General features: G+C 44.4%; 104 protein-coding genes (1 of these 104 cut by a window edge). 39 read left to right on the top strand and 65 right to left on the bottom strand.

Features of this window, described 5'->3' with window-relative positions; genetic code table 11:
* Positions 1-112 precede the first annotated feature (112 nt).
* From R7Q48_RS10595 to R7Q48_RS10445, 31 genes are all read right to left on the bottom strand, one after another.
* Positions 113-2,872 carry a host specificity factor TipJ family phage tail protein gene (locus R7Q48_RS10595; protein WP_318132277.1) on the bottom strand — a complete coding sequence of 920 codons (2,760 nt, stop codon included), beginning with the start codon at positions 2,870-2,872 and terminating at the stop codon, positions 113-115.
* Complete coding sequence (locus R7Q48_RS10590) at positions 2,829-3,251, bottom strand: hypothetical protein (protein WP_229636717.1); 423 nt, start codon at positions 3,249-3,251, stop codon at positions 2,829-2,831. The genes R7Q48_RS10595 and R7Q48_RS10590 overlap by 44 nt, the downstream gene beginning before the upstream one ends.
* Positions 3,248-3,700, bottom strand: coding sequence for a DUF1833 family protein (locus tag R7Q48_RS10585; RefSeq protein ID WP_225472820.1), 453 nt, complete (start codon positions 3,698-3,700; stop codon positions 3,248-3,250). Before R7Q48_RS10585 ends, R7Q48_RS10590 begins: the two co-directional genes overlap by 4 nt.
* 10 nt (positions 3,701-3,710) lie before the next feature.
* Positions 3,711-4,262, bottom strand: coding sequence for a hypothetical protein (locus R7Q48_RS10580; RefSeq protein WP_213883750.1), 552 nt, complete (start codon positions 4,260-4,262; stop codon positions 3,711-3,713).
* The gene (locus R7Q48_RS10575; protein ID WP_318132276.1) at positions 4,262-6,502 is read right to left on the bottom strand and encodes a hypothetical protein; all 2,241 of its coding nucleotides are present in this window, start codon (positions 6,500-6,502) and stop codon (positions 4,262-4,264) included. The genes R7Q48_RS10580 and R7Q48_RS10575 overlap by 1 nt, the downstream gene beginning before the upstream one ends.
* On the bottom strand, positions 6,483-6,815 hold the full coding sequence (locus R7Q48_RS10570) for a phage tail assembly protein T (protein ID WP_054729851.1): 333 nt from the start codon (positions 6,813-6,815) through the stop codon (positions 6,483-6,485). The genes R7Q48_RS10575 and R7Q48_RS10570 overlap by 20 nt, the downstream gene beginning before the upstream one ends.
* A gap of 23 nt (positions 6,816-6,838) precedes the next feature.
* Complete coding sequence (locus R7Q48_RS10565; RefSeq protein ID WP_054729849.1) at positions 6,839-7,309, bottom strand: phage minor tail protein G; 471 nt, start codon at positions 7,307-7,309, stop codon at positions 6,839-6,841.
* 3 nt (positions 7,310-7,312) lie between these two features.
* Positions 7,313-7,816 carry a phage tail tube protein gene (locus R7Q48_RS10560; RefSeq protein ID WP_193278567.1) on the bottom strand — a complete coding sequence of 168 codons (504 nt, stop codon included), beginning with the start codon at positions 7,814-7,816 and terminating at the stop codon, positions 7,313-7,315.
* A 2-nt stretch (positions 7,817-7,818) separates the two neighbouring features.
* Positions 7,819-8,265, bottom strand: a complete 447-nt coding sequence (gene gpU, locus R7Q48_RS10555; protein WP_213869102.1) for a phage tail terminator protein — start codon at positions 8,263-8,265, stop codon at positions 7,819-7,821.
* Complete coding sequence (locus R7Q48_RS10550; RefSeq protein ID WP_054729844.1) at positions 8,255-8,887, bottom strand: phage tail protein; 633 nt, start codon at positions 8,885-8,887, stop codon at positions 8,255-8,257. The genes gpU and R7Q48_RS10550 overlap by 11 nt, the downstream gene beginning before the upstream one ends.
* A complete protein-coding gene (locus R7Q48_RS10545) occupies positions 8,884-9,162 on the bottom strand; it encodes an ATP-binding sugar transporter from pro-phage family protein (protein ID WP_025766788.1) in 279 nt (92 codons plus the stop codon). Before R7Q48_RS10545 ends, R7Q48_RS10550 begins: the two co-directional genes overlap by 4 nt.
* Complete coding sequence (locus R7Q48_RS10540; RefSeq protein WP_025632827.1) at positions 9,155-9,346, bottom strand: hypothetical protein; 192 nt, start codon at positions 9,344-9,346, stop codon at positions 9,155-9,157. Before R7Q48_RS10540 ends, R7Q48_RS10545 begins: the two co-directional genes overlap by 8 nt.
* A 59-nt stretch (positions 9,347-9,405) precedes the next feature.
* Positions 9,406-11,379 (bottom strand): phage major capsid protein, encoded by a 1,974-nt coding sequence (locus R7Q48_RS10535; RefSeq protein WP_083151000.1) that lies wholly within the window; start codon positions 11,377-11,379, stop codon positions 9,406-9,408.
* Positions 11,345-12,904: a phage portal protein gene (locus R7Q48_RS10530; protein WP_064490403.1), complete on the bottom strand. Its 1,560-nt coding sequence runs from the start codon at positions 12,902-12,904 to the stop codon at positions 11,345-11,347. Before R7Q48_RS10530 ends, R7Q48_RS10535 begins: the two co-directional genes overlap by 35 nt.
* On the bottom strand, positions 12,904-13,431 hold the full coding sequence (locus R7Q48_RS10525) for a hypothetical protein (protein WP_064368146.1): 528 nt from the start codon (positions 13,429-13,431) through the stop codon (positions 12,904-12,906). Before R7Q48_RS10525 ends, R7Q48_RS10530 begins: the two co-directional genes overlap by 1 nt.
* The gene (locus R7Q48_RS10520; protein WP_318132275.1) at positions 13,425-15,359 is read right to left on the bottom strand and encodes a terminase gpA endonuclease subunit; all 1,935 of its coding nucleotides are present in this window, start codon (positions 15,357-15,359) and stop codon (positions 13,425-13,427) included. The genes R7Q48_RS10525 and R7Q48_RS10520 overlap by 7 nt, the downstream gene beginning before the upstream one ends.
* A 10-nt stretch (positions 15,360-15,369) precedes the next feature.
* Positions 15,370-15,939: a terminase small subunit gene (locus R7Q48_RS10515; RefSeq protein WP_318132274.1), complete on the bottom strand. Its 570-nt coding sequence runs from the start codon at positions 15,937-15,939 to the stop codon at positions 15,370-15,372.
* Positions 15,940-16,387: 448 nt separating this feature from the next.
* A complete protein-coding gene (locus tag R7Q48_RS10510; RefSeq protein ID WP_318132273.1) occupies positions 16,388-17,344 on the bottom strand; it encodes a tyrosine-type recombinase/integrase in 957 nt (318 codons plus the stop codon).
* A 585-nt stretch (positions 17,345-17,929) separates the two neighbouring features.
* Complete coding sequence (locus tag R7Q48_RS10505; RefSeq protein ID WP_025632837.1) at positions 17,930-18,115, bottom strand: hypothetical protein; 186 nt, start codon at positions 18,113-18,115, stop codon at positions 17,930-17,932.
* Positions 18,116-18,156: 41 nt separating this feature from the next.
* Positions 18,157-18,615, bottom strand: coding sequence for a hypothetical protein (locus R7Q48_RS10500; protein WP_262682510.1), 459 nt, complete (start codon positions 18,613-18,615; stop codon positions 18,157-18,159).
* Positions 18,581-18,868 (bottom strand): hypothetical protein, encoded by a 288-nt coding sequence (locus tag R7Q48_RS10495; protein ID WP_025766797.1) that lies wholly within the window; start codon positions 18,866-18,868, stop codon positions 18,581-18,583. Before R7Q48_RS10495 ends, R7Q48_RS10500 begins: the two co-directional genes overlap by 35 nt.
* 154 nt (positions 18,869-19,022) lie before the next feature.
* Positions 19,023-20,318 carry a hypothetical protein gene (locus tag R7Q48_RS10490; RefSeq protein ID WP_262682508.1) on the bottom strand — a complete coding sequence of 432 codons (1,296 nt, stop codon included), beginning with the start codon at positions 20,316-20,318 and terminating at the stop codon, positions 19,023-19,025.
* Between the two features lie 2 nt (positions 20,319-20,320).
* On the bottom strand, positions 20,321-21,367 hold the full coding sequence (locus tag R7Q48_RS10485; protein WP_318132272.1) for a nucleoid-associated protein: 1,047 nt from the start codon (positions 21,365-21,367) through the stop codon (positions 20,321-20,323).
* Between the two features lie 449 nt (positions 21,368-21,816).
* On the bottom strand, positions 21,817-22,551 hold the full coding sequence (locus R7Q48_RS10480) for a hypothetical protein (protein ID WP_262682505.1): 735 nt from the start codon (positions 22,549-22,551) through the stop codon (positions 21,817-21,819).
* A gap of 88 nt (positions 22,552-22,639) precedes the next feature.
* Positions 22,640-23,644, bottom strand: a complete 1,005-nt coding sequence (locus R7Q48_RS10475; RefSeq protein WP_262682503.1) for a hypothetical protein — start codon at positions 23,642-23,644, stop codon at positions 22,640-22,642.
* Between the two features lie 174 nt (positions 23,645-23,818).
* Positions 23,819-24,400 carry a hypothetical protein gene (locus R7Q48_RS10470; protein WP_262682501.1) on the bottom strand — a complete coding sequence of 194 codons (582 nt, stop codon included), beginning with the start codon at positions 24,398-24,400 and terminating at the stop codon, positions 23,819-23,821.
* A complete protein-coding gene (locus tag R7Q48_RS10465; RefSeq protein WP_045606057.1) occupies positions 24,401-25,132 on the bottom strand; it encodes an ATP-binding protein in 732 nt (243 codons plus the stop codon).
* Positions 25,129-25,917 carry a helix-turn-helix domain-containing protein gene (locus R7Q48_RS10460; RefSeq protein ID WP_262648668.1) on the bottom strand — a complete coding sequence of 263 codons (789 nt, stop codon included), beginning with the start codon at positions 25,915-25,917 and terminating at the stop codon, positions 25,129-25,131. Before R7Q48_RS10460 ends, R7Q48_RS10465 begins: the two co-directional genes overlap by 4 nt.
* Entirely contained in the window at positions 25,914-26,045 is a 132-nt protein-coding gene (locus R7Q48_RS10455; RefSeq protein WP_255201246.1) for a hypothetical protein, read from the bottom strand. Before R7Q48_RS10455 ends, R7Q48_RS10460 begins: the two co-directional genes overlap by 4 nt.
* Before the next feature lie 69 nt (positions 26,046-26,114).
* Positions 26,115-26,663 (bottom strand): toxin YdaT family protein, encoded by a 549-nt coding sequence (locus tag R7Q48_RS10450; protein ID WP_025632637.1) that lies wholly within the window; start codon positions 26,661-26,663, stop codon positions 26,115-26,117.
* A 69-nt stretch (positions 26,664-26,732) separates the two neighbouring features.
* Positions 26,733-26,927 (bottom strand): YdaS family helix-turn-helix protein, encoded by a 195-nt coding sequence (locus tag R7Q48_RS10445; RefSeq protein WP_029823469.1) that lies wholly within the window; start codon positions 26,925-26,927, stop codon positions 26,733-26,735.
* Positions 26,928-27,037: 110 nt separating this feature from the next.
* Here R7Q48_RS10445 and R7Q48_RS10440 point away from each other — a divergent pair, with 110 nt between their 5' ends.
* The 3 genes from R7Q48_RS10440 to R7Q48_RS10430 all read left to right on the top strand — a co-directional run bounded on the left by R7Q48_RS10440 (position 27,038) and on the right by R7Q48_RS10430 (position 28,699).
* Positions 27,038-27,739, top strand: coding sequence for a LexA family protein (locus tag R7Q48_RS10440; RefSeq protein WP_029823468.1), 702 nt, complete (start codon positions 27,038-27,040; stop codon positions 27,737-27,739).
* A gap of 225 nt (positions 27,740-27,964) precedes the next feature.
* A complete protein-coding gene (locus R7Q48_RS10435) occupies positions 27,965-28,237 on the top strand; it encodes a hypothetical protein (RefSeq protein WP_025766807.1) in 273 nt (90 codons plus the stop codon).
* A gap of 156 nt (positions 28,238-28,393) precedes the next feature.
* Positions 28,394-28,699, top strand: a complete 306-nt coding sequence (locus R7Q48_RS10430; RefSeq protein ID WP_262682496.1) for a helix-turn-helix transcriptional regulator — start codon at positions 28,394-28,396, stop codon at positions 28,697-28,699.
* A gap of 52 nt (positions 28,700-28,751) precedes the next feature.
* Here the strand turns inward: R7Q48_RS10430 and R7Q48_RS10425 are convergent, their stop codons facing one another.
* From R7Q48_RS10425 to R7Q48_RS10395, 7 genes are all read right to left on the bottom strand, one after another.
* Positions 28,752-29,690: a DUF6236 family protein gene (locus R7Q48_RS10425; RefSeq protein ID WP_262682495.1), complete on the bottom strand. Its 939-nt coding sequence runs from the start codon at positions 29,688-29,690 to the stop codon at positions 28,752-28,754.
* Between the two features lie 124 nt (positions 29,691-29,814).
* Positions 29,815-30,510 (bottom strand): hypothetical protein, encoded by a 696-nt coding sequence (locus R7Q48_RS10420; RefSeq protein ID WP_262682493.1) that lies wholly within the window; start codon positions 30,508-30,510, stop codon positions 29,815-29,817.
* Between the two features lie 146 nt (positions 30,511-30,656).
* Positions 30,657-31,514: a DUF2971 domain-containing protein gene (locus R7Q48_RS10415; RefSeq protein ID WP_262682492.1), complete on the bottom strand. Its 858-nt coding sequence runs from the start codon at positions 31,512-31,514 to the stop codon at positions 30,657-30,659.
* Positions 31,515-31,639: 125 nt separating this feature from the next.
* Positions 31,640-31,993 (bottom strand): GNAT family N-acetyltransferase, encoded by a 354-nt coding sequence (locus tag R7Q48_RS10410; RefSeq protein WP_262682490.1) that lies wholly within the window; start codon positions 31,991-31,993, stop codon positions 31,640-31,642.
* 141 nt (positions 31,994-32,134) lie between these two features.
* Positions 32,135-32,368: a hypothetical protein gene (locus tag R7Q48_RS10405; protein WP_262682488.1), complete on the bottom strand. Its 234-nt coding sequence runs from the start codon at positions 32,366-32,368 to the stop codon at positions 32,135-32,137.
* Between the two features lie 173 nt (positions 32,369-32,541).
* Positions 32,542-33,330, bottom strand: a complete 789-nt coding sequence (locus R7Q48_RS10400; protein ID WP_262682486.1) for an HNH endonuclease — start codon at positions 33,328-33,330, stop codon at positions 32,542-32,544.
* Between the two features lie 133 nt (positions 33,331-33,463).
* Positions 33,464-34,675 carry a tyrosine-type recombinase/integrase gene (locus tag R7Q48_RS10395; RefSeq protein ID WP_262682483.1) on the bottom strand — a complete coding sequence of 404 codons (1,212 nt, stop codon included), beginning with the start codon at positions 34,673-34,675 and terminating at the stop codon, positions 33,464-33,466.
* A gap of 180 nt (positions 34,676-34,855) precedes the next feature.
* Here R7Q48_RS10395 and sbcB point away from each other — a divergent pair, with 180 nt between their 5' ends.
* From sbcB to purT, 5 genes are all read left to right on the top strand, one after another.
* Entirely contained in the window at positions 34,856-36,277 is a 1,422-nt protein-coding gene (gene sbcB / locus R7Q48_RS10390) for an exodeoxyribonuclease I (RefSeq protein ID WP_206959128.1), read from the top strand.
* Between the two features lie 55 nt (positions 36,278-36,332).
* Positions 36,333-36,707 (top strand): CidA/LrgA family protein, encoded by a 375-nt coding sequence (locus tag R7Q48_RS10385; RefSeq protein ID WP_005397786.1) that lies wholly within the window; start codon positions 36,333-36,335, stop codon positions 36,705-36,707.
* Between the two features lies 1 nt (position 36,708).
* Positions 36,709-37,386 (top strand): LrgB family protein, encoded by a 678-nt coding sequence (locus tag R7Q48_RS10380; protein ID WP_005377888.1) that lies wholly within the window; start codon positions 36,709-36,711, stop codon positions 37,384-37,386.
* Between the two features lie 431 nt (positions 37,387-37,817).
* On the top strand, positions 37,818-38,705 hold the full coding sequence (cdd, locus tag R7Q48_RS10375) for a cytidine deaminase (RefSeq protein WP_206959126.1): 888 nt from the start codon (positions 37,818-37,820) through the stop codon (positions 38,703-38,705).
* A 143-nt stretch (positions 38,706-38,848) separates the two neighbouring features.
* Positions 38,849-40,024 (top strand): formate-dependent phosphoribosylglycinamide formyltransferase, encoded by a 1,176-nt coding sequence (gene purT, locus R7Q48_RS10370; RefSeq protein ID WP_021033842.1) that lies wholly within the window; start codon positions 38,849-38,851, stop codon positions 40,022-40,024.
* 72 nt (positions 40,025-40,096) lie between these two features.
* On the opposite strand, the gene R7Q48_RS10365 is transcribed toward purT, so the two are convergent.
* The gene (locus R7Q48_RS10365; RefSeq protein WP_154204661.1) at positions 40,097-40,747 is read right to left on the bottom strand and encodes a thiopurine S-methyltransferase; all 651 of its coding nucleotides are present in this window, start codon (positions 40,745-40,747) and stop codon (positions 40,097-40,099) included.
* A gap of 315 nt (positions 40,748-41,062) precedes the next feature.
* On the opposite strand from R7Q48_RS10365, the gene R7Q48_RS10360 reads away from it, so the two are divergent.
* Positions 41,063-41,842 (top strand): phosphoribosylglycinamide formyltransferase, encoded by a 780-nt coding sequence (locus R7Q48_RS10360; protein WP_213969510.1) that lies wholly within the window; start codon positions 41,063-41,065, stop codon positions 41,840-41,842.
* Between the two features lie 121 nt (positions 41,843-41,963).
* On the opposite strand, the gene ihfA is transcribed toward R7Q48_RS10360, so the two are convergent.
* Complete coding sequence (gene ihfA / locus R7Q48_RS10355; RefSeq protein WP_005377899.1) at positions 41,964-42,260, bottom strand: integration host factor subunit alpha; 297 nt, start codon at positions 42,258-42,260, stop codon at positions 41,964-41,966.
* A 534-nt stretch (positions 42,261-42,794) separates the two neighbouring features.
* Here ihfA and R7Q48_RS10350 point away from each other — a divergent pair.
* Entirely contained in the window at positions 42,795-43,676 is an 882-nt protein-coding gene (locus R7Q48_RS10350; protein ID WP_005377901.1) for an AEC family transporter, read from the top strand.
* A gap of 213 nt (positions 43,677-43,889) precedes the next feature.
* Here the strand turns inward: R7Q48_RS10350 and pheT are convergent, their stop codons facing one another.
* The 12 genes from pheT to thrS form a co-directional block, all read right to left on the bottom strand.
* Positions 43,890-46,295: a phenylalanine--tRNA ligase subunit beta gene (gene pheT, locus R7Q48_RS10345; RefSeq protein WP_005385469.1), complete on the bottom strand. Its 2,406-nt coding sequence runs from the start codon at positions 46,293-46,295 to the stop codon at positions 43,890-43,892.
* An 18-nt stretch (positions 46,296-46,313) separates the two neighbouring features.
* Positions 46,314-47,297: a phenylalanine--tRNA ligase subunit alpha gene (gene pheS, locus R7Q48_RS10340; protein ID WP_005385470.1), complete on the bottom strand. Its 984-nt coding sequence runs from the start codon at positions 47,295-47,297 to the stop codon at positions 46,314-46,316.
* A gap of 191 nt (positions 47,298-47,488) precedes the next feature.
* Complete coding sequence (locus tag R7Q48_RS10335; RefSeq protein ID WP_054574059.1) at positions 47,489-48,664, bottom strand: hypothetical protein; 1,176 nt, start codon at positions 48,662-48,664, stop codon at positions 47,489-47,491.
* 10 nt (positions 48,665-48,674) lie between these two features.
* Positions 48,675-49,466: an outer membrane lipoprotein-sorting protein gene (locus R7Q48_RS10330; protein ID WP_213889993.1), complete on the bottom strand. Its 792-nt coding sequence runs from the start codon at positions 49,464-49,466 to the stop codon at positions 48,675-48,677.
* A gap of 18 nt (positions 49,467-49,484) precedes the next feature.
* A complete protein-coding gene (locus tag R7Q48_RS10325; protein ID WP_256902862.1) occupies positions 49,485-51,863 on the bottom strand; it encodes an efflux RND transporter permease subunit in 2,379 nt (792 codons plus the stop codon).
* 249 nt (positions 51,864-52,112) lie between these two features.
* Positions 52,113-52,901: a TetR/AcrR family transcriptional regulator gene (locus R7Q48_RS10320; RefSeq protein WP_005377913.1), complete on the bottom strand. Its 789-nt coding sequence runs from the start codon at positions 52,899-52,901 to the stop codon at positions 52,113-52,115.
* A gap of 448 nt (positions 52,902-53,349) precedes the next feature.
* Complete coding sequence (locus tag R7Q48_RS10315) at positions 53,350-54,159, bottom strand: helix-turn-helix domain-containing protein (RefSeq protein ID WP_005385480.1); 810 nt, start codon at positions 54,157-54,159, stop codon at positions 53,350-53,352.
* A 366-nt stretch (positions 54,160-54,525) separates the two neighbouring features.
* Positions 54,526-54,843, bottom strand: a complete 318-nt coding sequence (locus R7Q48_RS10310) for a heavy metal-binding domain-containing protein (protein ID WP_005377919.1) — start codon at positions 54,841-54,843, stop codon at positions 54,526-54,528.
* A 189-nt stretch (positions 54,844-55,032) separates the two neighbouring features.
* Entirely contained in the window at positions 55,033-55,386 is a 354-nt protein-coding gene (rplT, locus tag R7Q48_RS10305; protein WP_004727974.1) for a 50S ribosomal protein L20, read from the bottom strand.
* A 40-nt stretch (positions 55,387-55,426) separates the two neighbouring features.
* Positions 55,427-55,621: a 50S ribosomal protein L35 gene (gene rpmI / locus R7Q48_RS10300; RefSeq protein ID WP_005377932.1), complete on the bottom strand. Its 195-nt coding sequence runs from the start codon at positions 55,619-55,621 to the stop codon at positions 55,427-55,429.
* Positions 55,622-55,742: 121 nt separating this feature from the next.
* Positions 55,743-56,294 (bottom strand): translation initiation factor IF-3, encoded by a 552-nt coding sequence (gene infC / locus R7Q48_RS10295; RefSeq protein WP_080276913.1) that lies wholly within the window; start codon positions 56,292-56,294, stop codon positions 55,743-55,745.
* Positions 56,295-56,297: 3 nt separating this feature from the next.
* Positions 56,298-58,226, bottom strand: coding sequence for a threonine--tRNA ligase (gene thrS / locus R7Q48_RS10290; protein ID WP_256902861.1), 1,929 nt, complete (start codon positions 58,224-58,226; stop codon positions 56,298-56,300).
* A 404-nt stretch (positions 58,227-58,630) separates the two neighbouring features.
* Between thrS and R7Q48_RS10285 the strand changes: the two genes are divergently transcribed.
* Complete coding sequence (locus R7Q48_RS10285) at positions 58,631-59,608, top strand: DUF3187 family protein (protein WP_005377942.1); 978 nt, start codon at positions 58,631-58,633, stop codon at positions 59,606-59,608.
* A 6-nt stretch (positions 59,609-59,614) separates the two neighbouring features.
* Here R7Q48_RS10285 and R7Q48_RS10280 read toward each other — a convergent pair whose 3' ends face one another.
* Positions 59,615-60,358 (bottom strand): sporulation protein, encoded by a 744-nt coding sequence (locus tag R7Q48_RS10280; RefSeq protein WP_017821818.1) that lies wholly within the window; start codon positions 60,356-60,358, stop codon positions 59,615-59,617.
* Between the two features lie 248 nt (positions 60,359-60,606).
* Here R7Q48_RS10280 and hutC point away from each other — a divergent pair, with 248 nt between their 5' ends.
* The 6 genes from hutC to R7Q48_RS10250 all read left to right on the top strand — a co-directional run bounded on the left by hutC (position 60,607) and on the right by R7Q48_RS10250 (position 68,085).
* Positions 60,607-61,314, top strand: a complete 708-nt coding sequence (hutC, locus tag R7Q48_RS10275; protein WP_005385493.1) for a histidine utilization repressor — start codon at positions 60,607-60,609, stop codon at positions 61,312-61,314.
* A 129-nt stretch (positions 61,315-61,443) separates the two neighbouring features.
* Complete coding sequence (hutI, locus tag R7Q48_RS10270) at positions 61,444-62,694, top strand: imidazolonepropionase (RefSeq protein WP_017634852.1); 1,251 nt, start codon at positions 61,444-61,446, stop codon at positions 62,692-62,694.
* A gap of 1 nt (position 62,695) precedes the next feature.
* A complete protein-coding gene (gene hutG / locus R7Q48_RS10265; protein ID WP_033905138.1) occupies positions 62,696-63,706 on the top strand; it encodes a formimidoylglutamase in 1,011 nt (336 codons plus the stop codon).
* 73 nt (positions 63,707-63,779) lie between these two features.
* Positions 63,780-65,477, top strand: coding sequence for a urocanate hydratase (gene hutU, locus R7Q48_RS10260; RefSeq protein WP_318132271.1), 1,698 nt, complete (start codon positions 63,780-63,782; stop codon positions 65,475-65,477).
* Positions 65,478-65,488: 11 nt separating this feature from the next.
* Positions 65,489-67,024 (top strand): histidine ammonia-lyase, encoded by a 1,536-nt coding sequence (hutH, locus tag R7Q48_RS10255; RefSeq protein ID WP_017634855.1) that lies wholly within the window; start codon positions 65,489-65,491, stop codon positions 67,022-67,024.
* A gap of 335 nt (positions 67,025-67,359) precedes the next feature.
* Entirely contained in the window at positions 67,360-68,085 is a 726-nt protein-coding gene (locus R7Q48_RS10250) for a DUF3581 domain-containing protein (RefSeq protein WP_017821813.1), read from the top strand.
* A 110-nt stretch (positions 68,086-68,195) separates the two neighbouring features.
* Here the strand turns inward: R7Q48_RS10250 and R7Q48_RS10245 are convergent, their stop codons facing one another.
* Together R7Q48_RS10245 and R7Q48_RS10240 are read right to left on the bottom strand one after the other, a co-directional pair.
* Positions 68,196-68,657 (bottom strand): methyltransferase family protein, encoded by a 462-nt coding sequence (locus R7Q48_RS10245; RefSeq protein WP_005377951.1) that lies wholly within the window; start codon positions 68,655-68,657, stop codon positions 68,196-68,198.
* 73 nt (positions 68,658-68,730) lie between these two features.
* Positions 68,731-71,766 (bottom strand): FAD-binding and (Fe-S)-binding domain-containing protein, encoded by a 3,036-nt coding sequence (locus R7Q48_RS10240; protein ID WP_318132270.1) that lies wholly within the window; start codon positions 71,764-71,766, stop codon positions 68,731-68,733.
* 263 nt (positions 71,767-72,029) lie between these two features.
* Here R7Q48_RS10240 and R7Q48_RS10235 point away from each other — a divergent pair, with 263 nt between their 5' ends.
* The 7 genes from R7Q48_RS10235 to R7Q48_RS10205 all read left to right on the top strand — a co-directional run bounded on the left by R7Q48_RS10235 (position 72,030) and on the right by R7Q48_RS10205 (position 78,014).
* Positions 72,030-72,710: a DUF3334 family protein gene (locus tag R7Q48_RS10235; RefSeq protein ID WP_005388843.1), complete on the top strand. Its 681-nt coding sequence runs from the start codon at positions 72,030-72,032 to the stop codon at positions 72,708-72,710.
* Between the two features lie 208 nt (positions 72,711-72,918).
* Entirely contained in the window at positions 72,919-73,614 is a 696-nt protein-coding gene (locus tag R7Q48_RS10230; protein WP_005377954.1) for a DUF2786 domain-containing protein, read from the top strand.
* A 217-nt stretch (positions 73,615-73,831) separates the two neighbouring features.
* Positions 73,832-74,491: an OmpA family protein gene (locus R7Q48_RS10225; RefSeq protein ID WP_005377956.1), complete on the top strand. Its 660-nt coding sequence runs from the start codon at positions 73,832-73,834 to the stop codon at positions 74,489-74,491.
* Positions 74,492-74,567: 76 nt separating this feature from the next.
* Complete coding sequence (locus R7Q48_RS10220) at positions 74,568-75,542, top strand: J domain-containing protein (RefSeq protein WP_262645576.1); 975 nt, start codon at positions 74,568-74,570, stop codon at positions 75,540-75,542.
* Between the two features lie 177 nt (positions 75,543-75,719).
* Positions 75,720-75,902 (top strand): hypothetical protein, encoded by a 183-nt coding sequence (locus tag R7Q48_RS10215; protein ID WP_005377960.1) that lies wholly within the window; start codon positions 75,720-75,722, stop codon positions 75,900-75,902.
* Between the two features lie 412 nt (positions 75,903-76,314).
* Positions 76,315-76,707, top strand: coding sequence for a SulA-like leucine-rich domain-containing protein (locus R7Q48_RS10210; RefSeq protein WP_005377962.1), 393 nt, complete (start codon positions 76,315-76,317; stop codon positions 76,705-76,707).
* A 203-nt stretch (positions 76,708-76,910) separates the two neighbouring features.
* Positions 76,911-78,014, top strand: a complete 1,104-nt coding sequence (locus tag R7Q48_RS10205) for a phosphoribosylaminoimidazolesuccinocarboxamide synthase (protein ID WP_256902859.1) — start codon at positions 76,911-76,913, stop codon at positions 78,012-78,014.
* A 78-nt stretch (positions 78,015-78,092) separates the two neighbouring features.
* Here the strand turns inward: R7Q48_RS10205 and R7Q48_RS10200 are convergent, their stop codons facing one another.
* From R7Q48_RS10200 to R7Q48_RS10190, 3 genes are all read right to left on the bottom strand, one after another.
* A complete protein-coding gene (locus R7Q48_RS10200; protein WP_213874716.1) occupies positions 78,093-79,766 on the bottom strand; it encodes an alkaline phosphatase D family protein in 1,674 nt (557 codons plus the stop codon).
* A 329-nt stretch (positions 79,767-80,095) separates the two neighbouring features.
* Positions 80,096-80,473 (bottom strand): hypothetical protein, encoded by a 378-nt coding sequence (locus R7Q48_RS10195; protein ID WP_005377965.1) that lies wholly within the window; start codon positions 80,471-80,473, stop codon positions 80,096-80,098.
* Between the two features lie 288 nt (positions 80,474-80,761).
* The gene (locus tag R7Q48_RS10190) at positions 80,762-83,116 is read right to left on the bottom strand and encodes a helicase-related protein (protein ID WP_256902895.1); all 2,355 of its coding nucleotides are present in this window, start codon (positions 83,114-83,116) and stop codon (positions 80,762-80,764) included.
* Between the two features lie 213 nt (positions 83,117-83,329).
* Between R7Q48_RS10190 and R7Q48_RS10185 the strand changes: the two genes are divergently transcribed.
* From R7Q48_RS10185 to R7Q48_RS10175, 3 genes are all read left to right on the top strand, one after another.
* Entirely contained in the window at positions 83,330-85,018 is a 1,689-nt protein-coding gene (locus R7Q48_RS10185) for an NAD-dependent malic enzyme (RefSeq protein WP_005377977.1), read from the top strand.
* A gap of 154 nt (positions 85,019-85,172) precedes the next feature.
* Positions 85,173-85,907, top strand: a complete 735-nt coding sequence (locus tag R7Q48_RS10180; RefSeq protein ID WP_205390822.1) for a vancomycin high temperature exclusion protein — start codon at positions 85,173-85,175, stop codon at positions 85,905-85,907.
* 219 nt (positions 85,908-86,126) lie between these two features.
* On the top strand, positions 86,127-87,497 hold the full coding sequence (locus R7Q48_RS10175; RefSeq protein WP_017634863.1) for an SLC13 family permease: 1,371 nt from the start codon (positions 86,127-86,129) through the stop codon (positions 87,495-87,497).
* A gap of 142 nt (positions 87,498-87,639) precedes the next feature.
* Here the strand turns inward: R7Q48_RS10175 and R7Q48_RS10170 are convergent, their stop codons facing one another.
* Positions 87,640-88,977, bottom strand: a complete 1,338-nt coding sequence (locus tag R7Q48_RS10170; RefSeq protein WP_031781257.1) for a GGDEF domain-containing protein — start codon at positions 88,975-88,977, stop codon at positions 87,640-87,642.
* Positions 88,978-89,310: 333 nt separating this feature from the next.
* Here R7Q48_RS10170 and R7Q48_RS10165 point away from each other — a divergent pair, with 333 nt between their 5' ends.
* The gene (locus R7Q48_RS10165) at positions 89,311-90,135 is read left to right on the top strand and encodes a DUF2797 domain-containing protein (protein ID WP_005377984.1); all 825 of its coding nucleotides are present in this window, start codon (positions 89,311-89,313) and stop codon (positions 90,133-90,135) included.
* A 90-nt stretch (positions 90,136-90,225) separates the two neighbouring features.
* On the opposite strand, the gene R7Q48_RS10160 is transcribed toward R7Q48_RS10165, so the two are convergent.
* Positions 90,226-91,461, bottom strand: coding sequence for a cysteine desulfurase-like protein (locus R7Q48_RS10160; RefSeq protein WP_005377986.1), 1,236 nt, complete (start codon positions 91,459-91,461; stop codon positions 90,226-90,228).
* Positions 91,445-92,101 carry a 2OG-Fe dioxygenase family protein gene (locus R7Q48_RS10155; protein WP_031781258.1) on the bottom strand — a complete coding sequence of 219 codons (657 nt, stop codon included), beginning with the start codon at positions 92,099-92,101 and terminating at the stop codon, positions 91,445-91,447. The genes R7Q48_RS10160 and R7Q48_RS10155 overlap by 17 nt, the downstream gene beginning before the upstream one ends.
* Positions 92,102-92,460: 359 nt before the next feature.
* Here R7Q48_RS10155 and trxB point away from each other — a divergent pair, with 359 nt between their 5' ends.
* From trxB to cydC, 3 genes are all read left to right on the top strand, one after another.
* Positions 92,461-93,420: a thioredoxin-disulfide reductase gene (gene trxB, locus R7Q48_RS10150; RefSeq protein WP_213966547.1), complete on the top strand. Its 960-nt coding sequence runs from the start codon at positions 92,461-92,463 to the stop codon at positions 93,418-93,420.
* Positions 93,421-93,523: 103 nt separating this feature from the next.
* Entirely contained in the window at positions 93,524-95,311 is a 1,788-nt protein-coding gene (gene cydD / locus R7Q48_RS10145; protein ID WP_047100725.1) for a heme ABC transporter permease/ATP-binding protein CydD, read from the top strand.
* Positions 95,304-97,025 carry a heme ABC transporter ATP-binding protein/permease CydC gene (gene cydC / locus R7Q48_RS10140; protein ID WP_154204674.1) on the top strand — a complete coding sequence of 574 codons (1,722 nt, stop codon included), beginning with the start codon at positions 95,304-95,306 and terminating at the stop codon, positions 97,023-97,025. The genes cydD and cydC overlap by 8 nt, the downstream gene beginning before the upstream one ends.
* 98 nt (positions 97,026-97,123) lie before the next feature.
* Here cydC and R7Q48_RS10135 read toward each other — a convergent pair whose 3' ends face one another.
* The 3 genes from R7Q48_RS10135 to R7Q48_RS10125 form a co-directional block, all read right to left on the bottom strand.
* Positions 97,124-98,455, bottom strand: coding sequence for a D-serine ammonia-lyase (locus R7Q48_RS10135; RefSeq protein WP_064353825.1), 1,332 nt, complete (start codon positions 98,453-98,455; stop codon positions 97,124-97,126).
* Between the two features lie 90 nt (positions 98,456-98,545).
* On the bottom strand, positions 98,546-99,640 hold the full coding sequence (gene serC, locus R7Q48_RS10130; RefSeq protein WP_005378000.1) for a 3-phosphoserine/phosphohydroxythreonine transaminase: 1,095 nt from the start codon (positions 99,638-99,640) through the stop codon (positions 98,546-98,548).
* 137 nt (positions 99,641-99,777) lie between these two features.
* Positions 99,778-101,046, bottom strand: coding sequence for a DUF945 family protein (locus R7Q48_RS10125; protein WP_005378002.1), 1,269 nt, complete (start codon positions 101,044-101,046; stop codon positions 99,778-99,780).
* Between the two features lie 186 nt (positions 101,047-101,232).
* On the opposite strand from R7Q48_RS10125, the gene R7Q48_RS10120 reads away from it, so the two are divergent.
* The 3 genes from R7Q48_RS10120 to R7Q48_RS10110 all read left to right on the top strand — a co-directional run bounded on the left by R7Q48_RS10120 (position 101,233) and on the right by R7Q48_RS10110 (position 104,507).
* On the top strand, positions 101,233-103,173 hold the full coding sequence (locus R7Q48_RS10120) for an ATP-binding protein (protein ID WP_318132269.1): 1,941 nt from the start codon (positions 101,233-101,235) through the stop codon (positions 103,171-103,173).
* Entirely contained in the window at positions 103,170-103,667 is a 498-nt protein-coding gene (locus tag R7Q48_RS10115) for a response regulator (RefSeq protein WP_005378005.1), read from the top strand. The genes R7Q48_RS10120 and R7Q48_RS10115 overlap by 4 nt, the downstream gene beginning before the upstream one ends.
* Before the next feature lie 291 nt (positions 103,668-103,958).
* Complete coding sequence (locus R7Q48_RS10110; RefSeq protein ID WP_005378006.1) at positions 103,959-104,507, top strand: hypothetical protein; 549 nt, start codon at positions 103,959-103,961, stop codon at positions 104,505-104,507.
* A gap of 193 nt (positions 104,508-104,700) precedes the next feature.
* Here R7Q48_RS10110 and R7Q48_RS10105 read toward each other — a convergent pair whose 3' ends face one another.
* The gene (locus tag R7Q48_RS10105; protein WP_005378007.1) at positions 104,701-105,288 is read right to left on the bottom strand and encodes a TfoX/Sxy family DNA transformation protein; all 588 of its coding nucleotides are present in this window, start codon (positions 105,286-105,288) and stop codon (positions 104,701-104,703) included.
* A gap of 369 nt (positions 105,289-105,657) precedes the next feature.
* On the opposite strand from R7Q48_RS10105, the gene R7Q48_RS10100 reads away from it, so the two are divergent.
* From R7Q48_RS10100 to R7Q48_RS10080, 5 genes are all read left to right on the top strand, one after another.
* Positions 105,658-106,578, top strand: coding sequence for an HDOD domain-containing protein (locus R7Q48_RS10100; protein WP_005378009.1), 921 nt, complete (start codon positions 105,658-105,660; stop codon positions 106,576-106,578).
* Positions 106,579-106,724: 146 nt separating this feature from the next.
* The gene (locus tag R7Q48_RS10095) at positions 106,725-107,630 is read left to right on the top strand and encodes a lysine exporter LysO family protein (protein WP_005378011.1); all 906 of its coding nucleotides are present in this window, start codon (positions 106,725-106,727) and stop codon (positions 107,628-107,630) included.
* A gap of 208 nt (positions 107,631-107,838) precedes the next feature.
* A complete protein-coding gene (locus R7Q48_RS10090) occupies positions 107,839-108,351 on the top strand; it encodes a hypothetical protein (protein WP_213868389.1) in 513 nt (170 codons plus the stop codon).
* A gap of 211 nt (positions 108,352-108,562) precedes the next feature.
* Complete coding sequence (gene panP / locus R7Q48_RS10085) at positions 108,563-110,209, top strand: pyridoxal-dependent aspartate 1-decarboxylase PanP (protein ID WP_025766849.1); 1,647 nt, start codon at positions 108,563-108,565, stop codon at positions 110,207-110,209.
* A gap of 311 nt (positions 110,210-110,520) precedes the next feature.
* Positions 110,521-110,586, top strand: partial view of a MurR/RpiR family transcriptional regulator gene (locus tag R7Q48_RS10080; RefSeq protein ID WP_005378021.1) — the beginning only. Its footprint extends 789 nt past the window's final position; only the first 66 of its 855 coding nucleotides appear in the window; its start codon is at positions 110,521-110,523; its stop codon lies off the right edge, out of view.

The following is a 110,586-nucleotide window of genomic DNA, read 5'->3' as shown; positions in this document are numbered from 1 at the left end:
CTTGCCCCCTCATACCTTGTCACCGCGACTTCGGTACGTTGCTCGATGTTTTGAGTCATGGTTTAACCTCATAAAAAGCCCAGCGCGAGGGCTGGGCATTGAGTGCTTGAGTTTATGCGTAGGCATCCACGCGAGGGTCGTCTTCGATAGCGGCGCAGCCGACCTCGAACTCCCCTTTTTGTTTGACTTGCTGCAGGATGCATTTCTTGTACATGGTGTCGGCTTGGCCAAACATGTATTCGCTTGGCTTTTTGCCCTTTTCACCCACGGCGATGATCTTTTCGGTTGGCTCATCGACCAGAATGACAATATCTGGCGCCTCAGTCGGCTCGACTCGGTACGGGCCATGCGTTCCTTTGTTGCCTCGGTTAAACAGCAAATAATGCTGCTTACCTGGTTCCCATTCCAACAGTCCCGAAAGCTGCAGGTATTGATTGCCATCGGCGGCGTTTAGCGTTTCGATTACCTGCCCCGACGCGCCCCAACTCACCGCATCGTGCGCCACCGGAATCACATCACCGTAGTTCGACTCCCATCCATCCATGTCGGTGGTGAAGTCAATGTTGGTGCGGCGGTAGGCTTGCACAGCGGCATGGAATAGCCCTTCCCTTTTGGCCTGCTCTTCGTTGGTGACAAAGTTCAGCTTAAGTGGGTTCGGGTTGTAGCCGTTCTGCCCTGGTAAGGTACACAATAGGGTTTCAGATTTTCTTGACTGAGGATTGAACCACTCGACTTCTACGCCGTCGTAGTCATCTTCCTTCACCATGTCGATGTCGACAGAAAAGCTGTCTGGGGTCATGTTCACGGGTGAGTATGGTTTGCACAGCGTTTCTCTTGGCTCATCGCGCCACATGCTGACCGTGCCAAGCTCGATGCGAGGGTAAGCGCGTCCCGTTTCGAGTAGCCTACGTAGCGCTTCCCAAAACGTGGTCGGTTGGTCAAATAAGCCATCACACTTATCGCCTCGCGATTCCCATTTATCTCGGTAAGCCAGCAAGGTATCTAGGTCAATGGCATCGTCTTCTAGCCCTGCCCCGTACACATCATTGCGGCAAGCATCAATGACCGCATCCGCAATGGAGCGAGTTGGCTCTTCTACATACCTGCCGTCGTCTTGGCGAACAGGCAGGATGCGCGTCGAATCATTCCAGTATTGGCTATTGGCCTGCTGACTGAGCGAGTTAGTGGCTTTGATTTTCAGCGTGATGATGGACTCTTTTTCATTCGTATAGGTTTTCTGAATGACGGACTTCAGCCCCATCCACTGCACTTCATCAAACACTTTAGTCGCTTTGGTGACGGTGCTCAGACGACGACAGCCCACTTCCCAACGCCCTGGTGCGAGTCCCATTTCCTCTTTCAACCAAACGGTGATGCGCTGCGGCGTATTATCGCCCTTTGTCAGGGTTAACTTATGGGTTTGATAAGCCTGATTCGTGCCCTCTGGCCGCACACGCACTTGCCATTCACACGTTCGAGCGTTGATGTCACCATTCTTGTTCATGGTGCCAAGGCCGCGAGGAAAGATAAAATCCAGTCCCACATCAAGCGCGGTCGCATTGCTAGGAACACAAAGAAAGTCACCGACCCATTCAGCTTCTCGATCCCGTTCTAACACCGAAATTTCTGCGCTAGGCGTATCTAAGGTAATAAAGCCATTCCAACCAGGTACTTCTTCCAATGTGATGGAATCCACCAAGGCTAGAGTGCCGTTACTGTCTTTACACACGTAGGTACCATCATTACCCACCGCCTCATAAATCCGAACATAGACGTTGGTCATAGGATGGAATCGCGTAACTTCAGTACCACCATCCGGTTTGACCCGAATACGATTTCCTGCAAGCAAAGCGGTGACAATGTAGGTACCCGAGTTGATCCCTGCGCCCGTGATTATCATCCGATCATTCACCGCTAACGAACCCCAACCTAATGGGTTTTCAATTTCGTCTGGCAGCTCTTCAGGGTCGATAACGTCACCATCATCGCCCATATCATGAAAGTGGATGTTGCCCTCAAAGTAGAGGCTTTCCTGAGTAGTAGAGGTGATAACCACATGCTGACCTGCATCCCACGGCCACTTATCACGGCGCAATGTCGACGTGTAATCACCATTGCCTGTATGAATGCTGTAGTTAGACCACAGTTCAACCACCTTGCCACGAAAACGCGCTTCGTTGCTGCTGGTCTCTGCAACCCAATCCGAGGTCACGCCATCGAGCTTTAAGCCGCCTTGGCCATCGGATGAACCGACCTCTTTGGAAGTCCAGACGATGTGATGGAAATGATCCACCACTTCACCAGGCTTATATTCTCGGATTTCAATGTCGGGATTGTCTGGTTTGATTTCCGTCTCACCAATAACGTGGCGATGGTAAAGAAACTTGCCGATGCCCTGAGAAAAGGTCTGGTAGTAATACTGCTCGTTGTTTTCGTACTCCCACCAATCCGGTGCAATGATGTCAGGGTAATGCGGCATGCGCCCATAACGTACTGGAACGGGGTTGCCAAGTTTTGGCTTATTGCCTTGGCCGTTGTAGTTGTACACCGAGCTGGCCTGCTTGGTGTTCGGGTTGCCGCTCATGTCTGGCATGTTCATGTACATGTAGACAGCAGAGGCCGCTGACAGGGCTAACGCAGCATAGACAAGCCAATCCACACCAAAGCCGATTTTAGGGCGAATACTCACCACATCACGCTCGCTGATGATCACATTTAAATCATCGAGCCGGTTAAAATTTAAAGTGGCATTGAAGGTCTGGTTTGGGAAGTGTTTTTCTAGCCAATCCGACAAGCGAGTGCCAGCATCGACGGTGTGGACCTTGCGTTTATCCTTTCGAATCGGATGTTGAAACTCGACAATGTGTGGCATGACGATAAAACTCCACGGTATCAAATCGGCGGCGGAACTGGTTTAACGGTTCAATCTTGACGGTGCAGCCAAGGGTATGGATGACATAACCTGGCATTTGCTCGGCGCTGAATACACCGCAATGCCATTTGCCTTTACCAGAGGCGGCGACCATGCACAGGTGCTCTGGCTTTTGAATGGGTTCGATTAACTGGCCTTGATAGCCATCAATCAGCTCATGGGCGTAGTCTGGTGTGACAAACTGGTCCATATGCTTGGGCAGATTTTCAAGGTGCAAGAAACGCTGCCATGCCTCACGCACCAGCAGGACGCAACCGTCCACCGGAAAGTGACCATCTGGCAGCGATTTAAAGTAAGCAATCATGGATGGTTTACTCATATGTACATCAATCCTGGGTGCGTAACGTTGTTGTAAATCGGGCGCATGAAGCGTCGGTTGGTCAAATCTTTCCATGAGTTCGTGAGGGTCACAGTCATGGTGGTAATTTTGGCCGAGGACATGGTGAGTCGTATTCGCTTGTTGCGCGGCTTGCTCAAGTCGTCGGTGTCGTATTCGCGGTAAATGCTCACGACTGGAATCACGGGTTCGTGTCGCTTGGCGGTTTCAATCGCCTTGGAGAGCGTGAGGTCGGTATTGGGCGCGGCCACGGTGAGAGCTTCTTGCCCTTTGGTTGCCTTGTCGGGCAACTGAAAAGCAAACTGGCCTGCTGTGAACCACACCCACTCGCCTGACTCAATTCCGGCATGTAGGTCAATTCCGTCCTTCACATAACGCAACACCCCTCCAGGTAAGGAGGGGTGCTGATATTCAATCGTTGCTATGATCACGTTTGCCTCACTATGGCATTTTGAATACGGCCTCTTCGGCAGCTAACGCGGCCTTTTCGATGCCAGATAAAGTATCTCGGGAAAGTACGCGAGCGGTGTAGCGCTCCAGTTTTAAAGCGCGGAAGGTTTGCACTTTGGCTTTAAGTTCCCATATGGAGCCAAAGTCTTTGCGACCACCTTTATAATCGAATGGGGTGTCCTCGCCTGGTGTGGCGGTAAACTGGCACTTATGTACTTCAAGGTCGTAGTCGCCCGTCCGAAGCGGTAAATAGAACCACTCCACGCCTGCTTCCAGTTCATTGAATACCCAACTCTCGAATACCTCTTTTTGCTCTCCGGTGAACCGGAATGGTAAGACAAATTCAGCAGGGGCTATGCGAGAGCGACGACGCATGGTGGCCAAGCCCAAATCCATCTTTGAGCGTATGACCGTTTGGCCATGTTTATACTGATACCCTTTGGATTTTGGCAACGGCAAAATGCCGTTACCAAAATACTTGCATGGGTAAAGGATCACATTCGGGTTCAATTGTGCCAACACTTCAGGTTTGATGGTTGCCATTATTTGAATCCTCCTGGCTGAACGCCAAGCGTTTTAGAGATGTAGCTAAAGTATTTCCCACCACTTTGCGCATCCTTCATCATGATGTTGAGGACTTTGTTCTCGTCATCAATCTCAGCGTGAGTACCAGGCTCAGCTTCATGAATAATGATGGTCCAAGGTTGGGCGCTCGCTCCGCTCCCGTTCGCGGCCATGCGGTTTTGGTAGGCCATTGACGGGTCATTCATAGAAAACCGTTGACGCTGCATAGCCATGATTGCGCTATACATTTGGTCTACTTGATTAGCGGACTCGTTGGTATAAACGCGCTCACCTGCTTTTAACGTCCAGTCGGATTCCATACGTCCACCCAACATCGGAACTTCAGATATCCCGTTGTGCGCCATGTTCGAAATTGAATCGACTTTACTGGCCATGGATAAACCAAACCCCATTGCTGAGCCTGCGGCAGCAGCTGCAAGACCAGGCCCAACATAAGGAATGCCAACTAAAGATTTGTAGGCGGCTGACGCTGACTCATAAGCGTTGAGCATGATTTGGAAACGCGCTGCGGTTTTACCAATACGAGCGGCGTTTTTGTTTTCACTGTTTTGCAACTGAGAGATTTGACCGAGGAAGTTGCTCATGCCTCGAACGCGCTCTTGCATCAAGCGCTCTTCACGATACGCCCGTTTTTCAGCTTCGATTTTGGCCTTTTCGGTTTTGGCTTCTTCACTCTTAGCAAAAGACTCGATTGATGCTTCCAAAGCATCATCTTCTAAATCTTTACGCGTCTTTTCTGCATTTAGATAGAACTCTGTCTCACGGTCACGATACTCAGCTTTTAGCGCTTCCAAGGTATCAAAGCCACGACGCTTTAACTCTTGCTCGGACACCTGCATTTCTTCGATGTCACGCAAGCGTTGCTCATGCGCTAAGATGAGTTTTTCACGCTCACTCGCGTACTGCATATCAAGCGATGCTAGGCGCGATGCGCCAGAGGCTTGCGCTTTACCAACGCTAGGATCGTCTTTTAAAGTCCGAATCGGCGGTTGTGGCTTGGTGTTGTCATCACCCGTACCATCACGTTTAAAACCAAGCTCTTGGTCTTCATATTGGCGCTGATACTTATCAACGGTATTGATGAGCGCTTCATACTCTGCAGCGAGCTTGGCAACTTTGGACTCTTGAGCGCTAACTCTTTCACTAAAGCGCGAGTTAGCCATACGTGCTTGAACTTCAACATTGCCTTCAGCACTTCTTTCTGTTGCCTGCAAGCCCTCTAAAGCTTTCTGAGCTCTCTCAAGCTCTATCTTGACGGTTCTCGCTTCGTCGCGAGCATCACCAAGTTTCTTCAGTAAGCCATTTTTAGTTTTAGGGCTATCGCTCATGCTGTCGAACAGAGCGCCCCAATAGTCAACTGAGACGACGAGCTGATCGGTAAACCAATCTATCTGTTCACTAGCGCCCAATACACCATTAGCAAAAGAACGTTGAAGTTTAAGACCAACATCTGTGAGCTTTTGGTCCATCTCTTTGAATTTCTCAATGTCATACTCCGACATCGACACGTTCAAATCGTCGTACTTTTTGGTCAACTCAAAGAGCTTTTGGCCTTGATTTTCAAGCAATGGCATCAAGGCCGAGGCATCGTTCGCGATACTCTCCAGATAAAATATCTGGCTTTTCATTGGAACGTTGGCTTCGTCCATCGCCGTTTTGATGGCAATCAACGCATCGGGACCCGACAACTCTTGCAGCTTTTCAATAGTCAGGCCGACTGTTGGCGCGATGTTCTCCATGAAGTCGGCAAATTCACCACCTTCATTTTCGGTAAAGTCGCCCAGCTTATCATTCACGTCCTTCAGTATCTCGGCCATGTTTTCGCCGCTGATATTGAACTGCTCAGAGGCGTATCCCAAGGCTTGAATTTGCTGGACCGATACCTGAGCAACGGTGGCCATCTTTTCGATTTCGCGCGCTTGTTGCGCCTGCTGCGTAATGAGATAAGCCGTGGCACCTGTGACAGCACCAATACCTGCCGAGACATAACCTGCAGCATCTAACACGCCGCGACCTGCGTTTTTGGCACGGTCGGCGGTTTGCTCTAAAGAACGGCTTAATGATAGGTTTGAGTCGTTCGCCGCTTTAGCTTCTTTGGTGTAGCCACGCAGCATCTTTTTGGCGTAATCCACATCTTTCTGAAACTTGGCGGTTTCAGTATTGAAGCGGATATTAAAATCAGCTATTTGGGCACTCAAGGCGAACTCCTCCTGCCGACGCACTCAACGCCATCAGCTCTTCTTCGGTGTATTCTTTCGATTCTTCTTCGGGATGTTCTAAAGTTGGCAGGAAGTCTTGGTAGCTTCTAAAGACACTTTCGTCCTTGCAGCCTGCGGCCATCGCAGTGACATTCCAGTTTGAAGAACAAGTCACGGCAAAACGCAGGTTGTCCATCTGATGCTTAAAACCGTGTTTTGAAAAGTATTCACGCCACTCCACAACAGCTTCGCCGCTAATGGAAGCCAACAGGGTTCGCCAACAGACTTGCCCGAACTCACGGGCAAGGTCCATGGCAAACTCAATTTCATCCCGAATTAGACTTTTGGGTCGGTGGGTTCCTGAGTTGTCATTTCTTCCGTTGTAGCGCTATCAGTGGTGGCATCCGAGGGGCCTTCAATGGCATCCAATTCCTTTGGCGTAGATAACCCTGAAAAGTCGGCTATCTCAAAATAAAGCGTTTCAACTTGCGGCGGTGTCATCATCGACATGACCTGCTGATGACGCTCATCGATGTCATCGACATCACCACGATAGGCATACGCGACCAAGCGAGCCTGAGCCATGAAGTTGATACGGAGCCAAGCGTTTGAGTATTTTTTCAAATCAAGAAGGTAACGCTCTTTTTCTTCCTGGCTTGCATCTTCCGCTGGTTCTTTTGGTCGGTTCGGATCGGGAAATTCTGTACAATAATCCATGTAATTCAGCCTATCTAAGCCAGATAACTGAGTAATGGTGACTTCACAGTCACCCACTGGAACCGTCTTTTGCTTTAGAAATGTAGCCATGGATTAAACGCCCCCTTCAGCAGGCTGCGCTTGTTCAGCCAAAATCATTTCAGCGAGTTTTGGTTTGCCAACGTTTTTGATTTTAACCGTGCGGGTAACCTTCTCTTTAATCGTTACCGCTTTACCCAATGAGTTGATGTAGCCTGAATAGGCATCGACCGCTCCGTTAGGGAACACAGTTCGATACTCAGTGACTACATCGTTTTCAATATCGTCTACTAGTTGTTGTTGACCTGGCTCACCAGGCTTCCATACCAAAGTTACATTGGTCTCACCTGCTGATTTTTGACCAGGTGTTGTTTTGGCCCAATCTGCGTCTGGATCGTCTAGGTAGTTGTCTTCTTCATCTTCAACGGTAATTTCACCTGGTTGAATCTCTTTAACACCGCCTAATTTGTCCCATTTTGCGTCATCAAGATAATCAGCTGAAGTCAGGATTTCGGCGGCATCTTTCAAACGCCAGAACGTGGTACCAGCGCCTTTGATTGGTTTAGTTGGGTCCGACATGATTAAACCTCTTCGGTGTATTCAATAGTAAATGTTAAAACCGAGGAACCCCATGGGGCCCCCTCTTCGCGTACATAAGAAAAACCAGAACGATTACACAGACTGAGCAAACCATTAGCGGTGTAGTGACGGTCAATTACGCCCCGAACTTTCTCACTAAAGGTATCGAGGTCGTCATCCAGTTGATTGGTGGCTAAGTCCATAATCTCTACAGCAAGTACCGAGCTCCACTCCTCTTCATCAAAATCCTGCCCAGTGGATTCACCATCAAGCAAGTAGACCGAAATAGCTGGAACTTCGAGGTATCCTGTCTCACCGTCATCACTGGCTGTAACTGGTTCACCTCGGCCAGAAAAATAAGCAGCGATAAGAGGGTGTCCTTCACTGTCAATGAGTGCTTTTTCCAAGTCAGAAATGACCTGCTTTCGAATTTGTTTGTTAATTTCCACGCCCTACCTCCCGACGAACGATTAACCGAACCTGCTGGCCCATTGCATACATCAACTCTTTAGGCATATCTTTATCAATCAAACGACTACAGTTAGTTTCAAAAGCCGACGTAATCTCTTTGTAAATAGGAATAGCGCACATCTTGATTGGGTAACGAGCATCGCTAGTACGCTGCATAATGTGCCATTTACCATTCTTCAGCTTCTGCAGAAAAGCATTGTCAAACTTATGTTTACCCACTTTTATGGACGTAAAACCAGAAACTTCGCGCTTGGTATAACGTCCATCTTTAGCACGGGTTGCACTTTGCACCTGGTAACGCCCTTTTTTACGCCGAATTTGTGTACGAGCTTCCCCTATGTGAATTGCTGGAATATCGGTACGCCTTACTCGAACATAAGCGACAGGCTGTTTTGGTGAGGCTTTTTTGGATACTCGGGCATAACGTCTGATGACTTTTTGCTGAACCTTGACCGCCTTAGAGGTGTCTTTTACTGAATGGCTAATAGCTCTCTTAGCGATTCGGTTTATTGCCATAGAAGCTGCACTTGGTACCGCTTTTTCGTCTAAAACACTGAGGTTCTTTACTGCAGTTGCCAACTGGCGGTCTAGTTCATTCATTTCAGATCAAAACTAATTAAGCCATCATGATACTCAGGTACATCAGCAACCACGTGGCTGCGGCCTTTATAGGTAACTTTGTCACCTTTGCGAACCTTCACACCAGATGAACCAGAGATAGACAAACGGGTCACATTGGCAGCCATCATCCCAAATTGATCTTGTGATGTATTTGGAACCACTTTTGCAGACTGACCCGCAATGGTGGCTGACTCTCCGAATGCGCTAAATAAAGCAGCATCCATTTCAGCCACAGATTGAGACCAATTACTCATCTTCGTCCTCTTCGACTTCAAGATCGTCTTCTGGTATCCAGACTGCTTTCTTCTGGCCAACCAGAGAACGGGCTTCAGACGGTGTAATGTCGCAGCCTTGCCCCACTTCAAGTGCAGTTTCAGGCTTCAATAATTGACCGCGACAACGAAATGGTTGTGTAACTAAAATTGCTTTAACTGACATTTGTTTCTCCAAATAAAAAGCCACTCGATTGAGTGGCTTAGCTAGTAGTTTTTGGTTGATTAGGCTGCTGGTTTTTTACCTAGGCAGAAAGAAGCAGGATGACGAACCGTTACATCAGCGTCTTGGAATGCAACAACACGCAAGCGACCTTTCGCACTATGAGTGTATGGGTCAATAGTCAGGTCTAGGCCTCCCCACAAACCAATCAGCATTTCGGACCAGACGCCAAACCAATAATCACCGTTGTTGATCTGGTTAGAAATGTGCGTGCCGTAGCCGTTTACAGTGTTACCCCCTTCCCAAATAGGTGAACCGTTGGTATTAGCAAACTTTTGCGTTGTCTTACAGTGACCACGGCCAGTAGCGTTCATCATGTAAAGCATGGAACCAACATCAGCATTGTCAGCAGTTATCTCTGTTTCCATGTTTACAATTTCTTGGAACGTCGGATTAACCGCAGTGAAATCTACACCGTTCACACCCGTGATGTTTGCTAGACCAAGCGGTTGATCACCACCAGTGCCGTACAAGGCAGCTTTATCAATAGTAAGAGCCAGAGCTTTAGCAATATCCGCACGAGCCAACATCTCAACATCTGGTGAAGACTGCATCAGCATCTTACGAGTCATTTCTACTAGCGCCGCACAAGTACGGTTTTGTAGGCCACGCTCACCAAAGGTGATTTCAGATAAGGTTGCATCTACATCTTCACCAAGCCAATAGCCCGTAGCGCCACCCTCTTGAGTCGGGATAGATAAATCACCGACTAGGCCTGTTAGCGTAGTTGCGTAGTTCATGACTGCTGATTTGTTATAGAGCATATCAATGAAGCTACCCGCCATATGGTCAGTAGCAATCAAGTTGCTACCGGAACCACCAGCACTTACTGGCGCAGCTGCACGAAGAACATCGTTAGGTACAATAATACCTTGTGCTTCACGCTTCATTTTATCGGCTGCGGCTTCAGAGGCTTCAAGCTCAAATGCAGCTGCTCGACGATACTTTTCATTCGTTGGCTGAGACAAGTAACGCAGAACGTTCAGAAATGAATACTGACGAATTTCATTGTCAGACAAGCCAATGTCTGGGCTGTCTGCAACCGTTGGTGTTGCGCTACGTGCTCCCGCTGGTTGACCGCCATTCTCAGACGCTGCATCAAGTAAGGCGCGTTGGTAATCGGCAGCTGTCTTCTTTTTGTCTCGAAGATAAGGGTTAGGATCAACACCACGACTTCCGTATTGCTCGAACAGGTCTAAAATATCACGCACACGGTTTTGCTCTGCTTCAATACCAGCTTGACGTTCTGTGTTGGACTCCTCAAGAACTTCAATAATCTCAACAATCACATCGTTCTCATCAACTTTTGCACGAACTAAGCGGCCACTGGCATCACGCAGGGTTTTAGTCTTCATATTGGATTCACTCCGGTTTTCAATTTCACGTTCATTTTCTGTTGCGCCAGTTGGGATGATGATCCCCATATCACGCAGGTGGTTTTGGTATTTGGTTGTATCTAAGCTGCGCCCAACACCAACGGAAGGGTCAGCGGGAACCGTGACAAAAGACAGCTCGAACGGCTCCCAATCTGTCACACGATAGGTGCGAACATCATCCGTATCACTTTCAAGAACCATCGCATGGACGATGTAACCAATAGAAACGTGCTTACGAATGCCATCTTTAACGTCTTGCCAAATTTCCTCAGCTCTTGGGCTAGTACCGAACCGAACAACCGCTCGGCCCTTATTCTTTTCGATTCGAGCTGATTCAATGACACCAACTAGATCGTCCCAGTCATGATTGACCAAGGCAGAAGCGCCAGCATCAAAACGTGCCATGCGTACTGCACCAGATGAATGGTCGAGGACTTCATAGCCAAACCAACGCTCAACTGGATATTCGCTAGAGAAAGCCAGTTCAACCGTACGGTTTTCTTCATCCACTGACTCAACCGTGTAGTTTCGATACACAGGTTGACCTGTGACCTGACGAATCAGATCACTCGTCGTCAGTTTCGTCTTCTTCTTGCTCACTTTGATTTACTCCTGCAGGTTGCCCGGTGGCTTTTATTCCCAAAATCTGGGCTATCATTTCGTCTGGAATCCCTTCCGCTCTCATTGCCTTGATGTCCTCTGCATATCCCTTCCAGACATCTACAGGCTCACGACCAGATTCACGTATTGCTTCACCAGGGGACTTACGACCATTTTCTTGAGCTTCGGTAATGGCTTTCTCTTCTTTAAGAGGGTCAATCCATTCCCAACGGCGAGGTTGCCAATCTGCTTCTAGGAACTTGCCTAAGCGGCTAGCTGGGATAGGATTACCATTTGAGTTAATGACTTTTCCGGCAAGTAATGAATACTGAAGCCAACGTTCATAAACTCGATGGCAAACCGACTCTATGAACCATTCTTGTAACTCTTTCCACCCGTCACGTTCGTCAAGCTTGCCTTGGCGAATTGAACTAAGGTTGACACCTTCCAAGTCATTGGCGTACGTGTTGTAAGCCATACCCTGACCTGTAGCCATTCCTCGCAACATATGCTTTGAGAACGTTGCCGTCTCTGTTGAAGGAAAGTCCGGCGAGTAATCAACAGGAGTAAAGCCTGGAGGCAAAGTCACAACCGTATTGGGTTCTAACTCAATCTCTGGCTCTTCAAACTCTTCGGATTCATCCGGTTCATAAACATCAGCGTCAGCTTGAAGTACCAGTGTTTTACTAGCACCCGCTCTGGCGTTTACAACAGAAGCCTCTTCAAAGCCAGAAAGGTTACGCATTCGACTTAATGATGTGTGATTCCATGGAATACCCCGGAATTGCTCAGGGTGCTCTTGGTCATAAACGTGCAGCATGTCTTCAGCGGAAACACGTTCAAACTCTTTACCTCCATGGCGAAATGCTTCAGCTAAAACACCTGCTTTTGTTTCAACTAAGTAAGCAACCAGGCGTCCATAAGGGGTCATTTCTATACCGTTTCGAATTACGTTTCCGTTTGCTAGTCGGCTTTCGTTGACCTGAATCGGTACTCTTAGAGGGTCTATGAGCTGAATAGCAAATCCCCAGGGACCAGCGTGTGGACCTTCAACGATTCGTATGAACGCTTCACCGCTCCCCACTACCGTATTGAGAATGACGCGCTTGGCTCTGCGCCAATCAAGACGCCCATCAACGGTACAGTTTTCGCGTCGTCCCCACTTTTTAAAAGCTTTCTCAACGGCGGCATTTCCGTTGGTATCCAATGAACCATCATGCTCTTTGCCCCGAACTTGAAGAACAATACCTTTATGTCCGAGTACATTTTTACGAACTTCTCGGACAAACCCTCGGGCATAGTCATTGTTACTGATCTGTTCGCGTGAGCGAGCGACTAAAACCGCGAGTTTTTGATCAATCATCTTGCCAATGGGCACAGGTGAAGAATCCCAAGTACTATTGTTTCTGTCTGGATCAGCTGCCGAGAATAGGCTTCGAGAAACAGGACTCAATTTGACATATGGTGTCTTGCGACGTTTCTTTTTGGCCTCTGGCTTAGCGTTGCGATTAAAAGGATTCCACATCAGCGCATCCTCACTTTATGTACTGTCAGAAGACCTCGGCCAGACTTCTTACGCTTCTCCTGATTCACCCTATTGAGAAATCGCTGCTCTAACTGCAGCAGTTCGCTCAACGGGGTCTTCTCCAGACTACGACCACCAAACGACAGCTTAAGCTGATCAGATGTAGCACGATTGGTTAACGTAGCCTGAATAGCTGCCAATGCTTTCTCTGCTTCGCTGCGAGGGTCATGTACATCCAATGCTGCCAAGTCTGGCAGTACAGTTAATCGGCTGGTAAGAGGCTGATGTACATCGGTGCCATCAGTTACACGCAACACAACGCTGTATTCTTCTGCGGGCCAGTTCGCTGTCTCGCTTGCTGGTACTGAGAATCGGAACGCATCACCCTCCGGTGTGCCGACAATGTCTGCCTTACCGGATGCGGAACGTAGATAGATAGTGGCTACCCAAGAACTAGCAGGGTAATCTGGATAAGAGAGTTTGAAGTTGACCGACAGACCTGAAGTGATCTTTGTCGGTATTACCATGATTTAGCAAAGTTTCCTTTTCGCCGTACTAAGCGGCGCTTGCGTTTTTTCAACTTAACAGGCTTACGCTCTTCCTCGTCTTCCTGCTCGTCTGCCTCATCGGCTACCGATTCAGGTTGAGTTTCTTCCTCATCATCAATCGGTTTTGGTTTCTTTCGGTCAAGTCGTAGCATTCTGGCCACCATATAGTTCATACCTTCACAGTCGAGAAAGTGGTTGTCTTTACTGACTCGATTCCACTCTCCTTTTTCATCATCAAACTCCTCAGCAACAATCTGCTTACAGTAATCTTCTGAGACATCGGAAGGCAGTAACCAATCACCAACGGTGCCGCGTTTCCAACGGACACGGTTATGTACCCACGCTTTCGCCAAGCTGGCATCAAAGTCCCATCGCTTGTCACCACGCTTTCTAACCTTGCCCTGCTTATCAACTTCAACGCGAGTGACACGAAAAGGTTTGGGGAGCTTCTGCCAACCCATTAACGCTCGTGCACGAGTTTTATGGCGACGAACCCAGGCATAAACCTCATCAGTTCTGTAGCCTGCATCGACACCGCACTGCTTGATTTTTAAGTTCCCCCATTCGTGCTCCATCAAGTCATCTAGTTCACTCCATACCTCCGGCTTATCGGTATCCCCCCATAGCTCGCCAAACTCAATCAGGCGTGAGGACATACCATCAACCCAACCGCGTACGATATAAACAAGACGGTTTTTCTGGACATCCACAGTACAAATTAGTGTGTGTACCCCATCAGGAACTTCACCTGATGAGAACGTCGAGCGTAGCTTGTAGACTTCTTCCCACTCAGGAGCATCACCAACAACAGCAAATATTTCTCCAAACCCTGTGTTATAAACCGAGAGTAATTGGTGTGGGTCACCGCTTCTCTGCGCTTGAAGGAGTTTTCTGGCTAGATAGCCATAACTCTTTTTACCGGAGAACGAGCAAAGACCACTCACCCAAATACTGAAGTGGTTGTTGTCCTCCAGTGGATGAAGCATGGAATGAAATGGGACGACGGTCGATTCATAACCCTGTGTAATCAATACAGAGCTGTCGTCGTACTTCTTAGCATATTGCCCAGGAGCAATAGCAACACCTTGAGCGTTCATTACTTTGCGGTGTTTGTCTTCAATCTGTACCCCACAATGAGGGCAGATTAAACGGGCTTCACGCGATGCAGCTGCGGGAGAGCTTTCATTCTCTGTGCCTTTGCCTGGCCACCAAAGTAGATCACTTCGTGGTATGAAATACTCACCGCAATCTGGGTCAGGGCATGGGACAGCCCATTCATGTCGAGTTCCTTGTTCCCACTCCAACCAAATCGGGCTCGACACTTTGCCTTTTGGTGCAACTGCCCAATGAGTCATCCCTGTTTCAGGGTGTTCATAGGTACTTGCCTTACCATGCGTTGGCGTACTAGTTAACCCAAGCTTTGAGTCGATATAAGCATCACCACGCGCTTCTGCAATTTCCGCTAATGAGCCCTCACCTGTTGCATTGGTATCAGGACGGTCTAACTCATCAACTAGCGTGATAACCGCAGAATCCGATGCCAATTCAGTTGCCGAACCAGCCCATGCAAAACGCAAAGACACGCCCCCAATACGCTTTTTATGTTTGGGACTTTTATCATCGTACTTTAACCACAGCGTTGAGCACTCTCGGAACATCTCCATTATTTTTGGCTCAACGACGTTGTTAATGTTCGACTCGGTCGGCCCCACATAGATGATCGGTGCAGGTTGGTCATCAAGGCGCCATCCAATCACGTTCTGCATCGTGGCCGACTTTCCCATCTGCGTTCCCATAACAAAGGTGATTTTTGAATAAGTTGGGTCTGCAAACGCGACACAAACAGGAATCATGTATGGTGTTGAAGTCGTATCAAACGGCCCAGGTATTGGCGAACCCGGAGGCATAATTCTATTCTCAGTCGCCCACTGCGCAGCATTCCTCAGCGGCTTCGCTCTGATCATCTCTGCTACGTTTTGCAAGATACTCAGCAACGAACGTACTGAGGTGGTCAGCGGTGGCAGTGCGTATACGTCGAGCTTCTCGATCAATTGTGTTTTTGCATTTGGCGGGTTCATGTTCTGACGCTACCTCTAAAGCTGTTCGAGCCCCTATGCCATCCAGCTCACTACCAAATAAGTTTCCAACCATGTATAGGAACTGGGCTAACTCTCCCAAATCCATCACTGTTTCTTCGGCCTTTTGAGCTTCAATTTCAGCTTTGCGGCGTTTGGCAGCAGTGAGCAATAAGTCTTCACCGTCTTTGGTGCCAACTTTTGGGCTACTGTGCTCTTTCTCGTACTGGCCAATTTGCTTTTTGATTTCGCGGTCGATAATCCACTGAATGGCTTTATCTGTTTCAATGATTAGAGGCTTACCTCGTCCACCACCGCCTTGATGTGGCAAGCCCTCTTTGATGAGGTCACCCACCCACTTCGGTGAGTAACCCATAATTCGAGCAAATTCATTTCGGTTTACTTCAGCCATAGCGACATTCTTCTAGCGTTACGCGTTATGGTTCACTCCCTTCTCGACCCACCCGATAGAAGGGAGTAAAAACCGGACATTAAAATGAGGCGGAATCGGCGAGTCTCGGCCCCGTGGGTTATTGAACCTCTGGGAAGGACCCGCAATCTTTCGCAGCCCTTGTGGGACAAGGCGTGAGTGGGATTTGACTTGGAATTAATTGAACAGCGTTTTTAAACCTGATTTTCACCGTGATTTTCAACCACTCAAAAAACGCTGAAATCAGGCGTTTTTGGGGTCAAAACCAGTAAAACTCCCTTCTACTCCTTTCTCGGTTTTTTGGTGTTTTAGACGTCCAAACATCCAAATGAACACCAATCACCACAATTAACAGATTTTCTTAAGAGTTAAATCGGTCAGCGATGCGTAAAGCCTTATCGATTCTAAGCTCACACTAGATGATCATGTTTTAGGATCTTCCCGCGATCTTCCCATGGAAAAAAATAAAGCCCTGCAGATCTAACCAATTGTGATAAGTCTGCAAGGCCTTAAGTTTCAAGGCTTCCGTTGTCGTGTGTATGTAAGCTTGGTCTAGGTCTGACATCTTGTGATTAAGAATGCGTTCACGTACAAACTTATCGACGCCTAGGTCAGTCAGCCTAGTGCCAACTAACTTACGGCAATGGTGGCTAGTAAACTCACCCTCACTCCATTCCGCATAAGTACTGTTGGCCGTGTCCTTACAGATAGGTGCATCCCCTTTCGCATTGGGAAATATAAACTTCTGTCCTTCCTTTTGGGTAAGGCGATACTGTTGAAGTAGGTTTCTAATCTGCCAGGTCATCGGTAACATCAATGCTTCACCGTTCTTGGCGTTACAGGCGGGTATTCTCCAGATATTCTCTTCCCAATCAATATGGCTCCATCGAGCTAAACGGGTTTCACGAATACGAGTGCCATGCGCCAACTGCATCAACACAAACACCTGCTTTTGCAGTGCATAAGCCTTGAGCCTATCGAGCAATCGACTCACATCATCAGACTGAATTTTCCCCTCATTAGGTGTGATTTTCTTGCTGATAAAATCAGTAAACACCATCGCAGCCACTGGATTTGAAGCGATATGCTCTTCTCGATATGCCTGATTAAACGCTGCTTTTAAAATAGCAAAGTAGCCTTTAACCGTTCTAAGTTCATAGCGCTCACGCAGCGGCCAAACCAATAAGTCCTTGATATGGTGCTTCCGAATATGAGTAAGAGGCAATTCCCCAAGAGCTGGTAACAAGTGATTAAAGACCACCGACTTAACGGCACTTTTCCTTTCTGAAGAGATATCCTTGTTCGACTCAATATGCTGCACATACCAGCGCAAGCAATCACCAAAACAGGTCCAGTCTGTAACCACTTGGTCCGTATCCGTCGCCATCCTAGCAATCTTTTGGGGTAACAACTCAAACAGTGCCTTAGCGCTTAGACGAGGCCAAAGTCCAAGCCGTTCCCATTTTGGTTTTCCGTGTTTTCCGTTGTTCTTTCGTTTATCAATCAACCACCAAGTAGCACTCTCGCGAGACTTGTGAAAACGAAGCTCTAAAGCATATCTTTCATCCCTAAGCCTCGTGACAGTATCACTTTTCAAATAGCTTTTAATTTTCGTATCAGAGATACGCAACCGTACTGTAGTCATAGAGTTAAACCGCTAAATCTGTCTCTCCAGTGTCACGCCGCTTCTTCGCCTGTGGCTGACGTTTCCAGTAATGAAGGGGAGTTTCGCCCCTCAGCTTGAGCCTTATTGATTTTCTTTGTGCGCTCTCATGTTAAGGATTAAGCAACGGGTCAGGTTACTTCATGGTCATTGCTAACACAGAGAAACAGCGAGGCACCAACGCATGTCCGTGAAGACATTAGGAATAGGGTCACCACCGTAAGCACTGTTACTAAATGGCCGAAGCCTGGCAATGCTCGACGACATTGCAGATCGTTAACGTCTTTGCTCTTGGTGGTGAAAATAGGGTTACTGCTCTTTACCGAGGTACTTTTTCACAATATCAATCAAGCGATCGTCCGTGTCGGTTTTGGTGTTTTTGGCATGAGCATCAGCAATCGTGATAAGCAGTTCAGTCACCGATTCAGGGCTAAGTAGCTTTGCAGCCCAGTAACCAAGCAAGCTTTTAAAGAAGGTAAACAAGAAAACTTTCATAGTATTAGCTCCAATAAAAAAGCGGCCGTTTTAGGCCGCTTCTAGATCAGTATGTCTGTCGGGAATTTATCGATGAAGTCGGAGACCTCCCCCGCTCCTTTATGTGTGTTGTAATACGTTTTCCAATATCGTGCTAAGGCAGGAATATCACCAGGACTAGGTAAAGACTTAGGAACGCGCAAGTAGTGCACTCGGCACATAGCCACCGCATAAGCTAAGTTCGTGATAAGTTCCTGTGCTGTACCTTCTTTTACGAGCTGGCTTACCTTTTCTTTCAACTCAGTACGATAAGCCAAATAGTTTTGCCAAATATCGTCATGAGTGGCAGGTTCCATCTGCACAATACCTAGAGCCGGACCATTACCAATTTGCTTGAGGTATTTAGCCCGGCTCTCCACAAAGATAGTGCCGACCACCAGTTGCTCTGCCGATGCACTATACAAACCAAGCTGCTTTAAAGTGGGCCTAACGACCAATTCGGTCAGTTGCTTTGCATCCATCTATTTTCTTCCCCTGTTTACGCTTATCGAAATGAACCCAGATATCAAAAATTAGCCTCGCAATTACGACGACAAGACCACCAATGGAAATTAAATTGGCAATGGTGATATCGGGGCTACTGGTAGCCAACTCACTAGATTGTTGGGCCTTAGCCGCCACAGTTTCGCTGAATACGCTGACACCAGTACCGCCACAATAAGCGATTAGCCTACCTTTCCATTCATGGAGGTTTTCAAGAAATGTCTTAACCATGTGGAACTCTTAGAAACAAAAAAAGCACCCGAAGGTGCTCCAACACAGTTTTGTTGAGATATAAAAAAACCCCGCCGAATGGGCGAGGTTTTGCACAATGGAAAGAGTGCGCCATTTAGGGGTGAATGTCAACACTCACCCACTATATTTAGACTTAGTTAATAGAGGAGCTCTTATTATCAATAATAGCCACAATGACTTCCCACCCCTTCGTCGCAACTTCTAGTAGCCATTCAAAAATACGGTCCCGATAAGTATCAAGAGATACATCTAGGTGTATATATGAAATAAGCACTAGACCAATTATCAAAACCAAGAAGACGTTCAACTGGAACCTTTGTGTACGGCATCTTTTATCTAAATCTTCGAACTCCAAGATTATTTTATCGTGGTGATCGGGATACTCTTTTTTAAGACGGTTGATCTGCCCTTTATACTCAATTTCTATAGATTTCAGTGAGTGTTTTTGGTTCTGTATTAATAGCCACATCATTACGCCGTATACTAGAGCTGCAACAAATAAAAGCATGTTAGTTGCTTCAGTGAGGCTGTCTGTCTTTGATGTTGATAATCGAATTGCAACAAATGCTAACGAAACAGGGATACCCAACGCTTTGGTTTGAATAGAGCTAAATGTTTCGTTGATTTTCAACATGTAGTCTCTTTTCTTTTCCTGATACTCCAAACGAACATCATCAAAAGAAAACTCGCTCACATAAAGATCATAGTTCTCAATAACCTGAGCGGAGAATTCTCCAAAATGAGTAATGAGATATTCAAACCGTCTTTCTTTTTGTACAGACTTAAGAAAATCATATAAAGCAGTTTTAAAGATACTTACTCTTTGATCTTTGTGCGCCTTATCTTTTATCCATTTACTTATATGCGTTATGCCATCTAGACCAGACTGAATATCCTCTAGCTTGTACTTACAAGGAATCTCCAATCGGTTTTTATGCAACATAACTACATTTGGAACATTAATCCCATTAACCGTATCAGTGTGGTCGGCCTGCTCAAGCAAAATATTGATTAGCGATACTGTGTTTATATAGTGCTTCAAGTCACCAGTTAGTTCATCCGTTTGGCCAGTGTATTTTGACTTATCATGGATAATATAAAATGAGTCAGGAATTACGCATTTGTTTTTACTATTCTCAAAAAACTGAGCCCAGTTAGAGTATATTTCTATACCATCTTGGCGTAAGTGGACTAATGAAATAGAGACTTGATAGTCACTACCTACAACAGTCTTTTCAGCATCCGGTGAGCTACTATCAGCCAGACTATCAATAGTTAGAATTAGGTTTTCGCCTTCCCATGAAGTTAGTAGCTCCTTAATTTCAGCCGTCATTTTGACTTGGCACGTATAATCATCCTCGTTACTAGAAACGAGTTTAAACGTATCAATAAATGACGATATCTGATTAAGAAGCTCTATCTTAGTCATCTTTAATTTTTGCCTTCTAGCTGATCTTTCAGCGTTTTCGGTATCTCAGTAATGGTTAACACACCACCGTTATCAGGGTCATATACTACGGCATTTCCTAATAGTTTCGCGTCAAAGCTTAGCGAAATAAGTTTGTTTCTTCCCGAGTATTTTTTTAGTCGTCTTAAAGCATTCGCATCCGTAGCCAATTCATTATTGAGGTTATAAGGCTCGCCTTGTGATATACGTAAAAATTGTCCTTTTTTATCTTCGGCGACATCTTCTGGCAAGAACGTTGCATCGAGGACTGTAGAAAGAGTGTCCAAGCGTATTGTCTGCTTTTCTTCCTTTCTCCATTCAACAATCTGATCATGGGCCTTGTTCTTCACCATCTCAGTTTTCGCATCATCGAAGAGATGGTGACTACAGTATTCCTCTACACATTTAACAAGAGCTTTAGTATCCGCAGCTGCCTGGGTGAACTCTTTGCAACCAATGAATTTAGCGAAGTAATCTGTAACCTTTTTCGCTTCCTTACCAATTTTGAAAGAGATGTAACGGTTCGAAAGCTCATCAGCATTCTTCCACTTAGTGAGATTAATACGAGCAGCCATATGGAGTTTATCTAGGTCGACGCTATCAAACTGCTCTAATTCCAACTTATCTATACGCATAACTTTCTTTTCGCGTAGTAAAACCACGCTCAAAAAATGGTCACCTGCATGTATATAGTGGTTGAACCACAGATGTCCTCCTTTTGCTAAAGGTGCACCCATTAGTTGTTCTTGAAGGTACTTTGCCGCTGATTTAGTAAAATTAACAAAATCTTCAAAACCATCGTTGTAATATTTTTCCAGCAAAAATTCAAAGCGAGTTAATTGTTCATCTTTCTCTGGCTTCTGAAAGTGACCGGTGTTTAACCCAGTAGAGTTGAACTTCTCGTTGATCTCCTTGCTCAACTGTAGAGCGGAATCATTTATTTCGTTTTCTTTCTTACGATCGTCTAACCCTACTTTAACCTTCTTTTCCGCTTTAATGAGGTTGTGCAAAATGACGTTTTTAATTTCCATGGTGCTCACTTAGACTTATATTTATAAATTTATCAAAATAATAAACAGACCTACAAAGTCAATGTACAGCTACATTGTCGATTTTTCTTCTATGGGCCTCAAACTTTCATACATCCACAAACCTGTATTTATATACAGTATAATTAGACGTACGCGAGCACAACCCACATGTGGAAAAAACTCATAAGGGGGGATATCAATCTAAAACTAAAAACGCCCCTCAGGGCGTTTTTAGTTTCAGCAGCAAAGGAAGGATGTCATTGGTGTTCTGCCCAAAACATAGTCGTTTAAGGCTCAACAATATAGGCTCTCTCCGTAGCTTTGCGATGAAGTTCGAATAACTACACACTCACGCCACTCGACTAGCATTGCAAAGCATCATGACCAAGCAAAGAAGATAACCGTGTTGTTCGAGAAGGATTGGTTGCTGTGATGCGGACAAAAGAATTTTATTGCTTTGAGCGTTTTTCCCGCCTTATGATTTTCAGTTCAAGGTATTCTTTCAAGCCTTTCTGACCAACATTGAACCTATCAAGTTCGTCGCGAGAATACACTGATACTCTATCTATTGGATCGTTTTCTCCATCGAATGATAAAGCAAACTCATAGATAACCTTTATAGAACGTTCTTCAATTTCATCACCTGGAATTCTGCTTGCCTTAGCAAAATAATCCTTATCCATAGAAAATGACTTCGTCCCTGTATAATCGATTAGATTGTAAAAGCGGTGACTCCAATATTCTCTCTCTGACTCATACATTGCTAACGAGCTAACTGCTTTTGGACTTATAGCGCTAGCTAACTCTTTGGACTGCAAAATCAAACGTGCCGTAGTCAGCCAAACCAAACGATCTTTTACGGGTACAGTCGCAGCGCCATTATCAGATAAAAAGCCATATGCGCGCTCCAAGCATTTCACAGCATTTGCACAATACCCCTGTGAGTCAATTAACTCTTTCTCAAGGTCGTTCTTATCTTTTTGCAGTTTAATAGTAACCATCACGGCTATAAAGCTGACAAATGCTAGTATCGGCGAGATTGTTCCACCAATGAAACTTCCAAAATCAGCCCATTTTTCAGAATTTGATGACAAATCGAAATCGTGAAATTTAATAAGCCAGCATACTATAGGAACGGCAACAAATATTGATGTTATCGAGAAAAGAATCGTATATTTCTTCAAGTTAACCTCTAAGGCACACAACGTCTAATTAAGGTGGAACAAAAAACGCCCAGCTTTTGCAAACCACCTTAAACAACTTGCGAGGTGACTATGCCAGAGAAAGCCTTTCAGCTACTTGGCTTGCAACCAGTTCTGTCATTTCATCATGGGCGCCTTTTGTTAGTGCATCTACATTGTATTGATAGAAGTGTAGTTTTACACTCTCATAGCTTCTGGTTACTTTACTTAAATATTGCATAGCGTACTCCGCCGGCTGTTTAGCTTGATCATGACCAGTATGAGTTTTAATTGCAGAAGATATAGCTTCAATACTACCAGCAAGCTGTACTAAACCATGTTTGTTCTGAGCGTTCCAAGCAAAATACGGAGAATGCCTTAATGTAGAGACTAAACCTGCCATGTACATCGCATGTTCAGCTCGATTTAATGTTAAGGATTCATGTGTTATACCTTTCAAATCGTAGAACAAGTACCATTTAAATTCATCTACAATTGAGTAATCAAGGGGGTTGGTTATCTCTCCAAATATCTCATTATATACTTCTGTTGAGATAAATGGGCGACTAACTTTGCCTGGAAAATGTTTATTAAATTTATAAGCAGCATGTTCATCAGTAAAGACTCGACACCCTTTGCCTCTCCCTTCATGTTTGGCAGCCTTGGTTACAGCATCTCCAAGAATGAATGAACCAAATGATTCTTTATCATTGCGTGGAACTATAACTTCACCATAGCTTAATCCTCCCCGACACAGTACCCCTGACAAAGTTAACTCCCACATCAGTTCAGATGACGCGAGCAACAATTCAGAAGTGTCTTCAGACCAGACAAATGCACAATCAGACAACTGAGAAATATTTACGTTGTATTTTGTGCACACTGTGCCTAAAACTTCTCTAAATGTTTTAAGTGTCCATGCTGCTATGACCTGATTCGGACTAGAGAAGCCCTGAGCTCCATTGATTTCTATATCATATATGTCACCGCCTATTTTTTCATCGAGCCCCTCAAGGTTGATAGCACCTTCTGTAAGTGCGCTCATACCTAGTATATCGACAAAGAACACAGCCGCCTGCTTTGTTTCAAATTTCACTAACTTGCCTATTTTTTTATTTAACGTCTAAATCAGCCAGATGCTGTTTTCCCACCTAATTATAATGCAGCCTTTCTCATGTCTTTTCAATTTATAATCAATAAGTTAATCAACGAAAAACGAACCTGCCAGCTCTCACTTAACCCAGATCCAAACACTGACAGGCCACCCAAACTAAGCCACCCGCTCCTTCTCTATCCTTTCCATTAGCGCCAACATCGCAGCATTGCGCTTAGCGGCTAGCCAATCTGCTAGGCCATCGAGAACTGGGTGGTATTGGCGTTTGAATACAGAGAAGGTGCACACGAAACTACCAGAGCACATTGCAACGAAGCGGCTTTCTAAGTCCCACGCGACTCGGCCATCGTTGCAATGCATGCACTTTCGGTAGTGGCGGTTTGGGGCTCGGTACTTCCCGCTTCCGCCACAACAAGAACAAATACGGCCTTGCGGTGTGATCGCTTCTTCCACAGCTGCGCGCACAATGGCTGCAAATGCGGCTTCGCTTTTTTGGCCGCGCCAGTCATCGGTCAGCGTATACAATTCCGCGAGTACCGCCTTTTCCAGTGCTCTTCTCGATTGCGCGTTATCCAGTAACTCCACAAACAACACCAGAAAACCGACTGGAGATTCCTTCCAGGTAATCCCCACCATGCCGAGCTGGTCTTCCAAAGAAAATAATCCTTTGCCGCCCTTTTGCGGTTCGTAATTTATGCCTTTTAAATCGAACTTAGCCAATAACGTTTCTGGTCGCATTTACGCTACCTCCTTGCTGTTCCTCACCTGCTTGCGAAAACTCTCCCACGTGAAGCTCACCCACTCGCAGCTCTCCAACAAACGCTCCATCACTCGGGCTCCAAGAACCTGAGTCAGATCATCAGATTTCAGATTGGTCAGAATGCCGGTTGGCTTCTCGTTGGTATAGCGTGAGTCGATGATAGTGTTAATCATGATCGCCTCGTGGTCATTCATTCGCTGCACCCCAACCTCATCCAACACCAACAAATCGACCTGAGCTAGATACTTCAGAAACTGAGCTTCTGTAACGTTCGATTGGCGGTTGTACTTATCGCGAATTTTCATCATCAACTCAGCGACCGTAATCACCAACACCGTACGATTGCGCGTCATCAACGAGTTCGCCATTGCACAAGCCAAGTGGTTTTTACCCGTTCCTGTCGATCCAGAAAATACAAAGTTTTTCTCATCACCTTCCAAGAACTCAGAGACCCAACGGCGAGAAACACTAAACGCCTGACGTTGACCTTGGTTCTCCGTCACGTAATTGGCAAATCGACACTTCAAGTGCTTCTTGCCTACTCCACTGCGACCAAGTAAATCCTGAACTTTGCTCTGCTGGTAGTTCTGGTACACCGCATGGCTTTGCTTCTCGACTTCCTGCTGAGCGAGTTGAGCCATCTGCTCTGGCGTGTACGGCACAACGTTTTCAGGCATCGCTTGCTGCAGTTTTTGGAAAAAGCTGTTCATTGGTCACCTCCGTTTTGGCGGTCTTTGAACCACTGAGGTGGTCCGTAATCATCAGGGTTGGTTTGGTCTGAAAATTCTTCCACTTGAGGAATTTGCGATTGGCCACGGGCTAGCGCACCACGCTCCTTTGCCCACTTGTTTTGCATCCGCATGCCATTGCGCCAAGCAGAAACCCAATCAACGTACTTGCTGGCTCTGGCTAACATCGCATCACTCCACTGCTCGGTAGCGCTCTGCACATCCAGCACAAAATCTGTTTGAGCGTTGTACCAATCCACCATTTTCTGAGTGACTTCAAAATCATCAGGCATGGTAGTTTTGCGTGGCGAAGATTTACGCTTGCCAGAACCCTGAGAAGCATCCTTGGGGGGATTAAGGGGGGATCTATTATTGTTTGATGGATCTAATGATGGTTTGGGGTCAGCTGTTGCCCTACCCCCTGACGTCAGTTGCCCTAGGTCAGAATTTGCCCTAGGGTCATCATTGCCTGAGGTATCCCCCAAATTCACAATCGCTTTTAGGTTAATCCAGTACACATTTGTGTCGTGGATTTTGCTGTTTTCTTCCTTACGGCGACGGACAGAAATCACGCCCATTTCTGAGAGCTTCTTAATCTGATTTTTGACTGTGCTCGGTGAAACACGACACTTTTTCGCGATAGTCGATTTACCCGGCCACGCAACACCCTCGTCATTCGCGTAATCAGCAATGCAGAGCAAAATGATTTTCTGAGTACAGGTAAAGGCATCGACATCAAGAATGGTCGACATGTATTTAATACTCACACCGCCGTCCCCGCTTTCATTGATTCAAAGATTTCCATCGCTTTAGTCCGTGATACGACGAAACGACACACACCGTTATTGGCTACCCAGATATAGCAGCCGTGATAGTTCTGTAAGCTAAGGCTCATTGCACAAAGTTCTCCGTGTTTGCGGATAAAGGCGCGTACTGTGTGGTGGTCAGCCACGACGCGTTTAAATCAGGCGGCTTTCTTGGCCATCAACGATTCAAGGTATTCCAGAAGCGGCGCGTGAGATGCCTTCGCCTCCTGCACTTCTCGGTACGCATCGCGCAGCTGGTCAATATTCGCGTTCTCCCCTAAAGAGATCACCGCACGGAATGCTTCAGATGTCTCTTTGTTGTGGTTATGCAAGAGCAAATCTCGGCTTAAGTTTGCATCACTCGCACCAATGCAAGTAACAGAGAACCCAAGCGGGTTAAGAAATTGGTTAAGCATGTCGCTCGCGCGTTTGGCAGGCATCGCCTTAAGTACCGCAGGTAACAAATCCATCATCGTGGCTTTGGCTTCTACGCTTGTGCGCTCGACGTAACGGAAAAAGTTTTGAGCATTGTTCTTATCATCAGCGCCCGGTACTTTAAGTAGCTCTTTACGCTGCGCATCAACCTCGTGCTCAAGATCGAGTTTGTGATATAAGCTCGCGACACGGTGAGCAATACACTCTTTACTCAGTTCCGTGCGCCAACTTTCTATCGCGTTACGCATAACGCTTTTAAAACTATTGTTCATGGTTTTTCCTTACTGGTTGTTTGTACAGAATTTCCTAAATCATCTTGCGATGTAAAAAGTGCTATAAACTTAAAAATAATCTGGTCTTAAACGGCTCTTGCTCACCTGACCATTCGTTAGTTCATGGATTTCTTTCGCTAGTTTTGCTCCTGCTTTTCGGTAGCCATACAAAACCTGACGCAAGTAGTCTTCATTTGTACCTAGTTGGTTAGCTAGAGTTTCACGTTGATTCGCGTCGAGTTGACGCCAGTAATTTGCGTACATAAAAGTACCTCCCGAGTACATAATACACAATAATTATGAACTCTCAAGGTCATGTACTTATTTCGTACATGTGATAGGTTGTCCAGAAATTGTGGTAATATAGTGACGCTATGAAAACTGCCGAAGAGATCAGAAGAGAAAATGCGCGAGAACTTGCCAGTCAACTGGGAAGCTACGCTGCGTTTGCAGATAAGATAGATCGCTCATCGACACAAGTTAGCCGATTTATGGGAAAAGGCGCGACAACTGAAATTGGTCCGCGAATGGCTCGACACATTGAACAGTGCTTTAATAAGCCTGAGGGCTGGCTAGACGTAGACCATAATCCGAAAAGCGAATCACAATCTCAAAAAGAAGCGACAGAAAACATAGCGAAGCAACTGGGTGATAACTCAGAGTTTATTGACACAAGCAAGTTAAAAGCAGTTCCGATCCTCACTGAAGTACAAGCTGGCGAGTGGGCTCGTATCATTATTGATGCGGATACCGAGTTCGAATGGCAAACAATATCAGTGAATACGTCCGCAGATGCGTTCGCAATGAGGGTTACTGGAAATTCAATGACAAACCCTTATGGATCTCCCAGCATCCCTGATGGTTCCATCGTAATAGTAGAGCCTTGCAATTGTCCCGATAATGGCAAGATAGTCGTTGCAACTTTAAACGATGCGCCGCAAGCCACTATAAAGAAACTTGAAATTGACGGACCTAATAAATTTCTTGTACCTCTAAATCCTAAATACGACCCAATTCCAATCAACGGTAACTGCCGTATCGTTGGATACGTCAAACAAGTAATAATGGATTTATGACAAGCATATAGTCGTCTAAAGAACTTCCCATACAAATAATTCTAATTGAACCGCCTCATAGCAGGCGGTTTTTTTGTACTCAAAAACAAAAATAACTTTACAAGTACATTTTATCCAAATAAAGTAAATGTACTTTCTAAGTACATTTACTTTATTTATGTACTTTAAGTTTACCAGCCGACCTGACCAATCGGTTTCCCGAGAACTTTGTGCAATGAGAGCTTAATGATGAAAACAATGACGTTAGACCAAACCCATCAACTGCTGAACAACCTGCAACTACTCAATGTATGCAGCCATCAGTTTGAAGAAGTGACAGCTGAGCTAAGTAAGGATGATCCGCTCCGTATCGCTGCGACTTCCATCTTTGAAGGAGCCGAAGACTTTAAAGGGCTAGAGATTCACGTAAACGAAGAAGATTTTGAAAAGGCGCAAGAGCTATTCAGCCAGCTGGTTAGCCTGCAAGCCGCAGTGGAAGCGAGAACGCTACCCCACTAGAAAGAGAAAACCCCTATCGGTGACCAAACCAACAGGGGCGTTCTTTGTGCAATGAGACTTACGCCTCGCAATCAGTATATATCCGGCTGACCACCTATATCAAGGATTTAGGCTGATTGCGGGTATTCACCCCAACCCAATTTAGGAATTTGTGTAATGAACTATTCTGACTTCAATCAATCACCGATGAACTTCACCTACTCTGCTCCAGCTTTCGTCCGTGAGTCAGCGAAGCCTACAGAAAAGCCTGTTTATGATTCCGAGCGTTACCCAGAATCTTCAAACAAGATCATGTGTCATCAAGAGGTGTTAGATTTCTTCAATAAGAAGCGAACCACCATCATTGCATGGCGCAAGAACCGCAACTTCCCAGAGCCAATTAGCAAATCACCGCTGCGTTGGATACGTGCAGCGGTGATGGAATGGGTTGAGCATGAAGGCGGGTTTAAGGCTGGGGTTTAGGGTGTTTTACCCTAAATTACTTTGGCGTTGGGAATAATTCTGTAATGATTTGTTATATATGTCGCGCAATTCCCTTAGTAATAGCTTCCGTTAAATAGCTAAACTCAAGTTGCTCTGCAGGAATTACTTTTAACTTCTTACTTTTTATTGGTTTTAGTTGAACCATACTTGCAGCAGAACACGCTAACCCGCCGAAGATTGCTACGAGTGGACTTAAGGATGCGCTACCACTCAAAGATGCTCCTTTAACAAACTCACTAAAAAGCGTTGCTAAGCTTTGAGAACCGATATTAACTCTTAGATCTGTGAATTTAATTGAACGACCAAACCTGCTCCTAGACAAAGCGGTAATTTCATTCGTTACTTTTTCCAAGTCTGAGATCGCCAAGTTTAATGCTGTTTCACTAAAACCACTAGGGAGAGAAACCTGAAGCGTTACTTGATCCATAGCGTTTCGAAACTCATTTAACATATCTGAGTGATCATATTTAAATGCAACTATTTTTTTTAAAGAAATATTTTCGGCAGGAACAGGAAGTTTATTGTACAGCGCAACTTGTACACAGTGCTCATCGATAGCATCTGTAGTTCTAGCTACAAACTCTCGGTATGATTGCTGCGGTACCCATATTACGTCTGGCTTGTTTACTGCACTTTTCTTAAGTGACTGCGCTTGAAAGTCTAAAAATGTATTCACCCAATTTTTAGCACCTTCTGATTTTAAGCTATAGGTAGATTCTTTAGTAAAGAGGTTTCTGGAAAAAGGTGTATCTTGGTAGTCCTTGAGCAATATTCCTGCTTCTTCCAAAACTAACTCATCAACAGTTCTTTTCCATCGTGGAAGCTGGCCACTAATGGGTTGTACAATATAGTCCCAATAAAGACAGAAATTTTGCATCTGTTCCTTACGTAACTGAACGTGGGGTATGTACGCATCGCCATCAAGATTCTCAAAATGAGGACAAAAAACTATTCCTCGTTTTCGCGACATACTACCTCCGATAAGTTAATGTGTGAGCAAAGCTACCACCAAGCCTAAGCCATCGCGCCACAAACGCAAAACCCAACCTTGAACTAAAAATGCAAAGCGTTGAGAATCACTCTTAAACAATTTGTTAAATGCGATCTTCTGGTTGTAGTACCATACCCATAAAATCCATTTTTAAAGACCATAGTTTATGCAATTGAATCCACTCATAAGAGACTGAATAGTAAACATTTTTCCCCTCTAAATCCTCACCTCTATTTAATAAGAGGTGCAGTACTTCTTGAGAGTCAAAACCACACTTAATTCGAAGTACATAATCCAAAAATTCCATCGTTACACGTATAACTTTTACTGCGTCATCATAGATCCAATCATCGCTAGATTGAGGAATCTTTAAACGTGAAGTCATGCCAAAATCAGCCTCACGCGTTCTTTCATCAACCTGAACCCACTCCGTTTTCTTTGCTTTGGGATGGACAACTGAGTTTCTAATACTTTGTAGCTCTGAGATCAATTGAACTTCACGGGTTCCTTTATCTAAAGACGTACCATTATGAGACCACAGAAAATAATCAAATTTTCCAAGAGGGTCTAGTCTGTCGATAGTCTTAAAGATCGACTTAGGCAAGTACAATTTCTCAATGAGGCAGTTAGATACAACTTCAGGTAGCAGAGATGCGTTAAGAATAGATGCTCTCGCTAATCGCCCCTCTACATCGAAATCTTCGTCTTCATTTAAATTTTTAGCCATTTCTGCAAAAGATAAGGCATCATCAAAGATCGTAGGGAATTTACGATCAACTAGATATTTATCATTAAACATATTCTATGTTTACCACTGAGCATTTAGCCGCATTAAGGTGTGAGCAACGCTAACACAAAACCTAACCTAACCACCGTAAACACTAAACTCAACGATGGAATGAAAAATGCCAAGCATTGCGAAGTACTCCTGAACAGCTTGCTAGCTTAATTACCACGATAAGGTATCGGTGTTTTCCTTACTTGCACCGCCGACAGATTAGACTTAGCAAGCAGCAACTCTAACGATTTTTGAGCTAATTCCGAGTGAGGGTTTGGTCCAATGATCAGTTCTTTTACACAACTGCTATTAACGTTTAAGCGAACATAAGGAATTAAGAAATAATCAGAACTACGCAAGTGAATATTTTCATGCTCTTGCCCATGGACAACGTATCGCCACTCACACTCTTCCTTAAAGCCTACGTCTTTCATTAATGTACATGCAACCTTAGCCTTCGAAATAAAGTCTGAGATTGCGGATTTATTATCACCGATAGGGGGCGTAGGCTTATTGATATAGTCTTTTAACAAACCTATAGCGTAATCATGTTTAAATTCATCATCATATATAACAGGGTAAAGAAGGCTCTTAGTATTAAGTTCTGATTCAAAGTTTGGCGAAATGCCAATGGAGACACCATGCCCATTAGGTGTATAAGCTCTCCATTGACTCAATAGATCTTTCTGACTTGTCAATGAAAGAACAAATACTCCTGCGTCCTGCGCGAAGGATAAGTTTGTTCCAATTGCTTCAGTGAATTGGAAAAAGGGTTCTAAACTACCTAAACGTTGTAGGATTAAAGGGTTCCCTTTATTTTCATCTTTCAACCGATTAAAAACCTCTTTGAGTACTTTAAACCCATGAAAGAACTCCTGATGATCATTGAGAAAATTAATTTCACTAACCCAAAAAGATAGTTTTCCACTCCCTTTTACAATGTTATTAATTGCATCAAATGATGTGTAATGCCAAAGAGCGTCTGGTTTGTCCTGATGCAAATACTCAAGGTAATCTTTAAACACCTCTATCTCCATGATCTAATTTATTAAGCTAACACTCTGTTAAGGTGTGAGCAACAAATAATAATAATGCCACGCGTTGCGAATCCGTCTTGAATCGTTTGTTAAATTTTTACTCTGAAGACCGGCTAGAATTCATCACAACGCTCAGTATCAACCAAAATATTCTCCTCGAGACAATGCCTAATCAAGGCTGCACCATCCTGAGTGTAGTATTCATGACATTCCCCACCGTATGCTAGAAAGCTAGGTTTCGCAAAGTCATTACCATAGATTTCAGCACCTCGGCGTATCATTTCTGTTGCAATCCCAGCTCTTCTATAATCCGTGTTCACATTCATATGGTGCAGTTTCATTCCTCGCTCATCGCAGTCAAACTGAACCCTACCAACTTCAATATTATTGTGTTTTGCGACAATATCTGGTTCGTAGCTTTCCGTGTCAATTTCGATAATTCGGCTGTATTTGTCTGTAAACAACATATTGATACTCCGTTAAGCTTAACACTCCGTTAAAAAGGGCAGGCAAGCAATACATGAGCTTCTGAAAAACACCTTAAACACAAGACTCCACGCGTGCTAAATCCCTCTTAATCGCTTGTTATGTAAATTTAATTTCTCAAGCTATTTAATAGACGAAAATAACAGTTCTGCTTTTTCTTGACTATTCAAGTATGCACCAGAATTAGGGTCGTTTACGAGTAGAAGAATGTTATTTAAGAGCTCTTTTAAAGTGATAAGCTCCCAATCTGACAGCTTACCCAAATCAGCCACAGTCAAGGAATCAATAATTGGATTCACTTCGTGGGATTTTATCTCTCCTTTTGAGAGCAAAGTTTTAATTTGGCTTAGGTTCATATTTACCTCTGTAATCTGGTTGGAAATCAAAACTGATTTGTAGTACGCGATTCATATAACGCTCTGTTAAGGGTTGAGCTACGCAATACAAAAGCCGCCTCATACCACCTGAATCACTTAAACCAACGCATGGTGAAAATGCCACGCGTTGCGAATCCCTCTTGAACAGTTCGTTAGCCCTCTGAACTCAAGGCTTGTTGCTCATCTATAAAGCTCTCCAGAGCACTTCTCCACTGTGTCCAGTTACGAACATCTTTTGTAAGTTCTTCTAAAGATTCAATTTTAGCGCCATACTCTACAGCCTCTTTTAGAAGCTGAATTGCTTTTGCATCGTTACAATATGAAACTCTATTTCTCAATATTCCGCGTATGTAGTACAGGCGATTTAAGTCAGGATTTTCTCTTTTCATGCGTTTGTTTGAGCAAATACCCGGAACTTTCGACCAAGCTTCCTCGACTGAATCATGGACTACACCCTCTGAATCGTATTCGAGATATTGGTCGGTAGCCAATTTCATTGCTTGCATGATCTCTGATATTTCAAATCTGTTGTTTAATTTCTTCAGTGACTTATGCCCATTTTCATTTAGATGATACCCCGGCACTAACTCACCCCAATAATCAGCAAGTTGAGTTATTACTTCGCTATCGAGCTCGAGTAAACCTTTTTGCCAATTGAACATCATTTCAATTTGCTCTTTACGCTCTTGTAACGCCTCTAACTGGTCTCTTTGCTTTTCAAGCACTGCATTATCACATAACTCTCTATTTGACTTACCCCGGTTACAATCAAAACAAGACGTTATCAAATTAAGTAAATCATTCGTCCCTCCTATCGAGACTGGCTTAATATGGTCTACTTCGAGAAGGACATCTGGAGCTTTGCTGCCGCAGTATTGGCACGCGAAAGAATCACGTTTAAATACCTCAAATCGAATTTTTTTAGATAAACTTTTTCTCATATTCGTACTTCTTCCGAGGAGGGCTAACGCTTATTAGGAGGCTTAAAGCCGTCCTTTCTTCCATTATCTTGCCAACTTTCATTAGTAGGTTCAAAAGTTGATCGGCGAGTTAGTGAGCTATGACACTAATTGGTCAGCAACTCGTATACAAATTCACGGCTACTTTTTCATGCTCCAGTTCTTTTTGTACTTGCGCAAACAAAGCATCTGCGAACTTTTCGTATGCTTCTTTTTGGTCTGATAGCCAGTCATGCTTGTTGTAGATTGCCATTACGCCGACCAGCTCATGCCCGAGCATTTTTTCTGTAACGTGTGGCATGGTGCCGAGTTCTGAACAGGTGGTAGAGATACTGCGTCTAAAATCGTGGGTACGCCAGTGAGGAAGGTTCAGGTTATCACGTAACCTTCTTATGTAACGGTTTGCTGCGGATATACAGATAGGCTTATGAAGGGATGCGCCAGGGAAAAGGTATTCATCATAGATGTTCATCAACCTTTCCAGCATCGGCTTGATGTGTTTTGGGATGGGTCTGCGAATGGTGTTACCCATTTTGCTGAGTTCTGGTGGTACCGTCCAAATGTCGTTGACCATGTCGAAGTGTTCACGCTTGGCCAAGCGAAGCTCTGATAGTCGGTTACCCCATAACATTGTTATTAAGTGTAGGTTCTTGGTCGATGTTCCTGCTTTGCTGCGCTCAATCGCGATCCAAACTTTGGCAAGTTCAGGAAGTGATAGAACTCGGTCACCGGCACTTGGTGACTCACCAACATCTTGCTGTCTGATTTTCTCAAAGTGCGTCCCATCGATAAGGAACTTAGATTTACAGAAGTTAAGACAGGCGCGCATTTTAGAAAATGCAGAGTTAGCCGTCTTCGGATTCTTCTTGGCGATGTCATCGAACCAACGCATCCATTCCCGCGCGGTGATCTTCTCTACGTCGACATCAGGAAAGGCATTGTAAAAGTAGTTGTTTGCCACCGAGCGATAAAGCACCTGCGTCCCCTCTTTCTGAGTCGAGACTTTGTGCTCAAACCAGTAGTCGAGACAGTCCTTCAGAGTAACAAAATCCGTCTCACCAGTAAGGGCTATCTCTGGGTTTCTTCCCTCTTCTTTAAGTTCAAGCATCCTTTTATGGATTTGCCTTGCATTCTTGAGGGTGGTTATCGGATACTTGCCTATACGAATGCGTTTGTTTTTACCATTAAACCTGCAACGGTATTGGAACGTGATGTTTGCTTTGGGTGATATCTTCGCTATTAGTCCTTCGCCGTCATTCAGTTCTGCCGGGCCGCTATATTCGCTTAGTTTTGCAATAGCTTTTAGCTGCTTGTCTGTAATGCTCAAGTTGTCTACCTTAAATTAGGACGCAGCACTTACAAAATTTGGACACATTTTTAGACGCAAGTGCAAATGTAAAACGCGTAAAAACAATTAAAACCTAACGAAAAGATAGCACATAGAACACTGCTAATCGACTGATATACAAGGCTAGTTTTGAAGAACAACGAACAGAAAAAGACATCCATGAATAATACCGAACAGCCTACATTCTTCTTCTTTGATTATGAGACATGGGGAACCAACCCCGCGAAAGATCGCCCAAGCCAGTTTGCTGGTGTTCGTACAGATGAAAACTTTAATATCATCGGCGAGCCTTTAGTCATGTACTGCCAGCCACCTGCTGATTATCTTCCGTCTCCTGAAGCTGCACTTATTACTGGTATTACTCCGCAAAAAACGGTTCAAGAAGGCCTTTCTGAGCCAGAGTTTATCGCTAAGATTCACGCTGAACTCGCGAAACCCAATACTACCAGTTTAGGCTACAACAGCATTCGCTTTGATGACGAAGTGACCCGTTATACTTGTTATCGCAACTTTATCGATCCATACGCATGGAGTTGGCAAAACGGTAACTCACGTTGGGATTTACTCGATGTACTACGCGCGTGCCATGCCCTTCGCCCAGAAGGCGTAGAATGGCCAGAAAACGAAGATGGCTTCACTAGCTTTAAATTAGAACACTTGTCTGTGGCTAACGGCATAGAACATAGTAACGCGCACGATGCCATGGCAGATGTGGTTGCGACTATCGAAATGGCAAAGAAAGTAAAAGCAGCGCAACCAAAATTGTTTGATTACTTTTTTTCTATGCGCCAAAAGCGCAAGCTCAATGATTTAGTCGACATCGTCAACATGACACCGTTGATGCACGTTTCAGGCATGCTAGGGCGCGAATGCCAGTACACTAGCTGGATTGTGCCTGTTGCTTGGCATCCAACCAATAATAACGCCGTTATCACCATCGATTTAGCGAAAGACCCTCAACCTATTCTTGAGCTATCCGCAGAAGAGCTGCACGAAAGACTCTACACGAAGCGCGAAGATCTTGGTGAATTGCTACCAGTGCCAGTTAAACTAGTTCATTTGAACAAATGCCCTATTCTCGCCCCTGCAAAAACGTTAACGGCTGAAAATGCAGAGTCTATTGGCATTGATCGCCAACAATGTCTCGCCAATCTCGCTTTGTTGCGCCAACATCCTGAAATTAGAGAAAAGCTGATTAGCCTCTTTTCAGTCGAGCGCAAATTCGATAAAAGTGATGACGTCGATACACAACTTTACGACGGGTTCTTTTCTCCAGCCGATCGCGCAGCTATGGATATCATTCGCGAAACCGATCCGAATAATCTTGCTGCATTAGACATTGAATTTGATGACAAGCGCATTAAACCTCTATTGTTCCGCTATCGTGCGCGTAACTTCCCAGGCACATTAAACGAGCAAGAACAAAGACGCTGGGCATTACACTGTCGAGAAGTGTTTGAAAGCCAAATTGAAGAGTACATGCTGAATTTAGAAAACTTAGTTCACGAACATGAAAGTGACGAAAAGAAGATTGCGATATTAAAATCCGTGTACCGTTATGTAGAGAGCTTAGCTTCTTAACTCCTCCTAATACAAGCGCACCTTATGGTGTGCTTGTTGTTTATATACTGTCAAAATGATTAAAGAACGATTCTTACAACTGATCCAACTGCTCATTTCAATCTTCCTCATCATGGGGGCACTTGGCATCGGAATTACCATTCAAAAGTTCACTGGCGTTTCCGTCCCAGGAAGTGTCATCGGTATGCTCGTACTGTTTTTCTCTATGACTCTTGGGCTTGTAAAGGTCGATTGGGTCAAACCGGGCGCCACGCTATTTATCCGCTACATGATTTTGTTGTTCGTTCCTATTAGCGTGGGATTAATGCAACATTTCGATATGCTACTCGCTAATGCCCTCCCTATCATTGCTAGCGCAGTTGGAGGCTCACTCATTGTACTAGTCAGCCTCGCTTGGCTGCTGGACTACTTGCTAAAGGAGAAGCACTGATATGTGGTTAGTTGTTACCATTGCGGTTTTTCTTGTCGCGCGCCAAATCGCAATCAAAGTGAATAATCCTCTAGCAAATCCTTTGCTGATCAGTATTGCAGTGCTCATTCCTTTGCTTACTTACTTAAATGTACCGTTTGAAACGTATTATGCGGATAACGAAGGGATCAGTTTTTTACTTCAACCAGCCGTAGTTGCTCTGGCTTACCCGCTATATGAACAACTACCACAGATTAAAGCAAACTGGCGAATCATCACTTTTGCTTGCACAGTAGGCAGTGTGATGTCGATGATGACAACCACCTTGATCGCAGTCGCTTTCAAAGCAGATATCAGTTTAATCGCAAGTCTAGTGGGTAAATCCGTCACTACGCCAATAGCAATGGAAATTTCGAGTCACCTCGGTGGTGAAGCTGCCGTTGCGGCGATCTTGGTTCTGATTGTTGGTTTATTGGGCGCGATTTTGGCATACCCAATTTACAACTTAATTGGAATTAAACACCCGATTGCACGTGGTCTGACAATGGGTACAGTCTCTCATGCCTTAGGCACCGCTACTTGTGCAGAGAAACAGCCCATAGATGCCGCGTTCTCATCACTCGCATTGGTTTTATGTGGGATCATAACTTCTATTTTGGCTCCAAGTTTTTTTGCTTTGGCGGTCTGGCTATATCAATAGTTAAGCGCTCTCGGTCTGCCCTCCTTCCGGCAGGCCGTAGCCTTTCCGTTTCTTACTTATCCCTTTTCAAAACCCTATCTTATCTATCAAACTCACCCAGTAATATCGTGAAGGGACTTGACTGAGATATACATTCATAGCATGAGCATTCTAGGTGCTACCACTCGCTCTAGATTACGTAGGTATAAAGTAGCGTAGCGGTAAAAGTCGCGTTAGTAACATACTCCTGCTCCTTGGTCATATGAATATATACTGATATGGTTAATTGTGAGACGGAGATAACGCTTCACACCTGTGCAATCGAATACATGTGTGAGCTCACTCTAATTATGTAACAGAATTATCAATTGCATTATTTATCGTGATCTAACGCACGGAACATTTCTATCTTTCACATAGAATAACTGTCCATGCAATAACAAGGATTCAACATGAAAAGTCGCATTGAACAGGCGCTAGCAGGCGCTCCAGAAGCACTTTCCAAACAACTTGCTCCTATCATCCAAGCTGATGATTTTGATGCTACGCTTTCAGTTCAACAATTTGAGCAGTTGCTTTCAGCTACCGGTCTATCAGACAAAGAGCTTCGTGTTGCGCTACTTCCTTTTGCCGCAGCGTACTCCTATGCTCCCCTTTCTGACTTTTATGTCGGCGCTATCGTTCGTGGTCTTTCAGGTCGCCTTTACTTCGGTGCCAACATGGAATTCTTTGGTGTACAGTTGGGTCAAACGGTTCACGCAGAGCAGTCTGCGATTAGCCATGCTTGGATGAAAGGCGAACGTGGTGTTAAGGATATCACTATCAACTTCAGCCCATGTGGTCACTGCCGCCAGTTCATGAATGAGTTATCTACCGCAAACGAGCTTAAAATCCAGCTCCCAGAACGCGAAGAAAAGTCACTTCATGAATACCTGCCTGAAGCCTTTGGACCAAATGATCTCGGTATCGAGTCCGGCTTAATGGCAGAAGTTAAACACCAATTCTCATGTGATGATGAAGACGCACTCATCCAAACTGCAGTTGAAGCGATGAACATGAGCCACTCTCCATACACCAACAACTTGAGTGGTTTAGCATTAGAGATGACTAGCGGTCGTGTATTCCAAGGCGCTTATGCAGAAAATGCAGCGTTTAATCCTAGCTTGCCACCGCTACAAGTTGCGCTAATCCAAGTTTTACTTGCGGGTGAAACCTTTGACAGCATCAAAGCCGCTGCATTGGTAGAGAACTCAGAAGGTAAGATCAGTCATTTAGCCGATACGCAATCAACGTTGGAAGCGTTGAATCCAGATATTCCGCTTAGTTTTGTCAACGTATAAACGACAAATTCAACAAAAAGCTCTACAACATGTAGAGCTTTTTTATTACCTAAAAACCAAAAGCAAACGTTTGCTTTGTCATAAAACTTCAGTATGATCTCCTGCAATTTCTGTCTCATCACTCTATTTTGTAAGGGAACACTATGTTTGGCACTGCAACTAGCGCAAATGCTACCCGTGTATTACTTTTAGGCTCTGGCGAACTCGGTAAAGAAGTCGCCATTGAATGCCAGAGACTTGGTTTAGAAGTGATTGCTTGTGATCGCTATGCCAATGCTCCAGCGATGCAAGTCGCTCACCGTAGTTATGTTATCGACATGTTAGATGGGAACGCCTTAGAAGAAGTTATTACGAAGGAACAACCTACTTACGTCGTACCAGAAATTGAAGCCATCGCAACCGGCAAACTGGTAGAGCTTGAAGAAAAAGGACTGAATGTTGTTCCAACCGCTAAGGCAACCAGGCTAACAATGAATCGTGAAGGTATCCGACGTTTGGCAGCAGAAGAACTGGAATTGACGACTTCACCTTATCGTTTTGCAGATAACTTTGAAGACTTCAAAGCCGCGGTTGAACATGTGGGTATTCCGTGCGTGGTGAAGCCAGTGATGAGCTCTTCCGGTAAAGGGCAAAGTGTTATCAAGACCGAAGACGACGTTACAAAAGCATGGGATTACGCTCAGGAAGGCGGACGTACGGGTGCAGGTCGCGTTATCGTGGAAGGTTTTATCGACTTCGATTACGAAATCACTTTATTGACCATCAGAGCCGTTGACGGTGTGCATTTCTGTGCTCCAATTGGTCATCGTCAGGAAGATGGCGACTACCGCGAATCATGGCAACCGCAAGCTATGTCAGAAAACGCAGTAAAAGCAGCTGAATACACGGCTGAGAAAGTGGTAAACGCGCTCGGTGGCTACGGCATCTTTGGTGTAGAGCTGTTTGTCAAAGGCGATAAAGTCATTTTCAATGAGGTCTCTCCTCGCCCTCACGATACGGGTATGGTTACAATGATTTCGCAGGAAATGTCTGAGTTTGCTCTCCACGTGCGCGCGTTTACCGGAATGCCAATTAATAATATTGTGCAATATGGCCCATCTGCGTCTGCTGTTATTCTTGGACAAGGAACTTCCACAAACATTCGCTTTGAAAACCTAAGCAAAGCTTTAGCTCAACCTCAAACACAAGTTCGTCTATTCGGTAAGCCAGAAATCGATGGCCGCCGCCGTTTAGGTGTTGTCCTTACGCGACGAAAAACCACCGAAGAAGCCGTTCAAGATGCTGTTGAAAGTGCTTCAAAAGTGAATATCATTTATTAAATACGAACCACTCATACAAAAATAGCGCAGCTCAAATTGCTGCGCTATTTCGTGTTCCAAACCGAAGAGAGCCTATTCACTCTCGATTAAGTACACTTCTTCAGAGAAGCGACTTAAGCCTTTTTTCACAATTTTAGGATGATTCTCGTCAGCTTCATCTACGTTCAAACAAGTAACTTTGTAACCTGAAAATAACTGCTCAATCTCTTCGACCGGCACGCTAAATGGAGGCCCCGCCATCTCTTCTTGAGGATAGTTGAGTGTAACAAGCAAAATACGACCGCCTGGGTTCAGCAGTTGCTTGAGACGCTCTACATACTCCTCTCGCATATCTTGCGGTAAAGCAACCAACGCGGCGCGATCATAAATGATATCGGCTTGAGATAGTGGTGCAGTGAAAAAGTCCCCAGTATAAATAGAGAGCTCATCAAATTGATAAAGCTCGTGCTTGCCATTAAGAGGCGTTACCGTTGGCGTGTAAAAATGTTCAGCAAAAAAGGCACGCACAGCAATATGGCTTAGCTCAACACCTTCAACCGAATCATGCTTCATCGCTAGCCAAATCAAGTCTTCTGACTTTCCACATAAAGGAACTAACACTTTATCTTCACGCTTTGGATTAGTGTGTTTCCAATATACTGGTAATAGCGGGTTTACATCTTCCAAGTGAAATCCGATCTGATTGCTGGCCCATTTGTTATGCCAAAATTCTTGGTCTCTCATTTTACTTTCTACTTGTCGGCTGTTTTCATTTTGAGAGGTAAGACTAACGTTTTTTTTCAATTTGTCTATGCCGTTCATCTTTGGTTAATACTGCGGTGATAGGATGTAATCGGTCTCATAGGAGACGCGCCTCTATCTGATAATCAGAATAAAGAAAAGAGAAATGGTGATCTAACGCACGATTCTACTTCAAGATAAAACTGAAACCTTGGAATCTTTCGTAATGGCCCCATTTATAAGTTAGTACCTGATTTGCCGAACTTAGCGACCTTTATGTTCCCTATTTTCTAAGTACAAGCAAGTTAAGGAGAGTGAATGAGCTTATTTCTTCGTACTACAGCATTGATGCTTTTGGTACTTAGCCGTGCACCGGCATTTGCCGCACTTCCAATTACCCCTGCGCCTAGTGGCGAACAAAATCGTTCAACCAGCCAAAACGAAGTTTGTTCGAAACTTTTTAAACACAGCCTTAGCGGTTTATATGGCATTCAGTCAATCGACACCACACCAACTCAGCCATATTCTGACTTCGACATTCTTTACAGCAAAGCTCACCAAGCGCAATTTGAACTTGAAACTATCTGTAAAAGTACCGCACTTCTTAATGATGCTCAGCCATACTTCGCAGGCGTGAAATCCAAACAACGAGCAGAAGAAAAGATAGCTTTAGAGTTAGATGGGAAAGTTGAACGTATTACTGACCTAGCACGTGCAACGATTGTAGCTGAAGACGTCGCGAGTTTAGTCTCCATTTATGAAACGTTAGAGCGTGAAACAACGATTGTGAAAGTAAAAAATCGATTCAAAAAACCTGGCCCTTCAGGATATAGAGACTTGAACTTGCTCGTTCGTTTACCAAAAACAAACCTAGTAGCCGAAGTTCAACTGCACTTGAAAGCAATCGCAGATGTAAAAAGCGGTCCCGAACACGACCTATACGAAAAAATCCAGAAACTAGAACGTCAAGCGATGTTGGAAAAACGTGAGCTAAGCGAAATAGAGCTTGCCTCTATTCGCAACATGCGTACACAGTCTAAGAACATGTACCAACAAGCATGGCAACCATACTTAACAACGCATCTAGAAGCGGCGTAACCGATATCATTAAGCGTCTCTCATAAACAGAAAAACCACCGCATTGCGGTGGTTTTCATTTGTATGCACACGAATTTTACGCAAAAAAAGACCACGCCTTAGCGTGATCCATTTATTCGGCTTACTGTACTTTCTTCAGGTTTTCTACACGAGCTTTTAACTTCTGACCCGGGCGAAAAGTCACTACACGTCGAGCAGTAATTGGAATATCTTCACCAGTTTTCGGGTTACGACCAGGTCGTTCATTCTTGTCACGAAGATCAAAGTTACCAAAACCTGACAGTTTTACCTGTTCGCCACTTTCCAGTGCCTTACGAATCTCTTCAAAGAACACTTCCACCGTTTCCTTGGCGTCCCGCTTACTAAATCCTAATTTATCAAACAGGTTTTCTGCCAGTTCGGCTTTTGTGAGCGCCATAAAACTTTCCTCAAAGCTATGTTAAACAATGCTACGTTAGTGTAGCGCCAGAGCAGTTTTACCCTACCAATTCAACAACATATCGGGGTTACATCAGGAAGTGTATGACAAGCTTATGATTTTCGCCAACTTTTTTCTTGGCGAACAAAAGGAATAGCACTACGTAAATTATTGTTAAACACCAGAAATTTGATATTTTTGTTTTTGTTTCATCTTTATCAGGAAAAACATCCAGATTATAAAACTAAAAGTAGTTTAAATATCAACATTAAACACTATTTAATAAAAATATCAGATATTGGTTATTTAACAGACACTTGACATAGAACTTGTCGTAAATTCAGTGATTTGTATGTAACTCGATACGTAACAATTAGATTAAAAGGTATGACCACCTGTACTTTGCAACTGTGCTTAGAAAGCTTGATTAAACCCACGCTTCTCGCTGTTTAACGATGACGCCATATATAAAGATTGATAATGTGGAAGTTCGTGTATTTCCTCATTAGCTTCTTACACTGCTTCTAGGCGACCATGATTAATCAAATCATAAATATTCTTTTCCCTGTTTTTGCTCTTGTCGGAGTTGGCTATTTGGTCGGTCGTTACATCAAGCCTGACTTTCGCCCAATAAACCGCATTAATATTGAGGTATTTACGCCAGCACTGGTATTTTCGTCACTCGTTAGCATGCCGCTCGATTCAAATCAGGGGCCGCTTCTTTTGGCGGCAATTGTCGCGGTTTTAATTCCCGCACTACTCATGATCCCGGTATGTCGATGGACGTCACTCTCGTTTAAAACCTGGGCGCCACCACATATGTTTCGCAATAGCGGAAATCTAGCTATTCCTTTGTTTACCTATACGTTTGGAGAAATTGCGCTGTCGTCAGCAGTGCTTTTATTTGTCGTGTCAGCATGCTTGCATATCAGCTTAGGCGTAATGCTGCTTAGTCATGGCAACCCTTTTAAGCAAATAGTCAAGATGCCAATCTTTTTAGCAGCGTCGTTGGCTCTGTTTCTCAACGTGTCAAATGTGGGTGCATGGGCGCCTTTATACGAAGCCACGGCTCTACTTGGGCAAGCGGCCGTACCCGTGATGCTTTTATCTCTGGGGGCACAAATGTGTCATTTAAGGTTGGACGGTTTAAAGATTGGTGTGTTGTGTACCGTGCAGTCACTGGCAACTGGTGCTGTCGCTTTTGCACTTATTTATTGGTTAATTCCCCTTCCAACGATGCAATTGCAAATGATGGTGCTCTTCACAATGCTGCCGCCAGCCGTCATGAATTACCTATTTGCGGAAAGGCTGAATATAGAACCCATGAAAGTGGCGTCAATGGTACTATTTGGCAACTTTTTCAGCATTCTTACGCTACCTCTTCTGCTTAGCTATACCCTCTCACTCGCTGCCTAACCGCCAACAAGCTATCGTTAGCGTGTATTAGCTGAAAAACAATACGTTCCTAATCTCGGGTAAGGGCCATCCCTAGTTTGGTCTAGTATTTTAAAGTAATGAGGGGTGATGCGAGCAGTAAGGAACTTGAACAACGATAAGGTAATCCTAAAAATAAAAAACCCTGCCGAGCTGGCAGGGTTTTCATTTCTTAAGAAGATGCGTTACGCGAGATTAGTCACGTAGAGACGCACCAAACTTCTCAGAAACGTGAGCAACGATAGCGTCAACCGCACCCGCGATATCTGCATCTTCAAGCGTACGCTCAAGTGACTGTAGAGTCAGAGCGATTGCTAGGCTCTTCTTACCATCTTCAACGCCTTTACCTACGTAAACGTCGAACAGTTTCGCATCTTTAAGGAACTCGCCACCTTGCTCTAGACAAGCGTTAACGATGTCACCAGATGCAACAGCTTCATCCACTACTACCGCGATATCACGACGGTTTGAAGGGAATTTAGAAAGTGCTACCGCTTCTGGGATCACTTTGCTGTTAATTGCAGACCATTCGATTTCGAATACGATAGTACGACCGTTTAGACCGAACTTACGCTCAAGCTCAGGGTGAACGGTACCGATCACGCCCACTTCTTTGCCATCTACGATGATTGCCGCAGATTGACCTGGGTGAAGTGCTGGGTTAGCTTTTTTGCTTTCAGGTGACAGTGCAGCGAAAGAGTACGCTTTTTCGTTCGCAGATAGCTCTAGAATCGCTTCTAGATCGCCCTTAAGGTCGAAGAAATCAACCGTGTTAGTTTCGATATCCCAATGTTCTTCACCGCGAGTACCAGCAATAACACCTGCAAGCATAGGCTCTTGGCGCATGCCGTTTTCTGCAGTTTCACATGGGATGAAACGTAGGCCGTATTCGAATAGACGAACGCGTGGCTGTTGACGCTTCTGGTTGTGAACAACCGTGTTCAGCAGACCTTGGATAAGACCAAGACGCATTGCTGACATGTCTGCAGAAATTGGGTTTGGAAGCACTAGAGGCTCAACACCAGGTACAACTAGCTTTTGTTGCTCAGGCTCAACGAAGCTGTATGTAATTGCTTCGTGGTAACCACGGTCAACAAGAAGATCACGAACGCGTTTCAGTGGAAGATCCGCTTCAACGTGGTTGTGCATCTTAAGTGCTGCTGCTGGGTGTTGGTTAGGAATGTTGTCATAACCGTAGATACGGCCAACTTCTTCAATCAGGTCTTGCTCGATAGCGATATCGAAACGCCATGTTGGCGCTACTGCCATCCAACCTTCTTCTGAAGCTTCAACAGTCAAACCTAGACGCTCTAGGATTTCTACTACGTCGCTATCTGCAATGTGGTGACCTAGCAGGTTGTCTAGCTTAGTACGACGTAGAGCAACTTTGTTTGGCTTAGGTAGGTCTGCTTCAGACTCTACTGCAACAACAGGTGCTACTTCACCGCCACAGATCTCAACAAGAAGCTGAGTTGCACGCTCCATTGCGCTCACTTGTAGTGCGTAATCCACACCACGCTCGAAACGCATTGAAGAATCAGTGTGAAGACCGTAGCTACGTGCGCGGCCACGGATGTGGTCAGGTGCAAAGAATGCACACTCTAGTAGAACGTCTTTAGTCTCAGTTGTTACACCAGACTCTTCACCACCAAAGATACCTGCGATTGCAAGTGCTTTGTTGTGGTCAGCAACTACTAGTGTATCTGCGTTTAGTTCTGCTTCGTTGCCGTCAAGAAGCGTTAGCTTCTCACCTTGCTCAGCCATACGAACTACGATGCCACCTTCGATCTTCGCTAGATCGAATGCGTGCATTGGTTGGCCTTGCTCTAGAAGAACGTAGTTAGTGATGTCTACTACAGGGTCGATAGAGCGAATACCACAACGACGCAGTTTCTCTTGCATCCATAGTGGTGTTTCAGCTTGAACGTTTACGTTCTTAATAACACGACCTAGGTAACGAGGACACGCAGCAGGAGCTTTCACTTCGATAGACACTTTATCGTCGATTGAAGGGGCAACTGCTTCTACTGATGGCTCAGTCACGTCAGCACGGTTTAGTACGCCAACTTCACGAGCTAGACCACGAATGCTGAAACAGTCAGCGCGGTTTGCTGTTAAGTCTACGTCTACTGTTACGTCGTCTAGACCTAGGAATTCACGGAAATCAGTACCGACTACTGCGTCTTCTGCTAGTTCCATGATACCGTCTGACTCAACGTCGATACCTAGTTCAGTGAATGAACAAAGCATGCCGTGAGATGGCTGGCCACGTAGTTTCGCTTTTTTGATTTTGAAATCACCTGGAAGAACAGCACCAACTGTTGCTACTGCTACTTTCAGACCTTGGCGACAGTTAGGTGCGCCACAAACAATGTCTAGAAGCTCTTCTTCACCCACGTCAACTTTAGTTACGCGCAGTTTGTCTGCATCTGGGTGTTGACCACATTCAACAACGTGACCGACTTTAACGCCAGTAAAAGACCCTGCAACAGGTAGAACGTCGTCTACCTCTAGACCGGCCATTGTAATTTGGTGAGTTAGCTCGTCAGTAGTAACCGCAGGGTTTACCCACTCACGAAGCCATGATTCGCTGAATTTCATGTTGATGAACCCTCTGGATTACTTGAACTGTTTTAGGAAACGAAGATCGTTCTCGAAGAACGCACGTAGGTCGTTCACGCCGTAACGAAGCATTGTTAGACGCTCAACACCCATACCGAATGCGAAACCAGAGTATTTTTCAGGATCGATACCTACGCTACGTAGCACGTTCGGATGAACCATACCGCAGCCTAGTACTTCTAACCATTTACCGTTTTTGCCTTTCACGTCTACTTCAGCTGAAGGCTCAGTGAATGGGAAGTAAGATGGACGGAAACGTACTTCTACTTCTTCTTCGAAGAAGTTACATAGGAAATCGTGCAGGATGCCTTTCAGCTGAGCAAAGTTTACGTTCTCATCAACCAGCATGCCTTCCACTTGGTGGAACATTGGCGTGTGCGTTTGGTCGTAGTCGTTACGGTATACACGGCCTGGTGCGATGAAACGGAATGGTGGTTTACCATTTTCCATCGTACGGATCTGTACGCCTGACGTATGAGTACGAAGCATCAAGTCTGGGTTGAAGAAGAAAGTATCGTGGTCAGTACGCGCTGGGTGATCAGCTGCGATGTTTAGCGCATCGAAGTTGTGGAATGCATCTTCGATCTCTGGGCCAGCCTCGGTGTTAAAACCAAGTTCGCCAAAGAACTTCTCAATACGCTCTACAGTACGAGTTACTGGGTGTAGACCACCGTTTTCAATACGACGACCTGGTAGTGTTACGTCGATTGTTTCTGCTGCTAGTTTCGCTTCAAGCTCAGCACGTTGTAGTGCATCTTTACGAGCTGCGATAGCTTGCTGAACTACGCCTTTCGCTTTGTTGATCTCTTGACCAGCTTCACGGCGTTCTTCTGGTGGTAGTTTGCCTAGGCTTTGAAGTTGAGCAGTTAGCTCACCTTTTTTACCCAGATACTGAACACGCACTTCATCAAGTGCGACTAGCGATTCGGCAGCTTCAATTGCAGTGCTCGCGCTAGCAATGATCTCTTCTAGATGTTGCATCGTTTCCTCATCTACCTGTAGGTAGTGTCCATAAGGGAGTGATTGGTTTTTTGATAGCTGTACATAGTAGCCAAACCGGGCACCAATGCCAAATTGAATTACGAAAAGAAGAGGTTATTGAATAAAAAGAGCACAAAAACGTCAAAAATGTCATCTTTAGTTAATCTGCCGTTTAGTTGTGCCCTTTTTTTTTAGAAATAGTATTGAATAGATAGCTCGATAAAATCGTCATCTCTAGCGAAGTAGAGCAAATCATTTGGTGTTTCATTTTTAAACAACCAAGCATCAATTTGCCACTTAACGTGATTCGATATTCGGCTCGATGCTTCTAACTTAGCATTGTAAACATCATCGTTATCTAAATCCTTCGTAATTCCCGTCAATACTTCCGTTCCGTCCTCATCATTGAGCGCCCAACGAATACCTGCAAACACATCATTTTGACCGATAGTTTGTGCGTTGTTCCCACGACTGTCATAGAGGTACTCACCAATAACTCCCACATCCCAAACCGTGTCAAATGCACCGACGAAGGTATACTCAAAACCCGTCACAAGACCGACATGATTATCAGCGCTATCTCGATAAACACTTTCTAGTTTCCATAACCAATCGCCAACAATTCCTTGCACATCCAGACCGACATGACTCATCAGAGCGTAGTAAGGCTTTAATTCTCCGTACTCTAAACGAAAGTAAGGATCCCGGTTTGTTCCATATAAATAGCTTAGGCCTACGTCCCAATCGCCAAGCATTTTCGAATATCGAAAAGCCACATCTACGTGCTTCTCTTCTCTGCTTGATTCATAGATAGCATCATCAGAGACAACGGGTTCGGTTCGCAAGCGGCCATCTGTACCCGCAAACGTTCGTTCCCTAAAGTAAGGTAACAACATTGCGTGGACGGTGCCCCAGTCTTTGAAAGAGGTAAAATGTAACATCGGCTGACCGAGTTTATCTTCACCATCGACGGCTTCAATGGCATCTGTTTGGTTTACGACATCAACTAAATGGGCTGATTCAGTCACTCCCCAAAAGACCTTACTAATCCCAACTCGAAGCTCATAATCATCCCAATAAGTCAGATAAAGTGCCTCTCGTATGTCGCCATGACTTCGCTCATCGTCTAGACCATCCAGACGATAGAAAGGTGTGAAAGTAAAGTTTGCATCACCATTTTGCATCTCCCAGTAAAATTCTGGCTGCAAAACCAATGACGTTTGCGCTTTGCTCTGACCCTGAGAGCCCGTTTTAAAAAACTGACGATGCTCAATATTGACTTGTCCTGCGAGCTCGACGGCAGTCAGAGGCATCGAGTAAAAAAAGGCTGCTGCACTAAGCAACAACCCAGCATTTAATCGCTTCATTTTTCCTCCACTACCTCACTCGCTTCAACACATTCTTATGAAAGTCATTGTCTTGTAATCCAGTGTTAAAACGCATTTCGCTAGTCGTTAGCTCAGTACTTTTTCCTGTTTGATGGTTTGTCATCGCCATAGTGTGCGCTCGCCAATATTGGTTGAGATATTGCTTGTAATCGGAAAAAGAAAGCGTTTTTAACAAAGAGCCTTTGCGGTCGTAAAACTCAACTTTAAGTGGACGATAATGCGCTTTATCTAACCACACCGTTTGCTTGGTATAACCTGAGTTCTTATCGGTCGGAATTTGCTCTACGACGAAAACATCTTGCCCGTTTATGCTGTCATCTTTTAGGTAGTTGAAACGGTATTTTTCAATCTCAAAGGAACTGAGATCCTCATACGCGAATTCACTGCCCATAAAAGGACCTGATTTGTTACGCGAGGAAATACGTTTCACACGTTTCAGTGCAGGAAGGTAAAGCCATTGGTCATCGGCACCCACCGTATGAGAATGGTTGAGAAACGCCGTGCCTTTTACATCTCTCGGTTCATCAAATATCGTGAGCCCTTTGTCACCATCGCCATCAACTTCAAGTGATTGTAAGCGCATTAAACGTGTGCTGCTTTCTCCTTGCGCGTTTCGCAGAATCATTTGCATCGTAGCAACAGAATCCCCCCACCCTTCATCACGGGCTTTGCGCTCTTGAGCAATCTCTAATCCTTTCGCTTGATCCGCTAACACCGCATGACTCATAAAAAGCGAGACAGAAAGTGCAGATACTTTTAAGGCATTTTTTAGTAAATTCATGTTCAATCCTTTGATTCGTTATGACTGAGTAACAGCCGTGGTTTGAGAGTCAGTTGATTTAAGCTTGTTTCGGCGGTCCACCTCGACGTAGACGCCTTTGTCAAACAACATCAGTAGAGTCGGTAGAAAGATGAAATCCACAACAAGGGCAATAAAGATGACAATGGCACTCAACTGTCCCATATCGGCATTTAAACGGAAGCTCGACATCGCCAGAACAGAGAAACCAGCAACAAGCACGACCGTCGTAATCCAGAGAGCGCGCCCCACGGTACGAAAGGCGTAGCGAACCGCTTGCTCCGCACTGTGGCCATCTTTACGAGCGTGTTGATATTTAGAAAGAAAGTGAACGGCGTCATCGACAACAACACCAAGCGTTAATGTCACAACGACAGACAATCCCAAGTTAATCTCGCCAGAAACCAGCGCCCAAATACCAAAACCAATAAGCGCAGGAGCAATATTCGGGACAAGACTAATTAAGCCAAGCTTGAACGAACGCAAGGCAAAGATCAGTAATGCAGAGATTAAGACAAGAGTAATGGGCAAGGTTGACAGCATGCTGGCCATATTCGTTTCACCAATATGCGCAAACATCAATGAAGGACTAGACGCAACAACATCATATTGAGGCGCGTTTTCGTTAAACCATTGGTAAATGCGATTTTCCAAATCAACAAGCTCGACGCTGCCCAAGTTCTCCACGGTGAGAACCATCTTGATCGACGACTTATCTACATTGATTTGGTTGTTCAAATCTAAACCATACGGTAGTGACATTTCATAAAGCAGCAGATATTGAGCCGCTAATTCTCTGTCTTGAGGGAGCGAGTAATAAGCCTGATCATCTCCATGCATGTTCTTGTTTAGGCGCTTATAAACATCGCTCAAGGTCGCAACATGGTCCGTTTCTGGCTGCAACCTTAGCCAGTCAGTAAATTTACCCACGGAATTGAGAAAACTAGGATCGGCAATGCCCTGCGATTCGTTAGTTTTTATCGCGATACTGATGTTCGCCATGCCACTGATTCGCTCTTCCATAAAATCAGCCGCTCGGCGAAATTCATTGCTATGGCCAAAGTACTCGACGGATTCATCATTGACTTTGTTCAGCGGAATCAAGCTCGCACTCGCGACAATAACAAGCACCGACAACGGCAATAACGCATGTCGCTTTGACACCACGAAATCTCCTAAATGATCCATAAAGTGCTTTCTTTCATCAGAAGTATCCGACTTCACCGTAACCGGAAGGATATTAAGCAAGGCGGGAAGTAACGTGATGGAAAGGAAACAAGCAACCATGACGCCAAGGGCTGATAGGTTGCCGAAATCTCTCAGGATTGGAGAATCCGACATATTCATCATTAAAAAGCCGATCGCGGTGGTAATGGAGGTAATCAAGATAGGCATGAAATTGAGCGCAATACTTCGCTCAATAGAGTGGGCTTTACTAAAGCCGTTTTGCATAGACTGACGCATTGTCGCGATGATGTGTACACAGTCTGCGACGGCAAGCGTCATCACCAAGGTAGGCACATTAACGGTCGCCGTGCTTAAGAACATACCAGCCCATCCTGACAAGCCCATTGTAACCATAACCGAGCCGATAATAACGATGAGCGTCGCGATGACGCTAAGCAATGAGCGCAACATGATGGTCAGAAACACCAATATCACTAGTAACATAGTAGGCACTAATGTTGCGCTATCATCTTGGGCTGCGGTCATAAACGCGTAGTTCATTGCAATAATACCAGCCTTGTGGAATTCCGTGTCTGGGTACACTTGCTGATAACGTTCAATCATTCCGTTTATGTAAGCAACCACCTCTTGTACTTCAGCAGTTTTATCTATTTCAGGGAGTTGGACCGTAATGTTTACGACCGTGACATCTCCTTTTTCAGAAATCAGTGAACTTTTCAAAACCGGCTCACTCAACGCAATACTTTTGACTTTCTCTATTCGTTGAGGTGTCAATTCATATTCGCTATACAGTAAGTCTTCGACAAGAAGATCATCTTCAAACGCTTCGGTATGCTGGTAGTTAGCGAGGGAATCAACGCGGGTGGAGTATGGAACTTGCCACGCCTCGTCAGTGATCTGCTGAATAAGAGATAATGTGCTAGGAGTAAAAACAGTGCCGCTCTTTGGCGCTATAACCAAAGCAAGACTGTCAGATTTTGCAAAGGTGGTTTGAATTTCATCAAACGCAAGTAACTGCTCATTTGTTCCATCAAAGAAGATGTCGTAATCTCCTCTAAAGTAAAGATTTTTTCCTCCAATGGTTGCTATGACAATCAATAAAACGGTAGCAAGCATCACCAATACACTGTAATTCGTTGGTAGCTTACCCCACCCTGAACGGGCGTATTGTTGAACGTTGTGATGTGGCATCACACTCTCCTTTTGTGACGTTTCGTCAAATTTAAAAACTAAAAAAACAGCAAATGCTGTAAATAACCAGACAAACTCGACATGCAAACTTTAGATCGAATGAATTTGGCTACATAAGTCAGTTTTTAGTAACTTCCTATGCTTCTCGTGATCATTGGCTGAACGCCAACCTTCGAGATTTAATGACGATTCGTCACAATAGTGCGATAAAAAAGCCAACCATAACGTCAGATTGGCCTTTCCAGTTTATTAGCGATTCACTGACTCTAAATAAGCAAGCTCTTCACTAAATAACTCCTGCTCCACTCGACGCCAGGTTTTACGGTAGTCCCATTCTGTAGATAAAGGCGACCAACCTAAACCATCAAGTAACATATTCGCGTTGTGCAGTACTGAGAATGGGTCTTGAATTCGCTGAATACATCGACTGTTCGATGCATTTTGCGCCAAAGCGTTTGAACCGAATGCAATAGACCAGTTGGCGAATACAATAGCATCAGAACCAATTGCGGGAGAAAACTTAAGATCACCACATTCTACCGCATTGTTCACCAGCGCATCAGCACCATCTATTACTTGTTCTTCCAAGTTATTCAGTTCATTCACACGTTTAGGCGAAGCCTTCTCTAGAACCCAAGGCGTCTTTGCAACAATCGCACAAGTTGATAGTACTGGCTCCATACGAGCGTAAATACGATAACCTACATGCATCGCAATGATTTTTTCTCTGGTATTGCCATTAAATTTGGCGGTACGTTCGAAAAATATTGCTTCGCTTTTCAGCGAATGAATACAAAGCGCAAGAATCACATCTTCTTTGCTGCAAAAATGATTGTAGATCGTCCCTTTAGAATAAGGGCTTGACGCTGTAAGCTTGTCCATCGTTAAGTTGGCAAAGCCTTGCTCTTGAACTAAAGACTTAGCCAATTGAATAAGCTCTATCTCACGATCAGCAATCGCCTGTTGCTTTTTTGTTAGCCCTGAAGACACACGACATCCGTCTTGCTTGCTATATTTTTTACAGCGAAAGTTAAACATAATCCTTTGATCCGTATACCAACACACTCCCAATAATTGTAACACGATTCTTTAATACAGGAACGCAACTAAAGTTGACGAACCGTCATAAATGACATTTCGTCTTAATAGATCAAAAAACAAACATTTCAAGTATGAATTTATAATTAGAAGATAAATAGCTACCAATTATGCATACCCAAGTAGCTACAGGATGCTTGGTTCAACGAGAATGGTTTCTTTGTAGAGGAAGCGAGAGAGGCTTTGGGAGGAACAACGAAGGAAATCAGCATGTTAAAAATAACGAAAGTAGATGCTGAACAGGTATTATTCGAAATAAGCCCAACACACTTTAAGTCTGAATTAAGAGCAAACACCGCTGAATGCCCTACTTACAAAGTATTTGCTGTCTTAGGCTTTTTCTTTTGCAACGCCCTTTCAGAAACTCTCTTCAAAAAAGGCTCAAAATCTATATCGATAGGCTTGGCTTATCACCTGCAGCTGCGATGGCATAACGAATATCATCAATAAATCGCCCCTCTGTCTCAATAATGCCGTCAGAGAATGTGACTGGCTGATGTGGCCCAGCAAGTAGAACAATATTAGTAAAATCAGAGACATTAAAGTTCTCTGCTACAACATTTTTGGAATGAAAATCAATGACGGTCTTTGCAACTTGATCTTCCAGTAACAAAAGCTGTTCTTCAGTAATTTTCATACGCGCCAAAGCAACGCGAACACACTTATCGTGGGTAGTCGTCTGCTCTTTTATGATTTCGGTATATTTGTCGTTGAGCTTGGAGTTCTCTGCATAGCTATAATATAAAGGCCCGTGCAGCGTTATATTTTTATCTTCATCAACGTAAACGAGATCCAACAACTCTAATGCTTTTAAGTAATCAGACATGCTCTGCTCAGACAAGTCATACTTTTTCTTTAAAATAGAATAACCGTCTTTACCTCGAAGCATTCTCAATTCACGATAAAAGTCGTAAAGGTGAGGGAATTGAAAGAATACCTCATCCTGCGTACGACTAAAGTAATCCTCGTCTTCACCTTGCAATTGATTTGCGAGCTTTTGTAGTTCATCTAACGTGCAATCAACCGCTCTACAATATTCCAGCAACTTATCTAAAGCGAGATTCGTGCTTGTAAGATGTCTCTTAAAGGTAGATAGTGGCATACCCATTTTCTCAGATAGCTCTCGATATGTTAGCCCTTTTGTTTTAATCGCTTGGCGTAATGCGGCTAGCAAGTATTCGGGAGTCAGATCTCTCATCTACAATTCCTTTTGGCAATGTTACAGCTGTATAGTATTTGTAACAATTTAGAACCGCTTGGCAAGGTATAAGTTCATATTTTTATAAGAAAAACATGAATTAATATACTGAAAGGAGAATTCACACAACAAATGAAAAATTCAATATGAATTCAATTTCATTATAAGTATAAAATAATATGCAAAATAAAAGTAAAGCAATCACTCTAAATTATCGTGATTAATTTTAATAGTAACGTAAAGTTGAGAATATAAATCTATTCGCTCTGCAAAAATCTAGAATAATTAACCTAAAAGGAACAGAACGGTAAATGCATAATAATTCACCGCTCTCTATTAGCATTTTTGCAATGCTATTCAAGTAGACTAGTCCGCTAGTTTCACTGCAGTACCAAATGCCAAAATTTCCGAAGAACCATCTACGATTGAGCTTGTGGTAAATCGAATCCCTACAATTGCATCGGCACCTTTAGATTCAGCGTCCGCCACCATGCGCTGTATAGCAATATCACGCGCGTCGGTCATCATTTCCGTGTAACCACGAATTTCGCCGCCAACAATGCTCTTGATACCCGCCATGAGGTCACGGCCAATATGCTTTGATTGAACAACATTACCAGTTACAACCCCTCTGATTTCAGAGATCTGCTTGCCAGGAATGCTTTCGGTCGTTGTGTAGATCATTTTTAATCCCTTATAAACGTAAAAATTTATACCCAAGCTACCTTATAACTAACATAAGATGCTAACCAATAAATTGAGAAGACTGATAAACAATACTCTAAATAGCCAAGCTAAAAGTCATTTGGGTATAAATTTTAGCAATAAAAAAGGAGAGCTAATGCTCTCCTTCTCTTAATCCTAAACTGCTAATTAAAGAGCAGCTTTCGCTTTTTCAACTAGAACTGCAAATGCAGCTTTGTCGAATACTGCGATGTCCGCAAGGATCTTACGGTCGATCTCGATAGATGCTTTCTTAAGACCGTTGATGAAACGGCTGTAAGATAGACCATTTTGACGAGATGCCGCATTGATACGTGCAATCCATAGTTGACGGAATTGACGTTTCTTAGCGCGACGGTCACGGTAAGCGTATTGACCAGCTTTAGTAACTGCTTGGAAAGCTACGCGGTAAACGCGTGAACGCGCACCGTAGTAACCTTTAGCTTGTTTTAGAACTTTCTTATGACGTGCACGAGCTTGTACACCACGTTTTACGCGAGGCATTATGCTTCTCCTAAACTAAACGATTGATAACTAAAAAGAATTAAGCGTATGGCAACATACGGATTACTGCAGCCACTTCACATTTTGGAAGGATTGCATTCGGACGTAGTTGACGCTTGTTCTTAGTAGTACGCTTAGTCAGGATGTGACGTTTTGTAGCGTGCTTGTACTTAATACCACCAGCAGTTTTCTTAAAACGCTTAGCAGCACCTTTGTTGGTTTTCATCTTAGGCATGATGAATAACTCCGCATTGAGTAGGTTTAATAAACAACGTAATTAGGGCGAACAAAACCCAGCCGTTATGCCTTTATCGAAAGGAAAGCGGCTAGGTTTTAATTACTTGATGAGCCGTTAATTACTTCTTTTTAGGGGCTAGCACCATGATCATCTGGCGACCTTCAATCTTCTTAGGGAAAGATTCAACTACAGCAATTTCTGCAGTATCTTCCTTAAGACGATTTAGAACGTCAACACCGATGTCTTGGTGTGCCATCTCTCGGCCACGGAAGCGAATTGTTACTTTCACTTTGTTGCCTTCTTCAAGGAAACGCGTCAGGTTGCGTAGTTTTACCTGATAGTCTCCAATATCAGTTCCAGGACGGAATTTTACTTCCTTGATCTGGACCTGCTTTTGCTTCTTCTTCTGCTCTTTAGCAGTTTTGCTCTTCTCGAAGAGGAACTTACCATAGTCCATCACACGACAAACAGGTGGCTCGGCGTTAGGACTGATCTCAACGAGATCCATACCAGCTTCTTCAGCAGCTGCAATGGCTTCTTGAATCGATACAACACCAACTGATTCACCGTCAGCGCCTGTTAGTCGAACTTCACGAATACCACGAATTTCACCGTTGATACGGTGCGGGTTTTGTTTTACCGGCTGTTGGCCACGTCTTCCGCCTTTAATAGCTTATTCCTCCAGATTGAGCTTACGGCTAGAGATCTCGTCTTGGATGTATGCAATAAAATCATCCACTTTAAATTTACCAAGATCTTTACCTTTACGAGTACGCACTGCAATTTCGCCAGCTTCCATTTCTTGGTCACCAACAACAAGCATATACGGTACACGCTTCAAAGTATGTTCGCGGATTTTAAAGCCAATCTTCTCATTTCTCAAGTCCGCTTTAGCTCTAATTCCACTTTTTTGTAGTTTTTGTACTATTTCTTGAACATAACCTGACTGTTTATCAGTAATGTTCATAAGAACTGCTTGTTCTGGCGCCAACCAAGTTGGGAAGAAACCAGCATATTCTTCGATAAGGATACCGATGAAGCGCTCTAGTGAACCTAGAATCGCACGGTGAATCATTACCGGTACAAGACGTTCATTGTTTTCACCTACATAAGTTGCACCTAAGCGACCTGGTAGGTTGAAGTCTAGCTGGACAGTACCACACTGCCACGCACGGTCTAGACAATCGTATAGTGTGAATTCAATCTTAGGACCGTAGAACGCACCCTCGCCTTCTTGAATTTCGTATGGGATATCCATCGATTCAAGAGACTGCTTCAATGCTTCTTCAGATTGATCCCAGATTTCATCTGAACCTACACGTTTCTCTGGACGAGTAGACAGTTTCACTACGATGTTGTCGAAACCAAATGTTTGGTACGTATCGTACACCATCTTGATACAGTTTGTTACTTCTTCTTGAATTTGGCTCTCAGTACAGAAAATGTGAGCGTCATCCTGAGTAAAGCCACGTACACGCATAATACCGTGTAGTGCACCAGATGGTTCGTTACGGTGACATGAGCCAAACTCAGCCATACGTAGCGGTAGGTCGCGGTACGATTTTAGACCTTGGTTGAAGATCTGTACGTGACCTGGACAGTTCATTGGCTTAATCGCGTATTCACGGTTCTCAGAAGAAGTTGTGAACATTGCATCAGCGTATTTGTCCCAGTGACCTGAGCGTTCCCAAAGAACACGGTCCATCATAAGTGGACCTTTCACTTCTTGGTAACCGTACTCATCTAGCTTAGCGCGGATGAATACTTCTAGATCACGGAAGATAGACCAACCATTGTGATGCCAGAACACCATACCCGGTGCTTCTTGCTGCATGTGGAATAGGTCTAGTTGCTTACCAATCTTACGGTGATCACGCTTCGCCGCTTCTTCTAGGCGAGTTAGGTGCGCTTTCAGTGCTTTCTTGTCGTGGAAAGCCGTACCGTAGATACGTTGAAGCATTTTGTTGTCGCTGTTACCACGCCAGTAAGCACCTGCAACATTCAGCAAAGTGAAGTGTTGACAGAAGCTCATGTTAGGAACGTGAGGACCACGACACATGTCGATGTATTCTTCATGGTGGTAAAGGCCAGGACGATCATCACGAGATACGTTTTCGTCTAGGATTTCAACTTTGTATGGTTCGCCACGTGATTCAAACGTATCACGCGCTTCCTGCCAGCTTACTTTTTTCTTAACCACTTCGTACTTGGTTTTCGCTAGCTCTTTCATACGCTTTTCAATCTTTTCAAGATCTTCTTGCGTTAGAGAGTCGTCTAAGTCGATATCGTAGTAGAAGCCATTGTCGATGGTTGGACCGATCGCCATTTTAGCTTGAGGGTAAAGCTGCTTAAGAGCGTGACCAAGAAGGTGAGCACAAGAGTGACGAACGATTTCTAGACCGTCTACTTCATCTTTAACTGTGATGATTTCAAGGCTTGCGTCTTCTTCAATTAGATCACACGCATCAACGCGGTTACCGTTTACACGACCAGCGATAGTTGCTTTTGCAAGACCAGGACCGATCGATTGCGCAACTTCCATAGTAGAAACTGGGTTGTCAAATTGACGCTGACTGCCGTCAGGAAGAGTAATAATAGGCATGCTATGTCCTTTACAGTGGTGTTGCACACCAAGCAACACATGTTATTCAAATTAGAAGCTATTTGTTGAAAATAGTTGAGAGTCAATAAAGGCCTCTCGGTAACACGAATACCGGACCGTTATCGAAAATGGGATTGTACCTAGCTCACATTTAGAATGCAAAGCGCGATTTTGTTTTGTCATAAGAACTTAACCGCAGACCCGTCACTACAATCTGATCATGCTTTTTTTAAGAGACCGCATAGCTGATGAATGGAATTGCCCCTCAATGAACTTACACAACAAATTACAATATCCCCTATTACGTGTGAACCGATACAAAGCCTAACACGCTGGGCGAGAGCTCAACGTGCGATTTAGGTATATAGTTGTTTTATAGAGTAGTTTGTATGTAGGTATTCATCATGGTCTATTTCAAATCGCGCTTTATGGTGCTTCTAAGCACCTCGATATGTTCTTTGCAAGCCTTCGCATCAAATGACTTATATGGCCCGCTGCGTTCTTACGCACAATCCCCAATGCAAGTGGTTAGTCACACCAACATACTACGTTCAGGACACAGTCTGCCCTCTGGTTTTGTCGAAGCCTATGGTTCGGGAACCGTGGCAAGTGTTTGGGCTCATACTGATGAATACGCACTGGATTATTACCACAATCAAATCGAATTAGGCAGCAAATGGCAAGTCAGCAACCGTTGGCAGTGGGAGCTCAACTATCGATGGGTCTTTGCCGCTGACAACCATTTAGATGGACTGACGAAAAGCTTCCATAAACTTTTCGGTATCGGACAAAATGGGCGGGATAAAGTAGACAGAGATCGTTTTTACATTTCAATGCCGCAATATGATGTGCTTGAAGATGATTTCGAAGGACAAACACTGGCCAATAACCTATCTACTTACTTACAGTATCAAGTGTTCCAAAATGAACATCACGGCCTATCGATTGGCGGCAGTTTGTATTTTAACGATGTGGCTCACGGCACTTTTCAAGGCAGCAGTTTCGAGCAAGGCTTCCAATTAAACTACAGCTACTTAAGTGATGCTCATGCATTTTATTCGATGATTGGCATGACTTTTCGCTCGGATGACCGTGCCTTGCTCGATCTGCCTTATCGACATAATACGATTGCCATTGCAGGTGGGTACCGTTATGCCTTAGAAGATAACCATCACCTGATGTTGGAATATCATTGGTATCAAGGCTCAACAGAAGGACCCACAGAGTTTGCTGATGCCTCTAATGAACTGGTATTGGGCTATCGATATCTAATGGAAAATTCAGCGCTTGAGTTTTTAGCCGTAGAGAACGCAAGAAACATGGATAACAGTACCGATATCGCTTTCACAATAGGATATCGGTACATATTTTCATCAAGTTGATGAGAGCTATAGATTTAGCGTTGGTGCAACTGCGGCTGCGACTTGAGCATCGGTTGCATTGATCGGCAACGTAAACGAGCGATATTGGTCACCAGCCAAACTGAGCGAACGGTCAATCTCTGCCAAACAATGCATGACCTGTCCTTCCAGAATAAAAGAAAGCTCAATTTCTTTTGATGAGATAAAGCCGCTGTTACGGAACTCTAGCTCTTGATAAATACCAGAGCGAGAGGCAAACGAGCCACCGCGCAAAAAGCCTTTTTCAACATCGGCTTTAACCATAGTGAAGCCAGCTTGCTCGATCGCTTGAATAACCCGAGATGCTACTGGTAGTGGTTTCACTTCAATATAGTCACGGTCACGCGGGTCAATCGCAAAATCAATATCTAACGTCGTCTCGACCCAAACATGACATTGATTCTTAAGTGCGCTAACCGCAGTAATTGGCGTTTCATCATGCAGTTTTAGCTCAAACGGAACCTGCTTTTCTTCATTAGGTTGAATCACAAAAGGGTCAACTGCTTTCAATTGATCAATAGTGAAGGTTTGGTAACTTACGCTATCATCCACTTCGACTTTCATTTCCGTGTTCAATTTAATCGTAATAGCATCAATTTGTTGTTCGACGTCTCCGCCTTTGATATGAACATGCCCTTTCAGCGTCGCTCCTTGAAACACGCTCATTTCGTCCAAAATGGTATCTACTTTTGCAGAGCCGATCCCCAGTGATGCTTTCAATTTTTTAAACATATTTTTCCTTTTTTAGCGACTTTTCTTCTAATAATCGTTTGTTTACACAATTGTTTTCTGCTGTGCAAGCAATAGACCACAAGAAAATGCTTGAATTCAATCATCAAGCCAAATAATGCTCAGCAGCAAGAGTCATTCAGCCCTGCAATAGGATTGTTCGGTCACTAAGCGGTACATTCGTCGAGAAATGTTTGCAATTTGTACCTAAATTCAGCAGTATTTGTATAGTCAAATAAAGGGAAATCATTATGTCTGCACCGCTCTACATTCAAATTAAACAATTTATCCTGGATAAAATTGATGCTGGAGAGTGGGTAGTTGGTCATCGCATCGCCACCGAGATTGAGCTTACCGAGCAATTTGGTGTCAGTAGAATGACAGTGAACAAAGCAATTCGGGATTTAGTAAATGAGGGCCGATTACAACGTCGCCCACGCTTAGGCACGTTCGTGTGTGATCCTGGTGAAAAGTCAGAATCTCCCCTGCTAGACATTCGAAACATTGCCGAAGAAGTCAGCGATAGAGGGCGAAAGTATGGCAGTAAAGTGCTCAAACAGATTGCCATAAAAGCAGATGACAACATTGCGACAAAACTCGGCGTTATGCTAGGCACGACAGTGTTTTACAGTGAAATTATTCACTATGAAGACCAAACGCCGATTCAATTGGAGCTCCGCTGGGTGAATAGCCAATATGCCCCGAGTTATTTAAATCAAGACTTCACACAAATCACTCCAAATCAATACCTGTCAGATAATTGCCCACTCAGCGCGATAGAACATACTGTAGAGGCAATTGTGCCTGAAAGCCGTATTAAGCAAGACTTAAAAATGCAAGCCAATGAACCTTGCCTTCTCTTGAATCGCAGAACGTGGAGCCAAGATAAGTTAGTCAGTACCGCCCTACTTTATCACCCTGGTAACAAATATAAGCTGAGCTCAAAAGTGCTCATTTAAGGACAAGATTTGTCCTCTAGATCTACGTTTTGATCACATTTTAGCAACATCAATCTTGTCAGTGTTCTTATTTTGCTCTATTTATTTGTATATACATTTAATGATACAAATAAACACAGGGACACAAACATGGATTTGCTGATTGAAAACGCACGTCTAGTTACCATGCAATCGGGAGAGTGCGGATACCTTCCAACGCCTCCAGCGCGCATTGGTATTCAATCTGGAAAAATCGTTGCGATCAGTACCTGTGCCATTGGTGAAGACGCACCGCAAACCGAGTCTCTGTTATCTGCCCAACATTACCCTCAGAGTATCGATCTTCAAGGCCAGTTAGTTCTGCCGGGCCTGATTGACTGTCACACTCATCTTATTTACGCGGGCAATCGTGCCAACGAATTTGAAATGCGCTTAAACGGCGTGCCATATCAAGAAATTTCCAAACAAGGCGGCGGGATTCTCTCAACGGTACATGCGACACGCTCTGCAACCGAAGCACAACTAGTTGAGTTAGCGTTACCACGTTTAGATGGGTTACTCGCGAGTGGCGTCACTTCTGTCGAGGTGAAATCTGGCTATGGATTGACACTGAATGATGAAATAAAAATGCTCCGTGCCGCCAAAATGCTAGAGCAAGAGCGCAAAGTTAAAATCACGACTACACTTCTCGCCGCTCACGCCATTCCGCCAGAGTTCCAAGGTCGTGCAGATGATTATATTGAGCACATTTGTCAGGACATAATCCCTGTTGTCGCAAAGGAAGAATTAGCTACGAGTGTCGATGTTTTTTGTGAATCGATTGGTTTCAATCTTGAACAAACAGAAAAAGTGTTTGTAGCTGCAAAACGTCACGGCTTAAAGGTTAAAGGGCATACTGAGCAGCTTTCTAATCTCGGTGGTACAGCCCTCACTGCGCAATACAACGGTCTGTCAGCGGATCACATCGAGTTTTTAGATGAGCAAGGTGTTAAAGCACTTGCTCGATCAAACACCGTCGCCACTCTATTGCCTGGCGCTTTTTATTTTCTAAGAGAAACTCAGTTACCACCGATTGAGTTGTTGAGAGAGCATAACGTGCCGATGGCAATTGCTACGGACGTCAACCCAGGTACATCACCATTTTCTGATCTCACACTCATGCTGAATATGGCGTGCACGCTATTTCGCCTTACACCGCAAGAAGCACTGCGTGGTGTAACGCAACATGCAGCCAAAGCTCTGGGTTATCAAAACTCACGTGGCGAAATCAAAGTAGGGTTTGATGCGGACTTCTCTATATGGGATATCGAAAGCCCTGCGGATTTAAGCTATCAAGTCGGAGCAAAACGTCTGGTAGGTCGTATAGTAAATGGTGAATACATTTCACACGGAGGCCAATAATATGTCTCAATTCGACCTACATTCTCCCCTATTTCATTGGCAAGGCCGTCATGATGCCGAGGACGGCAAGCTTGGTCAGCGAATTCATCACGTTGTTCAACGCCAAAAAGCAGATGAGTTGAGTGCCGTTGCGCATGGCGTCTCATTACTCGGTTTTGCTACCGACGCTGGCGTTGCGAGAAACAAAGGACGCATTGGCGCGAAAAAAGCGCCAGACTTAATCCGACGAGCACTCGCTAATTTAGCATGGCACCAAGACGCCCCACTATATGACTTAGGTACTGTGGTGTGTGAAGACGACTTACTGGAAGAGAGCCAAGCTCTATGTGCAGCAACCATTTCAAGCGCACTGCCCCATACGCCAGTCATCGTGCTGGGTGGTGGGCATGAGATTGCGTGGGCCTCGTTTTCCGGCTTAGCGGAATATTTTAAAGCGCACCATCCAGAGAAGAAGCCTAAAATCGGCATTATCAATTTCGATGCGCATTTCGATTTGCGCGCATTCGAGAGTAACCTCGCCGACATAAGACCGAGCTCTGGTACACCCTTCAACCAAATTCACCATTTTTGTCAACGTAACGATTGGGACTTTCATTACGCTTGTATTGGTGTAAGCCGTAGTAGCAACACTAAAGCGCTATTTGAAAAAGCAGATGCGTTAAATGTTTGGTATGTAGAGGACAATCAGCTCTGCTACTTAAACCACAGTTATCACTTAACTCAGCTTCAGCATTTTATTGACGACTGTGACTACCTCTATTTGACCATTGATCTAGATGTATTTCCTGCCGCAACCGCACCTGGAGTCAGCGCACCAGCTGCTCGGGGAGTGAGTTACGACACTATTGCACCCTTTTTAGATCGAATTCTTCATTACAAAAATAAGCTAATGCTGGCTGATATCGCCGAATACAACCCAAATTATGACGTCGATAGTCAAACTGCACGATTAGCTGCCCGTTTGTGTTGGGATATCGCCAACGCGATGGCGGAAAAACAGCACAAACCATAATGCATCCCAGATGCCACTGATTATTACGACCAAGCAAGTACTTGGTCATCACGAAAAACTAAAGGAGTCTGAAATGACACAGCGCCAGGGACAAGATCCACGACTTGATACAAGCAGAACAATTCGTGCACCTCACGGAGATAAACTGCGCGCAAAATCTTGGCTAACCGAAGCCCCTCTTCGTATGCTGATGAACAACCTTGATCCTGATGTTGCAGAACATCCACATTCACTGGTTGTATATGGCGGCATTGGCCGAGCAGCGCGAAACTGGGAATGTTACGACAAGATTGTTGAAGTACTTGAAAGACTCGAAGATGACCAAACGCTTTTAGTTCAATCAGGCAAGCCTGTTGGTGTTTTCCCTACTCATAAAAATGCCCCACGCGTGCTTATCGCAAACTCAAACCTTGTTCCGCATTGGGCAAACTGGGAACACTTCAACGAGCTAGATAAACAAGGCTTGATGATGTACGGCCAAATGACCGCTGGCAGCTGGATATACATTGGATCGCAAGGTATCGTACAAGGCACATACGAAACGTTCGTATCTGTTGCAAAAAAACACTTTGACGGTGAAGCAAAGGGCCGTTGGATTCTAACGGGTGGTCTTGGTGGCATGGGTGGTGCTCAACCTCTCGCTGGTACAATGGCGGGCTTCTCCATGATTGCAGTAGAGTGTGATGAATCACGTATCGATTACCGCCTACGTACAGGCTATGTCGATAAGAAAGCGGCTTCTTTAGATGAAGCGCTAGCTATCATTAAAGAGTCAGACACACCAATATCGGTTGGTCTACTAGGTAATGCAGCAGACGTTTTCTCTGAGCTGGTAGAACGTAATATCACGCCTGATGTCGTAACAGACCAAACGTCTGCACACGACCCGCTCAATGGCTATTTACCACAAGGCTGGAGCATGTCTCACGCAGCAGAAATGCGTTTGCAAGATGAAGCAATGGTCGTAAAAGCAGCGAAAAAATCCATGGCTGTGCAAGTTCAAGCGATGTTAGAGCTGCAAAATCGCGGCGCCGCAACACTCGACTACGGTAACAACATCCGCCAGATGGCCTTGGAAGAAGGCGTAGAAAACGCATTCGATTTCCCTGGCTTCGTTCCAGCCTACATTCGTCCTCTATTCTGTGAAGGTATCGGTCCTTTCCGTTGGGCTGCTCTCTCTGGCGATCCTGAGGACATTTATAAAACCGACCAAAAAGTAAAAGAGCTAATTCCAGATAATCCGCACTTACATAACTGGCTAGATATGGCTCGCGAACGCATCCAGTTCCAAGGTTTACCTGCGCGTATTTGCTGGGTTGGTCTTAAAGATCGTGAGCGTCTTGGTCAAGCATTCAACGAAATGGTGAAAAATGGCGAACTTAAGGCGCCCGTTGTCATTGGTCGAGACCACTTAGACTCTGGCTCTGTAGCAAGCCCGAACCGTGAAACCGAAGGTATGATGGACGGTTCTGACGCCGTATCAGACTGGCCATTATTAAACGCGCTACTCAACACGGCGGGCGGCGCAACTTGGGTTTCACTACACCACGGTGGTGGCGTAGGTATGGGCTTCTCGCAACACTCAGGTATGGTTATCTGCTGTGACGGCAGTGAAGATGCCTCAGAACGTATTGCCCGCGTGCTGCATAACGACCCAGCAACAGGCGTGATGCGTCATGCTGATGCGGGATACGATATCGCTAAACAATGTGCAGCAGAGCAAGGGCTAGATTTGCCAATGCTCAACGAAGAACTGAAGAAGCTCAAGTAAGGATGAAAGAGATGTTAAATTTAACGCTAAAGCCAGGTCATATTAGCTTAAACGAACTACGCCAAGTGAGCCGTTCACCAGTCAACCTTACTTTGGATCCTGAAGCCATTCCGGCCATTGAAGAAAGCACACAGGTCGTAGACCGAGTCATCGCGGAAGATCGAACGGTTTACGGAATTAACACTGGTTTTGGGCTATTGGCTAACACACGAATAGCACCAGAAGATTTAGAAACACTGCAACGCAGTATCGTTCTCTCTCATGCGGCAGGTATCGGTGAGTTTATGTCAGATGAAACGGTTCGTCTGATGATGGTATTAAAAATCAATAGTCTGTCTCGTGGCTTTTCTGGGATTCGCCTAAAAGTCATTAATATGCTGACCGACCTAGTCAACGCACAAGTTTACCCTTGCGTACCTAAAAAGGGCTCTGTTGGCGCATCAGGTGACTTAGCTCCTCTAGCCCATATGAGCACAGTATTACTGGGAGAAGGACAAGCTCGCCACAACGGTAATATCATTTCCGGGCAAGAAGCTTTAAAAATCGCAGGTCTAGAGCCTATCACTCTGGCGCCAAAAGAAGGCTTAGCGCTACTAAATGGGACTCAGGCATCCACAGCGTTCGCATTGGAAGGCCTGTTTATCGCGGAAGACCTTTTCGCGTCAGCAACCGTTTGTGGTGCAATGTCTGTTGAAGCCGCTCTCGGCAGCCGACGTCCATTCGATCCGCGCATTCACCGTGTACGTGGTCATCGCAGCCAAATGGACGCAGCACTCGCATACCGTCATTTGTTAGACACATCGAGTGAAATAGGTGATTCGCACACTAACTGTGAAAAAGTACAAGACCCGTATTCTTTGCGCTGTCAGCCTCAAGTGATGGGTGCGTGTTTACAGCAAATCCGCAATGCGGCCGAAGTATTACAAGTAGAAGCGAATTCCGTATCAGATAATCCATTGGTGTTTGCTGAAGATGGTGACATCATCTCTGGCGGTAACTTCCACGCGGAGCCTGTTGCAATGGCAGCCGACAACCTAGCACTTGCGATTGCCGAGATCGGCAGCTTGTCTGAACGTCGTATGGCATTACTTATCGATAGCGCGCTATCAAAACTACCACCGTTCTTAGTCGACAATGGTGGTGTGAACTCTGGTTTCATGATCGCTCAGGTGACCTCTGCTGCGTTAGCAAGTGAAAACAAAACGCTCGCTCACCCAGCGTCAGTAGACAGCTTGCCAACATCTGCAAACCAAGAAGATCACGTGTCAATGGCAACATTCGCGGCTCGCAGATTGAAAGAAATGGGCGAAAACACTCGCGGTATTCTGGCGGTAGAATACCTCTCAGCAGCACAAGGCCTAGACTTTAGAGCACCAAACAAGTCCTCTGAGCGTATTGAGATTGCGAAACAAATGTTGCGTGAAAAAGTATCGTTCTACGATAAAGATCGCTACTTTGCTCCAGACATTGAACAGGCAAATACTCTGCTTAAGCTGGCTATCCACAACACGCTCATGCCAGAGAGCTTGTTACCAAGTGTTCAATAACCAAGCATAACTGGCATTTCATCGAATAAACAGATAATGACTTGAAGGCTCTACGTTCAGCGTGGAGCCTTTTTACATACGATTAAACATGTTGATGGCACTATTTATGAACGCCAGTCTACTTTGATGGCTATACTTTAAAAGATAGGCGAGCGAAAAGGTCGTTGTTTATTGTTTTCACAAATAAAAGCGTTGCTAAAGTATGCGTTTTTAACGGTTTATCCGCCGAAATAGTGTCTTATTGTTAGGATACGGTGAAGTTTTCACTGGATGGACCATTGCTACGCAGATATTCGCATATAATCCCACACAGTTTTGGTTACTACGTAAAAATTATGTTTCTAACACCTTATTTTTCAAACACTAATCACCAGTTTCAGTTCACTCGCGAACAAGCAAGCCACTTTGCAAAACGTGTCGCAGGTGACTACAACCCAATTCATGATGAAGACAACAAACGCTTTTGTGTCCCTGGAGATTTACTTTTCGCTGTGCTTCTTAGTAAAGAAGGCGTTAGCCAAAAGATGCGTTTTAACTTCTCTGGCATGGTAAACGATGGTGTAGCACTTCATATTGAAAATAAGTGTGACAAAGAAAGCGCTGTTGTTGACGAGGCAGGTAAAGAATACTTACACATGTCCCGTGAAGGTGAAACTAACCACGATCCGGCATTTATTGAGCATGTAGTGACAAATTACGTGCAATTTTCTGGTATGAACTTCCCTCACATCATGGTTCCTCTTATGGAAGAGAAGCAAATGATGATCAACTGCCAGCGTCCATTAGTTATTTATGAAAGCATGGAAGTCGAATTTTCACGCTTAGACCTTACGCATCCAGAGGTGGATTTCACTGGCGCAACATTCGACGTAGAAGGAAAACGAGGTGTAGTCACCTTAAACTTTGCGTTCAAAGAAGACGGTGAAGTCGTTGGTAAAGGTATTAAGCGCATGGTTGCAAGTGGCTTGAAGCCATATGACCAAGAAGCGGTTGACGACCTTGTACGCCGCTTTAATGAACGTAAGGATGCATTCCTAGCAAAGTTCGTTAAGGCAGCCTAGTCGACTGCCCTATCAGAAGCGCACAAAAAACGTGTTTACTAAAAGAAAGCCCAACGTCGACCGTTGGGCTTTCTTTTTATGTCTCATCCAAACAAAACTAAACGCAATGTTTAGAGCCAACGACGAACATGGTTTTTATAATCCACATACTCTTCACCAAACAATCGCTCTAAAACGCGTTCCTCAGGCTTGATTTGAAACCGATTCATATAACTGACAAATATCACGCCACAAAGCACCACACTCAAGTGCTGCCACCACAAACCAGTTGCTATGATTAGAAGCAATAATGCCGTGTACATAGGGTTGCGTGAAAAGGCAAACACACCAGTTCTTACAACAGAAGATGCCGCTTCAGGTTTTACTGGGTTCACTGTGGTTTTTACTTTGCGAAATTCATACACGCCAGCAATGCCCATGTAGCCAGACAACAAAGTTAATACACCTACTACAAATTCAACAAAGGGTACTCGAATGTTCATGCTCGGCGTCAAAACTTTAAGTCCGTACATCAAAAGTATGACTAGCAAAAACACCACAACAGGTGGGACTTTGAGTTCAAGTTTTCTCAAGATTCATATCCTTTGAAAGGGTCTAAATACGGTTTCTAAAAAGCCCAGTAAAACTGGGCTTGATTTAGTCCGATTACAACAAAGTTAACAGCGCCTGAACGGGATGCTTGGGCTTCGTTCCTTCAAAGCGTTTAACTTGGCTGCGGCAAGAATAGCCTGTAATCAAACATCTCTCGTTATCCAACTTATCTAAGCTCGGCTTCCAGCTTAAATTGTAAATGTCTTTCGACATCGACAACTTATCAACCTCATGACCAAACGTACCCGCCATACCACAACAACCAACAGGTACCGTATTCAAAACTGCACCAAAGTGAGCAAAAATAGCGCCCCACTCTTTTTCCGCATTTGGCATTTTGGTTTTCTCAGTACAGTGAGCAAACAGATACCAAGGTTCCTGCGCCTTATGCTCTCCGCTTTCAAACGCTTCTAGTCTTGGGTAAAGCCATTCGTGGGCTGTTAGTACATCGAAATTACCTCGCTTACTGCCAAGCACTTCAGCGTATTCATCTCGATAACACAGCACCAAAGCAGGATCGACGCCAACTAATGGGATATCCAAATCCGCTACCATCGCCAAGAACTTCGCTGTGTCGGCTGCTGTGTCCTTAAACTGACGTAAAAACCCTTTAATGTGTTGTGCTTTACCATTCGGCTTAAACGGCAGAAGCACCGGATTCATACCCAGCTTTTTCAATAACTTAACGAAGTCTTCAACGACATCAGCGTCGTAGTAACTAGTGAATGGGTCTTGAACAATTAAAACATGCTTGCTCTTTTCAGACGAAGACAAACCACTGAGCGCTTGCAGATCATAAGGCGTTGTCAGCGACTCTACTCGTTGTTTCAAGGTGGGTACTGATAACAACGGCGCATCGACATACCCGACCGTAGATGCCGTTAAACTTTTCACCCACGACTGCTTCAAAACACCATTTACGACACCTGGCGCTTTCGCCATCATCGGCAGCATAGTCTCAATGTTCGCAACCAGATAGTCTTTTGCAGGACGTTGGTAACGAGAGTGATAGATGTTTAAAAAGCGCGAGCGAAAGCTCGGAACATCGACTTTAATCGGACACTGACTCGCACACGCTTTACACGCCAAACAACCATTCATCGCTTCATACACTTCGTGAGAGAAGTCATACTCGTGACGACGATTGATAGAATGACGTACGCGGTCAATCATGGTTTTGATTGATGTTTTGTTTTCTAGTGTTTGCTTTTCTAAGTCAAGAATATCAATGCCTTGCTCAGTGAGCTGACGCAACCACTCGCGAACCAAACCCGCACGACCTTTCGGTGAATGACGACGATCGGCTGTTACTTTCATCGATGGACACATTGGCGAGCTAGTATCGTAGTTAAAACACAAACCGTTACCGTTACATTCCATCGCTTGTTTAAAGCTGTCACGTACTTGAACGTCAATCTGACGGTCATAGTAACCACGTTTGGTATCGGTAACTTTGACAAGCTCTGCATCACTATCCAGCGGTGTACAGATTTTGCCCGGGTTCATTTTGTTGTGTGGATCGAATGCAGCTTTCACACGTCTCAGTTCAGTAAACAACTCGTCGCCGAAAAACTCAGGGCCATATTCTGAACGGAAACCTTTGCCGTGTTCACCCCACATCAAACCGCCGTATTTCGCCACCAGCTTGACCACTTCATCAGAAACTTCGTGCATCAATGCTTCTTGGTGCGGGTCACACAAATCCAACGCAGGACGTACGTGAAGCACCCCAGCATCGACGTGACCAAACATGCCGTAATTCAGAGACTTGCTGTCTAACAGTTCTCGAAACTCTACAATAAAGTCCGCCAGGTTTTCTGGTGGCACACAGGTATCTTCAGCGAATGCGACCGGTTTAGCACGACCTTTTGCGGCGCCTAACAAACCCACCGCTTTTTTACGCATGTTGTAAATACGCCCAATGCTCGCTACATCATTACAAACTTGGTAGCCGATAATGCCCGCTTCTTCTGTTTCCAACATGGTATCGAGCTTGGCGGTCAACGCTGCAACCTGAGCAGCAACTTCCTCTTCGTCCTGACCTGCGTATTCCACCATATTGATGCCAAGCATCTCTTTATTTGGAACATCGGTAAGTAAATCGCTCACGGTGTGCCAAACGATATCTTGCTTCGCGAGATTAAGCACTTTTGAGTCAACGGTTTCTACAGACAGCGCCTTCGCTTCTACCATAAACGGTGCATTACGCAGTGCAGAATCAAAGCTGTTGTATTTAACGTTAACCAAAGTACGCGCTTTCGGAATTGGCGTTAGATTTAGCTTCGCTTCGGTAATAAATGCCAATGAACCTTCCGCGCCACACAGCACTCGTGTGATGTCGAAACGGTCATCGTCGTCATTCAAGGCATTTTTTAAATCGTACCCCGTTAAAAAGCGGTTGAGCGGAGGAAATTTATCCACGATCTGCTGGCGTTTTTCACGACATACGGATTCCGTTACACGTAGCGCCTTGGCAGCAAACTCGTCTTCTTTTGGGTAACCATGAGACAAGTCCGACTCTAAAATTGAACCATCAGCAAACACCGCTTGTAGCGACAAAACATGATCGGATGTTTTTCCGTATTTCAGAGAACCTTGACCAGAAGCATCGGTGTTGACCATGCCGCCAATCGTTGCACGGTTACTGGTAGATAAGTCTGGAGAGAAGAAGTAGCCATAAGGGCGAACAGCGTCATTTAACTGGTCTTTCACTACACCAGTTTGTACACGAACCCAGCCTTCTTTCTCATTAATCTCAAGCACTTTGTTCATGTGACGAGACATATCCACCACAATACCTTTGGTTAGCGACTGACCATTGGTCCCTGTGCCGCCACCACGAGGTGAAAAGGTAATTCGTTCGTACTTTTCTTTATTGCTCAGTTTCCCGAGGAGAGAAACATCTTCTGTCGTTTTGGGATGAACGACAGACTGAGGAAGTTGCTGGTAAACACTGTTGTCAGTGGCAACCGCTAGTCGGCTTGAATATTGGCTTTCGATATCACCAGTGAATCCGGCGTGCTCAAGCTCTTTCAGAAAACTAAGAACAAGAGGATCGACATCAGTTTGCGAGTGTAATCTTGGTAACATTTGCTTCCTGCCCCTACGACGCTGATCCGATCAGCTGCGGGTTGTGTAATTATTTGCTCACTTCTCATACAAATTGGCGCTAAGCGAAAAAAAACACCACAAAAGAGTTAGTGAAGTAATATTCTTTGAATTTCGTCACTTTACAACATTTAAAAAGACGAGCAAATCAGAATCTCGATACAATAATTAAACTTATGCTTTATTTTTTCACGCTTGATGCCTTACATTGGGGAACGAATCGCGTTTCTAGATGAGTTTTCAGAATGAAAAAAAATAAAATTGTGACCACTGAAGATATCCTTCTCAAACTTTGCCAGTCTGTTTCTGGCGTACTTACTTCGGCGACATCTTCTCAAGTAAATTATTCAGCAATGGTGCAAAAAATCCACAAGACTAGCCTCAAACCAGATTTTGGCTGTTTTGTTCTGTTTGATGGCGGATTTACCGGGCTAGTTGTGATTAATTTTACGGCAAAAGCCGCACTGGAGATCTACACCAACTACATGCGTAATATGGGCATGCCAGAAGAAGAACTGGCAATATCTCATACTTCTGACGAGGTAGGCGATGTTCTGGGTGAACTCATGAATCAACTGGTCGGAGACTTCACTAATAAAATTCGTAAAGACCTGCAAACGAACATCACACAAAACCAACCAAAAATGCTGGCGCTGAATAAGCAAGTTATCTTACAAGTTGATACCAACCTTGACCGCCCTCAAGCGCGCAGAGTGACGTTCTCCACCGAAAACAACAATATTTTCTATCTCGAACTAGCAATGGATAAAACTGAGTTCATCCAACTGGAAGAGTTTGAAGTTGCTGAAGACGAAAACCCAGACGACATTTTAGAGGCAACACGTAAACAGTTGGCTGAGAAAGAATCTAAATCGTCGGGTTCAAACGATGATGCCGATGACTTGCTCAACCAGCTCGGGTTGTAATTCTAACGAATCTTAATGAAGAATGGCTTCTTAGACACAAGTACGACTTCATACTGATTACGACGAACTAAAACGCCAGCCTCGCTTAATGCGAGGCTTCTTTTTATGTGCAGAAATTATCTTCAGTCCCACCTTGTATTTCGTTTTTATGTCAAAAAAGGTAATATGTCTGACTTCATAAATTTTCTGCTTTCGTTACTGGTTGTCGATGGATAAACAAAAAGCTCTGAAAAAAATCGCCAAGTGCTTAGAACTGGGCAATTCCGCTAATGTTAATGAGGCTGCCAATGCTATCAAAATGGCACATCGCCTCATGCTTAAATATGGTCTCGATAAAGACGATATTGAGTTCATCAGAATGGGAAAAACACAATCTTCTCATCTGCTACCAGCGAACATCAGTTCTACCATATTGCGAGTGATTCGCGGCATTAACACAAAATTCGGTGTCGAAGCAGTATTGTTGAATCACAAAGGGCTCAAACGTGTCGAATTTATCGGTGAAGCAGATCGGGCTATTTTTGCTGCATTTGCTTTCGATATTGTTTATCGCGAGATGAACGAAAGTACCGGACAATTCCGAAACAGCTTTGCTGGCACCGGCACCTCTTCTCAGGAAGTGACTCGCCGTGTGAACTCATTTGTATCTGGCTGGGTGGAAGGCGCGATTGAAAAATTGCCAATTATTTCTCCAGATGAAGAGTCGGCCAATAAAATTAATGACTATATTGATAAAGAATTCCAAAACATTGACCGCGAAACGTTCAAGAAGCAATTGAAAGAAGCGATGAAAAACCTAACTGAAGACTACGAAGTGGGCTTAAAGAAAGGTAGAAAGGTTTCAGTTAACCGTGGAGTGGGCGGCGAACAAGCACGCAAAATGTTGGGCGATTCATCGAAATAGCCAGGATAGTAAAGGATTCACATAAGCAGCAATGACTTCGATGTCTATGGGGCTTACTTTGAGAGCTTTGGCAGTATTGATAGGAATTTTCTTACAGAAACTCTTATCAATCTTACTTTCTCATAACAAATATTAATGCTTGTTTATTCATAATTCGCATCCCATTATGAGGCATGGTTTCGCCTCAGTTTTATACGGAGATTTTCCCTTGAAAAAGATGCCTATTGCACTAGCTCTAGTGCTAGCTCTTACTGGCTGTCAAGCCACTCAACGCCAAAATGCAACAACGGGTGAATACGAAACTAACTCCACCACGCAAGGCGCGCTTATTGGTGCGATCGCTGGCGCAGCAATCGGCCTAGCAACGGGTGATGATGCTAAAGAACGTCGTCAGCATGCACTCATTGGTGCAGCCGCAGGCGGAGCGACTGGCGCTGGCGTTGGTTACTACTTTGACCAACAAGAAGCGGAGTTACGTCGCGCTTTGCTAAACTCTGGCGTACAAGTTCAGCGTGTTGGTGAAAATCAGCTTTTACTGCGTATGGAAAACGGTATCGGCTTCTCTTCAAGCTCTTACCAGCTTGATGCTAGCATCCATAATACTCTACGTGGTGTTGCTCGCATCCTAGTTGAGTACCCAGATACCAGTCTCGTTATTGACGGTTACACGGATAGCACAGGCAGTGAGTCATACAACCAAACGTTGTCAGAGCGCCGTGCAGAGTCCGTACGTCAATTCCTAGTATCTCAAAACGTTGCACCTGGTCGTGCAATTGCACGCGGCTACGGCGAACGTAACCCAATTTGCTCAAACCAAACTTCTGAAGGTCGTGCGTGCAACCGTCGTGTTGAAATCCAGATCTTGCCACTGAAGTAATTTGGTTGCACCATAACGGTAATAATAAAAAATTACCGGAGCAGGCCTAACCATTATCGTTAGGCCTGACATATTAATGTCTGTCAAAACGTCTGCCCTACTCTGCTTATTTAGCCTCAGCTTTTCTGGCTACTCACTTGCCTCTCGAGCTCCAAATGACCCCATCGAACAATACGAGTACGCACAACAATTATTGGCATCAAACGAAGCTGAAGCCTCACCAGAAACGCGCTACTGGCTAGAGCAATCCGCCAACCAAGGTTACCTCCCTGCACAAAAACAGCTCGCGAACGACTTTGCTAAAGGGATAAATGGCGAAAAAAATGAAACACAAGCGTTATATTGGCTAACCTCTATCGCACTCAATGACCCAACCGATCGTGGCTTTCTTCTCGCCGATTTTATTCAGCGCAATCCAGATAAGGTCACAACTGCTCAATTGACTGAAGCCTTGTATCAAATGGCTTCTCAGCATAATCCAGCAGCAGAACAAGCTTATAATCAACTGCTAGAGCTGCGCTTCAACCAACTGCGAGCTAAACAAGTCTCGCAAATAAAGTCGCTCGATAAAAAGGCGGAGCAAACACAAGAAGAGAAAAGCACAGTTGCAACCCCCAAAGTAGAACACTCGCCGTTTCTATGGCTGATTTGGCTAGCGGCGATACTCATCATCAGCGGCTTAAGTTTTCTCGTAATCAAGAAACTTAAGCAGAATAGAAAAGCGTGTGAAGTCAAAGAGGAAAGCCAAAATCAACGAATGGCGGAAAAAATAAAAGAGCTAGAGTTTACGAACAAGCAACTGAAGCGTCAGTTAGAGAAAGTATTCAGAGAATTTAAGAAATCCAAAACTCAGACAGAAAACCACAAGCTAAGCGTCGCGTGTGCTATGTTTGGCTACACACCACAAACCATCCCTGATTTACAGGCAATCAAGCTACGCTATAGACAGTTATCAAAGCTTTATCATCCTGACACAAGGGGCAGTGAAGAAGAAATGAAGCGACTCAATCATGCCTTTAAGCTCGTTTCACAAAATGTTACAAAACAGTAAAAATAGGTCAGGATACTTTGGCTACCATGCTTTTATTCCCATATAATCAAACACCGCAATCGATCTCCCTCTCAAAGAAATTAACAGACATTTAACTTAAGTCGCGCTTTTATGCCATAATGCCCGGCGCAAAATAACACCTAACGACTCAAATTAATCTAGGTGGGGAGAAAATCAATGTTCACTGAAGAAGGCACCTGTGATTGGTGTAAAAAACCTAGTCTTGTAACTCGTCACGATTATTTAGATGGCAAGCACCACTACTCATGTAAAGCTTGTTACGATATGGCAAAAATCGACGTGCGCCTATTTAACCAAGGCGAATTGCAAATGCGCGAACGTTTGCAACGAGCGAGCTAAGCAAGACGGAATCAATGGAACTGATTTTCAAAAGCGCCTTTTATAAGGCGCTTTTTTGATCTCCCAAGCCTATTTCCAATCTCTATCTCGTATTCCCTCCTATCCTACATAGCATGTCGCATCGGTTATCAGCCCTCTTCCACTGTATACAAACCACTGTCCGTGAAAAACACCTGTATATACAGTAGTAAACCCCTGTATGTCTCTCGTCCAACTTTCTACTCACCTCACATTTTTAAATTGATGTTAGACATATCAGAAATAAAAAATAAACAAATAAATTCAATTACTTAAAGTAAAATTCTTTTATTTCCTTTTCAAAAAACCGCAAATAACTTTTGAGAAACTTGTTGATCAGGTCGCCAAAACAAACTACTGTATAGGCATACAGCATGTATAAAGGAACAGTAAGATGCAGTTACAAAGTCAATCTCATACATACTCTCGTTACAACGTATTGGCACAAGCAACTAAGCCCATGGCCGTTTCGGATCAGCTTCTATCTAAGCTGGCTGTTTTATCGCAGCAGAAACAATGGATTTTGTTTACAGCAGACTGCCCTCGTCCAGACTTTGAACAACTCACTGCTTCTAATATTTGCTGTAAAAACGTTATTCAAATGAAGCCCTCTCAACAGCTTTCAGAAGTCGAGATCGTGATAAAAGCCATCCGATCAGGCAATGCCAGTGCTGTTGTCGCATCCAATAAAATTGCACTTATGAATCAATCTATGTTGCGCGACATGGCGCAGCGCTATCAGTGTGAAGTCTTTTTCGTCGAAGGCAGAGTTAATAAGTACCACTAATAAGTTCGACGTTATCCATCCTGCATCTCGCCTCCTTTTTAAGGGGGCTTTTTTTGTATTAAAGAAAATAGGCAAACGTTTGCTTTTTCTCTGGCGAGTTAAAATAGTTCTGGTATGATGCCCACATTCGATTTATTCAGCGCCCACATTTTGCTGAATATCTTCTCTTTCTGACGTTTGATTAAGATGATAGGAATGTCGCAATGAGCCTTGCTAATCAAGTACTTGCCGTCAATGACGACCTGCCAATTCGCACCCATAAACCCGTTCATAGTGGAAAAGTTCGTTCAGTTTACTGGTTAACTGATGAAGACAGCGCCCGACTGATCAAAGAAAAAAAATACAATGTCGCGCCAGATGCGCCTTTGGCTATCATGGTGATTAGCGACCGAATCTCTGCGTTCGATTGTATTTGGCATGCTGAAGGTGGTCTTAATGGTGTCCCGGGTAAAGGGGCTGCGCTTAATGCGATTTCTAATCACTGGTTCAAACTGTTCAAAGAAAATGGCTTAGCAGATAGCCATATTCTAGACATTCCTCACCCTTTTGTTTGGATTGTACAAAAAGCCAAACCGGTAAAAATCGAAGCCATCTGCCGCAAATACATCACGGGTTCGATGTGGCGCGCTTACGCAAATGGCGAGCGCGAGTTTTGTGGAATCCAACTTCCTGAAGGGTTAGAAAAAGACAAAGCACTGCCAGAGTTGCTAATGACCCCATCCACAAAAGGCATTCTAAAAGGCATTCCCGGTGTGCCAGAAGCGGATGACGTTAATATTACTCGTCAAAATATCGTAGACAACTACGAAGCATTTAACTTCTCAAGTGCGGACGATATCGCACTCTACGAAAAACTGCTGAAAGAAGGCTTTAACGTTATCAGCCAAGCATTAGAAGCAATTGACCAAATCTTTGTCGATACCAAATTCGAATTTGGTTATGTTCATGATGCTGCTGGCAATGAAAAGCTGATTTACATGGATGAAGTGGGTACACCAGACTCGTCTCGTATATGGGATGCTAAAGAGTACCAAGCAGGTCACATCGTAGAGAACTCAAAAGAAGGTTTCCGCCAGTTCCTACTTAACCACTTCCCTGACCCAGATATCTTGCTAAATAAAGAACGTATGCCAGAGCGTGAAGCACTCGCTCGTGATAATGCTTTACCCGTCGAATCTTTGATGGCGATTTCGAGCACCTACATTGGTATTGCCGAGAAGATTACAGGCAAGCCGATTCATTTGAGTGAGAATCCGAAAGCGGAAATCATCGAAGTTCTGAGCAAAGAATACGGATTGATTGACTAGCACTGTCGCTAGATTGCTAAATGCTTTCCAATAAAAAGTCCGCACTAGCTTGCGGACTTTTTTCGTATTAGGCTCAGTTTAGCCGATATTTAACGTAGTGCCATCTGTTGTAGAGGCTGACTTGGTCGTCACCTGATATGTTTTGTCTTTAATCGTTGATACGAAATACCAGGTCGCCTCTGCCTTGTCGGGCGTAAAAGTAACGCGCATAAAGCCACGCTGTTTGATGTCTGCCCACTGTAATTCTGACACTAAGTGCGGCAGCGTGTATTCCATTTGAGTGATCGCAACAGGGTCTAACGCGAGGTAGGCTTCTAACCCAGGGGAACTCACAGAGCTAGTCGCAAACTCTACCCCGATAGGATGCTTAGATACGTCTTTAAGCTCACTTGCCCATGCATTGTGCGTATCTCCTGCCAAACAGACAAAGTTACCACTGCTGGCTTTGGCCAGTTGATAAACGTTCTCTCGCTCAACGTAGTAACCATCCCATGCATCTAGGTTATATGGCAAAGCAATGGTATCTAAACTTGGGTCAGAGAGATAACCCGTAATCGCAGAGTTTACCGCTAATAACGCCTCTGTTTTTTGTTCTTCAGTGGCAGTAAACAATTGAAACATCGCGGTCATAACCGAACTTGGCAACTCCATACGAGACATTAACACTTGTTGCCCTAGCACATTCCAAGTTGCGTCGTGCGTACTGAACGCATCCATCAGCCAAGCGAGTTGGTCACCGCCTAACAGCTCTCGGTCTTGACTGCGCGACTGGGCAACTAAACCGCCAATAGCTTCCATCGTTGGTGAGCTGAGCGAGAAATAATCCAACGGTTTATCACGCCCCACAAGTCGCGTGTCGAGCATCATCAAATTGACTAAACTTCCAAACGAAAACTGACGGTAAATCAGCATGTTTGAGAAAGTGTTTTCACGAACGGGCAACCATTCTGTCCACGCGGCAGCCGCAGCTGCACGACGATCATTAAAGCGGCCTTCCTCTTCTTGATGGTTTTCCGCACCATTTTTCCAACTATCATTTGCAAGCTCATGGTCATCCCAGACTGCAATCATTGGTAGGCTCGCATGTAACGCTTGCAGATCAGCATCTTGGCGATATTGCGCATACCGTTTTCGGTAATCATCTAAGGTAATGCATTCAGTGCCTTTGCTTGGCTCTCGCCCTAGTGCCTCAGCATCTTCACTAGCGTAGCCACCAGCCCCATACTCATAAATGTAATCACCGAGATGAAGTACCACATCAAACGGTTCTTGCTCATGTTGATTTAAGATCTCTCGATACACATGGAAATAACCAGCAGGATAGTTTGCGCAAGAAACAACGGCCATGGATGCCTTTTCTACACCACCCTCTGGTAATGTTTGAGTTTGCCCGACTTCGCTAGTGACATCTCCAACCATGAATCGATAGTAGTAGCGAGAATTTGCGTTGAGGTTTTGAACATCAACTTTTACCGTGAAATCTCGGCTCGTGTCTGTGGCAAAAGTGCCACTTTGCACGATATCAGTAAAATTTTCGTTAGATGAAACTTGCCAGCTTACATCTGCGTAGCTCGCTGAGGTTGTAACACGAGTCCAAATGATTACTTGTGTTTGAGTAGGATCTCCACTCGCCACTCCGTGCTCAAAGGTAACCGCAACAGATTCACTAGCATCGCTACCACAGCCCACCAGCCCGGTAACAATCGCCGTTGAAGAGGCAGCTTTCATAAAGTCTCGACGAGACAAAGACATATTGACTTCCTTTCTTATTGTGTTTGTTTTTATGCCCAAATGACGTGGTGACTCAATCATCCTTGTGTGCCAATAAGGGACGTTAATTCGAACTTACAGTACCAACCACTTAGTCGGTAATTTGTCCTAAAAACACAAAGTTAGAAGCTAGTTATGACAATTGCATTTCCAAACGTTACATTTTTGTTAATTTAAGTGCAAATACTCTATATTCATCACACTTCCAAGACCTGTGACAAAAACCTCAAAATAAAAAAGCGACCTACTTTGAGGTCGCTTTTCATTGCACTATTGTTAAGTGGTACATCGATGAAGTGGAAATGCTCAGCCTAAAACTTGATGTTAAGGACATCTTGTTCTGACGTATCCACCTTCAACTGACTGCGAGATTCTATGTACTCGATTTGCTGAACATCGAGCGAATATGGCATAACGACTCGCAATTCATTGATCCCTTCATGTTTAGCTAACTGGGTTAAGCGGACCAAATTGGATTCATCACTTTTACGAGAAGACATCGATTTTAATGCGGCATCCCACAACCGATCTTCAGGCTTGCTCAATTCCGCAATGTTCTGTTTCCACATCAAACCGAAAATAGGCGCGATGGTGGCAAATGCCTCTAAAAAGGTCCATTTCTTACTACCTGTCGCTCCTAAAAAGCTAGTGTAGTCGAATTCAATGCACGTCTTTCCTTGTTGATCCATTCTATGCCCCCGACACTCGAAAATGAGATATACCAAATATCGTTCAACTGTTTTGATATAGCAATGGGATATAAAACATTCGTCTTTTATGCCCTAATTTACATACAAAAGGAAATATTAAAACCAGCTTTGTAACAACTGATGTACAGCTTCGCCATATATAAGCATTCAATTGATTAATATTTCAATTAAGAAACTAAAAACAACACACAAGTAACGCTATCAATATGAAATAACTATAGATTCACCAAGAAAATATCAATTCTTGTCACAACGTCATCCGCCGACCTACTTCACATCAATCACTCGACTGGCCTTTTTATACTGTATCTTCCAACCAGCCCAGCGTGGCAGCTCCCAACGCTTCGGGTCTCCCTTACGGTTTCCCTCTCGATAAACGACCTGTACTAGCTTGCGAGACGCGTAATACTCAACATCCAGTTGGAGTTCTGGCAGCGAAAGTTCTAAAGGGTACTGCTCCGTGAAATCGTCGTATTCCCATTCTGGAACACCGTTAAATGTTAAGTCTTCCGGTTCAAACAACGCCATATCATCGACATTTTCAACGCCTAATGTTTCCAACTGATCCTTTAACCAGCTAGAAAATGTCAAGGAGGCCAAGTCGTTAACCTCTTCTCCTTCGACATTAAGGCCCAATGCGTTGTAGAGTTTCCAGTGTTGGATTTGTTGTTTTCTTTGAGAAGCAAATCCTGGTAACAGTGTCTCGTCTTCTATCATTTCGACAATAGACTGAACAGCAACATCACCTTGTAACGCTTGATGTTCAGAACAGATTGTTCGCCCGGCGTAGACCAAATGCATTGTTGCTCTTGGCGTCTCTTCTTCATAATTCGTCTCACCTTGTTGCCACTCCCCAAATTCAAGTTCGCGTAATAATGTCAGCGGGATAGGCATCATGACCGATGCGAGGTTTAGTGTTTGCTTAACACCTCGTCCTGGCACGCTATGGCTATCTAGCACAATGGCCGCTTCTTCTTTATCAGGAAAGCGGCTGTTACGCCCAACCAGCATCTCGACTACTCCATTTCCTAGAGCATCCCTTCGACGAGCTCGTCGGACAAACACAAGCTCAGGGTGCAATGAGGCGATGGAGAAAAAGAGCGCTTCACGTTTATATCGAGAGGCAACGTCAAGTTCCGGCAATTCAAATACTTCTCGCATTTGTTTCGCTAAACCTTGTGCCTCTTCAAGTGCGCTGGCATCAATGACAATGCCCGGAAGTCGCTCCCCCCGAACCAAACGGATCAGCAAAGAGGCATCACATCCGTATGGCTCCTCTTGAGATAGAAGCTCAGCGACTTCACCACTTTGTCGCTGATAGAGCTGCGCAGGCACAGATAAGGCGGCAGCCAAATCAATCATTGCTTCCTTCTCTGGCTTCGCTTGAATTCTGGTAACGAGATCGGCAAACAGTGCATCAATGGGTAGTGGGTATACTTTTCTCCCATGCTGCGTGACATTGCCATCCTCATCAATCGCTTCCATAGATAACAACGTCGAATGAGATGCCTCTAGCGACTTTGGGGGAATTGAGTCGAGAAAATCGAGTGTTGAGAGACGGTACCCACAACAAGCCGCTGCCAGCATGGGCTCGACGAGCTCTTCTCTGTGTAATTCTGGAGGTGTCACCAACTCTAAAGGCGCGTGCTCACCATATAGACGAATACAAACCCCTTCGGTAACGCGACCTGCTCGCCCCATTCGCTGCGCGGCACTGGCCTTAGAAATGTTGGTTAACGTCAGTGCTGTACGTCCATTTCGTTGTACAGTTCTGCGCTCTAAGCCGCTATCGATTACCACCCGGATATTAGGAATGGTCAGAGAGGTTTCCGCGACGTTGGTTGCCAATACGACTTTCCGTTGCTTTTGTACCGTCAGCGCACGATGTCGTTCTGCATCACTGACCGAGGCATGAAGTTTAACCACCATGACATCACTGCTGCTTTGTAGCATCTGCGCGCATTGGGCGATCTCTTTACGTCCTGGGAGAAAAACAAGAATATCGCCATCTTCATCTTCCAGTGCTTCTTTTACCGCTCCGACAACCTCCTGTTCACATCCCTTTTTGTTCGGTAAATAGCGGCTGTCTGTAGAACGATGTGTCACCGTGACTGGAAAGCAACGTCCCTCCGAACTCAGGCGCTTAGCATTCAGGTAACGAGCAAGCTTTTCGCCTTCTAAGGTAGCGGAAGTGACGATCAATCGATGTTGATTTTCTTGCTTCAAAATGGCGGTTAATAGATCAATATCCCAGCGTCGCTCGTGAAATTCGTCCACTATCACGACATCAAAGTCTGCTAGCTTGTTTTCCGAAAACCAACGCAGTGCAACCCCCGGAGTGACAAATACAACTTCGGTTTTTTCATCAAAATAGGCATGAAGCTTGATCGCGTAACCGACTTTGCGACCTATTGGCTCTCCAGATTGCTCCGCAAGAAATTCAGCCAGCGAGGTACAAGCAATTCGACGTGGTTCAATAACCAGAACGCGTCCGTGTTTTGCCGCCCACATGGGCAAGCGGGTAGATTTACCCGACCCGGTTTCGGCTTCCACCACAAGATGGTTAAGGCTTACATGATGGTCAAACTCGGCTTGCAGGCTGTCGATAGGTAGTTGAAACATAGAAATTGGATTTGATTTGATGATGCAAAACATTATACCCAAGTAAAAAAATCCTGCTTTAGGTATCTCTAAACAACCAATATTGCCGATATTTTCGTCGGTATCTGAATTTTTTTGCGACATTACATTGATGTGCATCAACGCATGTTTACAACTAAATAGTGAACCCGTTAAAATTTGGTGCGCATCCTTCAACCCTACATAAGGCACCCAATGAACAACGATAAACGCCCACTATATATTCCATATGCGGGTCCGGCTCTTTTAGCAACCCCTCTTTTGAACAAAGGCAGTGCATTCTCTGCTGAAGAACGTAGTTCATTCAACTTAGAAGGTCTGCTTCCAGAGTCGACCGAAACTATCCAAGAGCAGGTGGAACGTGCCTACCAGCAATACAAAAGTTTCGAAAGCGATATGGATAAGCACATTTATCTGCGTAATATCCAAGACACCAACGAAACATTGTATTACCGCCTAGTGCAAAATCACATTTCTGAGATGATGCCTATCATCTACACGCCGACTGTTGGCGCAGCATGTGAAAACTTCTCTAACATTTACCGTCGTGGTCGCGGTCTGTTCATTTCATACCCGAACCGTGACCGTATTGACGACTTGCTGAACAACGCAGCAAACCACAACGTTAAAGTGATTGTTGTGACAGATGGCGAACGTATCCTTGGCTTGGGTGACCAAGGTATCGGCGGCATGGGTATTCCTATCGGTAAACTGTCACTATATACCGCGTGTGGTGGTATCAGCCCTGCTTACACGCTACCAATCGTGCTTGATGTGGGTACCAATAACCCGCAACGCTTAGCTGATCCGATGTACATGGGTTGGCGTCATCCTCGTATTACGGGTGCAGAATACGATGCATTTGTAGAAGAGTTTATCCAAGCGGTACAGCGCCGTTGGCCTGATGCTTTGATCCAGTTCGAAGACTTTGCTCAGAAAAATGCGATGCCTCTTCTTGAGCGTTACAAAGACCGCGTGTGTTGCTTCAATGATGATATTCAGGGTACTGCTGCTGTTACTGTTGGCTCTCTACTTGCAGCTTGTAAAGCAGCAGGAACTCAGCTTTCTAAACAACGTATTACCTTCCTAGGCGCAGGGTCTGCTGGTTGTGGTATCGCAGAAGCGATCATCGCGCAAATGGTATCGGAAGGAATTTCTGACGAGCAAGCTCGCTCACAAGTTTACATGGTTGACCGTTGGGGTCTGTTACAAGAAGGCATGCCTAACCTTCTTGATTTCCAACAACGCTTGGTGCAAAAGCATACCAATACGAAAGAGTGGGAAAATGAAGGAAATGGCTTCTCACTACTCGATGTTATGCGTAACGCCAAGCCAACGGTACTAATTGGTGTTTCTGGTGCTCCTGGCCTATTTAGCCAAGAAGTCATCGAAGAAATGCATAAACACTGTAAGCGTCCGATTGTCTTCCCACTGTCGAACCCAACAAGCCGCGTGGAAGCGACACCGAACGACATCATTCGTTGGACAAATGGTGAAGCACTGGTTGCAACAGGTAGCCCATTTGAGCCAGTGGTTCATGAAGGTCGCACTTACCCTATTGCACAATGTAACAACAGCTACATCTTCCCAGGCATTGGCCTTGGTGTACTTGCTGTCAATGCAAAACGTGTCACTGACGAGATGCTAATGGAATCAAGCCGCGCGCTCGCAACATGTTCTCCTCTAGCAATCAACGGTCGTGGGGCACTACTTCCACCACTGGAAGAGATCCACTTAGTATCGAAAAAAATCGCATTTGCCGTTGGTAAAAAGGCAATTGAACAAGGTGTCGCATTAGAAATTACTGATGAAGCATTGAACGTGGCGATTGAACAGTCGTTCTGGCAACCTGTTTACCGCCGCTACAAACGCACTGCGTTCTAAGCTTGAGACAATTCGTTTAATAATTAGCCCCTACCATGTAGGGGCTTTTATTTTTTTATCATCCTAACCAGATTTTGGCATAAATGGGCTTCTCTCTTTTTGTTTCTATCAGATATGATGAGAACTACATTTTTAGTTAAGGATATAAAACGTTTTGTTGTTTTCTCGCATAAGATCAAAGTGGAAGCTGAAATTTTCCTGGAAGCGATTTGCTTTGATTTTGTCGATCTCTGCACTTAGTCTGCTTGTTTCTGTTATTGCCATCGACCGATGGGTGGTTTTACAAGCCAAAGAGAGCATTTTCACTGAATACGAGCAAATCCCTCAACATGAGGTTGCCGTAGTTCTTGGTACCAGTAAATACATCGGAAAGATCCTCAACACTTACTACACTCATCGCATTAATGCGGCGATTGAGCTTTACAACCAAGGCAAAGTAAAACAGTTTTTATTGAGTGGTGATAACGCCCACCGTTCATACAACGAACCGTGGACAATGAAACGCGACTTACTTAAAGCAGGCGTGCCTGAAGAAGTGATTCACCTTGATTATGCTGGCTTTCGTACCTTAGATTCGATTGTACGAGCGAAAAAAATTTTTGCTTCGGAGCGATTTCTGATTGTGACTCAGCGCTTTCACTGTGAACGCGCACTGTTCATCGCTGATGCTTACAGCATTGATGCCCAGTGTCTCGCGGTAGCAGGGCCGACGGCCAACAAGCAAAAAACATCGATGCGTGTTCGAGAACTGCTAGCCCGTGTGAAAGCGTTTTTAGACCTGTATATTATCAATACGCAGCCTAAGTTCCTTGGCCCTCAAGAACCTATCGTTGCAGTAAAAGAGCCAAATAAAGCAGATAACGAGCCTCTTCAAGTCCCCGTCGAATAGAGGAATAACGTGGCTCACAAGCCTAGTAACATTTCTATAAAACAAATGGGTAGTTTTCTACCCATTTCCAATTCTCAACATCACACTTTCTAATTTGCTCTACGATTCAGGCAAAACTCTTTTTCGCATTCAAAGTAACATTTCATCAATAAATAACTACAAGTCAGTTACTTTGCCATAAAAAAACCGACAAAAGGCAATGCAAAAGGAGCACTACCCATGACCGCACTCGCTGTGACATTGAAGAATTGGTTCTTCACTCGCAACAGCATGATTTTGAACGCGAATATCCTATTGTTCATTATCTTGTTTAATACCTTACCCTTTGAACCACAAGTAGTAACCGGCCTGAGCATCTTAGTTTTTGTTGCTATTCTGTGGCTAACCGAAGCGATTCACGTCAGCATTACTGCGCTGCTCATACCACTACTTGCGGTATTTTTGGGTGTGTTCAACACTCAAGCCGCACTGAATAACTTTTCCAACTCCATCATTTTTCTATTTTTGGGTGGTTTTGCACTAGCTGCGGCTCTACATAAACAAAAGTTAGATCAAGCGATTGCAGATAAAGTACTATTGCTGGCAAGAGGAAAAATGTCTGTCGCTGTATTCATGCTATTTGGTGTGAGTGCTGGCCTGTCAATGTGGATTTCAAACACCGCCACCGCCGCGATGATGTTACCGCTTGTGCTGGGTGTGATGACAAAGCTAGACGCCAAGAAAAACCACAACACCTTTTTGTTTGTTCTACTCGGTATCGCTTACAGTGCTTCAATTGGTGGTATTGCAACACTGGTTGGTAGCCCACCAAACGCAATTGCAGCCGCTGAAGTTGGTCTAAGCTTCACTGAATGGATGAAGTTTGGTGTACCTATTTCCCTAGTATTAATGCCAATCGCTATCCTCGTATTGTACACGATGACTAAGCCTGACCTTAGCCACAAGTTTGACCTTGACCATCAACCAGTCGAATGGACAAACGGCAAAATGATTACGTTGGCGATTTTCTTACTGACCGTAACTTTGTGGATATTCAGTAAGCCTATTAACGCTATGCTGGGTGGCTTCGCGAAGTTCGATACTCTTGTAGCCATTGGCGCCATCCTTCTACTTGGTGCTTCTCGCGCCGTCGAGTGGAAAGATATTGAGAAAACAACCGACTGGGGTGTGTTAATCCTATTTGGTGGTGGTATCTGTCTGAGTAACGTCCTAAAAGCAACCGGAACAAGCGTATTTTTGGCTCATAGCTTGTCAGGCTTCCTTGAGCAAGCTGGTATTCTCTTAACGATTCTTGCAGTGGTTGCTTTTGTTGTCTTCTTAACTGAGTTTGCGAGTAACACCGCCAGTGCTGCGCTACTTGTCCCTGTATTTGCGACCATTGCAGAAGCCTTAGGCATGTCTCCGGTTATTCTCTCTGCACTGATTGCCGTCGCTGCATCTTGTGCATTTATGTTACCTGTTGCAACACCTCCAAACGCGATTGTGTTCGGTACGGGTCATATCAAGCAAAAAGAAATGATGCGAATTGGTTTCGTATTAAACATTGCCTGTATTGCTGCACTAACGCTTTTCGCTTGGTTGTTCTGGTAAAAATAGCAAGTTCGATTAGCACTACACTGCTGCTCACGGTAATCGTATCGATAACCCAAACTTCCCCCCTAAGTGGTGTTCAGCAGTTTCCCTCTTGGTGGCCAGTTGGCCACCTTTTTTCTTTCCTTTTAGTGAACGGCTATCAGGCTTGCTTCTTTTCGCAAGCAAGTAAACCATAATGAGCTTCCACTCGGTTGCGACCATTGCGCTTCGCCTGATACAGCACTTCGTCAGCTCTCGCCATGGTTTCTGAGACGCGTTCATTCTGCATTTGGGCAACGCCAATACTGCAAGTTAATGATTCACCGTGCACCCACAAATGATCCTCCACATTTTTGCGAATCATTTCTGCCTTCTCTAACGCTTGTTCAATATTGGTATCAGGGCAAAATACGACAAACTCTTCGCCGCCCCAACGAACGAGTCGATCGTCTGAGTAAATAGAAGTCGCTACCACCATGACAAATTCGCGCAATATGTCATCCCCCATTTGGTGCCCAAATTTGTCGTTCACCTTTTTAAACTTATCCAAGTCCAAATAGAGAATACTGAAGGTGTTATGCCCCCAGCGAACCTGACGAGATTGTTGTTCCAGCCAGTGTTGCACAGCATATCGGTTCATCGCGCCCGTCAAAGCATCTCGATGCGCTAGCTCTGCAAACTCATAGTTTTGAGCTCGCAAAGTATCATTCACCTTTTCCAAATGACGGTGACGCTTTTGCGCTTTTTCATAAGCCACTCTATTTTTTCGTAACTCATGCAGTGAAAAAGCCAGTCCAAGCGCCATCCAAGAGAGTAATAATGCATACAACAATGTTTCTTGCGCAAGGTAAGCGCCTTCAAACTCAATTTTATCAATCACAATTCTATGTTTACCAAGTGCCGCACCAGACCCAGTTGCAATATCAATACGTGTGATGTTTGAAAATTCAGGTGCAGAGTGCTCAATCGCGACTCCGTTATCTGCTAACCACCAGGTCATCACCTGAAGATTTTTAATCGGAATTTCGACAATATCGCTCGAACCCGACGGAGAAAACTGCATGCCATTATATTTAATGGTGTACTCGTCGTCCGGCTTGGAATACTCAGAATTATAATTGCGAAGATACAAACGTAGGTCGTGGCTAGGGTTAGCCCCTATTCCTGCCTCTTCATATCGCACCTTCAATCGAATCGTATGGTAGTTGGAAAGGTCAATACCCTGTGTTGGCGTTGCTGAATCGGTATAAACCGAGATTCCGCAGTAAGGCCAAGCATACGAGCTCTGCTTTAGTTCACAGCTAAGGACTAGGCTTTGCCGATCGTATGTGATATCTGCCTCACTCACACCTCCTTCACTGGCATCTTTAGTTGCATAGATATTGAAATGCTCAGGTGTAATGGTCAGCTTTCGCGTATCGCCAAGCACACTATAAAGGGCAACCAAACTGATAGTGCAAATAGAAAGAGCAAAGATAAAGTTATGGATCCACTTCATGGGCAAGTGACCTGCTGAGATTATACAATACGTGGGGTTCAATAATTTCAAAAATGAAATCAAGGTGATTTATCAAGAAATAAAATCGCTTTTTCATTCAATTCTTAGTTTCGACACATGGTAACGGATTTTGAACCGTTATCACGTTTTAAAATTTCTAAAAAGTGCAGCCCAACTTCTATTTGCGAAGCATTTCACAGCCATAATTTTTAGAAAATAAAACACGATGCATAATAATTTAGTGCAAGACATTTACTTTAAAGCTCCTGTCAACCCTGCATCTCTTCTCCACTTCAGTATATACTGTGCAAAAACACAATAATGAGTAATGTCATGTCATTAATTGCAACTGGCACGCTAAACAAAATGCGTGCTTCTCTGGACGGTGCCGTCAACTACCGTCTTCCTGTCGGTGAGGAAGAAATCGACTTAACTCCTTTTCTGGGTAAAACGCTCACACTGACTCACACTGGCAATATTTTTTGTTGCTCATGTGGAAAGAAAACGAAAAAGAGTTATTCGCAAGGCCACTGTTTTGTATGCATGAAAAAGCTAGCAAGCTGCGACATGTGTATCATGAAGCCAGAGACCTGCCACTACGATCAAGGGACTTGTCGCGAACCACAATGGGGTGAAGAGAATTGCATGGTGGATCACTTTGTCTACCTGTCCAACACATCCAGCTTAAAAGTTGGTATTACTCGTCATACTCAAATCCCGACTCGTTGGATTGACCAAGGCGCGACTCAGGGCTTGCCAATTTTTAAAGTAAAAACTCGCCATATCTCCGGTTTAATTGAAGTTGAACTGGCGAAACATATCGCAGACAAGACCAATTGGCGCACACTGCTAAAAGGTGACGGTGAACCTATGGCATTGCAGGACCGTTTTGCTGAGCTATTGCCTTTAGTCGAAGAGAAAATTGCCGAGATAAAACAGCAATTCGGCGAAGATGCCATTGAAGTATTAAACGAAAGCATTACCGACCTTAGCTACCCGGTACAACAGCACCCAACGAAGATCACTTCGCATAACTTCGATAAAAACCCGGTTGTTACTGGCACTTTGCAAGGCATCAAAGGTCAATACCTCATCTTTGATACCGGCGTTATTAATGTAAGAAAATTCACTTCCTATGAAGTTGAAGTTAGTGAGTAATCGCTTGCAGAACGCGTTGATTCAAATAAAAATGAAAAAAGCTCGAGTTTGACTCGAGCTTTTGTTTTTCTATTATGAAGAAATCGTTAGTTATGCGTCAAGGATGCTTTCTAGCACATCGAATAACATATCGACTTCTTCTATTGTGTTGTAATGCATACAACCAATTCGCACTACACCACCCGATTCTTCTAAACCAAGTTGACGAACTAAGCCCAACGCATAAAAGTGACCATTCCATACACAAATGTTATGTTCACCCAGTGTTTTCGCGATGAACTCTGGAGAATATCGGTCAAACGTTAGCGCAAAAGTTGGCGTGCGGAGTTGGCTATCTTCCTTTGCGATACCGAATAGATTGACACCATCTAATGCATTCAAACGCTGCAAGAAACGCTCACTCAAGCGCTGCTCATGTTGTTCATACAGTTGGTAGCTTTGCTCCAATCGTTGGCGAAGAGGTAAACCGACTTCACCAAATTGAGCCAGATACTCAACCGCAGAAACGACACCAGCAAGACCTTCAAAACTTTGCGTTCCTGTTTCAAATCGACCAGGGCCTATATTAGTGGCAGGCTCGACTTTGTAAGGGCGAATACTGTGGAGCCACTGATCGGCTATGTAAGCAATACCAACGTGTGGTCCGAAAAACTTGTAAGCTGAGCAAGCTAAAAAGTCACAACCTAACGCTTGAACATCAACCAAATGATGAGGCGCATAATGGACGGCATCCACATAAACTTGTGCCCCAACATTGTGCGCCATGCTGACTACTTGCTGTACATCCACAATAGAGCCCGTCGTGTTCGATGCATAAGTCACAGCGACAAGGCGCGTTTTATCAGAAAGAAGGCGGCTTAAATGCTCCATATCAAGCGTACAATCTTCTTCGTTGATACGAACTTGATGAACCGTAACGCCTTTATCTTCTGCCGCTTGCTGCCAGCTGGATACATTTGAATAGTGATCCAAAGCGGAGACAATGATCTCATCTCCTGCTTGCCAATCTCGACTAATCGCGCGACTAAGCTGAAAGGTTAGTGAGGTCATATTGGCACCGAAGACAATATTGCCAGATGAAGGGGCATTAAGTAGAGCCTGAGCCGACTCACGCGCATTTTGCATTACGTCAACGGTCACTTGGCTAGAAAAATAATGCCCGCCTAAGTTAGCGTTGAAACGACCTAAATACCCAACCATGCTGTCTAGTACTGGTTGAGGCACTTGTGAGCCACCTGGACCATCAAAAAACGTCACGGGCTTGTCGTTGTGGTATTGAGCCAACGCCGGAAATTGCTCTCTGATCTGATTAAGATTGAAATTCATTACGCTTATCCGTAGCAGTAAGTACAAATACATCCATATGGCCCGCTTCGTCATCAATAACAGAGCGGATTGGGCACGCGTTATGCCACAGCTTGCTATCAGCCAAGATTGCGACCTCTCCGGTTTCTAGCACTTTACGGAAAAATGGGGCTTGGTTATGGCTGCTGTACAGCATGATGTCGCCACCGATGATGTTATGGCGTCCCACACCAACCATTGCAATATGATCAAAACCGTCTTGGTGCACACCTTCAGGTGCTACTTGGGTTTCTTCTTCCAGTGCCCTGATACGGATTTGGTGAATTTCTATTTCTTGACCGTTTGGCAGATGATTCGCATTGACAAACAATTCACACATTTCTCGAAAGCCATCGCTGGTAAGAATATCCTTCTCAATTGGCTCGAATTGTCTTACAACATCACCTTGAAATCGGTTGATATCAGAGGATTGAACAAAGCTATTTTTATTTAAGTCGATGACTTTGCCGTTATCAAAACCAACCACAGAATAACGTCGTAGTCGATACTGACCATCTGCATGTTCGGTACGAGGCAGTTCTTCAAACGATGGGGAAAGCTGCTCAATTGCTGCCATGCTGAGCTGTGTTAAATGTAGAGTATTCTCACGTGAATGTAACATCATTTGCTCCTTTAATGAGGCACATTAATTAACATTTAATTTACACACTAGGTTACGCAAATATTCTGCAATTACCAGCTTTTAACGTTGATAGCTTCAACAAAACGACGAAAACGACATAACAAACCAAATTAAAACACAAAAACAGAGTCATGTTTCAGTTTTACGCTTTGACAATATTTGAAACTAGACTTCTCTACTACGAATAGAATTTTATGCTAGAAGTCAACGTTCTCTATCAATATTTAGTGGGTTCTAATCTATAACCAATTATTCGATCACAATCGTTGTTTATGCTTTTAAAGCACTAAGAATTTCCATACAATCGAGGGAAATGTTACGCCCTTTTTGGAGCCATAATGAGCGACGTAAAACACTGTAAATTATTAATTCTTGGTTCTGGTCCTGCAGGATACACAGCTGCCGTCTACGCAGCGCGTGCAAACTTAAAACCTGTGCTTGTGACGGGAATGCAACAAGGTGGTCAGCTAACCACCACAACTGAAGTTGAAAACTGGCCAGGCGATGCTGAGGGACTGACAGGTCCAGCATTGATGGATCGCATGAAAGAACACGCCGAGCGTTTCGAAACTGAAATCGTATTTGATCACATCAATGAAGTAGAGCTATCACAACGCCCATTTCGTTTAAAAGGCGACTCAGGTGAGTACACTTGTGATGCCTTAATCATATCTACCGGCGCATCAGCAAAATACCTTGGCCTTGAGTCTGAAGAAGCATTTAAAGGTCGCGGCGTTTCTGCTTGTGCAACCTGTGACGGTTTCTTCTACCGTAATCAGAAAGTTGCAGTTGTGGGCGGTGGTAACACGGCTGTTGAAGAAGCGCTATACCTATCTAACATTGCGTCAGAAGTTCACCTGATCCACCGCCGCGATTCATTCCGCGCAGAGAAGATCCTTGTGAAACGTCTGATGGATAAAGTTGAAAGCGGTAATATCGTTCTTCATACCGATCGCACTCTCGATGAAGTACTGGGTGACGATATGGGCGTAACGGGCGTCCGCATTAAAGACGTGAACAGCGGTGCGACAGAAGATATCGATGTAATGGGTGCATTCATCGCAATTGGCCACCAGCCAAACACACAAATCTTTGAAGGCCAAGTAGACATGAAAGATGGCTACATCATCGTTCAATCAGGTCTTGAAGGCAACGCAACACAAACTAGTATCGAAGGTGTATTTGCAGCTGGCGACGTAATGGACCACAACTACCGTCAAGCGATCACCTCTGCAGGTACAGGTTGTATGGCTGCATTAGATGCTGAACGTTTCTTAGACTCACTTGGTGACAAATAACTTTTCACATTTGTGTCATATCCTTAAAGCCCAGCGGTATTCCCGCTGGGTTTTCTTTTGTATACTACCGCCTCATTAAAACAATTATCATTAAGCCTTCACGATGGATAAGAAAAAGCAAAGCAGCTTGAATAAGTGGCTGAAGCAACAAAGTAAGTTAGCCAAGCGCTGGCTTATGATTGCGATAGGCCTAGGCGTACTTTCAAGCGTGTTTTTATTGGCTCAAGCAGCCCTGCTCGCCTCCATTCTGCACCAGTTAATCATTGACCAAGTCGACAAAGCCGACCTCATTTGGCATTTTGTTGGGCTCGGTGGCACGGTTATCGGTCGAGCTGCTTGTACCTGGGGTCGAGAGCTTGCCGGTTACCGTTGCGGGGAGCAAATTCGAGTTTATATTCGCCAACTCATTTTAGATAAAGTTCATAAACTTGGGCCAGCTTACATCAAAGGCAAACCTGCTGGCAGTTGGGCAACGCTCATCTTAGAGCAGGTAGAAGATATGCAAGATTTCTTCTCACGCTACTTGCCTCAAATGTCATTATCGGTACTAGTGCCTTTCATCATTTTGGTTGTCGTATTCCCAGTAAACTGGGCAGCAGGCTTGATCTTCCTGGTCACTGCACCACTAGTGCCTATTTTCATGGCACTGGTTGGGATGAAAGCCGCAGAAGCAAACCGTAAAAACTTTAAAGCAATGCAGCGTTTGTCGGGTCACTTTTATGACCGCTTGCAAGCAATGACGACCATTCGCTTATTCGATAGAACAAAATCTGAAACTGAAACTCTTAAGGGTGCTTCGGAAGTCTTTCGTACTCGTACCATGGACGTTCTGAAAATCGCGTTTCTGTCTTCTGCGGTGTTAGAGTTTTTCACTTCTATTTCTATCGCAATTACCGCTGTCTACTTTGGCTTTAGTTATATCGGGGAGCTCGATTTCGGCTACTACGGCGCAGGTGTTACGCTCTTTGCTGGTTTGTTCATTCTGATTCTTGCTCCAGAGTTTTATCAGCCATTACGTGATTTGGGCACGTTCTATCATGCGAAACAGCAAGCGGTTGGCGCAGCAGAAAGCATTGTCGAGTTTCTGGATTTGGAAGTCGATCAAATCAAAGATGGTACCCAAGCGTTAGATAAAAACAGCCCTATCCATATTGAAGCGGACCAGTTAACCATTTTTAGTCCGGAAGGTAAGCAGCTCGCAGGTCCCCTATCCTTCTCTCTTGAAGCCAACAAAAGTACAGCGTTGGTTGGACCAAGTGGCGCAGGTAAAACAAGTTTGGTAAACACAATCCTCGGTTTCATGCCTTATCAAGGTAGCTTAAAAATTAATGGCTGCGAATTGTCGCAACTGGATCTAGCCACATGGCGAGAGGCAGTAAGCTGGATTGGTCAAAACCCGATGCTATTACACGGTAGCATTCGAGATAACATCACACTAGGTAAGCAAAATATTCAGGATGCAGACGTACATTCTGTGTTGAATGACTCTCACGCTGCTGAATTTGTTGAAATGCATGGGTTGGATTATCCGATATCTGATCGTTCTGGTGGTTTATCTGTCGGCCAAGCGCAGCGTTTAGCACTGGCTCGCGCCATGCTACAAAATGGTCGTTTTTGGTTATTAGATGAACCAACCGCAAGCTTAGATGCTCGCAGTGAAAAACTCGTGATGGAAGGCATTAACAAGTATGCGCATGCCACAACGAATTTGATGATTACTCACCAACTTGCGCCTTTACAAAACGTATCGCAAATTCTTGTTATGCAGGACGGCCAGATTGTTCAACGTGGTGATTACGCCACACTGTCGACAGAAGATGGCTTATTTAAAGACATGTTGGAAGCGAACCTCGCACAACGTGAAACAGACAAGGGGAACTTAGATGCGTGATTTACTCCCTTATCTAAAACTCTATAAGAAACACTGGTTTGGTCTTTCGCTAGGTATGCTACTGGCATTTCTGACCTTAGCGGCATCTATTGGCTTATTAACGCTATCAGGTTGGTTTATTTCAGCCGCAGCGGTGGCAGGCTTGACGGTTGCTCGTGAGACCTTCAACTACATGTTACCAGGTGCCGGGGTACGCGGCGCTGCAATGGCTCGAACCGCAGGTCGATGGGGAGAACGTGTCGTTAGCCACAATGCAACGTTCAAGCTGCTTACCGATCTACGTATCTTCTTCTTTAAGAAACTTGCACCACTGATTCCGGGTCGTGTTTCTACGATGCGTGATGCCGATCTGCTCAACCGCCTAGTAGCGGACGTAGACGCGATGGATCACGTTTACCTTCGACTTATCAGCCCTGTCGTGATTGGTATTTTTGGCATATTGTGTTTAACGGCTATCCTGGCTTTCTTTGATTGGCATCTCGCCCTACTGCTTGGCTCGATTCTTACCGTCATGTTGTTTGTATGGCCAGTGCTGTTCTATAAACTGGGTAAAAATAATGGCGAGAATCTCACTCATCATAAAGCGCAATTTCGAGTGGCGACACTGGACTGGCTTCAAGGCTACAGTGAACTGAGTATCTTTGGAGCAGAAGAACGTTATCGTAATCTCATTCTAGAGAAGCAGAAGCAGTTGCTGTCTAACCAATTTGTGAACGCGAATTTAACGGGCATGGCTTCAGGCCTGCTTATGCTGGTGAACGGCCTTACACTGGTTGTGATGCTTTGGTTTGCTGCAGACGGCGTAGGTGGTCGTGCTCCTGATCCTTGGATTGCGCTGTTTGCGTTTGCAACCATGGCGAGCTTTGAGATTCTGATGCCTATCGCGGGCGCATTCCAGTATCTCGGTCAAACGTTGACCTCTGCTCGTCGTTTAAATGAAGTAATTTTGGCTGAACCTGACGTTGTCTTCCCTGAGCAGTCGAAACATAAAGACACAACGTTAGACATTGAATTCGACAACATAGATTTTACTTACCCTGACGGTCAGCAAAAGGTGCTGAAAGACTTGTCACTCTCACTACCGCTGGGCACTAAAACTGCAATTGTAGGTCAAACAGGTTCAGGTAAATCAACACTGATTCAGCTTCTTTGCCGCTACTGGGATGTTAACCAAGGTGAAGTTCGAATCGGTGGTACAAAACTGCAAGATTGGAGCGAGTCGGACCTGCGAGCAGCAATGACTGTGGTCAGTCAACGCGTAGATGTACTAAACGGGACACTACGTGACAACTTACTCATGGCCGCGCCGGATGCAAGTGATGAGCAACTGTCTACTATTTTACAAAAAGTCGAGCTTGGCGGACTTCTTGAAGAGCCGGGTTTAGACGCTTGGTTAGGCGACGGCGGTCGTCAGTTATCTGGTGGTGAGAAACGTCGAATCGGTATTGCTCGAGCATTGCTACGTGATGCCCCAATCCTACTCTTAGATGAACCGACTGAAGGCCTCGATAAGCGTACGGAACAAAAAGTGATGGCGCTTTTCAATGAACACTTTGCTAATAAGACAGTAGTATTCATTACACACCGACTGATAGAGTTAGAAAGTATGGATAGCATCTGTTTGATGGAACAAGGTGAGATCATCGAACAAGGCGACCATCCAACGCTACTCGCTCAAAAAGGTCGTTACTACCAGCTATTACAATCTCTATAATTCGATTTTCAGTGACGAGAAGGGCTCATCAAACGATGAGCCCTTTTGTTATTCCTGTATTAATTAGTTACCTAATTAAGCACGTATACAGTGCTGATTTACCGACCAGATTTTTTGAGATAAGCCGCCATTTCATCTTCCGGAACCATGCCCCCACCAGTTGCCCAAACAAGATGTGTTGCGTTTTTGAGTTTTTCTTCGTCAAATTTCATTTGAGACTGATAAGCATGGTTATTCGAGACGTGCACTGCCCCAATCATACCGGCTAATGCAGAAGGCTCTAGATTAATACCTTCCAGTTCACTTAACTCACCCAAGTGGTGATACATACGAGCGTCATCAATGGTGTAAAAACCATCAAGTAGCCTTTCCATCGCTCTTCCGACAAATCCCGAGGCACGCCCGACTGCCAAGCCATCAGCGGCGGTGATGTTATCGATACCCAAATCTTGTACCGAAATATCGTCATGCAAGCCTGTATGTACGCCCAACAGCATGCACGGGGAGTGCGTTGGCTCCGCGAAAATACAATGGACATGCTCGCCAAACGCTACCTTCAAGCCAAATGCCACGCCACCAGGCCCGCCGCCAACACCACAAGGAAGATAAACAAACAATGGATGATGCTCATCAACAACGATTCCCAAGTCATCAAATTGCTGCTTAAGACGCTCACCCGCAACAGAGTAACCTAGAAACAGCGTCCGTGAGTTTTCATCATCGATAAAGAAACAGTTGGGATCTTTTTCTGCCTCTTTACGACCTTGCGCGACAGCAATACCATAATCTTCTTGGTGCTCTACGACATTAACACCATGTGACCGGAGCTTATTTTTCTTCCATTCCCGCGCATCCGCAGACATGTGGACTGAAACTGAAAAACCCAGCTTCGCACTCATGATACCGATGGACATACCAAGATTGCCGGTTGAGCCAACTGCAATACTGTACTGCTTAAAAAACTGCCGAAACTCATTGCTGAACAATTTGCTGTAATCATCGCTTTCACAGAGCAAGCCGGCTTCAAACGCCAACTTTTCTGCATGAGTGAGCACTTCATAAATACCACCTCTCGCTTTGATCGAACCAGAAATTGGCAAATGACTGTCTTTTTTGAGCATTAAATGGCCCAATATTGGTGTGTCGTATTGCTGCTCCAAACGCACTTTCATATTGGGAATATCCACCACTGCGGACTCAATAACGCCACGCGACGTTTCCGTTTCGGGAAACGCTTTCATCAAATAAGGCGCAAATCGTGCTAGCCGTTCACTCGCCGCTTGAATATCTTTTTCATCTAACCCGACATGAGGTAAGCCTTCCTCCAAGGAAGTGATATGGGGGTTAAACCAACAAACCTCTTCAAGATCAATAAGTGCTGCCAAGAGTGGGAACTGCTTAGTCAGCGCTTCAATATTTGCCTTGGTCATTTTACCTTCCTGGAATGATGTGAGTTGAGATAAACAAAAGCGCCGCAATAGCGACGCTTTGGAGAACAAATATCAGTTATCAGTTTGAGCTTACGCGTAGTTTTTCTCAAACTCTTGCATGAAGTCTACTAACGCTTGAACGCCTTCAAGCGGCATTGCGTTATAAATGGATGCTCGCATACCACCAACTGCTCGGTGACCTTTTAGCGCTTTCAGCCCTTTAGAGTCTGCTAGCTCAAGGAAGGTTGCATCCAGTTCAGGCTTAGCAAGTTGAAATGGCACGTTCATCAAAGAACGGTTTGCTGAGTGCACGCCATTACGGTAGAAATCAGACTGATCGATGTAATCATACAGTAGCGCGGCTTTAGCGCGGTTCACTTGCTCAATCGCTTTTACTCCGCCCTGTGCCTTCAGCCATTTGAAAACAAGACCAGACAGGTACCATGCAAAGGTTGGTGGCGTGTTGAACATTGATTCTTTTTCTGCCAAAACAGTGTAATCCAAAATACTTGGTAGTACCTGCTTCGCCATACCTAATAAATCATCGCGCACGATAGCAATAGCAATGCCGGAAGGACCAATATTTTTCTGAGCGCCCGCGTAAATCACACCGTATTTCGACACATCAATTTCACGAGAAAGAATTGTCGAAGACATGTCAGCAACAATCGGTTTGTCGGTGATAGGAAGATCGTTAATCTCAATACCATCAATGGTCTCATTTGGACAGAAGTGAACGTAAGCCGCTTCTGGAGCAATTTTCCATTCACTTGCAGGTAGAACCGCGACTTTCCCGTTGATTTCTGTTTTTGCATCAAACACGTCTGGTTCGCAGTATTTTTTCGCTTCAGCTACCGCGCTTTCAGCCCAATAACCACCATCGATGTAAGTTGCCGTATCGGCATCACCAAGTAAGTTTAGAGGAACAGCAGCAAACTGAGCACGAGCACCACCTTGGCAGAACAGTACTTTATAGTTGTCCGGAATATTCAGAAGATCACGTAAATCCTGCTCGGCTTCTTCTGCAACTTTGATGAACTCTTTGCTTCGGTGGCTGATTTCCATGACCGAAGTACCAAGGCCTTGCCAATCGATTAGTTCCTGTTGTGCTTGCTGCATAACTGCTTTAGGCAGACCTGCTGGCCCTGCACTGAAGTTAAATACGTTGTCCGTATTTTGTTCCATGATGCTCATTGCTCCTGCTATGTAAATATTACGAAATTAATATCACGTTTTCGCAGTGATAAAAACAAGAAAAGAGGTCTTACGACCTCTTTTTAAAGACTAAGCGTTGAATTGGAACAAATTCGCAACAACACGAATTACTGTTGTTGCATCAAAGCAGGCATAAGTAGAGCCACCAATGGGAACTCATGCCCATTTTCGAACTTCAATTTGCCTTCACCAATTTCTGCTTTTAATTGATAACCGCCCTCTACTTTTTCGATCAACTCCATAATAAGGAGCTCATCAATCCCTTCTTGAATAAATGGGTAATGCGTTACTAATTCATCAGAGAAGTAAGTGCTAAGTTCACCAGTAGTGGCCGTCACCAACTTCATTGGATCTTGAGAAATATGCTCAGTACCTTCAGGGATGGATAGTTGCCACTCATTGTGGAACTTGCCGTCACCGAACGCGAGTGAAAGCTCGTTCACGGATAAATCAAAACCTTTGCTAAACAGCGTATCGACATGCGGCAATAAATTCGCAATTTCCTGTTCATCTAGCATAGGAGAGCTTTGATAGATAGACATAATTTGATCAAAAGACTGGCTATCCACATCTGCAATTGAGAAATCCAACTTAAAGTTATCGACATCCGTCCCATCAGTTAAACGTAGTTTCTTAGCATCTAGGTTTAATTGACTGTTCAGCTTATCACCAGACTCACTCATCGTAGTGTTACCACGGTAGCTCGCATTTTCAATCAAAAAGACAGGCGTCAAGTTCGCATCAACCACATCCAGCTTCTCTAGAGAAAAAGATTGCTCACCCAGCCAATAGCCTTTTGCTTGCTTTCCTTTACCTTGCCCTGTCAATGCATTCAGATGAAGCTCTTCACCGTTTTCAAAATCCACTTGAACAGAAGGAACGGAAACTTGGTAATTGAGATCACCCAATACCGTCACATCACCTGTTACTTTTGCAGGGCTTGTAGAAACAGAAACACCTTGCGCTTCGTTACGATAATGCCAACTGTCTAGGTCGAGGATAAATGCTGTATTGCCATTTAGTTGAGTCTGGCTATGCATCGTGAGAGGCAAAAAGTCATTGTCCACCAATTTTGAATCTGCTGTTAGGCTTGTTAGACCGTGGCTAACATCACTGGTTACGTCAAACGTCGTTGGCATACCATCACGCTCTAACTGCGTTTTAAGCTCAGGATCAACAACTGAATAACGAGTCAGCACGACTGAAGACAAATAGCCACGCTGATACTCGACCACTTCGCCTTTAATCATTTCATCATTCATATTGGTAATACCATCTTCAATGATGGACTGACCAATTTGTCCGACAGCCAATGGCCAACACAGTGCTAATGAGATAGCACCACCAATGGCGCCGATTTTTTTAAGATTTTGCATAACGTCACTTATTAGATATTTTCGGTCAGTCTACCCCAAACCACCTGCGGAGAAAACATTGAGACAAATCAGACTATTGATGCTTATTCTAGTCCATTAATCAGGAATCATACTTGGCTCCCACTCATCATGTCCTTTTATTGTTAAAGTTTGCGTGGCGAAGTTTTAACCGGAGCTAAAACATCTGTGAATCGTTATGCTGTGTTGTGTCTCGACAACAACCCAATCAGTGCTGAACAGTTTCGATTGGAGCTGTCTGCCTTCTCAAGTAAGTTTGATATATTTTCTGTCGAATCGATAGAAGAGGCTCAAAGCGCTTTAGAGTATCTAGAAGAAAGAGAACAGACTGTTGCTTTAGTTATAGCGAGCCATCACGCTCATTTTAACGGCGTGGATTTTCTTATTGGTTTAGACCGGATGCCACATACCGAGCAAGCAAGAAAAATTCTTATTAGCTGCTCGTCTGATATAGAAGCAATTCTCACTGCCGTTAATGAGGGCAGGCTCGACCACTGCCTCACTAAACCTTTGCCAGATCACGTCTTATTTAACACAGTGCAAAAAGAGCTGACCCAATTTATCTTGCGAAATGGCAAAGAAGACCTGCTAAGTTACAGTCAGATATTGGATCATCACAGCTTGTTGCGAGCGCACATCAATAACCAGATGAGCCATTATCAAGCCGGATTCTTACACGACTACCACTCGATGTCTGATGCCGAGTTAGCCGAGCAAGTGATCTCCGCTCTCCAGCAATTTTTCAAAGATAATGACGAAACAAGAGCGTGCCGTACATACTCACCTGAACATTTGTTAACCGTGGAAGGCAAGCCAAATAGCTTTTTGTGGTTTATCACCGAAGGTGAAGTGGCTCTGTACAAGCGCGATGAGCAAGGCATGCAGCGAGAGGTTGTACGCCATAACAAAGGGAATATTGTCGGAGGCATGTCGTTTGTTACTGGGGAATGTTCTTTCTCGACAGCTCTAACACTAACCAAAACAGAAGTTATCAAACTCGATCGCAACGTATTCAATAAAGTGATGCAAAGCGACTCAAACTTACTGCCTCTTTTTACAAACTTGCTCTTACGCCACTTCAACCGCCGATTGCAAAGAAGCATCAACACCAAACTGCAACTTCAAAAAACGCTCGAATCTTTAGAATCAGCCCACCAGCAGCTCATTGAAAGAGAAAAAATGGCGATGCTTGGTCAATTGGTTGCGGGAGTGGCCCACGAACTAAACAATCCAGTAGCCGCGATATTAAGAGGCGTAGAGAATTTAACGCATACACTAGAACGATTACTTAACGATGCGCCCAGTTCCGATATACAAACCAAAGGCATTGAATTACTGAACAAAGCGCAAACCTCAAAACCCGCTTCAACCGCCGAGCTCAGATCACGCGTAAAAGCGCTTAGCCATACTCTTCCAGACCGAGCGTTGGCAAAGAAAGTGGTGAGCCTTGGTTTAGAATCCGATCACGAGCTACTTACCCAACTAACGAGAAAGCAGCAAACGTCTTATCATACTCTCAATACACTAGAGCAATACCACAAAGCAGGTTCTACACTTCGCTCAATTAATGTCTGTGCAGCACGAATTGCTGATATGGTAAAAAGCCTGAAAGGATATGCTCGGTCAGATGATGAGACCCTGCACTATGCCGATATTCATGAGGGCATTGAAGACACCTTGGTGATTTTCGAGAACAAATTAAAAATGCACCAAGTTTCAACCGACTATGCAAACTTGCCTTCCATCCTTTGTCAACCGATCGCACTCCAACAGGTGTGGACGAACTTGGTCTCTAACGCCATTGACGCATTTCCAGAGAAAGGTGTGTTAAACATACAAACACGCCATGTAGAAAAAGAGCACACACATTATGCCGTTATCTCATTTGAAGATAATGGATGTGGCATTCCTGAATCGCAAAGAGACGCCATTTTCGAGCTGAACTTCACCACAAAAAAAGAAGGTAATTTTGGCTTAGGCATCGGGCTGTCCATCTGCCAGCAAATCGTAACAGCACACAGAGGGTGGATTGACGTCGAATCAGAGATCGGCCAGTTCACACGAATGACCGTCTGGTTACCAGTCATCGAAGAAGGAGATGAAACATGACCAAGTATCTAATTTTATGTGTCGATGACGAACGAGAAGTCTTGGATAGCGTGCTCCAAGATCTTGCTCCCTTCGAGGAGAACTTTGTCGTCGAAGGAGCGGAATCGGTGACTGAAGCTCGGCAAGTGATTGAGGAGATGGCGGAAGAAGAAGTTCAGCTTGCGCTCATTTTATGTGACCACATTATGCCGGAACAAACTGGGATCAGCTTCTTAATCGAACTCAGTCAAAATGGTGACACAAAAGCAGCGCGCAAAGTTTTACTCACAGGACAAGCTGGTTTGGAAGACACCGTAGAAGCCGTAAATAACGCGAGTCTCGATTATTACATTGCCAAACCTTGGAAAGGTGAAGCATTGAGAAAAGCAATCGTGTCTCAGCTTACCGCGTTTGTGATTGAGAATGATGATAACCTGCTATCCTGGACTCAAATCCTTGATTCTGAGGCAATCCTCAACGCCATGGCAGAAAGAAGAGCAAGCTTTGGCGAGTAATAAAGTGTTTGGTTCTAACTTGAACTCAACGATGCTCATTACACCACCTAACCTCGCATAGTCGAATGAGGTTAGAAAAACATCGTTACTTGTCCGAGTGAAATTCTCGGACACTACGTATATGGCGTAGTTTTTGCTTAAACCAAGGAACTATTAAGTTAATTGACAAAACATCGACACATTTTTGTTGGTCGTCGACCTTCCTTTTTATTATGATGTCGGACAAATCAGATTACGGTTCAAGTGGTTGCTTGAATCCATGGAAATAATGAACAAGGTTTATCGTTAGTTATGCGTAAAACACTATTAGCCGCTGCCTTACTAGTGGCATCAAGCCATGCCCTAGCTGCAAACGATCGCAATGCGCCAGCAACTATGAGCAACTTTAGCTACGACTATTTCGAAGCACGTATTGGCGCAAGTCCTGTGACATTTGGTGCTGGATTCAGCAAATCAATTCACCCGAACGCGCATGTTATTGCTCGTATTGACTCTGAGTTTGAAAGTGATTTTGACTCAGCTGCAGGCTTTGGCTTCCATTCTCCGCTAAACAACTGGGCAGATCTTACTGGTGAAATGCTAATGCGCGTTGTGCAACCTTCGAATGAGAGCAGCACAGATGTTGGTATGGAGCTTAACTTAGGTGTTCGCCAATGGTTGGGCCCTCAATTAGAAGTAGGCGGCAAAGTCGGCTACGTTTCTATCGATAACGATGACGATTGGACTGGCTCTGCCTACGCTCGATTCCACTCAACAGAGCTTTTCTCTTTGGGTGCTGAAGCACGTATCAACGATTTTTACGGTGATCAGGTAATGTTCACTACGCGTTTTAAGTTTTAAGATTTGTGCTATAAGAAAAGAGCAAATTAAAAAAACAAAAACCGAGGTCTCTGCCTCGGTTTTTTTGTCTAATTTAATGACTAACTCAATGAAGTGGTAAAAAACTTCAACGTCCTTTTTCCGCTTTTCACACTTGCCTTTACGACCCGCTAACTCCATCGAAACGAGTCAATCATTGTGCGATCAGCTTCGCTTAGTCACACAGTGCCAATAACTGTTTTTTACGCGGCTCTTGGATCAGTTTCCAATGTACGCCATCAGTTGCACCAGCAAATTTCCACAGTAGCTTTACATCAACATCATTACCGTAAGCCGTTTTAACTTTGTTGAAGACTTTTACAGGTCCAAGTTCTAAAAAGGTTTCTACGTCATCAACACCGGCTTTCTTGACCATACGTTCAAGGGTTAGTTGCATGTTGGGTAAGTCTCTTAAGCGTCTACTGGCAGAGGACTTTTGATATTTCCGTTCCTTAATTGAGTATTCAATTGATTTCTGTACCAGTTCATCAAGCCCTACATATCCGGATTCGAATAAATCGGTTACATCATAATAATTTACGGTTGCCGTCGTCTGTTTTTTGACGTGCTTATACTTCTCACAGCTCAGTTGAGTAAACACTTCATCTAGCCCATTACCACCACGTAAGTAGCAGCAATCATTGCTGACAAGCGCAAACATAGCATCATCGGTGAATAAACCAATACCACCGAACATAGAACGTTTTTGGTACTCACTGAAGGTGCGTACATATTTAAAAAAAGCTTGGTCTGTCATGTCCATTGACCTCTTTAATCTGAATAAATTACCCCGATTAGCGATGTCACCAGATAAACAGCAGCTTATAGCGAATTATAAATGTCGATTTGTTGGCGATATTTTTGTGAGTTGTGCTCACCAACTTGCTTAATCATACTTAACGTTGAAAAATAAGTTAGGACATAGGTCACATATAAAAAAGTATAAATTCTGCATACGTGATTAGTTTCACACTTATTGTTTGTGTGGTGATATTTTTTTGACGCATAGCATGCCTAAAACACGCCATCATTATGATCTCGCTGGCAATTACGGGCACATAATACGCATTTAATTGATAAAGAATACGCTGTAAGGGTACACTGTACGAAAGATCTCAAGTACAGCGTCACAATGGAACATTTATCATTTTTTTGGCTGCCAAATAATAAAGATAAGCTTATAAACGCACTGGAATCCGAGTTTGCTCAGCTGGTAGAACAGTCCATCGCCACGGGTAAGATTTCGTTACCTCCTATTCCTGATGTCGTGCTTAAAATTCAGCAGTTATGTGTCGAAGAACACACCACGATTGCCGATGTTGCTAACTGTTTATTGGAAGATCCCGGATTAGCAGCGGTCGTTTTACGAGTCGCTAACTCTGTGATTTTCAATCGCAGAAATATCACCTGCAACGACTTAACTACAGCGGTATCTCGTCTCGGAATACTTCGTGTACGTGATATTGTTACCGCACAAGCGATTGAGCAACTTAAACACTCAGTTAATCTCACTAAAGAATGCAATGCCATCTTGGTGAAGAGTGCCGCGATATCGCGTGAGCTCGGTGCCGTCATGGTGATGTTGGTTCAATCGTTTCGTAGCCACGAGCCAGGCACTTATGGCCATCTAGAGCAAGAAAAGGCGTTATTGGTCGGTCTATTAGCCGATATTGGGTTATTTTGCCTAATTAATGAGTACCACTTGTACTTAGATAGGGGCAATTACTTAGACCCAGATATTGCATTGCAAATCTTCCAAACACGTTGTTCTGCCACAAGTAAACTAGTGCTTGAGCGTTGGGGATTTGACAACGACTTCAGAGAAGTATCCTCAAACGAAAAATACGAATTAACGCGACCAGAAGTGAGTTATCTCGACATCGCTAGAATTGCGCATCATTTATTGATGTTTCGCAATCACGATGAACGCATTGACGAACACGAAGTTGAATTCAACTTAACTGGTGCAGAAGTCTTGTATGAACTTAGTAACATGAGTGATACTGACTTCAATGATCAAATCCGTGCTGTACTCAATGCTAGCGGTTTGTAATTTATCGCTTTCTGATAATACCTTATCCGTGATAAAACGATTCGCTCAAGGCTGAGCTGTGTGTGGTGAAATATCTCTAATTTCAACCGATAGATAATTTGATTTATGCGTGTTGATGTTATCTCAAAAAGGAATCATTGAGCTTTATGTTTTCAGGGATGCTATTTATTTTCGCTCCGCTTGTGGTGGGGTATCTAATTCCTATATCTCGATCTTCGTTATTGGAGAAGATCAATCAGTCAACGTCCTACCTTATTTACGTCATTTTGTCGTTGATGGGTCTTAGTTTGGCGGCGCTCGATAATTTAAGCAGCAACTTACAAAGTATTCTCCTCTATGCGAGTACGTTTTTTTTGTGTCTAAGTGCCTGCAACCTGTTGGCTCTGCCTATTATTGATAAAATTATTCCACTCCAGACCAATCAGAATCAAAAGAAGCTACCGTTATCTTCGATGGCTTTAGAGTCAGTTAAGCTTATCGTGGTCGTTGGCGGAGGGTTAGTGGTTGGCCTGCTGTTACCCATTGATTTGAGTTGGGTAGATACAGCAAGCGAATGGATACTCTTTCTACTTCTATTTTTTATTGGTATTCAGCTGCGTAATAGTGGACTTACTCTGCGTCAAATCCTATTAAATAAACAAGGAATGGCCATTGCGGCTGTTGTCATCGCAACATGTATGCTTGGTGGCGTTCTTGCAGCGGTGCTTTTGGATCTTCCTCTTTATCAAGCACTCGCAATGGCTTCAGGTTTTGGCTGGTATTCACTCGCAGGTATTTTAATGGGTGACGCTTTTGGTCCGGTATTTGGTGGCGCGTCGTTCTTGATTGAATTGATGAGAGAGCTAGTCGCACTGGTTGCCATTCCTCTCTTTATTCGTAGCTATCCGTGCACCGCAATTGGTTATGCCGGTGCAACAGCAATGGACTTCACCCTACCCGTTATTCAAACCACCGGTGGTGTGCGTTGTGTTCCTGTTGCTATCGTTAGCGGCTTTATTTTGAGTTTATTGGTACCAGTTATGATGCTTTTCTTTGTATCACTTGCTAGCTAGATCTCAGGTTTTCGCTTTAACATCCATTACAATACGGCAAAAATTTAAATACCCAGTTAACGTCAAAGTGGTCAATATTTTTTGGCAAGACCCCTCTTTCTTTTCGTCATTCAGCCCAACGATTTGTCACGACCAAATAGAAAGAAGGGAGAAACATCAACTGATGTGCATTGCGTTAATAAAGGGATAACAACCAGAAGGAAGAAGAATGAAACGCTTTGTCGTTGCAGCGCTCCTCGCTACAAGCTCAACTTTTACGCTTGCCGCAGATCAACAATGTCTTGCTAGCAAATACGATGGCTACGTCGATGCCTCACTACAGTGGTATCAAGATCTTGTTGATTTGACGGTTACCCAATATCCAGATCTGAAAGAAGTTAGCCAATGGTTCTTGGGTGGACGTAAACATCACTTTGAATTAAACCGCGAAGCGGTTCACTACTTTCTAGAGAACGACCCTAGCCGCGTTGCGACGGAACAGCCAATCGAAGCATGGTTAAAACTAGAGCAACATGACGTTAAGCAGTTAGCGACCCGAAGCGATAAGTTAGGTGAAGTTGCAAAACAGACATTTAGCGACCGTCAATCAACTAACCATCCAAAAAACTACGAGCTTCGTTCAGCATTCGCTGATCTGCTTAGTCATCCCCAACAAATTGATACCGCACTTAATAAGTACAATCAGTCAATAGAAAAGATTGAAAAGCAGAAATGTGACTAAGATTGCTCGCATTAGTCGTTGATTAGCATTCGATAACATCAGAGTGTTTTAACGTACTCAATCTAGAATTTTTTAATGTGAATATCGTCACCTTCACCTAAAATTTTCATTTCTACAACTTGGGTTTCAACAATTAAAACGGGACTTTGCGCCCGTTTTAGTTTAGATTGTGCCGCTCGCATTACCAAAATAACTACAAAGATTCTTTGCTATGGTTAAGGAACAAAAAACCGCTGATGTTAGCTTTGAGAGCTTGCTAAAGATCTTCACTGTCCCAGAAGGTCCGGACTCAACGTTAACTAAAATTGACGAGAGCCTCTCGCGAAATCTAAATCAATTTCTTCGTGAACACATCGTGGCAGAAGAAAAGCCTTTACGCGAAATCGAAAAAGACTTTTCTTCTGCTCAGATTCCTGAGCAGCCAGAGTTCGTGTCAGATCATACAGAGCACTTACTCGACACTTTGGTGTCGCACTCAGTTCACACATCTTCACCAAGCTTCATTGGTCATATGACATCGGCACTGCCTTATTTCTTGATGCCACTGTCAAAGATCATGATCGCCTTAAACCAAAACCTGGTAAAAATAGAGACTTCCAAAGCCTTTACGCCACTTGAGCGTCAAGTTTTGGGTATGCTGCATCGCTTGATATATGGTCAGAATGATACGTTTTACAATCAGTGGATGCACAGTGCAAACCACTCATTAGGCGCATTTTGTTCCGGCGGCACCATTGCCAATATCACTGCGCTTTGGGTAGCACGTAACAAAGCGTTAAGAGCCAATGGCTCATTTAAAGGCGTTGAAAAGGAAGGCCTTTTTAAAGCCATGAAGCACTATGGCTATGATGGCTTAGCGGTGCTAGTGTCTGAGCGTGGTCACTACTCCCTTAAGAAAGCAGCCGATGTATTAGGGCTAGGCCAAGAGGGCTTGGTTGCGGTTAAAACCGATGCCAACAACCGTATTATTGTCAACGACCTGAAAGCGAAAATTGTTGAGCTCGAAAAACAAAATATCAAGCCTATTGCTGTTATTGGTGTGGCTGGCACAACAGAGACAGGTAATGTTGATCCATTGCCTGAAATCGCTGAAGTCTGCCAAGCTCACAGCTGTCACTTCCATGTGGATGCCGCATGGGGTGGCGCAACACTTATGTCTAACCATCACCGTCACCTTCTTAAAGGTGTGGAAATGGCAGACTCAGTAACTATTGATGCGCACAAGCAGCTCTACATCCCGATGGGCGCTGGTATGGTTCTGTTCAAAGACCCTGACGCAATGAAATCCATAGAGCATCACGCTCAATATATATTGCGCAAAGGTTCAAAAGACCTAGGCAGCCATACATTAGAAGGTTCACGTTCGGGTATGGCGATGTTGGTCTACGCCGCAATGCACATCATAAGTCGCCCAGGTTACGAGCTTCTGATTGACCAAAGCATTGAAAAAGCTCGATACTTTGCGGATTTAATCAAACAGCAAGATGATTTCGAGTTAGTTTCTGAACCAGAGCTTTGTCTGCTCACATACCGTTATTTGCCGCCATTCATCCGTGAAGCATTAGCACAAGCAGAAGGCTCACAAAAAGAACAACTGAATGAGCTGATCAATGAGTTAACACAGTTTATTCAAAAGCGTCAGCGCGAAACGGGCAAATCGTTCGTTTCACGTACAAGACTGAACCCAGACCAATGGCAACGCATGAATACGATAGTGTTTCGAGTGGTTTTGGCAAATCCACTGACCACAAAAGAAATTTTGAGCTCAGTGCTTGATGAACAACGCGAAATCGCCAAGCAAGCACCAAATTTGATGAAAAGAATTCAACAGCTGGTTGTTGATATTCAATCGTCTTAACGGCCAGATCGAGTTACATCAATTTGAAATTTTTTTTCGTTTTGATGTAACTCAAACATCATTATCGTGCGACTAGCGCAACAAAACTTCGTTTACACATCCAATTCTGTAGTTTTTACAACATTTTGTTTGAGGCCTGTCAAATTCTCACTAAATAGTACCCGTTATTGGTTTAGACTGATTGAAGATCAGGTTTATACTGATTCTATGGCGCTGGTTGTTTTCGTTAACGCCCCACTCTACTCCGGAATCTTCGTGTTTCCTTTCGTTAGCAGAGCCAGCGAGTTGTTCTCTATACCCTCGTGAACACTATGAATACATTAGAAAAAATTCAAAAAAACCTGGAGAATTTCAGTAAGTCAGAGCGCAAAGTTGCG

The sequence above is a fragment of the Vibrio sp. 378 genome (assembly GCF_033339435.1).
This window is presented reverse-complemented; position numbering and strand designations above follow the sequence as displayed.

What these genes read in the sequence shown, in the direction of transcription:
- R7Q48_RS10595 (WP_318132277.1), bottom strand. Translation starts at nt 2,872, where the DNA reads ATGCCACACATTGTCGAGTTTCAACATCCGATTCGAAAGGATAAACGC.
- R7Q48_RS10590 (WP_229636717.1), bottom strand. Translation starts at nt 3,251, where the DNA reads ATGAGTAAACCATCCATGATTGCTTACTTTAAATCGCTGCCAGATGGT.
- R7Q48_RS10580 (WP_213883750.1), bottom strand. Translation starts at nt 4,262, where the DNA reads ATGGCAACCATCAAACCTGAAGTGTTGGCACAATTGAACCCGAATGTG.
- R7Q48_RS10570 (WP_054729851.1), bottom strand. Translation starts at nt 6,815, where the DNA reads ATGGACCTTGCCCGTGAGTTCGGGCAAGTCTGTTGGCGAACCCTGTTG.
- R7Q48_RS10565 (WP_054729849.1), bottom strand. Translation starts at nt 7,309, where the DNA reads ATGGCTACATTTCTAAAGCAAAAGACGGTTCCAGTGGGTGACTGTGAA.
- R7Q48_RS10560 (WP_193278567.1), bottom strand. Translation starts at nt 7,816, where the DNA reads ATGTCGGACCCAACTAAACCAATCAAAGGCGCTGGTACCACGTTCTGG.
- R7Q48_RS10550 (WP_054729844.1), bottom strand. Translation starts at nt 8,887, where the DNA reads ATGAATGAACTAGACCGCCAGTTGGCAACTGCAGTAAAGAACCTCAGT.
- R7Q48_RS10545 (WP_025766788.1), bottom strand. Translation starts at nt 9,162, where the DNA reads ATGAGTAATTGGTCTCAATCTGTGGCTGAAATGGATGCTGCTTTATTT.
- R7Q48_RS10540 (WP_025632827.1), bottom strand. Translation starts at nt 9,346, where the DNA reads ATGTCAGTTAAAGCAATTTTAGTTACACAACCATTTCGTTGTCGCGGT.
- R7Q48_RS10530 (WP_064490403.1), bottom strand. Translation starts at nt 12,904, where the DNA reads ATGTGGAATCCTTTTAATCGCAACGCTAAGCCAGAGGCCAAAAAGAAA.
- R7Q48_RS10525 (WP_064368146.1), bottom strand. Translation starts at nt 13,431, where the DNA reads ATGGTAATACCGACAAAGATCACTTCAGGTCTGTCGGTCAACTTCAAA.
- R7Q48_RS10520 (WP_318132275.1), bottom strand. Translation starts at nt 15,359, where the DNA reads ATGCCTCCGGGTTCGCCAATACCTGGGCCGTTTGATACGACTTCAACA.
- R7Q48_RS10515 (WP_318132274.1), bottom strand. Translation starts at nt 15,939, where the DNA reads ATGGCTGAAGTAAACCGAAATGAATTTGCTCGAATTATGGGTTACTCA.
- R7Q48_RS10510 (WP_318132273.1), bottom strand. Translation starts at nt 17,344, where the DNA reads ATGGCGACGGATACGGACCAAGTGGTTACAGACTGGACCTGTTTTGGT.
- R7Q48_RS10505 (WP_025632837.1), bottom strand. Translation starts at nt 18,115, where the DNA reads ATGAAAGTTTTCTTGTTTACCTTCTTTAAAAGCTTGCTTGGTTACTGG.
- R7Q48_RS10500 (WP_262682510.1), bottom strand. Translation starts at nt 18,615, where the DNA reads ATGGATGCAAAGCAACTGACCGAATTGGTCGTTAGGCCCACTTTAAAG.
- R7Q48_RS10495 (WP_025766797.1), bottom strand. Translation starts at nt 18,868, where the DNA reads ATGGTTAAGACATTTCTTGAAAACCTCCATGAATGGAAAGGTAGGCTA.
- R7Q48_RS10490 (WP_262682508.1), bottom strand. Translation starts at nt 20,318, where the DNA reads ATGACTAAGATAGAGCTTCTTAATCAGATATCGTCATTTATTGATACG.
- R7Q48_RS10485 (WP_318132272.1), bottom strand. Translation starts at nt 21,367, where the DNA reads ATGGAAATTAAAAACGTCATTTTGCACAACCTCATTAAAGCGGAAAAG.
- R7Q48_RS10470 (WP_262682501.1), bottom strand. Translation starts at nt 24,400, where the DNA reads ATGCGACCAGAAACGTTATTGGCTAAGTTCGATTTAAAAGGCATAAAT.
- R7Q48_RS10465 (WP_045606057.1), bottom strand. Translation starts at nt 25,132, where the DNA reads ATGAACAGCTTTTTCCAAAAACTGCAGCAAGCGATGCCTGAAAACGTT.
- R7Q48_RS10455 (WP_255201246.1), bottom strand. Translation starts at nt 26,045, where the DNA reads ATGAGCCTTAGCTTACAGAACTATCACGGCTGCTATATCTGGGTAGCC.
- R7Q48_RS10450 (WP_025632637.1), bottom strand. Translation starts at nt 26,663, where the DNA reads ATGAACAATAGTTTTAAAAGCGTTATGCGTAACGCGATAGAAAGTTGG.
- R7Q48_RS10445 (WP_029823469.1), bottom strand. Translation starts at nt 26,927, where the DNA reads ATGTACGCAAATTACTGGCGTCAACTCGACGCGAATCAACGTGAAACT.
- R7Q48_RS10440 (WP_029823468.1), top strand. Translation starts at nt 27,038, where the DNA reads ATGAAAACTGCCGAAGAGATCAGAAGAGAAAATGCGCGAGAACTTGCC.
- R7Q48_RS10435 (WP_025766807.1), top strand. Translation starts at nt 27,965, where the DNA reads ATGATGAAAACAATGACGTTAGACCAAACCCATCAACTGCTGAACAAC.
- R7Q48_RS10430 (WP_262682496.1), top strand. Translation starts at nt 28,394, where the DNA reads ATGAACTATTCTGACTTCAATCAATCACCGATGAACTTCACCTACTCT.
- R7Q48_RS10425 (WP_262682495.1), bottom strand. Translation starts at nt 29,690, where the DNA reads ATGTCGCGAAAACGAGGAATAGTTTTTTGTCCTCATTTTGAGAATCTT.
- R7Q48_RS10420 (WP_262682493.1), bottom strand. Translation starts at nt 30,510, where the DNA reads ATGTTTAATGATAAATATCTAGTTGATCGTAAATTCCCTACGATCTTT.
- R7Q48_RS10410 (WP_262682490.1), bottom strand. Translation starts at nt 31,993, where the DNA reads ATGTTGTTTACAGACAAATACAGCCGAATTATCGAAATTGACACGGAA.
- R7Q48_RS10405 (WP_262682488.1), bottom strand. Translation starts at nt 32,368, where the DNA reads ATGAACCTAAGCCAAATTAAAACTTTGCTCTCAAAAGGAGAGATAAAA.
- R7Q48_RS10400 (WP_262682486.1), bottom strand. Translation starts at nt 33,330, where the DNA reads ATGAGAAAAAGTTTATCTAAAAAAATTCGATTTGAGGTATTTAAACGT.
- sbcB (WP_206959128.1), top strand. Translation starts at nt 34,856, where the DNA reads ATGAATAATACCGAACAGCCTACATTCTTCTTCTTTGATTATGAGACA.
- R7Q48_RS10385 (WP_005397786.1), top strand. Translation starts at nt 36,333, where the DNA reads ATGATTAAAGAACGATTCTTACAACTGATCCAACTGCTCATTTCAATC.
- R7Q48_RS10380 (WP_005377888.1), top strand. Translation starts at nt 36,709, where the DNA reads ATGTGGTTAGTTGTTACCATTGCGGTTTTTCTTGTCGCGCGCCAAATC.
- cdd (WP_206959126.1), top strand. Translation starts at nt 37,818, where the DNA reads ATGAAAAGTCGCATTGAACAGGCGCTAGCAGGCGCTCCAGAAGCACTT.
- purT (WP_021033842.1), top strand. Translation starts at nt 38,849, where the DNA reads ATGTTTGGCACTGCAACTAGCGCAAATGCTACCCGTGTATTACTTTTA.
- R7Q48_RS10365 (WP_154204661.1), bottom strand. Translation starts at nt 40,747, where the DNA reads ATGAGAGACCAAGAATTTTGGCATAACAAATGGGCCAGCAATCAGATC.
- R7Q48_RS10360 (WP_213969510.1), top strand. Translation starts at nt 41,063, where the DNA reads ATGAGCTTATTTCTTCGTACTACAGCATTGATGCTTTTGGTACTTAGC.
- ihfA (WP_005377899.1), bottom strand. Translation starts at nt 42,260, where the DNA reads ATGGCGCTCACAAAAGCCGAACTGGCAGAAAACCTGTTTGATAAATTA.
- R7Q48_RS10350 (WP_005377901.1), top strand. Translation starts at nt 42,795, where the DNA reads ATGATTAATCAAATCATAAATATTCTTTTCCCTGTTTTTGCTCTTGTC.
- pheT (WP_005385469.1), bottom strand. Translation starts at nt 46,295, where the DNA reads ATGAAATTCAGCGAATCATGGCTTCGTGAGTGGGTAAACCCTGCGGTT.
- pheS (WP_005385470.1), bottom strand. Translation starts at nt 47,297, where the DNA reads ATGCAACATCTAGAAGAGATCATTGCTAGCGCGAGCACTGCAATTGAA.
- R7Q48_RS10335 (WP_054574059.1), bottom strand. Translation starts at nt 48,664, where the DNA reads ATGAAGCGATTAAATGCTGGGTTGTTGCTTAGTGCAGCAGCCTTTTTT.
- R7Q48_RS10330 (WP_213889993.1), bottom strand. Translation starts at nt 49,466, where the DNA reads ATGAATTTACTAAAAAATGCCTTAAAAGTATCTGCACTTTCTGTCTCG.
- R7Q48_RS10325 (WP_256902862.1), bottom strand. Translation starts at nt 51,863, where the DNA reads ATGCCACATCACAACGTTCAACAATACGCCCGTTCAGGGTGGGGTAAG.
- R7Q48_RS10320 (WP_005377913.1), bottom strand. Translation starts at nt 52,901, where the DNA reads ATGTTTAACTTTCGCTGTAAAAAATATAGCAAGCAAGACGGATGTCGT.
- R7Q48_RS10315 (WP_005385480.1), bottom strand. Translation starts at nt 54,159, where the DNA reads ATGAGAGATCTGACTCCCGAATACTTGCTAGCCGCATTACGCCAAGCG.
- R7Q48_RS10310 (WP_005377919.1), bottom strand. Translation starts at nt 54,843, where the DNA reads ATGATCTACACAACGACCGAAAGCATTCCTGGCAAGCAGATCTCTGAA.
- rplT (WP_004727974.1), bottom strand. Translation starts at nt 55,386, where the DNA reads ATGCCTCGCGTAAAACGTGGTGTACAAGCTCGTGCACGTCATAAGAAA.
- rpmI (WP_005377932.1), bottom strand. Translation starts at nt 55,621, where the DNA reads ATGCCTAAGATGAAAACCAACAAAGGTGCTGCTAAGCGTTTTAAGAAA.
- thrS (WP_256902861.1), bottom strand. Translation starts at nt 58,226, where the DNA reads ATGCCTATTATTACTCTTCCTGACGGCAGTCAGCGTCAATTTGACAAC.
- R7Q48_RS10285 (WP_005377942.1), top strand. Translation starts at nt 58,631, where the DNA reads ATGGTCTATTTCAAATCGCGCTTTATGGTGCTTCTAAGCACCTCGATA.
- R7Q48_RS10280 (WP_017821818.1), bottom strand. Translation starts at nt 60,358, where the DNA reads ATGTTTAAAAAATTGAAAGCATCACTGGGGATCGGCTCTGCAAAAGTA.
- hutC (WP_005385493.1), top strand. Translation starts at nt 60,607, where the DNA reads ATGTCTGCACCGCTCTACATTCAAATTAAACAATTTATCCTGGATAAA.
- hutI (WP_017634852.1), top strand. Translation starts at nt 61,444, where the DNA reads ATGGATTTGCTGATTGAAAACGCACGTCTAGTTACCATGCAATCGGGA.
- hutG (WP_033905138.1), top strand. Translation starts at nt 62,696, where the DNA reads ATGTCTCAATTCGACCTACATTCTCCCCTATTTCATTGGCAAGGCCGT.
- hutU (WP_318132271.1), top strand. Translation starts at nt 63,780, where the DNA reads ATGACACAGCGCCAGGGACAAGATCCACGACTTGATACAAGCAGAACA.
- hutH (WP_017634855.1), top strand. Translation starts at nt 65,489, where the DNA reads ATGTTAAATTTAACGCTAAAGCCAGGTCATATTAGCTTAAACGAACTA.
- R7Q48_RS10250 (WP_017821813.1), top strand. Translation starts at nt 67,360, where the DNA reads ATGTTTCTAACACCTTATTTTTCAAACACTAATCACCAGTTTCAGTTC.
- R7Q48_RS10240 (WP_318132270.1), bottom strand. Translation starts at nt 71,766, where the DNA reads ATGTTACCAAGATTACACTCGCAAACTGATGTCGATCCTCTTGTTCTT.
- R7Q48_RS10235 (WP_005388843.1), top strand. Translation starts at nt 72,030, where the DNA reads ATGAAAAAAAATAAAATTGTGACCACTGAAGATATCCTTCTCAAACTT.
- R7Q48_RS10230 (WP_005377954.1), top strand. Translation starts at nt 72,919, where the DNA reads ATGGATAAACAAAAAGCTCTGAAAAAAATCGCCAAGTGCTTAGAACTG.
- R7Q48_RS10225 (WP_005377956.1), top strand. Translation starts at nt 73,832, where the DNA reads ATGCCTATTGCACTAGCTCTAGTGCTAGCTCTTACTGGCTGTCAAGCC.
- R7Q48_RS10220 (WP_262645576.1), top strand. Translation starts at nt 74,568, where the DNA reads ATGTCTGTCAAAACGTCTGCCCTACTCTGCTTATTTAGCCTCAGCTTT.
- R7Q48_RS10215 (WP_005377960.1), top strand. Translation starts at nt 75,720, where the DNA reads ATGTTCACTGAAGAAGGCACCTGTGATTGGTGTAAAAAACCTAGTCTT.
- R7Q48_RS10210 (WP_005377962.1), top strand. Translation starts at nt 76,315, where the DNA reads ATGCAGTTACAAAGTCAATCTCATACATACTCTCGTTACAACGTATTG.
- R7Q48_RS10205 (WP_256902859.1), top strand. Translation starts at nt 76,911, where the DNA reads ATGAGCCTTGCTAATCAAGTACTTGCCGTCAATGACGACCTGCCAATT.
- R7Q48_RS10200 (WP_213874716.1), bottom strand. Translation starts at nt 79,766, where the DNA reads ATGTCTTTGTCTCGTCGAGACTTTATGAAAGCTGCCTCTTCAACGGCG.
- R7Q48_RS10195 (WP_005377965.1), bottom strand. Translation starts at nt 80,473, where the DNA reads ATGGATCAACAAGGAAAGACGTGCATTGAATTCGACTACACTAGCTTT.
- R7Q48_RS10190 (WP_256902895.1), bottom strand. Translation starts at nt 83,116, where the DNA reads ATGTTTCAACTACCTATCGACAGCCTGCAAGCCGAGTTTGACCATCAT.
- R7Q48_RS10185 (WP_005377977.1), top strand. Translation starts at nt 83,330, where the DNA reads ATGAACAACGATAAACGCCCACTATATATTCCATATGCGGGTCCGGCT.
- R7Q48_RS10175 (WP_017634863.1), top strand. Translation starts at nt 86,127, where the DNA reads ATGACCGCACTCGCTGTGACATTGAAGAATTGGTTCTTCACTCGCAAC.
- R7Q48_RS10170 (WP_031781257.1), bottom strand. Translation starts at nt 88,977, where the DNA reads ATGAAGTGGATCCATAACTTTATCTTTGCTCTTTCTATTTGCACTATC.
- R7Q48_RS10165 (WP_005377984.1), top strand. Translation starts at nt 89,311, where the DNA reads ATGTCATTAATTGCAACTGGCACGCTAAACAAAATGCGTGCTTCTCTG.
- R7Q48_RS10160 (WP_005377986.1), bottom strand. Translation starts at nt 91,461, where the DNA reads ATGAATTTCAATCTTAATCAGATCAGAGAGCAATTTCCGGCGTTGGCT.
- R7Q48_RS10155 (WP_031781258.1), bottom strand. Translation starts at nt 92,101, where the DNA reads ATGTTACATTCACGTGAGAATACTCTACATTTAACACAGCTCAGCATG.
- trxB (WP_213966547.1), top strand. Translation starts at nt 92,461, where the DNA reads ATGAGCGACGTAAAACACTGTAAATTATTAATTCTTGGTTCTGGTCCT.
- cydD (WP_047100725.1), top strand. Translation starts at nt 93,524, where the DNA reads ATGGATAAGAAAAAGCAAAGCAGCTTGAATAAGTGGCTGAAGCAACAA.
- cydC (WP_154204674.1), top strand. Translation starts at nt 95,304, where the DNA reads ATGCGTGATTTACTCCCTTATCTAAAACTCTATAAGAAACACTGGTTT.
- R7Q48_RS10135 (WP_064353825.1), bottom strand. Translation starts at nt 98,455, where the DNA reads ATGACCAAGGCAAATATTGAAGCGCTGACTAAGCAGTTCCCACTCTTG.
- serC (WP_005378000.1), bottom strand. Translation starts at nt 99,640, where the DNA reads ATGGAACAAAATACGGACAACGTATTTAACTTCAGTGCAGGGCCAGCA.
- R7Q48_RS10125 (WP_005378002.1), bottom strand. Translation starts at nt 101,046, where the DNA reads ATGCAAAATCTTAAAAAAATCGGCGCCATTGGTGGTGCTATCTCATTA.
- R7Q48_RS10115 (WP_005378005.1), top strand. Translation starts at nt 103,170, where the DNA reads ATGACCAAGTATCTAATTTTATGTGTCGATGACGAACGAGAAGTCTTG.
- R7Q48_RS10110 (WP_005378006.1), top strand. Translation starts at nt 103,959, where the DNA reads ATGCGTAAAACACTATTAGCCGCTGCCTTACTAGTGGCATCAAGCCAT.
- R7Q48_RS10105 (WP_005378007.1), bottom strand. Translation starts at nt 105,288, where the DNA reads ATGGACATGACAGACCAAGCTTTTTTTAAATATGTACGCACCTTCAGT.
- R7Q48_RS10100 (WP_005378009.1), top strand. Translation starts at nt 105,658, where the DNA reads ATGGAACATTTATCATTTTTTTGGCTGCCAAATAATAAAGATAAGCTT.
- R7Q48_RS10095 (WP_005378011.1), top strand. Translation starts at nt 106,725, where the DNA reads ATGTTTTCAGGGATGCTATTTATTTTCGCTCCGCTTGTGGTGGGGTAT.
- R7Q48_RS10090 (WP_213868389.1), top strand. Translation starts at nt 107,839, where the DNA reads ATGAAACGCTTTGTCGTTGCAGCGCTCCTCGCTACAAGCTCAACTTTT.
- panP (WP_025766849.1), top strand. Translation starts at nt 108,563, where the DNA reads ATGGTTAAGGAACAAAAAACCGCTGATGTTAGCTTTGAGAGCTTGCTA.